General features: G+C 41.4%; 79 protein-coding genes and 2 tRNA genes (2 of these 81 cut by a window edge). 61 read left to right on the top strand and 20 right to left on the bottom strand.

The window, feature by feature from the left end; all coding sequences use genetic code 11:
• On the bottom strand, positions 1–62 hold the 5' portion of the coding sequence (gene aroB, locus LPB86_RS14670; RefSeq protein ID WP_230645233.1) for a 3-dehydroquinate synthase. Its footprint begins 1006 nt before the window's first position; only the first 62 of its 1068 coding nucleotides appear in the window; the start codon lies at positions 60–62; its stop codon lies beyond the left edge, outside the window.
• The gene (locus tag LPB86_RS14675; protein WP_230645235.1) at positions 59–268 is read right to left on the bottom strand and encodes an RNA-binding S4 domain-containing protein; all 210 of its coding nucleotides are present in this window, start codon (positions 266–268) and stop codon (positions 59–61) included. The genes aroB and LPB86_RS14675 overlap by 4 nt, the downstream gene beginning before the upstream one ends.
• Before the next feature lie 93 nt (positions 269–361).
• Between LPB86_RS14675 and LPB86_RS14680 the strand changes: the two genes are divergently transcribed.
• Positions 362–1546, top strand: a complete 1185-nt coding sequence (locus LPB86_RS14680; protein WP_230645237.1) for a proline dehydrogenase family protein — start codon at positions 362–364, stop codon at positions 1544–1546.
• A gap of 33 nt (positions 1547–1579) precedes the next feature.
• Here LPB86_RS14680 and LPB86_RS14685 read toward each other — a convergent pair whose 3' ends face one another.
• From LPB86_RS14685 to LPB86_RS14695, 3 genes are all read right to left on the bottom strand, one after another.
• Complete coding sequence (locus LPB86_RS14685) at positions 1580–3082, bottom strand: catalase (RefSeq protein ID WP_230645239.1); 1503 nt, start codon at positions 3080–3082, stop codon at positions 1580–1582.
• 111 nt (positions 3083–3193) lie between these two features.
• Positions 3194–3514, bottom strand: coding sequence for a DUF962 domain-containing protein (locus tag LPB86_RS14690; RefSeq protein WP_230645241.1), 321 nt, complete (start codon positions 3512–3514; stop codon positions 3194–3196).
• Positions 3515–4153, bottom strand: a complete 639-nt coding sequence (locus LPB86_RS14695; protein ID WP_230645243.1) for an HAD family phosphatase — start codon at positions 4151–4153, stop codon at positions 3515–3517.
• A 65-nt stretch (positions 4154–4218) separates the two neighbouring features.
• Between LPB86_RS14695 and LPB86_RS14700 the strand changes: the two genes are divergently transcribed.
• Positions 4219–4292 (top strand) — tRNA-Ile (locus tag LPB86_RS14700).
• A 90-nt stretch (positions 4293–4382) separates the two neighbouring features.
• Here LPB86_RS14700 and LPB86_RS14705 read toward each other — a convergent pair.
• On the bottom strand, positions 4383–5126 hold the full coding sequence (locus tag LPB86_RS14705) for an SDR family oxidoreductase (protein ID WP_230645245.1): 744 nt from the start codon (positions 5124–5126) through the stop codon (positions 4383–4385).
• A 104-nt stretch (positions 5127–5230) separates the two neighbouring features.
• Between LPB86_RS14705 and LPB86_RS14710 the strand changes: the two genes are divergently transcribed.
• Positions 5231–5581, top strand: coding sequence for a helix-turn-helix domain-containing protein (locus LPB86_RS14710; protein WP_230645247.1), 351 nt, complete (start codon positions 5231–5233; stop codon positions 5579–5581).
• Positions 5582–5649: 68 nt separating this feature from the next.
• Here the strand turns inward: LPB86_RS14710 and LPB86_RS14715 are convergent, their stop codons facing one another.
• From LPB86_RS14715 to LPB86_RS14745, 7 genes are all read right to left on the bottom strand, one after another.
• Positions 5650–6573, bottom strand: a complete 924-nt coding sequence (locus tag LPB86_RS14715) for a GyrI-like domain-containing protein (protein ID WP_230645249.1) — start codon at positions 6571–6573, stop codon at positions 5650–5652.
• A gap of 234 nt (positions 6574–6807) precedes the next feature.
• The gene (locus tag LPB86_RS14720; RefSeq protein WP_255695554.1) at positions 6808–7116 is read right to left on the bottom strand and encodes a Txe/YoeB family addiction module toxin; all 309 of its coding nucleotides are present in this window, start codon (positions 7114–7116) and stop codon (positions 6808–6810) included.
• Positions 7088–7414 carry a type II toxin-antitoxin system Phd/YefM family antitoxin gene (locus LPB86_RS14725; protein WP_370632830.1) on the bottom strand — a complete coding sequence of 109 codons (327 nt, stop codon included), beginning with the start codon at positions 7412–7414 and terminating at the stop codon, positions 7088–7090. Before LPB86_RS14725 ends, LPB86_RS14720 begins: the two co-directional genes overlap by 29 nt.
• A gap of 94 nt (positions 7415–7508) precedes the next feature.
• Positions 7509–8399, bottom strand: coding sequence for a PorP/SprF family type IX secretion system membrane protein (locus LPB86_RS14730; protein WP_230645253.1), 891 nt, complete (start codon positions 8397–8399; stop codon positions 7509–7511).
• A 17-nt stretch (positions 8400–8416) separates the two neighbouring features.
• Entirely contained in the window at positions 8417–15664 is a 7248-nt protein-coding gene (locus tag LPB86_RS14735; RefSeq protein ID WP_230645255.1) for a YDG domain-containing protein, read from the bottom strand.
• A 114-nt stretch (positions 15665–15778) separates the two neighbouring features.
• Positions 15779–17548, bottom strand: coding sequence for a 7TM diverse intracellular signaling domain-containing protein (locus LPB86_RS14740; RefSeq protein ID WP_230645257.1), 1770 nt, complete (start codon positions 17546–17548; stop codon positions 15779–15781).
• 343 nt (positions 17549–17891) lie between these two features.
• The gene (locus tag LPB86_RS14745; protein ID WP_230645259.1) at positions 17892–18680 is read right to left on the bottom strand and encodes a hypothetical protein; all 789 of its coding nucleotides are present in this window, start codon (positions 18678–18680) and stop codon (positions 17892–17894) included.
• A gap of 293 nt (positions 18681–18973) precedes the next feature.
• Here LPB86_RS14745 and LPB86_RS14750 point away from each other — a divergent pair, with 293 nt between their 5' ends.
• From LPB86_RS14750 to LPB86_RS14880, 27 genes are all read left to right on the top strand, one after another.
• The gene (locus tag LPB86_RS14750; RefSeq protein ID WP_230645261.1) at positions 18974–20293 is read left to right on the top strand and encodes a peptide MFS transporter; all 1320 of its coding nucleotides are present in this window, start codon (positions 18974–18976) and stop codon (positions 20291–20293) included.
• 113 nt (positions 20294–20406) lie between these two features.
• The gene (locus tag LPB86_RS14755; RefSeq protein ID WP_230645263.1) at positions 20407–21405 is read left to right on the top strand and encodes a glycoside hydrolase family 43 protein; all 999 of its coding nucleotides are present in this window, start codon (positions 20407–20409) and stop codon (positions 21403–21405) included.
• A gap of 1 nt (position 21406) precedes the next feature.
• Positions 21407–24547: a glycoside hydrolase family 2 TIM barrel-domain containing protein gene (locus LPB86_RS14760; protein ID WP_230645265.1), complete on the top strand. Its 3141-nt coding sequence runs from the start codon at positions 21407–21409 to the stop codon at positions 24545–24547.
• Between the two features lie 2 nt (positions 24548–24549).
• Positions 24550–26133 (top strand): glycoside hydrolase, encoded by a 1584-nt coding sequence (locus LPB86_RS14765; RefSeq protein ID WP_230645267.1) that lies wholly within the window; start codon positions 24550–24552, stop codon positions 26131–26133.
• Positions 26134–26138: 5 nt separating this feature from the next.
• Entirely contained in the window at positions 26139–28685 is a 2547-nt protein-coding gene (locus LPB86_RS14770; protein ID WP_230645270.1) for a hypothetical protein, read from the top strand.
• A 233-nt stretch (positions 28686–28918) separates the two neighbouring features.
• Positions 28919–29998: an RICIN domain-containing protein gene (locus LPB86_RS14775; protein ID WP_230645272.1), complete on the top strand. Its 1080-nt coding sequence runs from the start codon at positions 28919–28921 to the stop codon at positions 29996–29998.
• 114 nt (positions 29999–30112) lie between these two features.
• Positions 30113–32578, top strand: a complete 2466-nt coding sequence (galB, locus tag LPB86_RS14780; RefSeq protein ID WP_230645274.1) for a beta-galactosidase GalB — start codon at positions 30113–30115, stop codon at positions 32576–32578.
• Positions 32579–32673: 95 nt separating this feature from the next.
• Positions 32674–34653, top strand: a complete 1980-nt coding sequence (locus LPB86_RS14785; protein WP_230645276.1) for an alpha-L-arabinofuranosidase C-terminal domain-containing protein — start codon at positions 32674–32676, stop codon at positions 34651–34653.
• A 20-nt stretch (positions 34654–34673) separates the two neighbouring features.
• Complete coding sequence (locus tag LPB86_RS14790; RefSeq protein ID WP_230645278.1) at positions 34674–36596, top strand: family 43 glycosylhydrolase; 1923 nt, start codon at positions 34674–34676, stop codon at positions 36594–36596.
• Positions 36596–37717 (top strand): glycoside hydrolase family 88 protein, encoded by a 1122-nt coding sequence (locus LPB86_RS14795; protein WP_230645280.1) that lies wholly within the window; start codon positions 36596–36598, stop codon positions 37715–37717. The genes LPB86_RS14790 and LPB86_RS14795 overlap by 1 nt, the downstream gene beginning before the upstream one ends.
• Entirely contained in the window at positions 37714–38964 is a 1251-nt protein-coding gene (locus tag LPB86_RS14800) for a DUF2264 domain-containing protein (RefSeq protein ID WP_230645282.1), read from the top strand. The genes LPB86_RS14795 and LPB86_RS14800 overlap by 4 nt, the downstream gene beginning before the upstream one ends.
• Positions 38965–38966: 2 nt before the next feature.
• A complete protein-coding gene (locus tag LPB86_RS14805; protein WP_230645284.1) occupies positions 38967–40640 on the top strand; it encodes a M1 family metallopeptidase in 1674 nt (557 codons plus the stop codon).
• 3 nt (positions 40641–40643) lie between these two features.
• Entirely contained in the window at positions 40644–42944 is a 2301-nt protein-coding gene (locus LPB86_RS14810; RefSeq protein WP_230645286.1) for a S9 family peptidase, read from the top strand.
• A gap of 667 nt (positions 42945–43611) precedes the next feature.
• Positions 43612–44928: an IPT/TIG domain-containing protein gene (locus tag LPB86_RS14815; protein ID WP_230645287.1), complete on the top strand. Its 1317-nt coding sequence runs from the start codon at positions 43612–43614 to the stop codon at positions 44926–44928.
• Positions 44929–45064: 136 nt separating this feature from the next.
• Complete coding sequence (locus LPB86_RS14820; RefSeq protein WP_230645289.1) at positions 45065–48172, top strand: TonB-dependent receptor; 3108 nt, start codon at positions 45065–45067, stop codon at positions 48170–48172.
• Positions 48173–48183: 11 nt separating this feature from the next.
• Positions 48184–50169, top strand: coding sequence for a RagB/SusD family nutrient uptake outer membrane protein (locus LPB86_RS14825; protein ID WP_230645290.1), 1986 nt, complete (start codon positions 48184–48186; stop codon positions 50167–50169).
• A 44-nt stretch (positions 50170–50213) separates the two neighbouring features.
• Positions 50214–51128, top strand: coding sequence for a BT_3044 domain-containing protein (locus LPB86_RS14830; protein ID WP_230645292.1), 915 nt, complete (start codon positions 50214–50216; stop codon positions 51126–51128).
• 72 nt (positions 51129–51200) lie between these two features.
• Positions 51201–52433: a hypothetical protein gene (locus tag LPB86_RS14835; RefSeq protein WP_230645294.1), complete on the top strand. Its 1233-nt coding sequence runs from the start codon at positions 51201–51203 to the stop codon at positions 52431–52433.
• Between the two features lie 44 nt (positions 52434–52477).
• Positions 52478–55603 (top strand): glycoside hydrolase family 2 TIM barrel-domain containing protein, encoded by a 3126-nt coding sequence (locus tag LPB86_RS14840; RefSeq protein WP_230645296.1) that lies wholly within the window; start codon positions 52478–52480, stop codon positions 55601–55603.
• Between the two features lie 22 nt (positions 55604–55625).
• Positions 55626–56501 (top strand): family 16 glycosylhydrolase, encoded by an 876-nt coding sequence (locus LPB86_RS14845; RefSeq protein ID WP_230645298.1) that lies wholly within the window; start codon positions 55626–55628, stop codon positions 56499–56501.
• A gap of 1 nt (position 56502) precedes the next feature.
• Positions 56503–58443, top strand: a complete 1941-nt coding sequence (locus LPB86_RS14850; protein ID WP_230645301.1) for a glycoside hydrolase family 97 protein — start codon at positions 56503–56505, stop codon at positions 58441–58443.
• A 17-nt stretch (positions 58444–58460) separates the two neighbouring features.
• A complete protein-coding gene (locus LPB86_RS14855) occupies positions 58461–60341 on the top strand; it encodes a rhamnogalacturonan lyase (protein ID WP_230645303.1) in 1881 nt (626 codons plus the stop codon).
• Positions 60338–61108 (top strand): rhamnogalacturonan acetylesterase, encoded by a 771-nt coding sequence (locus tag LPB86_RS14860; protein WP_230645305.1) that lies wholly within the window; start codon positions 60338–60340, stop codon positions 61106–61108. Before LPB86_RS14855 ends, LPB86_RS14860 begins: the two co-directional genes overlap by 4 nt.
• Positions 61109–61147: 39 nt before the next feature.
• Positions 61148–62539 carry an aminopeptidase P family protein gene (locus LPB86_RS14865; RefSeq protein ID WP_230645307.1) on the top strand — a complete coding sequence of 464 codons (1392 nt, stop codon included), beginning with the start codon at positions 61148–61150 and terminating at the stop codon, positions 62537–62539.
• Positions 62540–62554: 15 nt separating this feature from the next.
• On the top strand, positions 62555–63865 hold the full coding sequence (locus LPB86_RS14870; RefSeq protein ID WP_230645309.1) for a BNR repeat-containing protein: 1311 nt from the start codon (positions 62555–62557) through the stop codon (positions 63863–63865).
• Between the two features lie 137 nt (positions 63866–64002).
• On the top strand, positions 64003–64800 hold the full coding sequence (locus LPB86_RS14875) for a toxin-antitoxin system YwqK family antitoxin (protein ID WP_230645311.1): 798 nt from the start codon (positions 64003–64005) through the stop codon (positions 64798–64800).
• Between the two features lie 76 nt (positions 64801–64876).
• Complete coding sequence (locus tag LPB86_RS14880) at positions 64877–65215, top strand: hypothetical protein (RefSeq protein ID WP_230645313.1); 339 nt, start codon at positions 64877–64879, stop codon at positions 65213–65215.
• Between the two features lie 218 nt (positions 65216–65433).
• On the opposite strand, the gene LPB86_RS14885 is transcribed toward LPB86_RS14880, so the two are convergent.
• Entirely contained in the window at positions 65434–68394 is a 2961-nt protein-coding gene (locus LPB86_RS14885) for a sugar-binding domain-containing protein (protein WP_230645315.1), read from the bottom strand.
• Between the two features lie 438 nt (positions 68395–68832).
• Between LPB86_RS14885 and LPB86_RS14890 the strand changes: the two genes are divergently transcribed.
• The gene (locus tag LPB86_RS14890) at positions 68833–71898 is read left to right on the top strand and encodes a beta-L-arabinofuranosidase domain-containing protein (protein ID WP_230645317.1); all 3066 of its coding nucleotides are present in this window, start codon (positions 68833–68835) and stop codon (positions 71896–71898) included.
• A gap of 23 nt (positions 71899–71921) precedes the next feature.
• Here LPB86_RS14890 and LPB86_RS14895 read toward each other — a convergent pair whose 3' ends face one another.
• On the bottom strand, positions 71922–74324 hold the full coding sequence (locus LPB86_RS14895) for a glycoside hydrolase family 127 protein (protein WP_230645319.1): 2403 nt from the start codon (positions 74322–74324) through the stop codon (positions 71922–71924).
• A gap of 174 nt (positions 74325–74498) precedes the next feature.
• Here LPB86_RS14895 and LPB86_RS14900 point away from each other — a divergent pair, with 174 nt between their 5' ends.
• The 7 genes from LPB86_RS14900 to LPB86_RS14930 all read left to right on the top strand — a co-directional run bounded on the left by LPB86_RS14900 (position 74499) and on the right by LPB86_RS14930 (position 82745).
• Positions 74499–75923 carry an APC family permease gene (locus LPB86_RS14900; protein ID WP_230645321.1) on the top strand — a complete coding sequence of 475 codons (1425 nt, stop codon included), beginning with the start codon at positions 74499–74501 and terminating at the stop codon, positions 75921–75923.
• Positions 75924–76116: 193 nt separating this feature from the next.
• Entirely contained in the window at positions 76117–77052 is a 936-nt protein-coding gene (locus LPB86_RS14905; RefSeq protein WP_230645323.1) for a dihydrodipicolinate synthase family protein, read from the top strand.
• Positions 77049–78629 (top strand): aldehyde dehydrogenase (NADP(+)), encoded by a 1581-nt coding sequence (locus LPB86_RS14910; protein ID WP_230645325.1) that lies wholly within the window; start codon positions 77049–77051, stop codon positions 78627–78629. Before LPB86_RS14905 ends, LPB86_RS14910 begins: the two co-directional genes overlap by 4 nt.
• A 2-nt stretch (positions 78630–78631) precedes the next feature.
• A complete protein-coding gene (locus LPB86_RS14915) occupies positions 78632–79633 on the top strand; it encodes a 4-hydroxyproline epimerase (RefSeq protein ID WP_230645327.1) in 1002 nt (333 codons plus the stop codon).
• Positions 79634–79645: 12 nt separating this feature from the next.
• On the top strand, positions 79646–80890 hold the full coding sequence (locus LPB86_RS14920; RefSeq protein ID WP_230645328.1) for an FAD-binding oxidoreductase: 1245 nt from the start codon (positions 79646–79648) through the stop codon (positions 80888–80890).
• A 101-nt stretch (positions 80891–80991) separates the two neighbouring features.
• Entirely contained in the window at positions 80992–81891 is a 900-nt protein-coding gene (locus LPB86_RS14925; protein ID WP_230645331.1) for an AraC family transcriptional regulator, read from the top strand.
• Between the two features lie 101 nt (positions 81892–81992).
• The gene (locus LPB86_RS14930; protein WP_230645333.1) at positions 81993–82745 is read left to right on the top strand and encodes a trypsin-like serine protease; all 753 of its coding nucleotides are present in this window, start codon (positions 81993–81995) and stop codon (positions 82743–82745) included.
• On the opposite strand, the gene LPB86_RS14935 is transcribed toward LPB86_RS14930, so the two are convergent.
• Positions 82740–84989 carry a response regulator gene (locus LPB86_RS14935; protein WP_230645336.1) on the bottom strand — a complete coding sequence of 750 codons (2250 nt, stop codon included), beginning with the start codon at positions 84987–84989 and terminating at the stop codon, positions 82740–82742. The two genes, LPB86_RS14930 and LPB86_RS14935, sit on opposite strands and share 6 nt — an antisense overlap.
• Complete coding sequence (locus LPB86_RS14940) at positions 84989–85585, bottom strand: thioredoxin fold domain-containing protein (protein WP_230645338.1); 597 nt, start codon at positions 85583–85585, stop codon at positions 84989–84991. The genes LPB86_RS14935 and LPB86_RS14940 overlap by 1 nt, the downstream gene beginning before the upstream one ends.
• A 238-nt stretch (positions 85586–85823) precedes the next feature.
• On the opposite strand from LPB86_RS14940, the gene LPB86_RS14945 reads away from it, so the two are divergent.
• The 9 genes from LPB86_RS14945 (at position 85824) to LPB86_RS14985 (ending at position 94599) form a co-directional block, all read left to right on the top strand.
• The gene (locus tag LPB86_RS14945; protein ID WP_230645341.1) at positions 85824–87314 is read left to right on the top strand and encodes a PhoX family protein; all 1491 of its coding nucleotides are present in this window, start codon (positions 85824–85826) and stop codon (positions 87312–87314) included.
• Positions 87315–87389: 75 nt separating this feature from the next.
• A complete protein-coding gene (locus tag LPB86_RS14950) occupies positions 87390–89165 on the top strand; it encodes a cytochrome-c peroxidase (protein ID WP_230645343.1) in 1776 nt (591 codons plus the stop codon).
• Between the two features lie 71 nt (positions 89166–89236).
• The gene (locus LPB86_RS14955) at positions 89237–89743 is read left to right on the top strand and encodes a GbsR/MarR family transcriptional regulator (RefSeq protein ID WP_230645345.1); all 507 of its coding nucleotides are present in this window, start codon (positions 89237–89239) and stop codon (positions 89741–89743) included.
• Positions 89744–89798: 55 nt separating this feature from the next.
• Positions 89799–90617: a DUF393 domain-containing protein gene (locus LPB86_RS14960; protein WP_230645347.1), complete on the top strand. Its 819-nt coding sequence runs from the start codon at positions 89799–89801 to the stop codon at positions 90615–90617.
• Between the two features lies 1 nt (position 90618).
• Positions 90619–91545: a TIGR01777 family oxidoreductase gene (locus LPB86_RS14965; RefSeq protein WP_230645349.1), complete on the top strand. Its 927-nt coding sequence runs from the start codon at positions 90619–90621 to the stop codon at positions 91543–91545.
• Positions 91546–91554: 9 nt separating this feature from the next.
• Positions 91555–92466 carry an SRPBCC family protein gene (locus LPB86_RS14970; RefSeq protein WP_230645351.1) on the top strand — a complete coding sequence of 304 codons (912 nt, stop codon included), beginning with the start codon at positions 91555–91557 and terminating at the stop codon, positions 92464–92466.
• Between the two features lie 73 nt (positions 92467–92539).
• Positions 92540–92920, top strand: coding sequence for a luciferase family protein (locus tag LPB86_RS14975; RefSeq protein ID WP_230645352.1), 381 nt, complete (start codon positions 92540–92542; stop codon positions 92918–92920).
• A gap of 396 nt (positions 92921–93316) precedes the next feature.
• Entirely contained in the window at positions 93317–93955 is a 639-nt protein-coding gene (locus tag LPB86_RS14980; protein ID WP_230645354.1) for a DUF6266 family protein, read from the top strand.
• An 11-nt stretch (positions 93956–93966) separates the two neighbouring features.
• Positions 93967–94599 (top strand): DUF6266 family protein, encoded by a 633-nt coding sequence (locus LPB86_RS14985; protein WP_230645357.1) that lies wholly within the window; start codon positions 93967–93969, stop codon positions 94597–94599.
• Here the strand turns inward: LPB86_RS14985 and LPB86_RS14990 are convergent.
• The gene (locus tag LPB86_RS14990) at positions 94596–95858 is read right to left on the bottom strand and encodes a glycosyltransferase family 4 protein (RefSeq protein ID WP_230645359.1); all 1263 of its coding nucleotides are present in this window, start codon (positions 95856–95858) and stop codon (positions 94596–94598) included. The two genes, LPB86_RS14985 and LPB86_RS14990, sit on opposite strands and share 4 nt — an antisense overlap.
• A 57-nt stretch (positions 95859–95915) precedes the next feature.
• On the opposite strand from LPB86_RS14990, the gene LPB86_RS14995 reads away from it, so the two are divergent.
• From LPB86_RS14995 to LPB86_RS15035, 10 genes are all read left to right on the top strand, one after another.
• Entirely contained in the window at positions 95916–96497 is a 582-nt protein-coding gene (locus tag LPB86_RS14995) for a tRNA-(ms[2]io[6]A)-hydroxylase (protein ID WP_230645361.1), read from the top strand.
• 12 nt (positions 96498–96509) lie between these two features.
• On the top strand, positions 96510–97844 hold the full coding sequence (locus tag LPB86_RS15000; RefSeq protein ID WP_230645363.1) for a sigma-54 dependent transcriptional regulator: 1335 nt from the start codon (positions 96510–96512) through the stop codon (positions 97842–97844).
• A gap of 265 nt (positions 97845–98109) precedes the next feature.
• Complete coding sequence (locus tag LPB86_RS20970) at positions 98110–98187, top strand: potassium-transporting ATPase subunit F (protein WP_370632835.1); 78 nt, start codon at positions 98110–98112, stop codon at positions 98185–98187.
• Between the two features lie 9 nt (positions 98188–98196).
• Entirely contained in the window at positions 98197–99915 is a 1719-nt protein-coding gene (gene kdpA / locus LPB86_RS15005) for a potassium-transporting ATPase subunit KdpA (RefSeq protein WP_230645364.1), read from the top strand.
• A 60-nt stretch (positions 99916–99975) separates the two neighbouring features.
• Positions 99976–102006: a potassium-transporting ATPase subunit KdpB gene (kdpB, locus tag LPB86_RS15010; RefSeq protein ID WP_230645367.1), complete on the top strand. Its 2031-nt coding sequence runs from the start codon at positions 99976–99978 to the stop codon at positions 102004–102006.
• A gap of 17 nt (positions 102007–102023) precedes the next feature.
• On the top strand, positions 102024–102587 hold the full coding sequence (locus LPB86_RS15015) for a K(+)-transporting ATPase subunit C (protein WP_230645369.1): 564 nt from the start codon (positions 102024–102026) through the stop codon (positions 102585–102587).
• A gap of 95 nt (positions 102588–102682) precedes the next feature.
• Positions 102683–103753 carry a porin gene (locus tag LPB86_RS15020; RefSeq protein WP_230645371.1) on the top strand — a complete coding sequence of 357 codons (1071 nt, stop codon included), beginning with the start codon at positions 102683–102685 and terminating at the stop codon, positions 103751–103753.
• 9 nt (positions 103754–103762) lie between these two features.
• Complete coding sequence (locus tag LPB86_RS15025) at positions 103763–104893, top strand: sensor protein KdpD (RefSeq protein ID WP_230645374.1); 1131 nt, start codon at positions 103763–103765, stop codon at positions 104891–104893.
• Between the two features lie 5 nt (positions 104894–104898).
• The gene (locus tag LPB86_RS15030; RefSeq protein ID WP_230645376.1) at positions 104899–106650 is read left to right on the top strand and encodes an ATP-binding protein; all 1752 of its coding nucleotides are present in this window, start codon (positions 104899–104901) and stop codon (positions 106648–106650) included.
• Positions 106651–106702: 52 nt separating this feature from the next.
• Positions 106703–106776 (top strand) — tRNA-Ile (locus LPB86_RS15035).
• 131 nt (positions 106777–106907) lie between these two features.
• Here LPB86_RS15035 and LPB86_RS15040 read toward each other — a convergent pair.
• Together LPB86_RS15040 and LPB86_RS15045 are read right to left on the bottom strand one after the other, a co-directional pair.
• Positions 106908–107390 (bottom strand): hypothetical protein, encoded by a 483-nt coding sequence (locus LPB86_RS15040; protein WP_230645378.1) that lies wholly within the window; start codon positions 107388–107390, stop codon positions 106908–106910.
• Positions 107391–107678: 288 nt separating this feature from the next.
• Positions 107679–108728 (bottom strand): ATP-grasp domain-containing protein, encoded by a 1050-nt coding sequence (locus tag LPB86_RS15045; RefSeq protein ID WP_230645380.1) that lies wholly within the window; start codon positions 108726–108728, stop codon positions 107679–107681.
• A gap of 742 nt (positions 108729–109470) precedes the next feature.
• Between LPB86_RS15045 and LPB86_RS15050 the strand changes: the two genes are divergently transcribed.
• The 4 genes in view from LPB86_RS15050 to LPB86_RS15065 are tightly spaced (at most 14 nt apart) and all read left to right on the top strand, a layout consistent with a single transcriptional unit that may run on beyond the window.
• A complete protein-coding gene (locus LPB86_RS15050; protein ID WP_230645382.1) occupies positions 109471–111045 on the top strand; it encodes a DUF4832 domain-containing protein in 1575 nt (524 codons plus the stop codon).
• On the top strand, positions 110990–113119 hold the full coding sequence (locus LPB86_RS15055) for an alpha-galactosidase (protein ID WP_230645384.1): 2130 nt from the start codon (positions 110990–110992) through the stop codon (positions 113117–113119). The genes LPB86_RS15050 and LPB86_RS15055 overlap by 56 nt, the downstream gene beginning before the upstream one ends.
• An 11-nt stretch (positions 113120–113130) precedes the next feature.
• A complete protein-coding gene (locus tag LPB86_RS15060; protein ID WP_230645386.1) occupies positions 113131–115122 on the top strand; it encodes a glycoside hydrolase family 97 protein in 1992 nt (663 codons plus the stop codon).
• A gap of 14 nt (positions 115123–115136) precedes the next feature.
• Positions 115137–115343, top strand: partial view of a glycoside hydrolase family 2 protein gene (locus LPB86_RS15065; RefSeq protein ID WP_230645388.1) — the beginning only. Its footprint extends 1581 nt past the window's final position; the window shows 207 of its 1788 coding nt (coding positions 1–207); the start codon lies at positions 115137–115139; its stop codon lies off the right edge, out of view.

Raw genomic sequence — 115343 nt, forward strand, 5'->3', positions numbered from 1 at the left:
GCCAATGGTGATAGCTGCGTTTCAAAATAAATGTTGTGACCGGAACTGTTGATTGTTCTCATGAGGTTACCGTAATTTTTTTGCCCATAAAATCAATAACATCGCCACTGCGTACTTTTAATCTTTTGCGGTGATCTACTTTTCCATTGTATTTAACCAAACCGTCTTCTACAACTGTTTGGGCTTCACCACCACTTTGTACAAGACCAGTAGCTTTTAAAAGTGCTATAAGAGGAATAAACTCGCCTTCTAATTTAAATTCTATCATTGTAGGGCAAATTTACAATAATTACAAAGTATTACCTCCTATCGGGATGGAATTTATATTTTTGCAGCTAACTGAAAATTCATAACAAAGCAAATGGAGGCATCCGAAGGGAAAAAACTCAATTTCGATAATACGGAAATTGCGTTCCGTCATAAATCTAAATCAGAACTGAATAGTGCTTACTGGCTGTTTAAAATCATGGGAAGTAATTTTTTAACCCAGGTTGGCCCTCCGGTTACCAATTTATTTCTAAATATTGGACTGCCCATTCAGGGCTTGATCAAAGCCACCATCTTTAAGCAATTTTGTGGCGGAGAGACGATAGCAGAATGTGAACACACTATTGCACAGCTTGCGGTAAGTAAGGTTGGTACCATTCTGGATTATTCTGTAGAGGGTGAGGAAGAGGAAACAGTTTTTGACTTTACTTGTGATGAAATTATCCGTACTATTGATAGAGCGGCAGGAGATCCAAGAGTGCCCATAACTGTTTTTAAAGTGACAGGGATTGGGCGGTTCGGCTTGCTTGAAAAACTAGATGCTGGGCATGAACTATCCGCTGCAGAAATTGTGGAATATGAAAAAGTTAAATCACGTTGTGAGCGGATTTGCAGAACAGCTTTTGAAAAGAATGTTCCAGTAATGATTGATGCTGAAGAAACCTGGATTCAAAAAACGATTGATGACCTTGCCTTAGAAATGATGATGCTTTTTAACAAAGAGAAGCTGATTGTTTACAATACTTACCAAATGTACCGACACGATAAGCTGGCTCATATCAAAGCAGACCACCTCATCGCAAAAGAGAAAGCTTTTATCCTGGGGGCTAAGATTGTTCGTGGAGCTTATATGGAAAAGGAGCGGAGACGGGCCCTGCAAATGGGCTATCCATCACCTATCCAACCAGATAAAAAAAGTACAGATCAGGATTATAATGCCGCGCTGGTTTATAGCATAGAAAATATAATGGAAATGGGCATTGTTTGCGGTACGCACAATGAAGCAAGCTGTAAATTACTGGCAGACTTACTAAACGAACATCAAATTAGCCACAATCACCCACACGTTTATTTCTCACAATTGCTTGGAATGAGTGATAATTTGAGCTTCAACTTGTCAGATGGCGATTATAATGTGGCTAAGTATGTACCTTATGGGCCTGTTAAAGCTGTAATGCCTTATTTGTTTAGGCGGGCACAAGAGAATACCTCCATAGCCGGGCAAACCAGCAGAGAACTGGACCTTATTATTAGGGAAAAGAAACGAAGAAATGTATAAATAAACAAGGGCTGGTTACCAGCCCTTGTTTATTTAGTGTTTTTGCATCGCTTGCGCGGTATCTACGCCCAAGCCACTGGCAATAGCCATTCCCAATCCAATATCAGCCCTAAACCAATGGCAGAGCTGCAGGTTGATGATCTGCTCTCTTTTTGGTCCGCTGATACCACTCATGGCCCCAACAATGTTGTTTATTAAGTTTTTTCGGTCTGCATCCGACATTACTTTACGGTATAATTCGCCCGGTTGAGAATAATGGTCGTTATCGCCTTCTCCTTCATTTCTGTCATACCAATCGGCAATGCTCGAATCCAGTTCCTGGGCCGGCTCTTTATAGCTTTCATCTGGGACTACATTTCCAAAGCTATTAGGGAAATAATTAGGTTCATCGTTTCCGTTGTCGTCAAAACGCATTGCACCGTCACGGTGAAAGTTTTTGGTCATGTAAGGGCATGCATTCACGGCAAGCTGCTCGTAATTAACGCCAAGACGGTGTCTGGCAGCATCTGGATAAGATAAAATTCTACCCTGTAACATCCTGTCTGGCGAGAACCCTATACCATCCACCTGATTGGTGGGCGCAAATGCAGCCTGTTCAACATGGGCAAAGTAATTTCTTGGTATTTCGTTAAGTTCCAGCTCGCCTACTTCTATTAGCGGGAATTCAGCATGAGGCCAAACTTTAGACAAATCGAAAGGATTCCAGCGGAAAGACTTAGCTTGTTCCTCTGTCATGACTTGTATTTTAACCGCCCATTTAGGGAATTCACCTTTGTCAATAGCTTCTACAAGGTCACGCTGTGCATGATCCATATCTTCACTGCGCATGGCATCAGCCTCCGGCCCTGTAAAGTTTTTGATGCCCTGCTGTGTTTTGAAATGAAATTTTACCCAAACACGCTCATTGTTTCCGTTAATCATGGAGAATGTATGGCTGCCAAAACCATCCATGTGGCGATAGGAGTAAGGCGTTCCGCGGTCGCTCATTAAGATCATCACCTGGTGCAGGCTTTCCGGATTTAAGGACCAGAAATCCCACATCATTGTTGGGCTTTTAAGGTTTGTCCTTGGATCACGCTTTTGAGTATGGATAAAATCGCTGAATTTTTTTGGGTCTTTGATAAAGAAGACCGGTGTATTGTTGCCTACAATATCCCAGTTTCCATCCTCTGTATATAGCCTTAAGGCAAAGCCACGTGGATCTCTTTCAGAGTCGGCACTTCCTTTTTCTCCACCCACGGTAGAGAAACGCAGGAATACTTTACATTCTTTACCAATCTGGTTGAATATTTTGGCCTTCGTATATGCTGTGATATCATGCGTTACCGTAAATTTTCCATAAGCACCTGTTCCTTTAGCGTGTACCACACGTTCAGGAATCCGCTCCCTGTTAAAGTGAGCCATTTTCTCGTGCAAGATAAAATCCTGCAGCAGTAAAGGCCCTCTTTTACCAACTGATTGTGTATTCTCATGCTCAGCATAAGGTCTTCCAGAGGCCGTGGTTAATTTGTGGTTTAGTTTGTTATTGTCTTCCATAATCGTATGCTTTAACTCCGATAAAAGTAGCTAGATTTCAATAACAGTTCAAACACCTAATTTCTATACCACTATAGGTATTCTCTATTTACAGCATGGAAACCAGAACAATCAGCTATTTGTCTGGAACGATTGCCTGCCTGTCATCAAATCTCCGAACAATAAGAAGTCACTTGCCAGATTAAAGAATGGATGCTTACAGCTGTTGCTTCGGTTTTTTTCAAAAAAGAAATGACCAATCCATGCAAATCCGTAGGCAAATACAGGCAATGCCAAAAGGCAACTTAGGTTATGAAATAGTACAGCAGATATGAGGCATAAAATCGCCAGACCAGAACCTATAAAATGTAGAACCCGATTGGTTGTGTTTTGATGTTTTGTGAGGTAAAAGGGATAAAACTCTTTTAATGACTTGTATGTATGTTGCTGCATTTATAATAGAATTCCGTTCTTTTTTAAGAAGTCCCCCAGGTATTTGGGGTTTTCTGTCATTAATAAAGTATGGAGACCGGCTGCCTTTGCGCCCACTAAATGTTGAGGGCTATCGTCTATAAATAGGGTCTCTGCTGGGTTTAGGTTATTTTCTTTGATGACCTGTTCAAAGATCTCTACATGAGGCTTGCGCAAAAACATTAATTGTGAATAATATGCCTTTTCAAAAAGATGGTCGTTGTTTTCTACTTTGAATTCATCTTTAAGGTAATTCATGATGAAATCGTAATGTATTTGGTTGGTATTGCTTAGTAAAAACGTACGGTAATTCTTTTTTACTTTGAGCAAAACATCATGCACATTTTCGGGAACCCCAATCAACAAACTATTCCAGGCAGCATCAATTTCGCTATCGGTTAGTGCTGGATTTTGTGCAGCAAGCCTTATCCCATCTCTAAATTGCGCAGGGCTGATTGATCCGGTTTCAAGATCAGAAAACAACTGGTCGTGTCCTTTGTGTCCAAAAAAAGATTCTATATTGGGGATACCCAGTTGTTTAAATGCATTTTGCGCAATGAGAAAGTTGATTTCGAAGATTACGTTGCCATAATCGAATATGATATTTTTAATATTTTGCATTTAGAAGTTTTAAAATCCGATACAAATATGTAACATTGCGCTCGCAAAATCTAATAGATTTTTCAGGGCCATTAGCTCAGTTGGTTAGAGTAGAAGACTCATAATCTTTTGGTCGATGGTTCGAGCCCATCATGGCCCACAACTGTAAAAGCCGTTTTTCTTATTGAAAAACGGCTTTTTTGTAATGAAATCGCCAGTAATATTACTTTTTAGATTCTTGTACTGTAGATTACTTTAATGCGTAATTAAGGTAGCCACCATCCACAACAATCTCTGTTCCAGTAATAAAACTTGCGGCATCAGAAGCAAGAAACAATACAGTTTTTGCTACTTCATCTGGATCACCAATTCGCTGTAAGGCTGTGGCACCAGCCAAAAAATCTTTTGCTTCTGCGGGTACTGCGTTTTCTAAACCAGGTGTTAGAATAGGTCCTGGGCTAACAATGTTTACACGAATTTTTCTTTCTGCCAGTTCATTCGCGGCAATTTGCGCAATTTTATTTAATGCGCCTTTAGTTGCAGAATATACGCTGGCTCCTGAATTTGCGGCTGTGGCAACCGTTGAGGAAGTAAATACCACTGACGCCCCATCTTTAAGGTGTGGAAGTAATTTTTGCAGGGTGAAGAAATGGCCCTTGACATTGGTGTTAAATTGTGCATCAAAATTCGCTTCAGTTACGTTTGCTATAGGTTCAAATGTGGCGATTCCCGAATTCAAAAAAAGGACATCCAGGGTATTCCCACTTTCTGCAACTGCTTTTTCGAGTATAGAAATATCTTCTATTTTTGAACCGTCAGATACTACAGTAAACAATTTTGAGCTGTTTATCTCTGAAGTTGCTTTTTGTAAATTGCTGGCATTTCTGCCTGTAATCCATACGTTCGCGCCTGCATTAATAAATGCTTTAGCTGTAGCCAGACCTATTCCGGTAGTTCCACCAGTAATTACAACGTTTTTATTTTTAAAATCCATGATTATTTTTGTTAATGTTTACGTTGCAAAGGTAGAAGAGGTAAATTTATTTTGGTTACTTTGTAACGAAAAGTAACAGTAACTTTTGGGTAACAAAGTAACTTATGACAGAAAATGAATGCCAATTGGGGCACAAAAAGGAGATTATGGCCGTCCACGATGCGATGGACGTATTGAATGGGAAGTGGAAAGTCTCTATTATCTCTTCCATCTGCTATTATAACAAAAGAAGGTTTTCTGATATTTTGAATGATGTGCCAGGAATATCAAACAAAATGTTGAGCAAAGAGCTGAAAGAGTTAGAAGCCAATAAACTGTTAAGACGAACTGTGTTGGATACTCAGCCAATCTCTGTTCAATATCAATTAACAGACTACGGCATGTCCTTAAAAACCATTATCAACAACCTGGCAGAATGGGGGATAGCGCATCGTAAGGTAATTATTGGTAAATAGAGTGGTCAATTATTTTCTTATCCATTGCTGCACAACAATGGATAAGACGAATTATTAAGTCAAGGAGGTTATAAAATTGGTATAAAATAATCAACAAAACATTTTTTATCGGGGTGCGTTCTGTAGTCGTTATGATAGATTTCAAAAGGTTCTCTATCCGCTTTTTTATATCCGTGTTCTGCCATCCAGACAAAAAGGCTATTCCAGGATTTTTCAAATTCAATAAGCCCGATTACAAAACTTCCAACAATAAATTTACCTTTTTCAATGGATGTTCTTCCAATATTTCCTGACACCTTGAGGGGTTCTGTTAGCGTGATACAAGCACTTATTCTAACTTTTTCTGGATTTGTGGTTTTAAAACTGTCATGATAAATCGTGACCATTTTTGTCTCCGGATTTTGCAATAATCCTTGCGGGGTTGCCCATTTAACTAAGGTGTCATAAGCCGCAGTAATTCCCTGTGCGCCAATACTTTTTACGTAAGCTAATTCTAACTTAGTTATTTCCTTGATTTCAATTTTTGCATTCATTTCTATCCAGTTTTTAAGATTATCCATGCTGCAAATGTATTCCTCAAAAACTACATGCCCTTGTCCATTCTTGCTTTCAATTTTACTTATCTTGCTAAATCTGCTGTTCTTTTGCTTACGGAATTCAGACGGGCTTGAACTGTAATATTTTTTAAAAGCTCTTGTGAGAGAGGAATTACTGGTAAAACCAAATAAAAGTGAAAGCTCAGTAATGCTTACTTCCGGCTTCCTGATTAAAATGGAAGCGACTTTTTCAGTTCTTTTTCTATTGATATAAGAATTTAACGTCTCATTTGTAATAGCCTTAAATATTCTATGAAAATGATAAGGCGAAAAACAAGCAACTTTTGCAATCGTTTCCAACGACAAGTTTGTGTCAAGATTTCCATCTATAAACTTTAGCGCCTTATTAACGCTGCTGATGTAGCTTATCTGCACTTCTTTATCAACATTTGCCATTATAAAAGAAAATAATAATATTCAAATTTACATTACTTCTTGTGTCAACATGATCTGGTAATATTATCTTTTTTTAAATAAATCTGTGATTAAACGCAAATCAGACAGGAAATGGTTATACCGCATGGGCTTGAAGCTGTTTGGGATACAAGTACCTTGAAAGGCAATATTATATCTCAATATATTGGCTGGGTAATAGACGCAACTAGGCGAAAAAATCCTGGAGATGAAATCTTATTTAGGATCGTAATGGAATCTACATTGAAGAATAGCACATTTTTGATCTTTTCCTTTTGTTCCTGAAATCTCGTAAACCAGTCTATGTTCTCCAGTAATCCTTCTTGACCAAAAGCCTTTCAAATTGTGTTTTAAAGGTTCGGGTTTACCAATTCCTTGAAATGGGGTAGCTTTAACTGACTTCAAAAGGGCTCGAATTTTATCCGCTGTTTCTGCATCATTTTCCAGCCAATATTCAAAATCTTCCCAGCCGTTTGGTGTGAAACTTAAATCCATATTATCCAGTAGCCATTTCTCTTTCGTCAAAATTGTAAGGAATAGATTTACCTCTTTTCAATTGCTCGATTGATTCTTCTAGTCTATTACGATTTGCATTTGTAGATAATAAATGACCAGTTTCGTTCAATGAATTGTATTCTTTGATTGAAATGATCACAACAGCATCATCCTCATTGTTATTACGAGGTACAACAATGATGTCTTGATCAGAACTTACAGCATCAAAATATGCTTTCATCTTGTTGCGAAGGCTAGATATGGTTATTGCTTTCATCTTGATATTATTGCGTACAATCAAATGTACGTTGTTTTGTACATAAAACATAACAAATATCTATGGGGCCTCCAATAGCCCATGTATTTTACTTTATCATGATGGTCAAATATGGATAAAACAGCAGTTTTTCTCAGCTTAAGGCTTAGAATTTTCCTCCTATACTCAATTCAAAAGTTCCGTTAGTATAGCCGCTGAGGGCCGAAGTTTGGGTGGTGTACATGCCGCTGATGAGGTATTTTTTGCGGAAGTCCATTCCTAGTCCAAAGGTGGCGCTTTGACTGCTGTGGTAAATTCCGGTAAGCAGAATCTGCCTGTCGGCTAAAGTCAGCTGTGTTCCTGCGTCCCAGATGTTATCATAACCTTTTACACCCCTGAAGGCTACTTTAGGTTCCAGGTCAACACCATCGGTTCCCTTACTGAAACTGATCCGGTAACTCATGGCACTGTAAAAGGTGGCCACATCGGCCTGTTTAATCTCATCCTTTTTAAAGAAACTTTTCAGGTTGGGGATGGTTGCCTGGAGGTTGAAATGTCCGCTGGTGTATGCGGTTCCGAAATCCCCGTCCAGGTAAGTTTTGCGTCCGTTGTAATTGGCCACCATTACATCGTTGGGGTTACCGTAAATATCACTATTTTCCAGCCGCTGGCTTAAAACGCCGGCCGAGATGCCGAAATGCAGCTGCTGCCCTTCAGCACCCAAGGGGATATGGTAGGCGTAACTTGCCATCACACGGGTCTGCCTTTGCAGACCCGCACTTTGATTGTTGATGTTTATACCCAGTCCTACCCTGTTGTTAAAGCCATAATCAGCGGTGATGTTCTGGGTGAGAGGGGAGCCCTGTATGTTGCTCCAGAGTTTTCGGTAAACGGCATTGAGCTTTAAGCTTTCCCCCGCAGCCCCCGCCATGGCGGGATTTGCCAGGTATTGGTTACTGTAATACTGCGCTGCCAGTGGGTCTAGCTGTGCCTTTGTTGTTTTTGTCGCCGATGCAAAAGCCAGCAGCGTTAATGCTATTTTATATATTGATTTCATTTTATATTTCAAGTGTGTTAATTGTCCCTGATAACGGTGATGTATCCAGTTTTTACCAGTCTGTCTTTACCAAAATCGATGATGTAATAATAGGTGCCTTCTGCCAGTACCACTCCACCTACGGTTGCTTCCCAGCTGTTGTCATAGCCTTTTTTGGAGAACAATACCCTGCCGCCCTGGTCAAAGACTTTCACCTGGTTGTTGGGATACATGTCAATATTGTCGACGATCCATTTATCATTCACGCCGTCGCCGTTAGGGGTCATGATGTTGGTTGCTTTTAGCGTGAGGTAATCCTCTTTCACAATGATGGTAATGTCTTTTTGCTCTGTACATCCGCTGGCGTTGGTTACGTTTACGGTATAGGTTGTTGTCTCCCGTGGCCTGACGGTTAGAATAGGGGTTTGCTGCCCTGAAATAAGTCCTGTTGCCATCGTCCAGTTGTAGCCTATGCCGCCCGTTGCGGTCAATAGCACGGTTTCTCCTTTGGAAATCACCAGGCCCTTATCGCTGCTGATGTTAATCAGTGGCAGAGGGTTAACGATAATGGTAAAGGTTCTGGTGTAGGTATCGATACCGCCCTGAGCGGTTCCTCCGTTGTCTTTCAGAGTAACAGTTACGGTTGCCGTACCGTCTGCAGCGACGTTTGGCCTGTAGGATAGGGTTGCTTCATGACTACCATTTTTTTCAACCGTTAACCTGCTGAACAAAGAGGGGTTACTGCTGATTACAGAGATCGATGTTGTTTGCGTGGTTTCCGGTCCGGGGCTGATTCCGGTGAGGCTTACCGACTGGAGGCTGGTTGTGAAACAAATGGTCTGGTTGGCGATGGCATCCATAACCGGGATTTCGTTCACATCAGCTAAGGAGATACTGAGCTCTTTCTCCAGGCTCAAACCGTACTGTGTTGTGCTTTTCACACGGATTTTATAGGCTGACTTGTTTTCAAAGTTTAAGCCTGCCGTGGTGTTTACAGAAGTACCGGACAGAGCAAACAGTGCGTTATCGGTATCCCCTGTTCCTGAAACCATTGAATAGGTAAAAGTAGCAGAAGGGTCATCCGATGTGGAGCTTAAAGTTCCGGCACTGGTGCCTGCGGGCCTGTTCTCGTATAAAGTTACCGCGTTAAGTGTGATGGTGGTTGGCGCGCCGGGTTTAACGGTAAGCACACCGGGCTGATAGTTAAAACTGTAGTTGGCCGAAACAGCTCCTGAGATCCCGATTGGATAAGTTTGGATAGCTGTGGTGTTTTCGGGAATGGTAAAGATCGGCGGGGTGGTGATTACCGCGGCTGTTTCACCGTTCACAAATCCGGTGTAAGTAACTGTGAAAACAGGGTTGGGGGTCCCGGCAAATTTCTCCTTGTCATCAGCGGTTGCGGTCAAAAGGGCGGGGGTGATGTTTGCGGTTGTTTCTGCGGCATTTTTAAAAGTATAATTCGCTGCATCTGTACCTGAAATGGTAATGCCGATTACACTTATTGGTTTGTTATTTCCTGTATTCTTATCGCTAAATGCGGCTGCGCTATTATTCGTGGTCACATCATCTCCCGGTAATTTATCATTGCTCAAAGTAATAGTAGCAACGGCATTTCCATCATAAACCTTATTGATACCTGCTGCTAAAACAGTTAAGGGCTTGGCGGTTATTACACCACTTTTATTGTCCAGATAACTCACCGTATAGTTGTTGCCATTATTACCGTCATTGATAATTAATCCTGAAGCAGTTAATGTTTTTCCGGTTCCTGCGTTTTTGCTGTCAAATGCCTGTATTGGCTTTGTGGTTATATCATCATCCGAGAAAAGTGCCTCTACTTCCGGTAATAAAGCTGAAGATTCTTTGCCATCGTAAGTTTTATGATCTGCTTTTGCTTTTACAGTCAGGGAATAGGGGGTGATATTTGCTGTGGTTTCCACAGGCACGTCAATGCCGTAATTGCCCGCGTCTTTTCCGGTAAGTGTAATTCCAATGACCTTTAAAGTTTTAGCTGTGCCCACGTTTTTATCTAGAAAAGACACCGATTGAAATTCAGCAGTTAGTTCATCTCCGCTTAAATGATCGTCGGTTAAAGTTACTTCAGCTTTTGTGGTGCCATCATAAATTTTGTTGCTGCCTGCTGCGATAACAGTTAAGGGCTTGGCGGTGATTACACCACTTTTATTGTCCAGATAACTCACCGTATAGTTGTTGCCGTTATTACCGTCATTGATAATTAATCCTGAAGCGGTTAATGTTTTGCCGGTCCCTGCATTTTTGCTGTCAAATGCCTGTATTGGCATTGTGGTTATATCATCCTCTGAGAAAAGTGCCTCTATTACAGGAACTCCTGATGAAGTAGCAGTTCCATCATAAACCCGGCTGATAGCAATTGCAGAAACCGTTAAAGGCCTTGCAGTAATACTAAAATTTGAAGGAATAAAAGTCAGCACATAATTTGGGCCCAAGCTCAAGCTTCCCTGATTGATTGTATAAGCTGTTCCAACATTCTTGCCGACCGTCCTATCAAGCGTACCCGTAAAAAAATCTCCGTTCATCAGTGCACCTTTGGTGATGCTATAACTATACACCGGGTTTGCTTCACCGTACACTTTATTCTGACTTTCGTCGGCAGTTACGGTAACTTCTTTTGCTGCCACCAGAATCGCACCTTTAGCATACGTAATGTTATAGTTTGCTAAATTGAATGTGCCTCCTATTGCCTGAAAAGGTATAACCTGAGCCGGATAAGTGCCTACATCGGTGACCGCAGCTGCTCCGGTTCCATATTCTATATTTACCTGGCCTATTGTTTCATTATTAACCAAACCATTTGCTGTAAAAGATTGTGAAACAGATTCGTTAACCAGTACGTCACCATATATTTTATTCTTATTACTAGCGGTAATCGTCATTACCTTTTGCTGAATTGTTAATTGTTGTGTTACATCAGGAGCACTGTGGCTTGCATCAGCTGCTTGCGATGCCGTGATATTTGCTGTGCCCGCTGCCTTAATATGTACTTGATTATTTACAATGGTAGCTACATCCGTATTGTCCGATGTATAGTTTATTGCTATACCATTATTACTACTGGTTGCAGCAGGTTCGTAATCGGCATCGCCATACGTTTTGGCAGCGGTGGCTGCAAAAGTGATCACCTGTGCAGTTTTAACAATAAACGTACCCGACGCTGACGATGCCGGGGCTAAATTGCCGACCTGGTCTGTTGCTGTGCCGGCTACTATGCTGATGCCTAAGGTACCTGCCCCCGTAATGCCCGATAGGGTAACGGTGCGTGTGGCGCCGGTACCGCTAACGTTAATAGTACCCGCATTGGCTGTACCTGTTTTATTTAGGGTAATATCCGAAGTGTTTAGCATTATGCTGCCGGCATCGGTATAGGTTACTGTATAGGTAACCGGGCCGGTATTGGTAGCCGTAACCGCTGGCGTGGCGATGCCGATAGCCGGTGGTGTTTTATCAAAGGCTACGGCATAATTGGCATCAGTGGTTAAAACAACGGTAGTACCGGTATTTCCGGCCAGGTCTTTAAAGTCGATTACCAATGCTATCGGGCCTTCGGTATCGGCAGCAACCATGGTATAAACTGCGGTATATGGCCCGGCGCCACTGCCTACAAGCGTGGTTGGCGCATGGCCTGAAATAGTTACGGTTGGTGTGCTGATGGCTTCACTTGCTGTAAATACTATACCTACCTGATCGCCGGGTTTGGCCAGGTGCGATGCGGGCGATACCGCTTTGGCTATTAATGTTGGTTTTACACCATCCACATTTATGCCTGATGTATTTACCGTTGCTAAAGCAGGGTCGGTATTGGTCAATGTTCCGCCATTTAAGTTAATAGTCGAAGCCAGCGCTATGCCGTCTGCATCCAAATCGCCGGCTTGCACGGTGTAGGTAAACGTAAGGGCCGATGTGCCCGAACCGCCCGTATAAGCGGCCTGCACATTGCCTGTGCCAATAATCAGCGGTAAATAAGGTATGCCATCCGTAGTATTTACCGTAACCGGGGCTGATGTATTTACGGTAAAGGTTAACACATCATCGGTTTTATAAACTGCGTTTGCGGGTAAACTTATGCTGCTTACCGCTATTACAGTGGTAACGTTAGCCGGGTTAGCCGTACCTACTGTATTTAAATAGGCTACATTGCTGCCAGTACCATTATAGTCTACCGCCATTATGCGGTAGGTAGTACCTGCTGTAAGGCCGGTGATGTTTACGGTTGAGCCTGTACCGTTGTAGATACAATACCAGCCGGTAGTGCCTATTTGTGCACCCGATAACAATGCCGGGTTAGCGGTATATACTGTACCATCAACAGCTATTGAACTGCCTGTTGTAGCAGCAGCTATAAATACCGCCCGGCTGGCGCCGTTGCCATTTGTCCAGCTGGCGGTGGTTGTGGTGGTTGTGGTGTTGGTAAAGGTTATATTAGTAGTCTGGGTAGTAGGCGGTGCTACTACCGTTAAATTAAAAGTAGCCGTGCTGCTGCCCCCTGCGTTATAGCCGGTTACCGTGTAAGCGGTACTTGCCGAAGCTGCAGTTGGCGTACCGCTGATAGTACCGGTAGTTACATCAAAGCTAAGCCCTGCCGGTAAGGCGGGGCTAATGCTGTAACCCGTAGCTACGATCTTACGGACCAGGTTATTGCCGTAATCCGCCACATAAACGTTGCCCGCTGCATCCGTTGCTACCCCTATAGGATAAGTAAAACTTGCCGCAGTGCCCGTGCCGTTAGCCGAGCCCTGTGAACTGCTGCCCGCCAGCGTGCTTACCACGCCCGTAGGGCTGATCTTACGGATCAGGTTATTGTATGTATCCGCCACATAAACGTTGCCCGCTGCATCCGTTGCTACCCCGTAAGGATAATAAAATCTTGCCGCAGTGCCCGGGCCGTTAGCCCTGCCGATTGAACCGCTGCCCGCCAGGGTGCTCACCACGCCGGCAGGGCTGATCTTACGGATCAGGTTATTGACTTGATCCGCCACATACACGTTGCCCGATGCATCCGTTGCTACCCCTTTAGGATAATAAAAACTTGTCGCTGTGCCCGTGCCGTTAGCCGAGCCATATGAGCCGCTGCCCGCCAGCGTGCTTACCACCCCCGCAGGGCTGATCTTACGGACCAGGTTATTGGCGTAATCCCCCACATAAACGTTTCCCGCTGCATCCGTTGCTACCCCGAAAGGATAATTAAAACTTGCCGCAGTGCCCGTGCCGTTAGCCGAGCCGAGTGAGTTGCCCGCCAGCCTGCTTACCACGCCGGCAGGGCTGATCTTACGGATCAGGTTATTGTTTTGATCCGCCACATAAACGTTGCCCGATGCATCCGTTGCTACCCCGGAAGGATAATTAAAACTTGCCGCAGTGCCCGTGCCGTCAGCCGAGCCCCCAGACACGTTGCCCGCCAGTGTGCTTACCACGCCCGCAGGGCTGATCTTACGGATCAGGTGATTGTATGTATCCGCCACATAAACGTTGCCCGACGCGTCTGTTGCTACCCCAAAAGGATAATAAAAACTTGCAGCTGTCGCGGTTCCGTTAGCCGAGCCCTGTGAGCCGCTGCCCGTCAAGGTACTTACCTGCCCGTAAACGGTTGCAGGTACCGCCCCGCCGCTGTTGGCCGGCGCAAACGCTGTAATAGCGCTGCCTGTATTAAACGTTTGGCTGCTGCTGGTAAAACTGATATTAGGTGCAACTAAAAACGCAAAACCGGCTTGGGTGCCGGTACCATTAGGTGTGGTAATGCTCACGCTGCCCGATGTGCCTGCGCCTGCCACCGCGGTGATCTGCGTATCCGAAACTACGGTGAACGAGGTTGCCGCCGTGCCGCCAAAACTTACCGCTGTAGCGCCGGTTAACCCGGTGCCGTTAATGGTAACTGTTGTACCTGCTATAACAGCTGCCGGGGAAAATGAGGCAATAGTTGGTACCGGTATCTCTACCGTTAAATTAAAAGTAGCCGTGCTGCTGCCTGCCAGGTTATAAGCCGTTACCGTATAAGTGGAATTGGCCGATGTTGCCGTTGGCGTACCGCTGATGGTACCCGTGGTGGCATCAAAGCTTAAGCCTGCCGGTAAGGCCGGGCTGATGGTGTATCCGCAAACCGTGATCTTCCGGATCAGGTTATTGCCTAAATCCGCCACATAAACATTGCCCAAGGCATCAGTAGCTACACCATAAGGATAATAAAAACTTGCAGCCGTGCCTGTGCCGTTGGCTGAACCCTGCGACCGGCTGCCAGCCAGCGTGCTCACCACGCCCACGGGGCTGATCTTCCGGATTAGGTGATTTCTAGCATCCGCCACATAAACGTTGCCAGGGGCATCAGTAGCTACTCCTAAAGGATAGCTAAAACTTGCTGCCGTGCCCGTGCCGTTAGCTGAACCTGCCGACCGGCTGCCGGCCAGCGTGCTCACCACGCCCCCGGGGCTGATCTTCCGGATCATGTAATTCTCAGTATCTCCCACATAAACATTGCCCGAGGCATCAGTGGCTACTCCTTCGGGATAGTTAAAACTTGCAGCCGTGCCTATGCCGTTGGCTGAACCTGCCGACTCACCGCCGGCCATCGTGCTCACTACGCCTGCAGGGCTGATCTTCCGGATCTGGTGATTGCTATAATCCGCCACATAAACGTTGCCTGTGGCATCTGTGGCTACCCCGAAAGGACGGTAAAACCTTGCAGCCGTGCCGGTGTCGTTAGCTGAACCTGACGCTGTGCTGCCGGCTAGCGTGCTCACCACGCCCCCGGGGCTGATCTTCCGGATCATGTTATTGCCGTAGTCCGCCACATAAACGTTGCCCGGGGCATCTGTGGCTACTCCGAAAGGAGAACTAAAACTTGCAGCCGTGCCTGTGCCGTTGGCTGAACCTGGCGCCCCACTGCCGGCCAGCGTGCTCACCACGCCTGCATGGCTAATCTTCCGGATCAGGTGTTGATCCGCCACATAAACGTTGCCCGAGGCATCCGTGGCTACTCCTGAAGGATAGCTAAAACTTGCCGCAGTGCCAGTGCCGTTGGCTGAACCCGACGCGCCGCCGGCCAGCGTGCTTACCTGCCCGTATACCATTGCAGGTACCCCACCACCGCTATTATTAGGCGATAAGGCTGTGATGGGGCGGTTAACCGAATAGGTTAGGTTCGCCGGGTAACTTATCGCAGGAGCCTGCGCCAGGCAATTGTCAATCAACAACAGGCTCAAAGCACAAAGAAAAAACAGGATTTTGTTAATGGCTTGGGTAAATATTCTGATCATATTAACGGGTTATAAAAACTTAGCATCATCATCTGATGGTTGCTGCTAAGTACCGTATTAATATTCGTAGAAGCCGAATTTAAGAGGTATACAAATGGTATACATGTGGTGTTTTTAGCTCATTTTAGCCTTTAAACGGGCTTTTGCCTGTTTAACGCTGCTGGGCTGGATGTTAAGCAGCGTAGCAATTTCTTTGGTGGAAAGGTTCATGTGAAAATAAGCGCTTAACCTAAGTTCATTTTTCGTTAATCCGGGATGTGCAATCAGCAGGTTTTTAAAAAATTCAGGATGTACCTGCTCAAAATGAAGCTTAAACTTATCCCATTCTGTGTCCAGGTACTGACTATCTTTTATGTTTTCCTGGATGTTTTTTAATGCGCTATGTTTTACATGAGGGTACAAAACATCCATTTCCCCAATCTGTATTTCTACATCATAAAGCAGTTTATTTTTCTGATGAATATGTAAATTGCTGCTCACCAGTTCACGCTGGTTGATTTCCAGCTTCTGTTTAAGAAGGTCGTTTTTGTCTTTCTCATCCTTTATCGCGAGCATGATGTATTTGTTTTCCTGCTCAATCAGCAATCGCTTGTATTCTGTAATTTCAATACTGGCAACCAGCTGGATAGCCTCTATCTCCTTTGTGCGCAACTCTTCATCAATGATTTTTAAGCGGGCAATCAGGGCGACACCAAAAGTCAGCATTTGCGAAAGAATCGCCATTTCGGGCAATAGTCCACTGCTTGAATGATTTAAAATTACATACACAGCTGCGCTGGTGGATAACCCCATGGGAAGTATATTGGCGATAAGAAAGTATTTCGCCGCGCGAACTTTCTTTACATAAGCCGTGATCACCGTGATGATGGTTGTGAGTATAATCAGCAGTATGAAAAAGTTATCAGCCACTATGGTATAGTAATCAAGATAAAATAGACCCGAGATTGTAACTATACTCGGAACGGCTTCAAATAAAATGTATCCATATAGAAGCGCCTTAAGCAGCCTGTCAAATGAGGGGAGGAACTCCTTTGTGCGCAGATAATTCCTGGTGATTTGGATCAACCCGGAGAAAATAAGCAGCACACCAACGTGCTGAAAGAACTTGTTTAAGTCGTAAGTGTATACAACATTACTAGTGTTTAATCGAATATTGTACAGTCTGAAGGGTAGGAGCAGGTTAAAATAACATCTTACAGAAAGTAAGAAAATGATTGCGCCAACCTGTATCAAGACGAAGTAGAAGTAGGTATAATCTTTTAAAAGAAGATAAATATACAGGTTGTAGCCCGCGAAACTAACCAGTGCAATGCAACAAAACAGGGTGATGTATATTATTATTTTTTCCCGGTTTTCAAATGAAGCCGCCTTTTCAAGTGTGATCTCTGGCTTAACCGCATGCTTGTAAGTTTTCACATCCAAGAGATTGACTTTTAGATATAAAGTACTCAGACTCTGCTTTGGTAAGGTAATCGCAATGACACCTGCCTCCCGGTGACGCTGGTCGGTAAAGGCCAATCCGGCACTTGTGCTCACCCAGGCATGTTTTGAAGGATGAAAATAGTATAAGGTATAATTTAATAACGGATTAATGGAAATAAGGTAGTGTTCATTATCGGGATAAGGATTTGATATATTTAGTTTAATCCAATAATGATCACTTTTTAATGGTCGTAATGAATCAGTTACGTAAACAAGATTTTTATTTTTTAAAACCTGACTGAAGTTGTAATTTGCATCTGGCAGTACCTTATAAGTTTTGATCTTTAAGGTTGGATTGTTTGTGATAAGCAGTTTAGGGTGGGCAGTTAATTTCCCTGCATTGAAAAATAATATGTATAAAAATAAGCTACAGGTGTAAAAGTTTTTAATATTAAGGCTCATTTTTAGATAAATTCACACCGTATAAGAACAAAGAGACCATGCTCAATGCATCCATTTCAGTGCAAAGTTAAACAAAAATTAAAAACTTCTTAATTTTGTTGAGCCAAGAAAAAGGCAATAAAAAAAAGGCTTTTAATAGCCTAAATATTTGGACTAAGGTATGAAATTTTCCCACTTTAGCTTTGTTTAGATATTTTTCAATATCGACTTTAAGTTATTCACTTCGTACTCTTGATCGGTTAGTTTTCAGCCATATATGAGGATCCTACCTCATTTTACCTGCCTACTCAATAAAGGTATTACGCATAACAGGCAGGTATGTGGATTATAGTGAGTAGGCGATTTAAAACCCCACATTCATATTTCGCCATTTGTTGTCCGGACCTGGACGTAGGTCTACGCTGAAAACACCGGGATTATACAATGCACCGCAAATGCCCGCCGGATTAAATGTTTTGGAATTAAAAATGGTTTTAATATTGTCTTTCAGGTCAAAATAGTCGAGGCCGATGGCAACAACAGCCAGGCATCCTTCTGGAACTTCGAAAGTCCATTCCTGCGCAGGAAAAATTCCCTGGGACTGCTCAATGTCGATAAATTGTGCGGTATGTTTGAGTTCTTTTTGTGCATGAAGCGCATGCAAAGTAACCGTACAGCTGAGCCTGCAGGTATTTGCAGCAGCCGGAAATTTCAGCTGCTCATTCACTAACAATTCGGGCAAATTAAGGGTTAAGGTATTTGCTTGGAGGCTAACTGATGGTTGTACCCAAAGGCTATCAATCAATGGCGATTTTAGGTTAAATTCAAATCCGGCCAGCCGTGTAAAACTGTCTGCTTCAAATGAGAAGAGACTTGTTTTCGGATTGAAACAATGTCTTACGATTGCCGCGGTTTGTGTGGTAAGGCGATTGATCATTGCGCCATCATATTTTGCAAAAAATAGATCCTCCAGATTAGACCTCATGTGACGCGCTAAAGTACTGGCCTTACCAAAAACGCCCGCACTTTTTTTCGTGGCCGCAGATTGATTCATACTTGTAGCTCTCATTTGAACAATTTGTTTCCCGCGCCATTTTTTGTGAACGAGGTTTCCGATTCGTCCATGAAGATACTTTCCGTCATTAAATGCCATATTATTAAATTTAGAATGTTAGGTAAGTGTTCGCTGATCCCGGCTTAAATCTATAACAAATTTTTATTAAAAGCGTAATTAGTCCATATTTTTAACTAAAAACATGGACTAAACGTGGACTTAATATGCAGTTGATGTAGAGGTGGTTTAGAAACAGGCTTGGTTTATAAACTTTAGTGCTAACACGACAATTATTGACTTAAGCTCACCATATTCTAACCAAAAGATGGTTTTAAAGCGATTGTTGGGGAAATACCTCTATTTTTAAAGCTGTTCTTATCGCTATAATAAATATGACGCAAAAAAAGCAAATCCTAGGTCACCCGGTGGGCTTATATGTTCTTTTCTTTACCGAAATGTGGGAAAGATTTAGTTTTTACGGCATGAGAGGTATTTTAATCCTGTTTCTTGTCGCTTCAACCAAAGGAACTAACCCAGGATATGGGTGGCTAGAGAAAGATGCACTCCAATTATATGGTATTTATACTTTTTTAGTCTATCTATCCTCTGTGCCAGGAGGCATTATCGCTGACAAATGGCTGGGGCAGAAAAAAGCAGTACTTATTGGTGGCGCACTGTTGGTCATTGGCCATAGCATCCTGGCCACTCAGTTGTTATGGGCGTTTTATACTGGTCTTGCTTTTATCGTCGCAGGTGTCGGAATGCTAAAATCTAATATTTCAACCATGGTGGGTGGACTATACGCAGTCGGTGATGACCGCAGAGACCAGGGATTTTCTATATTTTATATAGGGATAAATATTGGTGCCTTTGCGGCGGCTATTGTTGTTGGATACGTAGGAGAGGTATACAGCTGGCATTACGGTTTTGGTTTAGCCGGAATTGGCATGGCTATAGGGTTGTTAATATTCATTGTTGGACAAAAACATCTTCAGGGAACAGGAGATTCGCATAAGAAACATACTGCAATACAAAGTGCTGCGCAGTCCATGTCCCTAACTAAAATAGACAAAGACCGCATTGTGGTGATGTTGATTTCATTTCTACTGGTAATTGCATTTTGGGCTGCATATGAGCAAGCAGGCGGATTGATGAACCTATATGCAGATCAGAAAACCGATCGGACAATAGCGCTGTTTAAGGCAACCATACCAGCGTCCTGGTTTCAATCTGTCACAGCATTTTTTATTGTAACACTAGGCGCGCCCGTTGCAGCATTTTGGTATAGGTGGAAAAAGAACGGAAAAGAATCTTCCTCTATCTTTAAAATGGCTATCGGCATGATCATCATGGGCTGGGGCTTTTTGTTTATGGTCGCAGCCTCTTTTCAATTTCAAAGTGATGGCGCTTCTTCCATGTACTGGTTAATCCTGGCTTACCTCTTTCATACCATAGGAGAACTCTGTGCCTCACCCGTTGCATTGTCTTACATCACCAAGCTTGCCCCCTTAAAGTATGCCTCAAGTATGATGGGTTTATATTTTGCAGCAACTGGTCTGGGAAATTATGTCGCTTCATGGGTAGGGATTTGGTCGCAAAGTGCGGGCGAACTTCAAATATTTTTAGGCATCGCAATCTTCTCCACATTATTGGGATTGTTGATTATTGCCATCTTAAAACCGCTAAAACGTTTAGCGCATGCTGCGGAATAACAGTTAAAATGCAGTTAGATCCTGTTAAATAACACAAACCGAATACTATTAAAATAAGCTTACTTTACCATAACACAAATAACCACTTTACGTATCTTTCTAAATCCAGATCTGTGAGAAAAAAACAACTCTTTTACCTGCTTTTTTTAGCGTATACAATGAGCAGCTACATGGCTAATGCCCAAACAAAACAAAAGCTTGAATCTTTTTTACCCGGCGCATTATGGTATGATACGGACGGTCAGCTGATCAACGCCCATGCAGGCGGGATAATCTTAGTCGATAAAGTCTATTATTGGTTTGGTGAAAAAAGAGGTACGCACCGTTCAGAAGGGGTAAATGTTTATTCTTCCAAAGATTTATACAACTGGAAGTCAGAAGGCCTGGCATTCTCTCCTTCAGATGATCCTGCCGGTGACATTACACATGGCTGCCTGATGGAGCGGCCAAAGGTTATTTACAATAAGAAAACTAAAAAATATGTAATGTGGTTTCACCTGGAATTGAATGGTAAAGGTTATGCTGCTGCAAGAGCAGCCGTTGCCATTAGCGATAAGGTCACCGGTCCTTATCAATTTGTAAATAGTTTCAGGCCAAATGGAAACATGTCAAGAGATATGAATTTATTTGTAGATGACGATGGATCGGCTTACCATATTTATTCTTCTGATGAAAATATGGATTTGAGGATTGTAAAGCTTTCTGACGATTACCTGACCGCAACAAAACAAGATTCTTTTTTATTCAGAAGACAGCGTGAGGCTCCTGCACTCTTTAAAAATAATGGCAAATATTACCTCATCACCAGCGGATGCACTGGTTGGGCACCAAATAAAGCAAGTTTGCATGTGGCCTATGCTGTTCAGGGACCGTATGTGCAGGTCGGAGATCCAATGATGGGTAAAAATGCCGAAAAAACCTTTGGAGGCCAGTCTACCTTTGTATTGCCGGTAGCCGGAAAGAAAAATGCATTCATTTTTATAGCCGATCAATGGAATCCTAAAGATTTAAAAGACAGTCGCTATGTTTTCTTACCCATAAGTATCAAAAATGATGAACCCGGTATAGGATGGCTGGATGAATGGAAGCTGGATTGGTTTAATAAAAAATAGTATGATCTCTTTTATAAATAAACGCCTGATCTGTAAAGGTTTATGCATCCTCTCCATTTTCGCTGGTAATGTAACATTGAAGGCACAAAAGCCTTACTGGCTTGATGAGACTGTGAACGAAGTAAATAGAATGCCCATGCACGCCTCTTATTTTGTTTTCGGAAATGAAAAGGAAGCAAACCGAAATGACTGGACTTCCTCCGCAAATTATCAAACTTTAAACGGCGACTGGAAGTTTAAATGGGCAGAAAAGCCTGCCGATCTTCCATCAGGATTTGAGACTGTTGCATTTGATGACAGCCAATGGAATACCTTTAAAGTACCTGGAAATTGGGAAATGAACGGATTTGGCTTCCCTTTGTACAATACCGGTGGATTTGAATTTGCCTATTTGATGGGGAATACAGTTAATCCACCTTTGGTGCCGCTGACTTTTGATCCAACGGCAATTTATCGTCGTGAGGTTATTTTACCTTCCAGCTGGAAAGAAAAGCAGGTAGTTTTACACATTGGTGCCGCGAAATCTAATTTATCAGTATGGGTTAATGGCAAATTTGTGGGTTATGGGGAGGATAGTAAATTGCCATCTGACTTTGATATCAGTCCTTATTTGAGTCCTGGTAAAAACCTGATTGTACTCAAAGTTATGCGCTGGGGTGATGGAAATTATCTCGAAGACCAGGACATGTGGCGGCTAAGTGGCATTACCAGGGATTGTTACCTTTTGGCCCGTAATCCTGTTCATATTTATGACATTGATGCCGCCCCTGATCTGGATTCACTTTATAAAAATGGCTGGCTAAACCTCAGTTTAAAATTAAATAAGCCAGCTGCAGGTGTTACTGCCGATGTAATGCTTAAAGAGGGTAATACAATGATTAGCCAAAAAAAGCTAAGTTTTGATGGAACAGTGGATGCCTTCTTTAAAATGGAAGTGCAGCGGCCACGTTTATGGACTGCCGAAACGCCCAACCTGTACGAACTGCTGATAACCTTAAAAGATGGTAAAGGTCAGGTACTGGAAGTAATTCCCCAGCGGGTTGGCTTTAGGAAAATAGAAATTAAGAAAGGGCTGTTTTTGGTGAACGGTAAACCTGTTTTGATCAAGGGTGTGAACCGGCACGAAACAGATCCCATCACAGGTCAAACGATCTCCAAAGAGGCTATGCTGCGGGACATTAAACTGATGAAACTGTTCAATATTAATGCCGTGCGTACCAGTCATTATCCCAATACAGAATATTGGCTTGACCTCTGTGATCAATATGGCATTTATGTGGTAGGGGAAGCAAATATAGAATCTCATGGTATGGGTTATGATATTACTAAAACCATGGCCAATCGCCCTACCTGGGTATCAGCGCACCTGATGCGTGTACAGCGGATGATAGAGCGGGACAAGAACCATGCGTCCATCATCACCTGGAGCATGGGTAATGAAGCGGGTAATGGGTATAATTTTTACTCCTGTTATTTATGGATGAAAGCAAGGGATAAAAGCAGACCCCTGCAGTATGAGCGTGCTGTGGCAGATTATAAAACCTTTACTTATGAATGGAATTCTGATGTGATCTGTCCGATGTATCCTACGCCCGATGGGATGATCGCTTATGCCAAAGCAAATCCAGCTCCAACCCGACCTTTTATCATGTGTGAATATGCACATGCTATGGGTAACTCACTCGGCAATTTTACAGATTACTGGGACATTATAAGAACAAATAAACATGCTTTTCAAGGCGGTTTTATCTGGGATTTTGTTGATCAGTGTTTTCAGCGTGTAAATGCAAAAGGTGATACGGTTTATACCTATGGAGGAGACTATGAACCTAAGGAGGCCATTACGGATTGGAACTATGCAGCAAAAGGGATATTTTATGCCAATAGAACGCCCTATCCTCATGCATGGGAAATGAAAAAGGTGTATCAGGATATTCACACGGTACTGAAAGATAAAAATAACATAGAAGTTTACAATGAAAAATTCTTTACAGATCTTGGCAATATAACGTTAGATTGGGAGGTATTGGTAAATGGCAAGCAAGTGCAGAATGGGAATTTACAAGCTGTAAATGTTGGCCCTCAGCAAAAAGGGAATTTCAATATTCCCTTTAAAACCGTTAAAACTGGTGAAGCCTATTTAAATTTAACTTACCGGTTAAAATCAGCAGAACCATTAAAGCCTTCCGGTCATATCGTAGCTGTAGAACAATTGAAATTAGGAGGAACTTACCAAAATAGTTTAGCATTGGAAGCTGCAGGGGCCATTTTGAAAACGGAGACAGGTAATGAAATCACGTTTAGTACTGCTGAAAATAGGATTGTCTTTAATAAACTAAAGGGTGTGATGACCAATTACCGTATTAAAGGAAGGGAAATGTTAGACAGTCAATATGGCTTAAAGCCTAATTTTTGGCGTGCACCGAATGACAATGATTTTGGCGCTACTTTGCAACTCAAATTGAAAAAATGGAAGACTGCCTTTGAAAATGCAAAACTCATGGTGTTCGATACAGAACTGAAGGATAAAAAAGCATTTATTACCACAACATTTGATCTCCCGGATGTAGCAGCAAAACTTACTATTGCTTATACCATCAATGGCAAAGGAGAACTTTTGGTTAATGAGCAACTGAAAGCAGATACCACAAAAAAGACGGTTATGTTGCCTCGTTTTGGGATGCAGTGGATTATGCCTGCGGGTTTTGAGCAAATTGAATATTATGGAAGGGGCCCACAGGAAAATTACCAGGACAGGTTCTTTAGTGCGCATGTTGGTTTATACAAACAAACGGTGAAGTCGCAGTATTTTCATTATGTAACGCCACAGGAAACCGGGAATAAAACCGATGTAAGGTGGTTTAACATAAGGGATAAGGCAGGTAAGGGCTTAAATGTCACTGCTAGCGTACCACTCAGCATGAGTGCGCTTCACTATTTTGATGTGGATTTAGATGATGGTGACAAACACCACCAACGACATGCTACAGACATCAGTGAAAGAGCGCAGACACAATTAAATATCGACTTTAAGCAAATGGGTGTTGGTGGGATAGATAGCTGGAGGTCTATACCAATGACCAAATACCAAATGCCTTTTGGAGATTATTCATTCAGTTTTATGATTAAGCCAATTCAATAATTATGATTTTAAAGTGTTTCAGGGCATTTAGTTTGCTGGTTTTTCTAAGTTTAGGTGGTATCACCTTGAATGCTAAAGAATATGGTGATAGTGTGATTAAGGTTAAGATAGACCTGGCACAAAAGAAGCAGACCATTGAAAATATAGGCTCTTCAGGCTGCTGGTTCTCTGAAGGTATTGGAAAAGATTGGCCGAAGGAGAAGAAAGAAAGAATAGCTCAATTGCTTTTTAGCCGTCAGTTTGATAAAAATGGCAAGGCGGAGGGGATAGGTCTGTCGGCTTGGCGATTTAATATTGGTGCGGGCACCACAGAACAGGGAGATAGCAGCGGTATCAAAGACTTTAGAAAAAGATCGGAATCCTTTTTAAAGAAAGATGGTACCTATGACTGGACGAAACAAGCTGGTTACCAGTTTTTTCTTCAAAAGGCGCATGACTATGGCGTAGAAACATTAATTGCTTTTTCCAATTCACCACCTGTCCAGTTTACCAAAAACGGTCTGGGTTATAAAACGGAGAAAAATTATGAATCCAATCTACGTGAAGATGCTTTTGAGGCCTATGCTACATTTTTATCAACCGTGGTTAAACATTTTGATCAGCAGGGATTGCATTTTGAGTATGTGAGTCCAGTCAATGAACCGCAGTGGGATTGGTCACATAAGTATAAGGAAGCAGATCAGGAAGGTTCTCCCTGGTCAAATTATGAAATTTATAAGGTTACTAAGGCTTTAAATACTGCATTAGTGAAGGACAAATTATCCAGTAAAATCCTGCTTACAGAGGCAGGAATGCTCAATTATTTATGTGGAGGATCGGGTAAGGCAGGACGACAAATTCAAACGTTCTTTAACCGGAATAACCCCTTATATGTAGCTGATTTACCACTGGTCCCTAAAATAATTGCCGGCCACAGTTATTTTACCGAATCTAACAATGAGGTATTGGCTTCTACCCGCAAGCAACTTGCAGATACTGTGAAAGCATACGGGCTTAATTATTGGCAATCAGAATATTCTATGCTTGCTGACGGATTTAAAGAGGGTACTAAGGGGGATCGAAGTGCTATGGATTGCGCCTTGTTTTTATCTAAAGTTATTCATAGTGATTTAACAGTAGGTAACGCCACGGCATGGCAATTTTGGAATGCTTACGAGCCGGGGAGTGCAGCCAGGAATACCCGATATTATCTGATTGCGCTACAGCCGAATGAGGATTACAAGGATGGAGAATTTACGGTGACTAAAAATTTATGGGCGTTGGGCCATTACAGCAGGTTTGTAAGGCCAGGAATGACGAGGCTATCAACGGAGATGCTTACTGGAAGCAAAAAAGAACATAAAGATATCATGATTTCTGCCTTTACAAATCAATCAGGGAAGATGATTGTGGTATGCACTAATTATGGAAGCAAGAAAGCACAATTAGAATTGGATATTAAAAATGTGATAAAAAAGTATGGTATAATGTCCAGTTATCTAACCACTGAAGAGCAAGGTATCGATTTAAAAAAACAGCCAGTTCAAGACCCTTCGGAAGCCATTACGCTACCGGCAAGGTCAATAACAACAATAGTTTTAGACTAAAGGAGATGAAGAACATAGCCTGTGCACTATTGATTTTTATGCTGGTGCATGGGGCAGTTTATGCGCAAGAGTCTGCTTTAAAACAAAACCTCAGGCAAGTTATTGCCACAATAAATAACCGTAATGACAGTTCGGCAATTGAGAAATTGTATTTGCAAACGGATAAACCTTCTTATTTATTAGGGGATACGTTATGGTTTAAGGCTTATTTATTTGATGCTACCACCTTAAATTACGCTGCTAAAAGTGGTATGATGTATGTCGAAATTGCCAATGACAGCAACGTACTAATTAAACGAATCATGATGCCTGTATATAGTGGCTTGATGTTCGGAAACATCGCCATCGATCAAGATCTGCCCCAGGGAGATTATGTGTTAAGGGCTTATACCAGCTGGATGCTGAATTTCGGGCTGCAGACCATATTTACCAGGCGCATTTATATTGGTAGTATCGCAGATCAGGGCGAACCTAAATTAAAGATCCCTTTGATATCGAACCGTCCTGAGCAGATAGATCTGCAATTTATGGCAGAAGGAGGGAGTTTTATTGTGGCAATTGAATCTCACATGGCTTTTAAGGCGCTAAATGAGGATGGAAAGGCTGCACAGGTTAGTGGTAGAATATTCGATAGTAAAGGCAGGGAGGTCACAAGGTTTCATTCCAATTCTTTAGGTATTGGAGCAGTTAACTTTCGTCCGGAAGGCAACGAGTTCTATTCGGCAAGGATGGATCTACCTGATGGTTCTTTTAAAACTTACCCACTACCCTTAGTTAAAACTTCAGGAATGACCCTTCAGGTAAATAATCCTTTCGAAAGTGACTCTTGTGAGGTGGTAATTAGTGGTACGCCGGATTATATATTGGGTCGTTCGTATTATTTAATCGGACTTTGCCGGGGGAGGGCATATTATAGCGCTTCTTTTGGCCTCAAAGGCGGTAGTATAAAACGAAAGATTGACAAAAAATTATTTCCATCTGGAATAGCGCATTTCGTTTTGATGACTTCGGATAAAAAGGTGCTTAATGAAAGGATCATTTATGTTGATCACAATGATCATTTAAGTATTCGACTGACCGCAAATAAGCTGTTTTATGGACAAAGAGACAGCGTTTTAATAGATCTAATGGTGGCAGACAAAGAAGGGAAACCCCTGCAAGGTAACTTTTCTCTGGCCGTTACGGATGACGGACAGGTGAAAACAGACAGTCTTAAAGGTAGTACAATCGGTATTGAAGTTTTGCTAACATCTAATCTAAAAGGAGAGGTAGAATCTCCTGGTTATTATGTTGGCGCCTCTAAAAATGTAGAGAAATGGAAAAATCTGGATTTATTACTTTTAAGCCAGGGATGGATTAGTTACGGCTATGAAGAGGCCTTTAAGCCTGCTAAAGTATTAAAATACAGTGCAGAACCTGAATTTGTTGTTAAAGGGAGGATCCTTAATCTTTTTAATAAACCTGTTGCAAATTTAGGCGTATCCTTGTTTTCAAAAAAGCCCATGTTAATACTAGACACGGTTACCAACGCTGCTGGTGTCTTTAATTTTAAAGGGATTTTTCCAGTAGACACCGCCCGGTTTTTCGTTCAGGCCAGAAATAAGAAAGGCAAAAATAATGTTAATGTAGCTATTGAAATGGATGAGTTTAAACCTCCCGTTTTTACAGCTATGATGTCGCCGTCTACACGGTGGCACCTAAACATAGATACAGCCAGTTTAATGCTTGCCCGCCATCGGATAAGTCTGCAAAAGGAATATGATCGTGTCACAGGCAAAACAAACATGCTTAATGAGGTGGTAATTAGTCAGAAAAAAATTGTCAAAGGTTCCGAAAACCTGAACGGAGCAGGTAATGCAGATCAAGTTATTAATCAACTGGAATTAGACAAAGCAGGTAAAATGAACCTGGAGGAATTGATGACCAAATATATCAAAGGCTTTATGAAGAGGCCGGACATGGTAAAGCGGGCAGATAAAAGTGGGACAGATCATGCGGTAGGTGCTTTAAACTATTTTGTGAATGAGAAGCAGGTTGCACTGGTTGTAGATGGTATGGATATAGAATTCTGGCGGCCAGAAGGCGTTACTCCAGGCGATAATATTAAAAATTATTTACAATACTTTGATGCAGAAGACATAATAGGGATAGAGGTGATGACCACTGGGAAATACCAGGTGAGCTACAGTTTTAGATTTAATGGGGGGAGTGTTACACCATGGAATTATGCATTTATTGAAGTCACCACACGTACAGGTAAAGGACCACTAATAAAGAAAAAAATGGGTACCTATTTGTATAAACCAATGCCTTTTTCTCTGCCTAAATTGTTTTATGCACCTAAATATCATTCAGCCAGTAAGGCCGATGGTTCGGATATCCGCTCTACTATATTTTGGGAACCAAACATTGTTACAGATAAAGATGGAAAAGCACAGTTGAGTTTCTATACTGCCGATAATCCTGGGGCTTATACACTTATAATTGAAGGTGCAGATATGCAGGGCAGGCTTGGCAGCCAGCAAGGAAAACTGATGGTTAAAAAACAGTAGAAATGGAGTAGTCTAATTTATTGTATTTGTAAGTAGACCGCTGTCAGCAAGGTTAATTATAGTGATATTGATAGAATTGGTTGGTTGTCAGCATATTAACTGGTTAATATGTAGTTCGTTTTAGTTAATTTTCGGTCTGTTAGATGATGGTAATATTCTAAATTTGATTTGTGTTAGCTAACCAAATAAGCTTATTAAAGCTGTATGTATCCATAACTTAATTAACCAATCTTATGAAAAAAAAATCAACAATCTCAAACTTCTTAAGTTTGATGCTCCTTGTCGTCCTGGGATTAACAAGTTGCAAAAAGCAATCAAACGATGTCAATGAAGAAATTCCAGCGGCGCCCTTGAAAAATCCACTTAAGGTAGCAAGTATTCCAGCTACAGAAACCTTGCAAACAGTAGGTAATGGCACTTTCCTGATTGTAAACCGAAAGAGCGGGATGCCATTGAATGTGGCATCGGCCTCAACAGCGAATGGTGCGAATGTTGTTCAATATGGCGCCGGAGGAGGCACCAATGAAAGATGGACATTAACCCAGCTTTCAGGTGGGTATTATTCTATCGTTGGCGTACCAAGTGGACTTTCGCTTGCCGTTGCAGGTGCCAGTACCGCCAACAATGCAGACATTAACATTTACACTTCCTCAACCGGTAATGAACAGCAGTGGCAATTCACGAGCATTGGAAACGGCTACTATAGGATCATAAACCGAAACAGCGGTAAAGATATAGATGTAGTTGGGCAATCGGTAGAGCCGGGGGCTGCGATCAACCAGTACGATTATTGGGGTGGGGAAAACCAACAATGGGGCTTGTTGCCTGTTAGCTATAGTGGCCAGTTAACCTGGACACTTACCAGTACCGGAGTTCCCGCAGATGTACTTACCAGAATTACCAATGCAATGAACGACGCCTGTGCACGCTACAATGCGGGAGCGAACTGGCCGGCCCGTACACTCACCGTTCAGTACAACACTGGCGTTGCAACAGCAGATGGAAGCACCAATGGAAACATTCGTTTCGGACCTACGGCAAGTTATCAGGGTGTACGTACGGCTATGCATGAGATAGCGCATACCTATGGCGTTGGCCTGTCAGCAGGTTTTACAGCAAATCTCTCCTCATCAGACTTTGTAGGGGCCAACGCTGTAAACATGGTGAAGAGTTTTGACGGGGCAGCCGGAGCAATTCACACAGGCGGCGGTCATATTTGGCCCTATGGTTTAAATTATGATAATGAATGGTCCTCAACCAATGCTTACAGGCATGTTAAAATTATCTGGGCCATGCGCGCTGACGGTATGTAAATGAATCTTAAAATCCGCGTATAAGCGGATAATATTTGGGCAATATCTGTTTGAGGACTGCTTATATTTACATGCTAAACATAAACAAACTACTCAAGCTTATATTGCTCATTTATGATAAAGAAGAACTGCTTACTCATTTCCTTTTCCATCCTCATTCTTTTCATTCTCCCTTCACCAATATCCTTTGCGCAAACGCGTACTGAATACTTACTTAGTAAAAACTGGAAATTTAGTAAAGGTGATTTTAAAAATGCCCCTGAACCCACATTTCCTGATCAGCAATGGGAAACCGTAAGTATTCCCCATGACTGGGCTATAAAAGGCCCATTTAACGGGCAGAATGATTTGCAAAAAGTTCAGATTGTACAAAATGGTGAAAAAGAAGCCAGTGTAAAATCTGGCCGTACAGGCGGCTTGCCTTTTGTAGGCATAGGCTGGTACCGCAATAAATTTACCGCTCCTGCTTTTGGAAAAAATAAAAGGGCTGTATTGCTTTTTGACGGTGCCATGAGTAATCCTTATGTGTACGTAAATGGTAAGGAGGCTGGACATTGGGCTTACGGCTACAATTCATTTTCTATTGATATTACCAATTATCTTATTGAAGGAAAGGAAAATACATTGGCGGTGCGCCTGGAAAATAAAGCGCAATCTTCCAGGTGGTATACTGGCGCAGGATTATACAGAAATGTACATTTAATCATTACAGAAGATGTCAACGTTCCGGTTTGGGGCACTTACCTTACCACTCCAGAAGTGAATGCAGACTTTGCTAAAGTGAAAATTAAAACCAAGGTAGAGAGCCTAAGGACTAACACTAGCGGACTGCGCTTACAGACCACCATTGTAGATGCAAAAGGACAGCTGATTGCTGAAAGTTCTTCTGATCTTTTGGCTACAGACCATATGGAATTTGAACAAAATCTTGTAGTTAAAAACCCGGTACTATGGTCGCCGGAAAGCCCTGTACTGTACAAAGCCATTTCAAAAGTGTACCATCAGGGCAAGTTGAAAGATGAATATTCTACCAGTTTTGGAATCCGCAGCATAAAATTTGAAGCTGGTAAAGGCTTTTCTTTAAATGGGGTTTACAGAAAATTTAAAGGGGTTTGTAACCATCATGATCTTGGACCGCTTGGTGCTGCAATTAACGTATCTGCTTTACGCAGACAGTTAACATTGCTTAAAGATATGGGTTGCGATGCCATACGGACCTCTCATAATATGCCTGCGCCAGAACTTGTCAAACTTTGTGATGAAATGGGTTTTATGATGATGGTAGAGTCATTTGACGAATGGAAAGCCAGAAAAGTAGCGAATGGCTACAGCCATTTGTTTGACGAATGGGCAGAAAAAGATTTGGTGAATATGATTCACCGTGACAGGAATAATCCTTCAGTAGTGATGTGGAGCATAGGAAACGAGGTTCCCGACCAAAGCACTAAAAACGGAAATAAGATCGCTAAATTTTTGCAGGACATCTGCCATCGGGAAGATCCTACCAGACCTGTTACGGCAGGGATGGATCGAATTAATGATGCAATAAACAATAACTTCGCCTCCATTCTTGATGTTCCCGGCTTTAATTATAAGCCCATGCTGTACGACAATGCCAATAGTAAATTGCCACAAGGATTTATTTTGGGTACGGAAACGGCCTCAACGGTAAGTTCCAGAGGGGTATATAAGTTTCCAGTGGCTTTTGCTAAAATGAAAATGTACGATGACAATCAAAGTTCTTCCTATGATGTAGAATTTTGTAACTGGTCTCAAATCCCGGATGATGAATTTGTTAAACAGGATGACCTTGGTTTTGTGATTGGCGAATTTGTTTGGACTGGCTTTGATTACCTCGGCGAACCTACGCCATATGATGCTAAATGGCCATCGCATAGCTCGTACTTTGGTATTATTGACCTTGCCGGCATCCCGAAAGATCGGTTTTACCTTTATCGCAGCAATTGGAACAAGGAAAAACCTACACTACATGTGCTGCCACATTGGACTTTCCCCGGCAGGGAAGGTCAGGTTACCCCAGTGTTTTGTTATACCAGTTACCCTTCTGCAGAATTGTTTGTAAATGGAAAAAGCATGGGGAGACAGGTAAAGAACAACAGTGCCAATATGAACAGGTACCGCCTGATGTGGAATGATGTGGTTTATCAGCCTGGGCTTATTAAAGTTGTGGCTTACGATGAAAATGGCAAAGCAGTAGCAGAGGAAACTGTGAAAACTGCCGGCAAGCCACATCACCTTGTGTTAAGGTCTGATCGTAATTCACTTTCTGCCGATGGCAATGATCTTGCCTATGTGACGGTTAAAATTGTAGATGCAGAAGGGAACCTTTGTCCCGATGCCGACAATATATTGAATTTTTCAGTGAGCGGTGAGGGTTCTTACAAGGTAGTCGCAAACGGAGATGCAACCAGCCTTGAACTTTTTCACCTGCCATACATGAAAGCCTTTAAAGGGATGTTGGTTACTACTTTGCAGTCTTCAGAAAAAGCCGGGACAATTACCTTAAAAGTATCTGGAAAAGGATTAAAAACTGCTGTCTTTAGCCTCAAATCAGAATAAACATGCAGGTATTTGGGTAAAATGTTGCCTGTTTTAGGTAGAATTACGTTTTGTATACTCTCATTTTCTTGTTAAAATTGGTTTCAAAGATGAACATGAATTATAAGATAAACTTTGCTATACTCATCTCCACCTTATGCGGTATAACAGCTTCTGCACAAATAAAGGATGCCATCATGGTGGATGTTGCCAGGTCTGAAAGTAAAGTCTCGCCTACCATGTGGGGCATTTTCTTTGAAGATATCAATATGGGTGCTGACGGGGGCTTATATGCCGAGATGGTAAAAAACCGTTCTTTTGAGTTTTTAAAGCCTTTAATGGGGTGGAATATAAAGGGTAAGAAGGTTAAAGAAGGAGATGTATTGGTGCTCAACAGGCAGGAAGCCAATGTAGCCAATCCAAGGTACCTGAGGGTAAATGTTAAAGCTGCGTTGAAAGGAGATGTTGGCCTTAGTAATGCCGGCTTTAAAGGAGGAATGGGCGTAAAGAAAGGCTTGAGATATGATTTTTCTGTACGCTGCCGTCAGCAGGGGGCAAATGTTACCTTACACATTGAATTGCTGGATGAAAAAGACCAGTTGCTTGGTGGCGGAATACTAAAACCTTCCGGCACTTCAGGACAATGGGGAAAGCAGGAGATTAGTTTTACTGCAAATGAAGGCTCTGGTAATGCTAAATTGAACATTTGGATGGAAGGTACCGGCGTGCTTGACCTGGATATGATCTCTCTTTTTCCTGGTGATACCTGGAAAGGGCGAAAGGCAGGTATGCGTGCAGATATGGTTCAGCTATTGGCGGATATGAAGCCTGGTTTTATACGCTTTCCCGGTGGTTGTATCGTAGAGGGCATTGATTTGGCCAATCGCTACCAGTGGAAAAAAACGGTGGGACCTATCGAAGAGCGTCAGCTGATCATGAACCGCTGGAACACAGAGTTTGCACACCGCCCTGCACCAGATTATTTTCAAACTTTCGGACTTGGTTTTTTTGAATATTTTCAGCTGGCAGAGGACATTGGTGCTGAGCCCTTGCCCATTCTAAACTGTGGTATGGCCTGCCAGTTTAATACCGCTGAAGTTGTCCCTTTAGATCAGCTTGATCCTTATGTGGAAGATGCGCTGGATCTTATTGAATTTGCAAATGGAGACATCAGCTCCAAATGGGGAAAGTTAAGGACAGAAATGGGGCATCCAGCACCTTTCAATTTAAAATATTTAGGGGTAGGTAATGAAAACTGGGGACCTCAATATGTAGAACGGGCAAAGGTTTTTCAGGCGGCCATCAAGGCTAAGTATCCTAATATCAACCTGATTTTTAGCTCCGGCACAGATCCCGATTCTGAACGTTTTAGGTATTTGGATGCCTCACTGCGTGAAATGAAAGCTGATGTGATTGACGAACATTATTACCGCGCTCCTGAATGGTTCCTTAAAAATGCAGAACGGTATGATCAATACGACAGAAATGGCCCTAAAGTTTTTGCCGGAGAATACGCGGCACATGTTGATGGAAAAATTATCGGGAGTAACCGTAACATCTGGGAGGCGGCAATTGCCGAAGCCGCATTTATGACTGGCTTGGAGCGAAATGCTGCCGTGGTTAATATGGCCTCTTATGCCCCTTTATTTGCAAATACAGAAGGTTGGCAATGGGCACCTGATTTAATTTGGATGGATAACCTGAAGATCTATGGCACACCAAATTACCTGGTACAGAAATTATTTTCTACAAACAAAGGGACACATACAGTTTCTGCATTAATCAATAACAAGGTGATTTCTGGTGCAGATCATTTATATGTGTCTTCAGTAATTGACCGTGTAAAAAAAGAACTTATTGTTAAGATGGTAAATACAGATGGATCCGTTAAAACCAAAGAGATCGCTTTTGAAGGGGTAAAGCTGGCGGGCTCGGGTAGTTTAACGGTAATTAAGGGCGAATTGTCTGATAGGAATACTATAGACAAGCCCTTTTTTATTCTTCCTAAAGAAGAAAAGCTGAAAATAAAAGGCAAGGGCACCACCATCCTGTTACCCGCCAACTCAGTTGTGATGCTTAAAATTGCTTACCATTAATTATAAAGGTGAAATCACTTATGAATATAAAACTAACTAAACACATTATTATTAAGGCCTTTCATCTATGTGCCGGAGCATTTGTACTCCTGCTTTCCGGGAATGGCGCAATGGCGCAAAAGATTAAACCAACGGCCTATCTTTTCACCTATTTTACGGGTAATACGGGTACAGAAGAATCTATACGTTTTGCGATAAGTAAGGATGGATATACCTATAAGGCTTTAAATCACAATCAGCCGGTTATCAGTTCTGCCGCCATCAGTTCAACCGGTGGAGTACGTGACCCAAATATTTTGCGTGGGGCAGACGGCAAGACATTTTATATGGTAGTTACAGATATGGTAGCGGCAAAAGGTTGGAGTTCTAACAGGGCAATGGTCCTTTTGAAATCCAAGGATTTAATAAACTGGACCTCCAGTATTGTCAACATCCAAAAGCGTTTTCCTGGAAATGAAAATCTGCTTCGGGTATGGGCACCACAGACCATTTATGATCAAAGTGTAGGGAAGTATATGATTTACTGGTCCATGAAACACGGAGACGATCCGGATAAAATCTATTATGCCTACGCAAATAAAGATTTTACAGATTTGGAGAACGCTCCTAAACAATTGTTTTTTAGTCCTACCAATGGTGCATGTATTGATGGTGATATCATACTGGATAAAGGTAAATATCACTTGTTTTTTAAAACCGAAGGGGCAGGGGCAGGGATTAAAGTAGCGATCTCCGATCAATTGACAGAAGGTTATGTGCTGCGGGATGGTTATGTTCAGCAAACTAAAGATCCTGTAGAAGGCGCTGGTGTATTTAAACTGAACAATGGAGAAGGTTACGTTTTAATGTACGATGTGTATACTAAGGGCCGTTACCAGTTTACCAAAACCAAAGATTTAAAGCAGTTTACTGTAATAGATCATGAGGTAAAGATGGATTTTCATCCGAGACATGGTACGGTACTGCCCATTACTGCTAAAGAAACCAGGGCGCTGCTTGGTAAATGGAATACTGATCCGGATGCGAACCCGGTTTTGGATGGTTATTATGCAGATCCGGAAATCTTGTATTCGCATAAGACCGGAAAATATTACCTGTACCCAACCAGCGATGGTTTTACGGGTTGGAGCGGTACTTATTTTAAAGCTTTTTCTTCAAATGACCTGACAAACTGGAAAGATGAAGGCGTAATCCTCGACTTACCAAAAGATGTAAGTTGGGCAAAGAAAAATGCCTGGGCACCTACAGCAATAGAGAAAAAGATCAATGGTGCATATCAGTACTTTTACTATTTTACTGCCGCACAAAAAATTGGCGTTGCCGTTGCTGACCACCCTGCCGGACCATTTACGGACATCGGTAAACCGCTGATTGCCGGAAGACCGAAAGGAATTAAGGGCGGTGGACAAGAAATAGATCCAGATGTATTTACTGATCCAAAAACCGGTAAAAGTTATTTGTACTGGGGAAATGGCTATATGGCTGCTGCGGCCTTAAATGCGGATATGGTTTCTATTGATACCACGTCTATTGTAAATATTAAACCTGATGGTACTTTTAGAGAGGGCACGGAAGTCTTTTTTAGAAACGGTAAATATTACTTTCTATGGTCAGAAAATGACACCAGGGACGAAAATTACAGGGTAAGGTATGGAACAGCTGACTCTCCTCTGGGTAAAATCAAGGTCCCTGAAGACAATATTATTCTTGCAAAAGATCCCGCTAAAGGCATTTATGCTACCGGGCATAATTCAGTGATCCAGGTTCCGGGAAAAGACGAATGGTATATTGTTTACCATCGTTTTACACGACCAGCGGGCATAACCATGGGAAATGCTGCCGGCTACTACAGGGAAGTGTGTATAGATAAACTGGAGTTCAATATTGACGGAAGTATAAAAAAGGTAGTACCCACACTTAAAGGTGTAAAAATCGTAAAATAATGGCTGGAAAAATATGGGTTTCGCTTTTATTATGGCTCGGTTTGGGTGCCTCGGCGCAAAGTATTCCGGATAAAGCCTTTGTATGGTCGGCAATCAATAAGGCGAATGCTTATTGGCAATTGAACAATAAACCTGAATTGTGGGCTTTCTGGGACGTTGCGGCATATCATACTGGTAATATGGAGGCTTTTGCTGTTACCGGAGATCAAAGTTACCTCGCATATTCAGAGCAATGGGCCAGTTACAATAAATGGATGGGTGCCAGATCTAAAAATAAGCAGGAATGGAAATATAAGTATGGAGAGAAACAGGATTATGTGTTGTTTGGCGATTGGCAGATCTGTTTTCAGACTTACATTGATCTTTACAATATAAAGCCCGAAGCCTATAAAATTGAAAGGGCAAAAGAGGTAATGGAATATCAAATGAGTACGCCTGGAAGCGACTACTGGTGGTGGGCGGACGGACTTTATATGGTGATGCCGGTAATGACTAAAATGTATAAGCTTACCGGAAATAAACTATACCTGGACAAACTTCATGAGTACTTTAGCTATGCAAATAGCATCATGTACGATCAGAAGACGGGTTTATATTATCGGGACGCAAAATATGTATATCCTAAGCATAAAAGTATCAATGGGAAGAAAGATTTTTGGGCCAGGGGTGATGGCTGGGTATTTGCCGGTCTGGCAAAAGTATTGATGGATTTACCTGCCGATGATCCTCATCGTGACGTGTATTTGTCTAAATTTAAAGGACTGGCAAAGTCTATTGTGAAAAGTCAGCAGTCTGAAGGCTATTGGACACGCAGCATGCTGGATAAAGATCATGCGCCTGGACCGGAAACCAGCGGCACCGCATTTTTTACCTATGGTTTATTTTGGGGTATTAACAATGGGATCTTAAAAGAAAAAGACTATTTGCCTGCGGCATTAAAAGGCTGGAAATACTTATCTGAAGTAGCGCTTCAAAGCGATGGCCGTATAGGGTATGTGCAACCAATAGGAGAGAAAGCCATTCCAGGACAGGTGGTGGATGAAAAATCTACCGCAGGTTTTGGTGTAGGTGCATTTTTACTTGCTGCTTGTGAACTTTACAGATTTCTAAATTATAAATGATGAACGTAAATAGAATTATAGTTGTACTATCCTTATTGCTCCTGTTAGGGGAAACCTCATCTGCGCAAAAAAAGGGTACGGGAAGAAAAGAAAAATCGCTAACAGACAGGGTATTCTGGTTGCGTCAAATGGATAAAATGGTGAAGCCGGTGCTTTACAATCTGGCTAAAGATAGCCTGCGCATTGTGATGCCTAAAGTAACCTCCATCCATATAGATAACAAAGAGCATCGAATTAAAGTGCAGTATGTGGAGGTATTGGGCAGGGTACTTAGTGGTGTGGCACCCTGGCTTCAGCTGGAAGGCGGAGCTGCAGAAGAAGTAGCGCTGCGGAACCAATACCGTAAATGGGCAATTGAAGGTTTAAAAAATGCACTGGATTCCAATGCTAAAGACTTTATGAACTTTGATATTGGCGGGCAACAGTTGGTAGATGCTTCATATGTGGCGCTTGCATTTATACGTGCGCCCTGGCTGTGGGAACATTTGGGTAAAAGAAACCAGGAGCTTTTAGTGAAGTCCATTATCACTACCAGAAGATTTAAACCTGTCTTTTCCAATTGGCTCTTGTTTTCTGCTGTGAATGAAGCTTTCTTAGCCAAATTCGGTAAGGATTGGGATCCTATGCGTGTAGATTATGCTTTGCAGCAAATGGAACAATGGTACGTTGGAGATGGCATGTATAATGATGGAAATTCCTTTGCTTACGACTATTACAATAGTTATGTCATACATCCCTATCTGGCCACACTAGCAGATATCATTGGCAAAAGCACAACTGCTTACAATGCCATGTTTAAGAAAATAAAAAGTAGAAATGAGCGATATGCCGTTATCCAGGAAAGGCTAATCAATACAGATGGCACTTATCCTGCTACCGGCCGCTCCATAGTTTATCGCGGAGCCGCGTTTCATCACCTGGCAGATATGGCATGGAGAAAAGCCTTGCCTAAACAATTGAGTCCGGAGCAGGTGAGGTGTGCGTTGACGGCTGTGATTAAAAAAACACTGGAAAGTCCAACAACCTATAAAAACGGCTGGCTGACTATCGGTTTATATGGCGATCAACCCACGCTCGGTGATTTTTACAACAATCAGGGGAGCCCTTACATCTGTACCAATATCTTCTTGCCTTTAGGATTGCCTGAGACTGATCCCTTTTGGGCCAATGCTGCCGTTAAATGGTCTGCGCAAAAAATATGGACTGGTGAAGATTTTCAAAACGACCATAGTGAGGCTTTAAAATAAAAATGAAACAGCTATTTATAACCTCGCTGGTCATCATGGCCATTTATTTTAATACTGAAACCACAGGTTTTGCGCAAGGTCCGGTTAAGCACTATACATTAGCAGATACATTGAGGGGTAGCATCACGCTTGAACGCAGCTGGTGGGATGTACAGCGGTATGAATTGACCTTGAAGCCTGATTTTAACGGAAAGCAGATTTCTGGTTCCAATAAAATTATTTATAAAGTTACGAAGCCAAATGACGGGCAGCTGAAGATGCAAATTGACATGGCAGATCCTCTGATTATTGACAGCGTGGTCTATAATGACTCGAAAAAACTGGATTTTGAGCATCAGGCTTCTGTGTGGTATATAAAGGTCCCTAAACAAGGTAAAAAAGAAGAAAACAATGTTCACATTTTTTATCATGGTAAGGTTCATCAGGCAATTCGAGCACCCTGGGATGGTGGGTTTATTTTTGGACTCGACTCTTTAAAACGGCCCTGGATGACCGTAGCCTGCCAGGGATTGGGTGCTTCAATATGGTATCCAAATAAAGACCACCAGGGCGATGAGCCTGATAGAGGTGCTTCGCTAACCATGACCGTGCCTGATACACTGGTTGCAGTAGGTAACGGCCGTTTGGTCTTTAAAAAGAACAATGCAGATGGTACCATTACTGTAAAATACAATGTTGTCAATCCAATCAGCAATTATTGTATCATCCCTTACATCGGCAAGTATGTGAATTTTAAAGAACAATATGCGGGAGAGAAAGGAAAGCTTGATGTTAATTATTGGGTACTGGATTATAATTATGAAAAGGCAAAGCAATATATGCCAGATCAGGTACACAAGATGTTTAAAAGCATGGAGCATTGGTTTGGGCCGTATCCTTTTTATGAAGATGGTTACCAACTGATTGATGCATCACACACAGGAATGGAACACCAGTCGGCAGTTTCTTATGGAAACAGGTATAAATTCGGATACATGGGCAGAGACGGTTCGGGTACAGGATGGGGCTTTAAATGGGATTTTATCATTATCCATGAAAGTGGACATGAATGGTTTGGGAATAACATCACCACGAATGACCTGGCAGATATGTGGGTGCATGAAGGCTTTACCAATTACAGTGAAACTTTATTTGTAGATTATACTTTTGGTGAACAAGCGGGGAATGAATACAATTACGGCATTAGAACCGGAATCAAGAACGATAAGTTGATCATTCCCGCTTATAACGTAAATGCGCAGGGCAGTGGTGACATGTACCCCAAAGGAGGCAATCTTTTACACAGCATTCGCCATAGCATGAACAATGATGAACTTTTCAGGTCCATCCTCCGGGGACTTAATCAGGAGTTTTACCATCAAACGGTAACATCGGCACAGGTTGAGGCTTATATCTCAAAAGTTGCAAAATATGATTATTCAAAAGTATTTGACCAGTACTTACGTACCCTGCAAATACCAGAACTGGAATTTTATATGGCTAATGGAAAGGTGTTTTATCGCTGGAAAAACTGCGTTGCCGGCTTTAACCTTCCTTTGGTTCTTGGCGGCAAAAGTCAAATGCCGCTGAGGATTGTACCCTCTGAAAAATGGCAAAACCTGACTTTAAAAGCTGGCCAGGAAGACTTGCTTTCTGCAAAAGAAATAGAAAAAATGTATTATATAAAGGTTTTGTAAGCAATGAACTCACGCTATTACATCATAAAATGCTGCCTCTGTTTTATTTTAGAAATTGCGGCCTTTTCGGCTGCTGCACAGCAAAAAAGTCTTGTTCCCTATCGTCCCACAGCCGGGGAGATGGAAAATATTTATCAGGAAGCAGACAAACTGGATGCTAACGTGAGAAAGATTGCCGCAAATGGAGACATCGTGCCCAATTGGAATCCAGATGGATTTTCTTTCTCATACCGTAAAAACCTCGATGCCAGTCACTGGGAATTTATTTATGTTGATACGCGTTTAGGAGTTCGTAAACAGGCATTTGATCATCAAAAGCTTGCTGATGCAATCGGTAAAGCAACAGGCAATGCGCTGGATGCTACTCAGCTTAAATTTACTACCCTTTTTTTTACCCGCTCCGGAAAAGCTATGGTGGTTAAGCAAGATCAAAAATGGCTGGAAGTGGATCTTGGAAACTATGCTGTTAAGCCAGCAACAGATACTACAGCTTTGAAATATGATCCAAAAGCGCCTTTGCAGCGGAGAAACTCTAAATGGCAAGGCAACCGGATGGTGATGCAGTCTCCAGACGGCAAAAAAAGACTCAATGTGAAAGGTGGTAATGTTTTTATCACAGATTTGCAAAGTAAAAAAGAGGACCAACTTACTTTTGATGGTAGCATAACGCATTATTATGATGAGTTGAGTTGGTCTCCAGATAGCAAAAACGTAATCGCTTATTTGGTCAAGCCAGAAAAAACTGCACAAGTGCACTACGTGTTAAGTTCTGTTCCTGGTACAACGCGGGGACAATTAAAGTCAAGGGAATATGCGCAGCCTGGTGATGCTTTTACCAGCTACGAGCCTTTCATCATTAATGTGTCAAGCGGAAAGAAGATTAAAGTGGAGTCAGAAAAGATTGACTTTTTTCGTCCGCAGCGATTACATTGGCGGAAAAATGACAGCAGATATTATACTTATGAAAAGGCCGACCGCGGGCATCAGCGTTTTAGGGTGATAGAGGTAGATGTGCTTACTGGTAAAACAAGAAACATCATTGAGGAAAAGACAAATACCTTCATTTATGAAAGCAGGACCTATACTTATTACTTGCCTAAATCTGATGAAATGTTGTGGACAACTGAGCAAAGCGGTTACCGTCATGTTTACCTGGTGAATACCATAACGGGTAAGCAACAGCAAATTACAAAAGGCAACTGGGTGCTTAGAGATATTGACAGCGTAGATTATACCAAACGGGAGATCTGGTTTAGCGCCAGTGGGATGAATGTAGCCGAAGACCCTTATTTCGTACACTATTATAGAATTGGTTTTGATGGAAAACACCTGATATCTTTAAGTCCGGAGGCTGGAAACCATAAGGTTACTTTCTCACCAGATCGGCTGTGTTATCTGGATACCTATGCACAACCCAATGTTGCACCAGTCACCGTTGTTAAAAAAACCAGAGATGGAAAAATCATTTCGGAACTGGAAAAAAGTACGACCGATGCTTTTACGGCAACAGGCGTTCAATTGCCTGAGGTCTTTGTCGCAAAAGCCAGGGATGGTAAAACGGATATATGGGGCTTGATCTGGCGACCATCTAAAATGGATATGCAAAAGAGCTATCCTGTTATCGAGTACATCTATGCTGGCCCTCAGGACAGTTTTGTACCCAAGAATTTTACGCCTTATTGCGAAATGCAAAGCCTTGCAGAATTAGGTTTCATTGTGGTGCAAATGGATGGGATGGGAACAGCTAACCGATCTAAAGCATTTCATGATGTTTGCTGGAAAAACCTTGCGGACGCAGGTTTCCCTGACCGGATTTTGTGGATTAAAGCAATGGCGGCTAAATATCCAAATGCAGATATCAGCAGGGTAGGGATCTACGGTACCTCTGCCGGCGGACAAAATTCTACTGGTGCTTTATTGTTCCATCCAGAATTTTATAAGGCTGCAGTTTCTTCTTGCGGATGTCATGACAACAGAATTGACAAACAATGGTGGAATGAGCAGTGGATGGGATACCCAGTCGGGCCGCATTATGACGCACAATCTAATATTACCAATGCTTCAAAGCTCCAGGGAAATTTATTGCTGATCGTTGGAGAAGCAGATGAAAACGTACCACCAGAATCAACCTTCCGTTTAGCGGATGCATTGATCAAAGCCAATAAAGACTTCGATTTTTTATGTGTGCCGAACATGGGGCATAGTGATGGAGGAACTTATGGACGACGCAGAAGGAGAGACTTTTTTGTGAAGCACCTATTGCAGGTAGAACCACCTAACCGAAATTCAGGTTTAGCAAAGTAAAAATTGGGCTTAACCAATAATTGGTCGATAAACAGTGCTTTTATGAAATATACGGTTAATATCCTGCTATAATTCATTAAAATAAGATTAGATGCTTCGGATGAAACTAGCTACTTTTAATAAGTGTCATATAGACAATTATTGAGGTGTTTATTTAGGTATAAATGCCCGGTAACTAACCAAATATTAAAACTTATAAAGCAATGGAACAAAATTCTAATTTTAGTTCAGGTTGATGATTTATTTTAACGATTAATTTGCTAGAATTGGTTTGTCATAAATTTTTATTAAAGATTACAATTGATTCGTTTTGGTGTAGATAAGACTTAAAAATTATGAAGTACAAATTGAAGATAATAAGCAGTTATAAGTGGTTAAAATACGATGATTTGCTTGTTTTCTTTTCACTAATTTTATATCTGTGCACCTGACCTCAGCAATTGGCCATAATAATGAGGTTCAGATCCATAGAATACATCAAAATAAATAGAATATCAACCAAACCAATTTAAATGAAGAAATTTTACAACCAAAATCAAATTCAAAGAGAAATATTAAATATTTCCAGGGTCGACGAGCGATGTACTGTCGGTCATCTAAAAATGAATTAAAAATAGTTGACAAAAGGGAGTGTTTTCTCCACTTAAATTCAAAACCAAACAAATTTATGAATACTTATTTACTAACTAGTTCCCGAAAAAAAGGCCTGAGGCAGCTACTGCTGCTGGCGGTGGTGATCGTCTCCATTTTTTCGTGTAAAAACGATGAAGCAACCGTTGAACCGACTACTTTCGATCCAAATTTACCTGTACAGGTCACAACGTTTCTGCCCGATTCTGGCGGGATCCGAACAAAATTTATCATTAAGGGTTCGAACTTTGGAACGGACAAATCGAAAGTAAAGGTTTTCTTTACAGATGCTGAAAAAGACAGACCGGCGACTATAATAAGTTTAAACAATGAAACTATTTATTGTCTGGTACCTAAAGAACTTGGAGGCTACAATTCGGTAAAGGTAACTGTGGAAACAAAAAACGGAAGCATCTCTAAAAAATTCTTATACATCGTTGCGCAGAGTGTATCCAATGTAGTGGGCTTGAGTGGCGCAGATGCCTATGTAAACGGGTCCTTATCCGATGCCAGAATGCAAAGGACATTTGGTCTGGCGGCATTGGGTAACGACGAGTTGATCTCTTTTGAATCCCTGTCTAGTGTAGTGCGGTATATTTCCGTAAACGACAACAAGGTTTCTACACTACAAACCAGCTTTGATGGAACCCATCCGGCCATAAATGCGGCAAGGACGAGAATTTATTCTATTGGAAAAAACGTTCCTCATAAGGTCTATTTTTACGATAAAAGCAGCCTTTGGCAGCCTCAAATTCTTGCTGCTCAGATTCCAGGCTCAACCAATTTTATCTGGGCTGCTGCGCTTGACGAAACCGAAGAGTGGTTATACTTTAGGGATAAGGATGGTAAATTTGGTCGTTTACAAATTGCCAATCCAACCAATGTTCAGATTTTAAACCCTACTTGCGGTCCTGTTGGGAATACAGATTATACCTATATGATTTACAGTAAAATAGATCAATGTTTTTTCATTAGTGTGCAAGGAGTCAACGGAATTTACAAAGTGAGCAAAGATGGGCTAACGGTAACGGAATATGCCGGTTTTAACGGATTGGCTACAATTGATGGATCAAGGCGTACACAAGCAGCGTTTAGGGGCCCTGCAGGAATGTGCCTGGATGCTGAAGGGAACATCTATGTTGCGGAAGCAAATGCTTATGTCATCCGGAAAATTAACCGTAACACTGAATATGTCTCTACGATAGCCGGAATGGTTTTGGCTGAAGGCGGACTTAACGGAGCACCACTCGCTTCTAAATTTAGCTATCCTTACTGTCTGGCTTCAGATCCAAATGACGTTATATTTATTGGAGAGAGCTGGGGACGTACCATTCGAAAGTTGGCTATTGAGTAATGTGTTATTGGGTACTTTATTGAGGTTTTTAAAAAGTTAAGCATACTAGAATTTATGAAACCATCATGATTTTTTGAACCCGCAGTGGGAATAAATCTGATAGCTTCATCACTGATAAAAAACAAATTATAAGCAGATGAAAAAAATATTATATCTGGTTCTGATGTATTTCTTTACCATGGCCAATGCTACGCTCTATGCGCAGGATGCCGGTAAATTGACTATTGCAGGACAATTAATGGATGAACAAGGTAAGGAGTTGATTGGGGTATCAATTTTTGTAAAAGGGAATACGAAGATCGGAACTTCCTCGGATTCGGATGGAAGGTTTCGTTTGGCGAATATCCCTAAGGGAAGCACGCTTATTTTTAGCTTTATCGGATTTGAAAGCTTTGAGTTGATTGTAAATGAATCCAAGGAAAAAGTAAAAGTGGTTTTAAAAGATAAGGTGGGTGATTTTGAAGAAGTTCAGGTGGTGGGTTTGGGAACCCAACGTAAAGTAACCACTACAGGTGCCATTAGCACCATCAATGTAAAGGATTTGCAGGTTCCGGCAACTTCCTTAAGTAATATGCTTGGCGGAAGGGTGCCCGGGATCATAGCGGTGCAACGGAGTGGTGAGCCAGGAAGTAACTTTTCTGAATTTTGGGTTCGTGGGATCAGTACCTTCGGGGCAAGTTCATCTGCACTGATTTTGATTGATGGGGTAGAAGGTAACCTGAACAACATTGATCCATCAGATATCGAAAGTTTCTCTGTGTTAAAAGATGCTTCTGCTACGGCCGTATATGGTTTGCGTGGCGCAAATGGTGTAGTCGTGGTGACCACAAAAAGAGGTAAGGCAGGTGATATCAAGGTAAATTTTAAAGCTAACTCAACCTACACTAAATCGGCCCGTATGCCAGAATATGTAGAGGCTTATGATTATGCTACACTTGCCAATGAAGCGAGGGTTGGGAGGGGGCAAGTTCCTTTATACAGTCCTGTAGAAATGGAAATATTTAAAAACAACCTGGACCCAGACCTGTATCCCAACACCAACTGGAGAGACGTCATTTTAAAAGACCATACGCAGTACACGCAATACAATTTAAATATTTCGGGTGGGGGCACCAATGCTCGTTATTTTATGAGTCTCGGATATTTGAACCAAGGTGGGATTTTTAAACAGGATAAAAGCGTAGATGCATACGATGTAAATACCAATTACAAGAAATACAACTTTAGGGCAAACGTTGATGTAGATTTGACAAAAACTACTAAATTGGCTTTAAATATGGACGACGCCATTGGTCTTCAGAATTCTCCTGCCTATGGTACCGACAATCTTTTTTTATGGACCTCTCAAGCTAACATTACACCAGTTAGTATTCCTGTAAAATACTCCAATGGGCAGATTGCTGGTTTTGGTATTGGCGGGACATCACTTTCTCCTTATTACTTGTTAAATTATACTGGTTTTAGAAAAAGCAACACCAATACGGTAAATGCCAAATTGAGCCTGGAGCAGGATTTAAATGCGGTAACCAAAGGTTTAACAGCCAGAGGTTTGTTTTCCTGGACTTATACTGGAAATAATGGCTCAGCCCGTCCTAAATTGGGTGCAGAAGTTTTTCAAGCTCCAGTAGTAAACCCGAGAGCAAATGACGGAAAATTGATTACAGTACGTACGGTGTCAGAGATTGCTCCCACTTATTCGAATACGGCATTAATTACACGCCAGATGTATATGGAAGCTCAGGTAAATTACAACCGTTCTTTTAATGCAATTCACAACGTTACAGGACTTATTCATGCCTATCGTCAGGAAGATGTTACCTCTGATATTAATGCATACGAGAGCCTTTACATGAGTATTATCCCGCTTAGAACTCAGGCCTTCTCTGCAAGGGGTACCTATTCCCTTAAAGATACCTATTTGTTTGAGGCAAACGTTGGCTATTCAGGTTCAGAGAATTTTAAACCGGGCGAGCAATATGGTATTTTTCCCGCCTTATCTGCTGGTTGGATTCCAACACAATACGAATGGTTAAAAGAGCACCTTAAATTTGTAGATTACCTTAAAATCCGTGGTTCATGGGGTAAAGTGGGGAATGCAAAAGTGGTGAACGGAGCCGGTAAATTGGTGCGCTTTCCTTATCAAACCATCTTTGCGCTAGGTAGTAACGATTGGGGAGGAACACTCATTGAAAGTAAGGTAGGAACAAACGGGTTAAAATGGCAAACCTCAACCAAATACGATTTAGGGGTGGATGTAAAATTATTCAAAAGTAAAATTGATATGACTGTTGATGGTTTCTTAACAGATGCGAAAGACATTTATCAGCAAAGGGTAACTATTCCGGATGAAGTAGGGGCTGCTCAGGCACCCTGGCTTAACGTTGGTTCCATGAGGAGCTGGGGGATGGATGGTAACGTAACCTATTTTGAAAACCTGACTCAGGATTTGTCTTTAACCCTAAAAGCGAACTTCACATTTTCTAGAAATAAAGTTACCCATTGGGAACAAAGTGGTGTGAATTACCCATATCAATCTTTTACAGACGTACCTTATGGTGTGCAACGAGGCCTAATTGCTTTGGGTTTGTTTAAAGATAAGGCCGATATTGCCAACAGTCCTACACAGACTTTTATGGCCAATTATTTACCAGGTGATATCAAATACAAGGATGTAAACGGTGATGGTGTAGTCAATGCAGATGATGCCGTTCCGCTAAATCTCTCTAACGTGCCACGGGTGATATATGGTTTTGCTACGGTAGTAAACTGGAAAAAATGGACATTTAATATGTTCTTTACCGGACAAGATCAGGTTTCTTACTTTCTCGGAGGTTCGGGCTATTATCCCTTTGCAGGAGAATCGACAGGGAATTTGTTGAGTATTGTTGCCAATCCAAACAACCGTTGGATTCCAGCTACGGTTTCGGGAACTACTGCTACCGAAAATCCAGACGCACGTTTTCCAAGATTGACCTATGGGGCCAACAACAACAACAACCAGGCCTCTACATTCTGGATGGCAGATGCCTCCTTTCTGCGCTTAAAAAATGTGGAAGTCGCCTATAAACTGGAAAATAACTTTTTGAAACGTTATGGAATCTCGTCAGCAACATTTAGCCTTGTTGGAGATAACCTGAAAGTTTGGGATAAGGTTAAACTTTGGGATCCGGAGCAGGCCTCAAACAACGGGGCAGTATATCCGCTTCAAAGAATGTACACCTTACAAATGTTTGTTTCCTTTTAAAAAACTTAATCATGAATAAAAGACTTAAAATAGCATTCGCAGTTCTTATTTCTGGTGCAATTTGTACAGGGTTAAGTTCCTGCAAAAAAGATTACCTGAACGTGGATGAATATCTATACGATATGACGCAAGTGGATAGTGTGTTTTCTAACCAAGATAAATTACGGACCTATATCAATGGAATTGCTTCTTATCTTCCGGATGAGGAAAAGTTGTGGAGCAATTCATGGTCACCCTATCAACAGGCAACCGATGAAAATTTTACCTCATGGAACGATGGAAGTCATGCAGGTATAAAATTGATGTTGAACGAGATTACACCATTCGCCGCCAATACCTATTTCAACAATTATGCAAACTGGTATAAGGGCATTCGTAAAGCGAATACCGTCATTGCCAGGATTGAGGAGGCAAAGGGTTTATCCGTTACCACTAAACGACAGTACCTTGGCGAGATGTATTATTTAAAAGGGTATTTTTTGTATCTGCTGGTTCAGCAATACGGCCCGGCCGTAATCCCTTCGGACGACGTGTTGGATTTGAATGATGATGGAGAAACATTGTCCCAGGAACGCAGCAGTTATGACGATTGCGTAGCTTATATCGCTAAAAACATGGAGTTGGCTGTGGGCTACTTACAGCCCAATCAAGAAGCCTTAAACGACATTTATCGCCCAACCTCAGGTGCTGCTATGGCAGTAATGTCTAGGGTTTTACTTGTGGCTGCAAGTCCGCAATTCAACGGAAATCCATCTTATGCAAACTGGACACGAAAAGATGGTTCGCTTTTTATCTCCAACGTGTATGACAATACCAAATGGGGTAAAGCTGCTGCTGCCGCTAAGCGGGTGATGGAAACCGGCTTGTACGAATTGTTTACCTATCCAAAAGGTGCAGATATGGATCCTTTGGCACCCAATGTGCCAACAGAAAACTACCCGAATGGCGCAGGGGGCATTGATCCTTACCGGAGTTATAAGTATAGTTTTATTGGAGAGGTTCCGGCGAACAGCAATCGCGAAGTGATCTGGTGTACCAATGTAAATCCCACTGGAAGTGGTTCTTCGCTAAACCTATCTACGATGTCTTTTCTAGGTGGCTGGAATGGATTGAACCTGACACAGGACCTGGTAGATTCTTACAGAATGAAAGACGGAAACAGTATTACAAATTCGAGTACAACCTATCCCTATCCCAGTACTGCTGAATCCTCGCTTTCTATTCCTGCGGCGAAAACAGTTTCAGATGTACAATTAACGGCAAATACGTCAAGAATGTACAACAATAGGGAGGCGCGTTTTTATGCGACCATAGGCTTTAACCATTCGTATTGGAAGGGCACTTCGTATACCGGATCAGGAGCTTATACGAATCTTGAAGTTACCTATTATTCAAACGGAAATGCAGTGCCTAATGTGAACCAGGTAAATGATTATAACCATACGGGATACACCTGTATCAAGTACAATCACCATACGGATAATATGCAAGCAGCGGGGGCAATCAGGGCTAAAACTTTTCCCATCTTCAGGTATGCGGAGATTCTTTTGAATTATGCAGAAGCCCTGAATGAAATGACCGGAAGTTATACTGATCCAACGACAGGAATTACCGTAAGCAGAAATTTAACGGAAATTCAAAGTGCCTTTAACCGGGTGCGTTTCCGGGCCGGTTTACCGGGACTTTCTGCTGCAGAGCTGGCAAGTCCGGCAACGATAAGGGAGGCGATCAAATTGGAACGTAAAATTGAATTTGCCTGTGAAGGCCGCCGTTACCACGATTTAAGAAGATGGATGGATGCACCGGATGCCATGACCAAACCAGTGGTGGGAATGAACATCAAGGCTTCCAGTGGACAGAAAGATTTGTTTTACACAAGGACCATTTTGGTGGAGGAGTTGACAAAGAGGAATTGGAGCTTTAAAATGTATTTCTGGCCTATACCGCAGGTTTCTATGAATAAAAACTCCAAACTGGTACAAAATCCAAGCTGGTAGTTTCGAATAAAGAGTTTATTTAATTGAATAAAATATTGATACTAATGAAAAAATTAAATTTTATACTATGCTCGTTTACATCCATTGTTGTGCTTTTAGGTGGCTGTAAAAAAAAGGATGAGCCATTGGATCGGGAGCAGTACATTAAACAGGTATACCTTGTTGGCGCCAACCGGACGAATAATGAAGGTAGGGCTATTGTTAAACTGAATTATGCAAATGGGGCGGACGCAGAATCTTCCTTCAATTTATCGGTCGCTGTTGGTGGAAGCTTAAATGTAGACAGGGACGTTACCGCTACGGTAGCTGATGCTGGTATTGCGCAAATTACCAATTACAACAACTTGTATTTGTTTAAACCTACTGATATTAAATATCAGCAATTGAGTGATGTTTTATACAGAATCCCGAATAAAGATGTGATAATAAAGGCAAACGAGGTTTACGGAACAACGCCTGTATACATTAAAACAGCTAATTTAAATCCCGATTTATTGTATGCTTTTACGGTCAAAATAGCCAAAGTATCAGAGCCGGATTATGTAACAATCCGAAAAACTGACTCGGTACTGATGGTCTCTTTAACCCTGATTAATGCCTATTCGGATTATAGCTACAGCATTGTTGGACAGTATTATAACCTGAATACCCCGGCAGTTACTACGTCTTTATCTCTTCCAGTGAGACAATTAAAGGCTACCAGTTATAATACGGTACGCTTTTTTCATTTGAGTAATTCGGAAGATAATGCCAGCATAGTCCCTTACGGTGTAAAAATTCAGGTTGCGGCAGACAATACTTTAACCATTTCCTCAGCGGGTACCTTGGTGATTTCTGGAGGTGGAGGGACCTACAATCCAACGGCCAAAAAATTTGACATCTGGTACAATTATGTAGTTGCTGGTGTTACCTATCAATTTAAGGGAACCTTAACTGCAAATCTACCTCTTGCAACGTAATCTATAGTGATAAAAAGATGGTGCCAGATTAGATCTGGCACCTTTTTAAGGTATAATAGAAGCCTCCTAATCATGAAAAAACTATTTATCTTTTTACTGGTACCTGCTTTGTTTTTATGGAGCTGCTCGAAATCTGAAGCTATAAAAGCGGATACTACAAAAACAGACCCAACGTTACCTGAAGCTCTGCCAACCGTTTCTACGTCAGCGGTCAGTTTAATTACAGCCAGTTCTGGTAAATCTGGTGGGGCCGTCTCTAACGATGGTGGAACAACCGTTACCTCAAGGGGAATCTGTTATAGCCTTAAACCCAGTCCCACAAAAGCTGACCTCATTGCCATAACCAGCAATGTGACTACTTCGGGCAGTTTTACAAGTCAGTTATCTTCCTTAACGCCATCAACAAAATACTATTTAAGGGCTTATGCCACCAACAAAGTTGGTACCGCTTATGGAGAAGAAGTGCAGTTTACAACGAATGAGGTTTTGAGTGCAACGTTTAGCATTATGCCCATGTTCATTATAGGATCTACTGCGGTAGCGGCAGATATAGCGGTACTTACTGATGGAGGAGATGCCATAACTGAAAAAGGAGTTTGCTGGGGTACTTCAGTTAATCCAACCGTAAGCGACAGTAAACTAAAGCAAGCCGGTAATGGAACAGGCAAATTCAGAACCATGATTACGGGTTTAACGGAGAGAACAAACTACCACCTGCGGGCTTATACCATCAATAGATTTGGCATAAGTTACAGTGAAAATATTTCATTTAGAACCATTGCCAAGGGCAGGATTACCTATACATTCAATAAAGCGGCAGCTCCAACAGCAGTGCAGTTGGAAGCCTATGGTCGTTTACAGATAGCGATAGACAGTGCCGTATGGTATTTAACGAATTTTACCTCCGCTACTAAGCACGTATACCTCAATTACGATCCCGGTGTTCTTACCGCAGATGCCAATAATGAAGGCTGGATGCGTTTCGGACCAAGCACAGGCGTACAAAATATCAGAACAATGCTGCATGAAATGAACCATACTTTAGGTACAGGTACATCGTCCTGGTGGTCAGGTAAGTTGTCGGCCGGGAAATATCAGGGTGCTAACGCAAATGCGATGTTAAAGAAAATTGACAACAGCGCTGTAGATGTGCAATTGAGTGGAGATTCGCAACATTGGTGGCCTTACGGACTGAATCAAAATGCTGAAGTTACTTCCAGTTGGGACTACGTTTATAATTGCCTCATTATTGAAGCAATGAGGAAGGATGGATTGACCCAATACAGTGGCGGGTATACGCCTTAATTTGAAATTTTTAAATGCTTCAGTTTTTAAATCTATAACACACAATGAACCTTAAACAACTCTTGTTTACCACCACTTTCGCGCTTACTACGTTTGCAACGGTAAAAGCACAAAATAACGATTGGGAAAATCCCCAGCTCCTGGATCAGGGTAAGGAAAAGCCGCACGTTACTTTTATGCTTTTTAACCAGCAAAAAGACGCTATTGCAGACGATTATTCTAAATCTACAAACTTTAAGTCGCTGAATGGTACCTGGAAATTTAGCTATGTAGACCAGTATAAAGACAGGCGGACTGACTTTTATAAAACGAGTCTTGATGATTCAGGATGGGCTAACCTCAATGTGCCCTCCAACTGGGAGCTCAATGGTTTTGGTGTGCCCATCTATACCAATATCACCTATCCGCACCCTAAAAATCCACCCTTTACTGGTGCCAATAATCCAGTAGGTACCTATCGCAAAACTTTTACGGTACCAGAAGGATGGGATGATAAAGAAGTGTTAATTCATTTTGGTTCTATTTCTGGATGTGCCTTTATTTATGTCAACGGAAATAAGGTGGGGATGACAAAGGCCTCAAAAACACCAGCAGAGTTTAACATCACAAAACACCTTAAAAAAGGTACTAATTTATTAGCCCTCGAAGTATTTCGCTGGCACGACGGCAGTTACCTGGAAGACCAGGATTTTTGGCGTTTAAGTGGTATTGAACGTGATGTTTATTTATCTGCCATGCCGAAAATGGCAATCTGGGATTTCTTTTTAAAAGCGGATTTGGACGACAAATATACCGACGGACTTTTTAGTGCAGATGTAGATCTCCGCAAGTTTAAAGGAAACAACCTTAAAAGCGGAAGCTTAACCCTAAGTCTGTTGGACAAAGCAGGCAAAAGTATTTACAGCAAACAGGAAAACTTTAATGTAACAGCAGACACCTTGCAGACAGTGAGTTTTAAAACAACCCTAAAAAACCCACTGAAATGGAATGGTGAGCATCCGAACCTTTACGATTGTACCATTACGCTTAAAGACGATAAAGGAAACGTGGCTGGGGTTGTAGCATCAAAGGTAGGGTTTAGGAAAGTTGAAATTAAAAATGCAAGATTGCTGGTCAATGGTGTAGCTATTTCTGTTCATGGTGTAAACAGACACGAACATGATGACGTAACTGGTCATACTACCACTAAAGAACTGATGTTAAAAGACATCAAACTGATGAGGGAATTAAACATCAATGCGGTAAGGCTTTCACACTATCCAAACGATCCGCTCTGGTACAAATTATGTGACCAGTACGGACTGTACCTGGTTGATGAAGCAAATATTGAAACGCATGGAATTGGGGCTGAATTTCAGGCTTGGTTTGATAAGAGCAAACATCCCGCATATATGCCGGAATGGGCAGCTGCACATGTAGACCGTACGGTTAGGATGGTGGAACGTGATAAAAATCATGCTTCGATCATCATCTGGTCTTTAGGTAATGAATGTGGAAATGGACCTGTGTTCCATGACAATTACAAATGGATTAAAAAGCGTGATGCTTCCAGACCAGTGCAGTTTGAACAGGCTGGAGAAGACTGGAATACGGATATCGTGTGTCCGATGTACCCAAGTATTGGGAATATGCGGAGGTATGGTGCGGATACCAGTAAAAAAAGACCTTATATCATGTGCGAATACGCGCATGCCATGGGAAACAGTAATGGTAATTTCCAGGAATACTTTGACATGATCCGCAAGAGTAAAAATATGCAAGGTGGTTTTATCTGGGACTGGGTAGACCAGGGGATTAAAACTAAAGATGATAATGGTAAAGCATTTTGGGCATATGGTGGAGATCTCGGGGCCTTTTATTGGCAAAATGATGAGAATGGTGTAGCGGATGGGATCATCAGTTCAGACCGTACACCTGATCCTGGTGCTTATGAAGTGAAAAAGATTTATCAGAATGTAATTTTTACGGCAAAGGACCTGGATAAAGGCCTAATCAATTTGGAGAACATTTTTGATTTTACCAATTTGAACCAATATAACTTTAAATGGGAATTACTGAAAAATGGTGAGAAGGTAAGTGAAGGGAAATTTGAAGTTCAGCTGGCTCCTCATCAATCCAGGGAGGTTAAGCTTAACCTGCCAAAATACAAATCTGCAGCAGGTACAGAATATTTCCTGAATGTGTATGCCTATAGTAAGACAGGTAACGAAATGTTACCTGCAGGAACTGAGGTTGCCCGTGAGCAGTTTAAATATGCCGGTGATTATTTTGCTAAAAAAGCAAGTTCGGAAACTAAACTTGTAGTAACGAAAGATGATAAAAAGCTGAGTTTTACTGCAGGGGATGTGAAAGGAGAATTCGATTTGAAATCTGGTCGCATAAGCCGGTACAATAAAGGAAACAGTTGGTTCAATAATTTCCCTGAGCCTTATTTCTGGCGTGCACCAACCGACAATGATTTTGGAAATGATATGCCTTCAAGATTGGGTGTATGGCGTGGCGCGCACCAGCAGAAAAAACTGAAAAGTGTAACCGTTGGCGAACAAAATGCAGATGGTTTAAGCATCAATGTAAACTGGCAATTAACCAGTGTAGACCTGCCTTATCAAATTACCTACTTCATTCAAAATGATGGTGCCATAAAGGTAACTGCAAGCATGGACATGACAGGAAAAGACCTTCCGGAACTTCCTCGTTTTGGCATGCGGACTACCTTATCTGGTGCTTTAAGTAATTTGAGTTATTACGGCAGAGGGCCATATGAGAATTATACAGATCGTTACCTGGGATCATTTGTTGGCTTGTATACAGATAAAGTAGAAAATCAATATTATAAAGGTTATATCCGTCCGCAGGAAAGTGGAAATAAAACAGATGTGCGCTGGCTTACTTTGGCAGATAGCAAAGGAAATGGAATTAAAGTAGAAGGTGTACAACCCATTGCTTTTACGGCTATAAACCATAGCACCGAAGATTTAGATCCGGGATTTACCAAAAAACAACAACACCCAACTGATCTGCCTCCAAGAAATCAGGTTTTCCTGAGTATTGATTTAAAACAGCGTGGTGTGGGTGGCGACGATAGCTGGGGTGCTTATCCGCATACTAAATATCTGTTGCTGGATAAAAAATATACCTATAGCTATACCATAAGTCTGCTGGGTAAATAGTTCATTAAGCCATTTAAATACTATGACTAAGTTACGATTTGCTATACTTTTATTTAGCTCATTAATGGCTCCCGGCATGCCGGGAGCCATTGCTCAATCTTCTGATCAAAGTGCCCAGGAGGCTACTGCTTTTTTAAAGGAAGGCTATAAATTGGTTTGGGCAGATGAATTTAACGGAACCGGGAAGCCTGATCCTGCCTCCTGGAAACATGAAACAGGCTTCGTCCGTAATGAAGAATACCAATGGTACCAAGAAGATAATGCCTGGTGCGAAAATGGGGTACTTGTAATCGAAGGCAGAAAAGAGGATAAGCCAAATCCGCTGTATAAAAAAGACAGCAAGCAATGGCGTAACAGTCGTGAAAAAATTGAATATTCTTCTTCCAGCATCAATACTTCAGGATTGCACAGCTGGCAGTACGGCCGTTTTGTAATGAGGGGCAAAATTGATGTGAGTGCGGGGCTATGGCCTGCATGGTGGACCTTAGGTGTAAAAGGCGAATGGCCTTCAAATGGCGAGATTGACATGATGGAGTTTTATAAGGGAAAAATCCTGGCGAACATTGCTGTAGGAACTACAAGACGTTATAACGCAGAATGGCATGGTAAAACTAAAGCAGTTACCGAATTGGGTGGAAAAGAATGGGCGGCTAAATTTCATGTTTGGCGGATGGACTGGACAGAAAAAGACATTTCGTTGTTTGTGGATGACGAGCTCATGATTACGGTGCCTATGGATAAACTGTATAATAAAGATGGCAGTGGCACACATCCATTTAAGCAACCGCATTACATGTTACTTGACCTGGCCATGGGTGGATTGAATGGAGGCGAACTTGAAGATACCAAATTCCCTAACCGTTTTGAAGTTGACTACGTACGTGTTTATCAAAAATAATATGAGTAGAGGTTATATTATACTAGTTCTTTTTTTAATGTCCTTCGGACCGGCCTTTTCGCAAAAGAAGGCTTTGTCCGTATCAAGTCCAGATGAAAGTCTTCAGGTATCTGTGTTTACAGATGAAAAGGGGCAGCCACAGTATCAAATTAGCAGACAAGGTACATCGGTTATCAATGCTTCGCCCCTGGGATTGATCCTGAATGATGTAAACTTCAGCCAGAAGCTCAATTTTGTAGCTGCATCAGAAATCCGTAAAATAAAGGATGACTACCAGATGGTCTATGCAAAGCGCAGGAAGATGAGCTACCAGGCCAATCAAAAAATATTTCGTTACACTTCAGCTGATGGAGAATTGATCAGTATCGTTTTTCAGGTTTCTAATGATGCGGTTGCTTTCAACTATCAGTTTACAGGTAAATCAACTGCCCTCAGGCAAGTGCTGAGCGAACAGACTGCATTTAATTTTCCGGCCGGGACTAAGACCTGGCTGCAGCCCATGCAGGTTTCCAAATCTGGTTGGGAATCCAGTAACCCTGCTTATGAAGAGCATTACAATCCCGACATCCCCATAGAAGATATTGCCGAAAATAAAACAGGTTGGGTATATCCCGCATTGTTTAAAAGTAACAATGTCTGGGTATTGATTACAGAAGCAGGTTTAGACAGCAATTATTGCGCTACGCGTTTGTTGTCTACCAGTAAGAAAGGCAATTTTACCATCGGCTTCCCCGACCCGCGTGAAGTGATTACGGGTAAAAGTCTGTTACCACAATCTAAACTTCCATTTTCCAGTCCCTGGCGTGTAATAGCTATAGGCAGCCTGCAAACCGTTGTGAATTCTACGGCAGGCACTGATCTGGCTAAGCCATCACAAATTAAGGATGCTTCCTTTATAAAACCAGGGAAATCTTCCTGGAGCTGGATCAACTCTAAAGACGATTTCATTACCTATAATGAACAGCTCAGGTATATTGATCTTGCGGCTGATATGAGATGGCAGTACTGCCTGATTGATGCCGACTGGGACAGGAAAATCGGATACGATAAAATTCAGCAGCTTTCTGATTATGCTAAGCAAAAAAATGTGAGTTTGCTGTTGTGGTACAATTCTGCCGGAGATTGGAATACCGTAAAATATACCCCTAAAAATAAACTGTTAAACCACGAAGACCGGATTAAGGAATTTGGCCGTTTAAAGGCCATGGGCATCAAGGGTGTGAAAATAGATTTTTTTGCCGGCGACGGACAGTCGGTAATTAAATATTATATTGACATTTTAAATGATGCTGCGGCTTTTGGGCTGGTAGTTAACTTTCATGGTGCAACTTTGCCAAGGGGCTGGGCACGTACCTATCCTCATTTGCTAACCACAGAGGCGGTAAGAGGTTTTGAGAATGTAACTTTCAGTCAGAAGGAAGCCGATAGGGAAGCGGAAATCTGTACCATGCTGCCTTTTACCAGAAATGTTTTTGATCCGATGGATTACACGCCAATGAATTTGTACAAGTTATCCGGTAACATTAAGCGAAAAACCAGTAACGCTTTTGAACTGGCCCTATCGGTACTTTTTCTTTCAGGGATCCAACATTATGCAGAATCTCCAGAGGGCATGTCGCATGTAGCAGAACCTGTGAAAAATATCCTTCGGGACTTGCCTTCCAGCTGGGACGAGCAGAAATTTCTGGATGGTTATCCCGGCAAGTATGTGGTCATTGCCAGAAGATCAGGCAAAAAATGGTACATAGCAGGGATCAATTCGCAATCTTCTGCGCAAAAAATCACGCTTAACCTCACCGCTTTAGGTCAAAACAAAGCAAAATTGATTCGGGAAGGAAAAGATGCATTTTCTTTTGACGATACAGATCTTGACATTAAGCAGGCAGGGCAGAAGGATCTGGAAATAAAGCCTTCCGGAGGCTTTTTAATGGTACTGGAATAATTAATTAAGAAACGCTCATGAAGACCTTCAAAAAAATAATATTAGCGCTATGTTGTTGTTCTGCTTCGGTGGCTATGGCACAGCGACAAATGGAATACCTGGACCGCGGATTAATTGCCATTAATAACGGCAAAGGCGCCATTGCTGTAAGCTGGCGCTTATTGGTTACTGATGCGAAAGAAGTGTCATTTAATCTCTATAGAATTAATTCAGGGAAAGTAACAAAGCTGAATAGCTTGCCTTTAACAATGGCTACTTTTTTTACCGATAGCCTGGCAAACCTGGGAACAGACAATAGCTATTATGTAAAAGCCATAATAGGAGGAAAGGAGCAGGCAAAAAGTAACACATTTAACATTAAGGCGAATGCGCCGTCTTATCTGTCTATCCCATTACAAACACCAGCAGGTTATGCACCTAATGATGCATCTGTAGCAGATCTGGATGGTGATGGCAATTATGAACTTATCCTTCATCAGGCTGGCGTTGCACACGATAACAGTCATGCAGGTAAAACCGATCCGCCTATTTTTCAGGCCTATAAAATGGATGGTACACTTTTATGGACCATTAATCTTGGTATAAACATACGGGAGGGTGCGCATTATACGCAGTTTATAGCCTACGATCTGGATGGGGACGGAAAGGCAGAACTGGCCATGAAAACGGCGGATGGTACCAAAGATGCCAAAGGAAAGGTTATTGGTGACCCTGAAAAAGACTGGCGTAATGAGGCAGGATATATTTTAGCCGGTCCTGAGTACCTGACTGTTTTTGACGGTCTCAGCGGAGCAGCGCTTTCTACGGTTAAGTATATTCCACCAAGACATCCTGATACCGAAACACCAAGTTCGCAACAACTCAAAAGCTTATGGGGAGATGGTTACGGCAACCGGATGGATCGTTTTTTGGCCGGTGTAGCTTATCTTGACGGTCAGCATCCAAGTCTCATCATGGCCAGGGGGTATTATACCAGAACTGTATTGGCAGCATGGGATTTTAAAGCTAAGAAATTGCAATCCAGATGGGTGTTTGATAGTGAAGACGGAAGGCCCGGAAACAAAGCATACAGTGGACAAGGAAACCATAATTTGAGCATCTCAGATGTAGACCATGATGGGAAGGATGAAATTGTATATGGGGCCATGGTTATTGATGACAATGGTAAAGGGCTTTACAGTACGGGCCTGGGACATGGAGATGCCTTACATGTATCTGATTTAGACCCTACCAGGCCAGGACTTGAAATTTTTGATATTCAGGAAAGATTTGATGATGCAGGGGCGCATTTCCGAGATGCGCAGACAGGAGAAATCCTTTGGAAAAAACCTTCGCTCAAATCAGGTGAAGATGGCGAAGGTCCAGGGCGTGGTTTGGCCTTGAATGTAGATCCGCGTTACCCGGGTTCAGAATGCTGGGTTGCGGGAGCAGGTATCATGGGCATGTTTGACAGCAAAGGGAATAAAATAGCGGATGAAACGCCTCCTTGTAATTTTGGCATCTATTGGGATGGTGATTTGCTGAGCGAGCTGTTAAATGGAACCAACATTTACAAATGGGATTACCTGAATCAAAAAACAGAACCTTTACTCCAGGCTGCTGACTACAACTGCGCCTCCAACAATGGAACTAAATCTGTTCCAGTGCTGTCGGCCGATTTATTTGGTGATTGGCGGGAGGAGGTCATCTTCAGGAGCAAAGACAATCAGGAACTGCGGATTTTTTCGACCAGCATCCCCACTAAACACAGGTTATATACCTTTATGCAAAATCCCCAATACCGGCTAAGCATCGCCTGGCAAAATGTTGGTTATAACCAGCCCCCGCATGTGGATTATTATATTGACGAAAAGATGGATACGCCGAAGCTGCCGAACCTTAAAATAATTAGAAAATGAACTTTTTAAAGATTACGTTGACCGCTGCATGTGTCATCTTCTACGCAGCACAAAAACCTAAACCTGTATTATATATTATTGGTGATTCTACCGTTAAAAATGGTACCGGAAATGACCTGAAAAGCTTATGGGGCTGGGGTAGTTTGTTGAGTATTCACTTTGATACCACTAAAATCACACTAGAAAATCATGCCATTGGCGGCAGGAGCAGCAGAACCTTTATCAATGAGGGAAGATGGGATAAAATTGTAGCGAAGTTGAAAGCAGGGGATTATGTGATCCTTCAATTTGGGCATAACGATTCCGGACCCTTAGCCGATTCTGCACGTGCCCGGGGATCTTTAAAAGGCATAGGCCTGGAAAGTTCCGTGGTTTATAATCCCAAGCTAAAAATGCAGGAAGAGGTATTTACCTACGGTGGATACCTTCGCAGGTATGTAAAGGAAGCAAAGGAAAAAGGGGCGATCCCGATCATTTGCTCTCCTGTACCACGCAATGTATGGAAAAACGGAGTTGTTGGCAGTACTGACTACCAGATTTGGGCCAAGCAAATTGCAACTGAAACCAATAGTATCTACCTTCCATTGAACGAAATAATCAGCGCGGTTTACCAAAAGCAGGGTGAAGAAAAAACCAGGTTGTATTTTCCCGTAGATCATACGCATACCAATAAGGAGGGTGCTGCTTTTAATGCGGAAATGGTGGCAAGCGGTATAAAAAATATCAGCTCAGCTAAACTTAGGGACTATCTTGTAAAGGGTTTATAAATTACAACACCTATTTTAGCCTAAATTAATCCATTAAATATGTTCCAGCAAATCGAATACATCAACAGGCGTGCAGCAATTTCCAGGCAAATTAATTCGGGGATTTTACTCTTTATAGGTAATGCAGAAAGTCCGATGAATTTTTTGCACAATACCTATCATTTTAGACAGGACAGTACTTTTCTATATTACTTCGGGATCCAGGAGCCTGACCTTGCCGCAGTAATTGATGCGGAGACTGGGCAGGTGATTGTTTTTGGAGACGAAATGAGTATTGATGACATTGTATGGATGGGCAGGCAAACTACCCTGGCTGAAAAAGCCGCTACTTCTGGCGTTACAGAAGTACTGCCTAAGTCGGCACTTAAACAGTATCTTGAAAAGGCGCAAAATCAGAGCAGGGATATTCATTTTCTACCTCCCTACCGTGGCGAAAATGTGATTAGGCTAGCTGATGTTCTGGAAATACCTGTAACACAAGTTAAAGAAAATAGCTCTGTTTCTTTTATAAAAGCAGTAGTTGCCCAACGCGCTGTGAAGTCAGACTTAGAACTTGTAGAAATTAACAAAGCAGCCTCTATTTCTGCAGACATGCATTTAATGGCCATTCAAATGGCAAGGCCCGGTATGAAGGAAAGTGAAATTGCAGCGGCTATTCATCACATGGCACTTCATCATGGAGGTAATTTGGCCTATCCTGTAATTTTGACCGTAAACGGGCAAATTCTCCATAACCATTACCATGGAAATACACTTAAAGAGGGAGATCTCGTGCTGAATGATTCTGGTGCGGAGACTGCCATGGGCTATGCAGGTGACCTTACCCGTACATTTCCCGCAGGGAGAACATTTAATGCAGCACAAAAAGAAATGTACAACATTGTGCTGAATGCCTATCATAAAGCTGTTGAAGCGCTGCATCCCGGAACCCGATATCTTGATGTACACTTTGCTGCCTGTCTGGAACTTGCAGAGGGACTGAAGGATCGTGGACTCATGAAAGGAGATATGAAGGCTGCGGTTGAAAAAGGTGCGCATGCATTGTTCTTTCAATGTGGTACCGGCCATATGATGGGTTTAGATGTTCATGATATGGAAGACCTTGGTGAGCAATACGTAGGTTATACGGATACTTTATTAAAGAATACTACCCAATTTGGACTTAAATCTCTCCGTTTAGGCAAAGAACTAGAGCCTGGTTATGTACTTACGGTTGAACCGGGCATTTATTTTATTCCTGAACTTATAGACAGATGGCAGGCAGAAAAGCAGTTTTCTGAATACATCAACTATGATAAGGTAAATGAGTACCGCGCTTTCGGCGGAATAAGGGTGGAAGATAATTTTGTCATTACGGATGAGGGATCAGATTTGCTGGGTAAAAAGCTAGCCTTGTCAATTGATGAAATTGAGGCACTGAGAAATTATTAAAATTAGTATCGATTTATGCTAAGGCACATCACTGTATTTTTTCTTCTAGTTGTAGCATTTATTGATTTAAATGCTCAACACAAAGTGAGCATGACTACCATTGCTACCAACGGATGGGCAAATAATTCCGTTAACACGGTAATTTTTCGAAAAAATTCTTTGACTACTCATGGCGATGTTCAGTATGCTGCTTATTATGATGAAGATCAATTTCTGGTGTTGGCTAAACGTAAATTAGGTGCAAAAAAATGGACTGTAGTACGTACTGATTATAAAGGAGATGCTACGGATGCCCATAAATCAATTAGTATAATTGCAGACGGCGATGGGTACCTGCATGTAGCATGGGGGCAGCATAACAATGCTCTAAATTATGCAGTAGCAATTAGTCCCGGTTCTTTGACACTAAGTAAAAAATCGGCTATGCTTTCTATAAAGGAGGATAAAGTGAGTTACCCGGAGTTTTACAACCTTAACAATGGAGATGTTTTGTTCCTGTATCGGGATGGGGGCTCAGGCAATGGTAATCTGATGCTAAACAGGTACGATGTGCGAAATAAAACCTGGGTACGTGTGCAGGACAATATGATTGATGGGCAGGGTAAGCGTAATGCTTATTGGCAAATGGCATTAGATCAAAAGGGAACTATTCATTTGTCTTGGGTATGGAGAGAAAGTCCAGATGTCGCTAGCAATCATGACATGTGTTATGCAAAATCTGCTGACGGCGGTAAGACCTGGCAAAATTCTTCGGGTACAAATTATACCTTGCCCATCACAGCATTAAATGCTGAGTATGCTTGTAAGATCCCTCAAAAAAGCGAATTGATTAACCAAACTTCTATGTTTGCTGATGATAAGGGACAGGTTTTTATTGCTTCTTATTGGCGTAATGAAGCTGAGGCCGTTCCTCAGTACCACATTATATTTAAGGATAAAGCTGGTTGGAAGGTGAAGGATCTTGGCTTTCGCAGTACTTCATTTAGTTTAAGTGGGGGAGGTACTAAACGCATTCCCATTTCCCGTCCGCAGATTATAGCCTGGACTAAAGGAAAGGATCAAGCCGTAGGGCTTATCTTTCGTGATTCGGAAAGGGGCAACAAAGTTTCACTGGCATTGAATGAAAATATTAAAGGCAATAACTGGAAGGTATCCGATCTTACAGTTACTGAAGTGGATGATTGGGAACCCAGTTATGACACTGAACTTTGGAAAAAGAAATCGATCTTGAATTTATTCATCCAAAAGGTAAGCCAGGTAGACGGAGAAGGAAAAGCCAGTGTAGCGGCAAGTGCAGTACAAGTGTTGGAGTGGAAGCCTGAATGATTGATATACGGGAAATTCTCATTACGCTACTCTTAATATTGGAGATAGTATGTACTGTACGTAATCAAGTATTTGCTAGGTCGTATATATGGGATTATAGGTATATTGATAAGCATGCTTAGAACAAAATAAAACCAATGAGAAAGAATAAATTTTTGACTTTTGCTGTTTTATTTGCCCTATTAGTTACAGTTTTTTTCTGCGTAAACGAAGAGTTTTATTATAAAATTTTGAATAGGAGCGGAGAAAGCTACCGGCTAAATTCCAAAGGTAATTTTGAGGGGCGGAGCCGTGTTTACAGAAAGGGTATCAAGATATTTGATGGATATTTCAAAGATGGTAAATTGGAGGGATGGTCTTTCGAGTACTATGATAATGGTGAACTAAAGTTGAAGTCATTTTATAAAAATGACTTTATCCATGGTTATGAGTATGAGTATTATTCTGATGGGAAATTAAAATCTAAAAAATATATGATCAAGGGGAAATGGTATGCAGACCAACTATACTATTCAGAGAAAGGCGAACTAACAGTTTACTCGGTGAGCGACTACAGGAATATGCCAAATGACTTTTTTTATATCATCTATAGTAGTTCAGGGAGTATAAAGCAGGTGCTGGGTACTCTACTCAGTGAAAATATTGCGATATGCAGAAACAATAGCTTCAAAATACTTGAACAAGGAAATAGCTACAAAAATATTGATGATCTTTATATAACGGTAGCTAATCCGCCAAAACTTAAATCAACCTTCAAAATATTAGTGAATAAAAAAGAATATAGTTTTACTGATATTAAAACCAATACGCTAAAGCTTAAGGGAGCGTTTAAAAAAGTTGGAAAATATACAGTAATAGGAATGGGTACATTGAAAGATAATGATAAATTGATTAAAAGGGATACCATTTCTGTAACCTTTATTAAAGGCACTTAAGGCAGGTAATATCACTACAGATATAGGTTGAGATACGGAGCAGATTTCATTTTTTTCGGTTATTAAATATTAGGACATGGAAAAATTAAAGTTATCATTGACGTTCGTAACAATTATAGGGATAATTGCATTTGGATTTTATTGGATATCCAAGGATGCGGAAAGGAGTGAGTCTGGTAGAATTACTGCTATGAGCCATGGTTATAAGTATTCGAAAGGAATTATTACGGACATACATTCATATAAAGGAAAAACAGTAGAGGTGAAATATCAAATCGGCAGTGTCTACTATTATTGCAAAAGAAATTGGGATAATAACCCCAGGAATCTTGATGTTGGAGACTCTATTGTGGTTAAATATGCTACAAAGAATCCTGAGTTTATTGTTACTGAGTTAGAAGACGTCTATTATTAGAGTTCCCGCCATATCCTCTAGCACGTTTAATCATCGAATCATCCATTTCTTTATACTCAGGTAAGTATAATAAGCAGATATATGAAGACATCCTAAAAGTATATGGACGAATGGCAATTACGCCATTGTGCAGTTTAAGGGCTTACTGATTTAAAATAGCTTACACTAACTAATACCCGAACCTCCATGTTAAGGTCAACAATTTGATTGAAGGAGCCTTAAGGTTTCTCGAAGATATCGGCCTCAATGATGCTAAATGAGCCTTTTGCATCAGACCCAAGCGTATCGATACCGTCGTCTAGTTTTTTTCCATTCATTTCCACGCCTGGATTTTTATCGCTTTTATTGGTAACTGCATTTTTTAGCTGAATGGTTACCGTTTTACCAGCCATTGGCTTGCAAACGGCAGAAAAATATCCTAAGCCAGGCTTGGTATTTCCGTTAAATACTTCTTTGTTGTCCACCAGAATTCGGATGGGGTAGATTTTGCTCCTGAAGCCGTTTAGTTTTAAGTCTACACTCGTAACCGTACTTTCTTTATCAAAAGTATACTTAATCCATGCGGTTGACATTTTGCCATCGTTAATCCATGCGGTTAGCTCGTTGTCGTCATGGCTTAATATCGCTTTTGCTGTATTCGCACCAGCTTCGGCTGCCGTAATTTTAATCGCTTTACGGGTTATGATATAGGATTGGCCAATAGGGGTGGCGCCCCTTTCTAAATTCGATTTTAACCCGTCTGAAGGCAGGATCGTTGCAAGCCCGTCCTGTACCTTAAACGGTAAAGACTGGAAAGATATAGATGCGGGTTTCAACCCATCAGCCATTGCTATAAGGTCGATTTTTCCAGCTGTAGTCGTGGAGCGGATAATCACCCTGTTGACACCACATTCCAGGGGTAAATCTTTAGCCAGAATATAATTGTCCGGACCTTGTGCAATTCCACCACGCCATTCTGCCGGACCAGATAATTTAAAATTTACCATGTTCAGCGCAGTCGGACAACGGTTACCATCTTTATCTACCACTTCAATCTCTACCAATACTACATCTGCTCCATCTGCCTTAAATCCTGTTGGATTTTTAAGCGCTGTTAAACGAAGTGCTATGGGGTCGCCGATAGTTTTTACTTCCGTTTCCCCCAATTTTTTCCCGTCCCTGGCATAAGAAATTGCTTTTAAAACACCGGGTTTCCAACTGACGTTTTTAAAAGTGAATACGAAACCATCGCTTAATTCTCCAAATCCAAGGGATTTGTTATTTAATATAAGTTCAACTTTGTCCGCTGTAGAAATGACAAATACATCTTTTTTAATGCCTGATTTATAGTTCCAATGTCCCAGAACGTGAATACCTGTTCTCTTTGGCTCCACCCATCCGTCCCAGATGACTTTATGTGCATAAAAGCCATCTTTAGGGATACGCATCGCATCTACTTCTCCGCTACTGCGATAGTTTTCCTCGCCACGGTGGTGGGTATTAGAATCCGAGAAAATGATATTCACCCCACCAGAACTCACCCTCGTTCCCGTTCCAGGACGTTCCAGGTAATAGTCGTTCCACCTTGCTACGCTTTCTATTGCATGAGAATCCTGGTTACGGTTGTAATCGCTTGCGTCCGCACCTTTGTATAATGGTCCATCACCATTTTTATGAAATGGAGGCGTGTATTCATCCCAGTATTTCCTTAAGCCTTCATCACGCGAGTATTCCATAGACCAAAGTGGCTTAGTTGCACTTTTGTTGACGTAAAGCATTTCACCGCCATATTCTGCTTGGTCGATGTCCAACATTTCTCGTGATCCGATAGCCCGCATGCCGTTAGGATCATATTGATTACGGATGTCTTTCATTTCCTGCATGTGCACTGGACTGATGGATTCATTTCCGCATTCGTAAAAGAGGATACTTGGGTTGTTTCTGTTGTAGATGATGGCATCCTGCATCACCGATTTTCGCTGCTCCCACCTCGTACCTGTTACGTCTTTTTCTGAATCTCCGGCAGGCATGGCCTGAATTAGCCCAACACGATCACAAGACTCAATATCCTGTTTCCATGGGGTGATATGCATCCATCGCACCAGGTTGGCATTGCTTTCCACCATTAACTTATTGCTGTAATCACTCATCCATGCGGGTACGGAGAGTCCAATGGCCGGCCATTCGTTACTGGTGCGTTGGGCATAGCCCTTCATCATCAACACACGGTCATTCAGGTAGACCATACCATTTTTAAATTCTGCTTTTCTAAAACCTGTTTTGGTTGTTACTTCATCAATCACGTTATTTCCAGCTTTCAGGCGGGTAACCACTGAATATAGGTAACCATATCCCCAACTCCAGAAATTCAGGTTGTTTACCAATGCTTGTGCCATAAGTATTTTGGTTTCGCCAGGTTTTACGGTTTCCGGATTTCCGCTGAAAGTTTTGACCAGCTTATTGTCGGCATCCCGAATTTCCACTTCGTACAATACATTTTGCGGTGTTGTTGTCTCATTTTTTATTTCAGATTCGGTAACAATGGTTGCTGATTTACCCCGGATGTTAAAGTCCTTCGCATAAATGTAATTTCCTGTCGTCTTTAGTGTCGTAAATAGGGGCAGTGTCTGGTACAATTTGCCAGTAACATGAAGGCGTACATTTTTAGAAATCCCCCCATAATTGGCATTAAAATTTTTATCGTTCCACTGGTACCCGGATTTGGTCGCCTTTTCTTTATAATTCCAGGCATTATCAACACGTACGGCCAATACATTTTCCTCAGCCTGTGGGTTTAGCAGATCAGTGATGTCAAAACCAAATGATGTAACCCCGTTCTCGTGCGAACCGATATATTTTCCGTTTAAGTAAAATTCACCAGCCTGACGGACACCTTCAAATTCCAGAAAAACTTTCTTGCCTGCATCCGTAGCTGAGATTTTAAAATGCTTACGGTACCAAGCAATGCCGGTAGGTAGGTCTTCAATAGATTTTTTAAAAGCTTCGTCCTCATTCCATGCATAAGGAAGTGTAATGTTTTTCCAATTTTTATCGTTGAGCTTCGGGGAGGCCGCAACGGTGTCATCGCCAATATAGACTTTCCAACCTGGATTAAAATTATAGGTCACACGAGTAGGGTGCACCGTTTGGGAAAAGGCAGTGGAACTGATGAAAAAAACTAAGATTAGCGCAAGCTTCATGTTGAATTTATATTATTGTTAGATACTTAACAAGGAACTTGAATGACCTCTTCCCAAGCAGAATATGATTATTGGCTTCTTATTGTCAAAGTAGATGAAAAACTAAAGATTATATATGGATTAAGGTATAAAGTTAATGATACTTTTAGTTTGATTGTCAGCTCAAATTGACCAATGTATTCAGGATTTTAACCAGTGAAGAAATCTTGTATTAGACTTTTAAGGTGCTACGCTAATTCTTTAACTAAGTAATCGGGTATTTACTGATAAATGTCTGACTATCAGTGTAGTGTTTTTTTAGTTAACCTGATGAGTGTTAGAGGTTCTCTTATGAGACGATTATTAACCCAACTTACCCGCATTCTAACCAAAAGTAAGTTCTGCACATGATTATCGAAGAAATACTTTTATTTTAGGTATGTTCAAACATAGATCGTTATGAAAATGTATAGAGTGTTCTCGCGTGCTGTCCTAATTTTTGCGCTTTTGGTTGAAGGTTGTGGCACCGTACAGGCACAAAATGGTGACCAAATATTGGATGGCATTGGTGAAACGGGTATGATTGCGCGCTATGTGTTTGCCGCAGATGCCAAAGACTGGTCGCGAAATAACCTTCATGCTAAATTTCAATCCGCTGAAATCAATTTTGTTGATGACAATCGGTTTGGAAAGGTCTTGTCGCTCTCTGGAGATAAAAATGCTTTTCTTAGCCTTCCCGGACAAGCTTTAACAGATCTGGAATCTTTGAGTATCTCCGGCTGGATCTATTTACGTTCCAATCAACCCGGCCAGCGTTTTTTTGATTTCGGAAAGGATGCCAATAAGCATTTTTTTGCAGCGCCAACCGGGACAAAACTACAAAAGGGCTACCAGGCGCTTATAACGGCTAAAGGAAATAATGAAAAAGGAGCAGTTGCGCCCACTATAGAAATAAATAAATGGGTTCATCTTGCCATAGTGATTGACATAACTTCTAAAGCTATGATCACGTATGTTGATGGTAAAACAGTGGGCGAAACTAAAAACATACCCTCAGAATTGTCAGAAGTATTCGGTCAGCAATCATTAGATAAAAACCTGCTTTATATTGGGAAATCACTACTGCCTGGAGATCCTAATCTGAATGCCTTGATCCATGATTTTCGCATTTATCGTGTTCCGCTAAATAGAAATCAGGTGGCCACAATTTATAAAAATTCATTAAATAGCGGTCAGGAAAGTACTGCGAATGTAGGTAAACCTGAGGACGACCTGCCACGTTTTCCTGCTCATCAGCCACAGCTTTATAATAATTATTTAGTTCAGGTAGCTGATGTAGAAGTAGAAACAGAGTTAGGGAATTTACCGCGACTACCAAGTTATGTGCAGGGCACTTACCAAAATCATGTTAAAGGTCCTGAGGTGCGTGTGCTCTGGCCATCCGACATCAGCAATACTGCTGTGCTCAAGCCGGGCGCTTATACAATTACAGGACGTGTTCCGGGAACAGCTTTTCAACCTAAAGCACTGGTAACGATAAAGGAATCCGGTAAATCAGTTGCACCACTTTCAAGGCTGACTTCCTTTGAGCTGAACCAGGTAACGCTGGAAGCTGATGATCATGGCCATAAAACCAAGTTCATCGAAAACAGGGATAAGTTTGTCAGCACCTTAGCTAACACAGAGCCTAATTCTTTTCTCTATATGTTTCGTCAGGCATTTGGCCAGAAACAACCCGAGGGAGCGAAGCCATTGGGTGTATGGGACACTGAGGATACCAAACTAAGAGGCCATGCCACAGGTCACTACCTCTCGGCCATAGCCCAGGCTTATGCGGGTACAGGATATGACAAAGCACTTCAGGCCAACTTTGCCAAGAAAATGGAATACATGGTAAATACGCTGTATACCTTATCTAAATTATCTGGAACACCAAAGGAAGCAGGGGCCGCATTTGTGGCTGACCCTAAAGCTGTCCCTTTTGGTCCGGGACGTTCGGCTTTCGATTCTGAGCTCAGCGAAGCGGGTATCCGTAACGATTACTGGAACTGGGGAAAAGGATTTATCAGCGCTTACCCTCCAGATCAGTTCATCATGTTAGAACAGGGAGCCAAATACGGAGGGCAAAAGAACCAGGTATGGGCGCCTTATTATACTTTACATAAAATCTTAGCCGGCCTAATAGAGGTATATGAAGTGAGTGGCAATAAAAAAGCGCTGGAAATAGCGACGAATATGGGGGATTGGGTATACGCGCGACTTAACCAATTGCCACAGGAGACACTGATAAAGATGTGGAATACGTATATCGCTGGCGAGTTTGGAGGAATGAACGAGTCTATGGCCCATCTGTACAAGATTACCGGCGATCAGAAGTACCTGAAAACTGCTCAATTATTTGATAACATCAAAGTTTTCTTCGGTGATACGGCACACTCGCATGGACTGGCCAAAAACGTGGATGTTTTTCGTGGGCTGCATGCCAACCAGCATATCCCTCAAATTGTAGGTAGTATTGAAATGTATAAGGTTTCGAATAAAACGGAGTATTATAAAGTGGCCGATAATTTCTGGCATAAAATGGTAGATGACTATATGTACAGTATTGGCGGAGTTGCAGGTGCACGTAATCCTGCCAATGCGGAATGTTTCGTTAGCCAACCTGCCACCTTGTATGAGAACGGATTATCTGAAGGGGGGCAAAACGAAACTTGCGCCACATATAACTTATTAAAGTTAACTGCCGACCTATTTCTGTTTGAACAGCGTGCAGAGCTAATGGATTATTATGAACGTGCTTTATACAACCATATTCTTGCTTCTGTAGCGGAGAACAGTCCTGCCAATACTTATCACGTGCCACTAAGACCTGGCGCTATCAAACAATTTAGTAACCCGGATATGACTGGTTTTACCTGTTGCAACGGCACAGCAATAGAAAGCAGTACAAAACTGCAGAATTCAATTTATTTTAAAAGTAAAGACAACCAGTCGCTTTATGTGAACTTGTATATCCCTTCTAAACTCGATTGGACAGCACGTAAAATCAAGGTTGAGCAGACAACAGATTTCCCGAAAGAAGATCATACCAAACTAACCATAAAGGGTAGTGGAAAATTTGATCTGCATGTACGTGTGCCGGGTTGGGCTACTAAAGGATTTTTTGTAACCATTAACGGCAGCCCGCAAAACCTGGAAGCTACACCGGGCAGTTACCTGAAAATAACCCGTAAATGGAAAGATGGTGATGTGGTTGAATTAAAAATGCCTTTCCAATTTCACCTGAATCCGCTGATGGACCAGCAGAATGTAGCCAGTTTGTTTTATGGACCGATACTGCTGGCCGCTCAGGAAGCGGAAGTAAGGAAAGATTGGCGTAAAGTAACTTTATACGCTGAAGATATAGAGAAGTCAATTAAGGGTGATCCTCAGCAATTACAATTTACCATTGATGAAGTAGTGTTTAAACCATTTTATAATACTTATGGGCGTCATTCTGTTTACCTGGATGTTACGTTAAAATAGGTATACATATAAGTTGAAAAGCACTATTTCACAGCCCATTCGTGAACCCCTGACGAATTATCTGCAGGTAATTGGATTTCCATCCGTAACGCGGTTGTTGTAACAGGCTCAAAGCTTAGGGTGTTAAATTTGTCCTTGCCGATGTGATAAGGAATGGTGTTTTTAACCGGAAGCCATTGATCGCCTTTTTTGTAAAGCAATTTATACGATACAGGGATACGACAGCCGCCCCATGGCCCATCATCATACCAGTAAACTTTTGATTCACTCACCGTTTGAGCGGAATTGAAATCATATTGAATATATTCGCTGGAGTTTTTTGCCGGCCACCAATGCAGATATGGATAATTTTTGTCTTTGGAGTCCGCAGGTTCATACTGGTCTTTAATCGCCGAAAACATTCTTTTATTTTTAACTGAAGAGGAAACCTTACTGGTACTTGCGATTGTAGCTGCAGGTTTTGGTCTGGCTGCGGATGCTTCGTAGGGAATCCAGACAGTCATTTCGCTCGGGCCTCTGTTTGCCCATGCATAATACGGAATTGCTTTTACCGCTTGATCGGTAATCAACAGGCTGTCACTATTCAATTGACGTTTTGCACTTTGACCTGGAATGCTGATGACGTCAACACCATTTAATAGGTTTGTTTGGTATTGCGCAGTTCCAATGGCATTTTTATCAATCATGATGTTTTGAACAAGGCTATCCTTATTGTCCGGTCCTTCCAAACAATAAACAATGGGCCCACGTTCCAATACAAAGCGCCCGACATCATCACGCACATTCTGATTTGAAACTATTTTGTCGGTCTCCATAGGAAGGTTCAGGGATACAACATCTCCCTTTTTCCAGGTACGTTTTATCACGGCGTAACCTTTTTCTGAGACAAAAGAACTTGGTTTACCGTTAATGGAAAGGCTTACCGGCGCAGATTTTTTTTCCAGATAGCGATAAAGGTCACCAGGCACAGGCTCCTGGTTGGCCCAACCGGGGATCCGGATTCTTAGCGTAAATTGAGCAGTTTTTTGTGGATCAATGTTAAGGTCAACTTTTCCCTTCCATGGATAGTCTGTTGTTTGTGTAATGTTTACAGTTGTGGCGCTAAGCGCAATTTTACTGGTGTTGCCCATGAAAAGATTAACATATAAATCATTTTTGTCCTGTGCATACACGTATCCTGGCAGGGAAGGTAAAAACCTTGTCATGTTGCTAATACAGCAAGCACAGCTGATCCAGGCACTACGCTGGTGCTGAAACATGGAAGCTAAAGGGTTAGGGTAAAAGAACCGGTCACCGCTTAACGAAACACCGGATAGTAAGCCATTATATAGAGTTCGTTCCAGTACATCAATATATTTTGAATCTCCATGTAAAAGAAACATCCGCTCGTTCCAGTATACATTCCCAATGGCTGCGCAGGTTTCTGCGTAAGCAGACATATTTGGCAATTGATAAGCTTCTCCGAAAGCTTCCCCATTTCCTGTAGCGCCGATCCCTCCGGTGATGTATAACTTTTTTTGAACCACATCGCTCCAGATGTCATCAATGGCGGCCAGGTATTTAGTATCGCCGGTAAGCGCGGCTATGTCTGCCATTCCGGTGTACATATACGCTGCCCGCACGGCATGGCCTACGGCTTCATGCTGATCAACAACCTTTTTATGGGCTTGGTTATAGGCATCTCCTTTGGGGCCTCTAACATCCAAAAAGAACTTGGCCAGCTCAAGGTATTTTTTATTCAAGGTTACCCGGTACATTTTTGAAAGGCCGATCTCCACAATCTGGTGACCTGGGTATTCCTCTATTTTTCCCGGCCCGAAGGTTGTCACCAGGAGGTCCGCATTTTTGATGGCGATATCTAATAAAGTTTTTTTACCCGTTGCCTGGTAATGTGCTACCGCTGCTTCATATAGATGTCCTGCGTTATAGAGCTCATGGCTCAGGATTTCTTCTTTTTCCCATCTTTTAGATCCGATCCATTCATGTGGTTTTTTTGCATTAACAGTCCTGAAAGTAAAGAGGTAGCCATCCGGTTCCTGTGCGGCGCCGATGATGCTGATTAACGTATCAATGTAGGCTTCCAGTTTGGGATTTTTTTTGTTCTGAATGGAGTAGGAGGCACCTTCAATGGCTTTATAAACGTCGGTGTCGTCAAAGGGAAACTCACTTAATTTATCCCCGCTTAGTTTTTTGCCAGCTCTAAGAAAATTATCCATACGTCCGTTTGCTTTACACTGAGCAATTACATACGGAATGGTTACGTTGGCATTGACTTCCATCTTGGGTTGCCAAAAATGATCATGTACATGCACTTTAGTAAAGGCTACCGGCTGAATTGGATAATCATTCTGTTGTGCTGATACACCTGTTGTACAGGCCAGCAAGATAGCCGAAGTCAGGGCCCAATTCTTTGTGTTTTTTGTCATATCACCTGGTTTTTATTTGCGATACTAAATTAGTACCCATTGATGTTTGTTTATTTATCATACTTCGCAATTGGTAGCAGGATTTTAACTACAATTTAGCAACTTATGCTCTGATTTTATCCTTCTTGGTTACATTTTCTTCAGTGTCAACCTAAGTTCTGTACATTCAACAAAATGAACCAACCAAATCCCTCTTTTAAATCTTCTCTTGGTCTAATGGATGCCACGATGCTCGTGGCAGGCAGCATGATCGGATCGGGTATTTTTATTGTCAGCGCAGATATTGTTAGAAATGTAGGCAGTTCGGGCTGGCTTATTTTCGTTTGGCTGATTACAGGTTTTATGACGCTTGCCGCCGCATTGAGTTATGGAGAATTGAGTTCGATGTTTCCTAAGGCAGGCGGACAATACATCTATCTTAAGGAAGCTTACAACCCATTGATGGGTTTTCTTTATGGCTGGAGCTTTTTTGCTGTTATCCAAACCGCAACAATTGCTGCTGTAGGGGTTGCTTTTGCAAAATTTACGGCCTATATCTTTCCGATGTTTAGTGAGGACCTCGTTGTTGCCGATCTTGGTTTCATTAAGATTTCCCCGGCACAGCTCTTGTCAATTTGTGTCATCATTTTGCTTACCTATATGAATACCAGGGGCGTGAAAAGTGGAAAGGTCATTCAAACTTTGTTTACAGTGGTTAAGCTATTGAGTTTAGGAGGACTGATTATTTTTGGCTTCTGGGCAATTGATCAACAAATATGGAAAGCCAACTGGACGAATATATGGGATTTGCATAAGTTAGTACCCTCCGGGGAAAGCGGATCTTATGCATTTGTTCCGGCATTAGGTGCTATAGCGGCAGCCATGGTGGGGTCAATATTTAGCAGCGATTCCTGGCATAACGTTACTTTTATTGCTGGCGAGGTTAAAAACCCGAGGCGCAACATCGGCTTGAGTTTGTTTTTAGGAACATTTATAGTGACCATTATCTACGTGGCGGCAAATATAATGTATACCGGCGTGCTGACTCTGCCAGAAATCGCGGCTGCGGAAAAAGACCGGGTAGCGGTTACTGCAGCTCAGGTTATCTTTGGTACTTCAGGAACGCTAATCATTGCCATAATGATTATGATCTCTACATTTGGATGTAACAACGGTTTAATTATGGCCGGTGCGCGTGTATATTATTCCATGGCTAAAGATGGCATGTTCTTTAAAAGAGCCGGCGAATTAAATGCCAATGCAGTACCTGGGTATGCACTTTGGGTGCAATGTATTTTTGCTGGTTTGTGGTGCCTGACGGGGAAATATGGTGATTTACTGGACATGATTTCTTTTGTGGTGGTGGTATTTTATATGCTTACCATTACCGGAATTTTTATTTTGAGAAAAAACAGGCCAGATGCAGAGCGCCCTTATAAAGCGATTGGTTATCCCGTGTTGCCAATTTTGTATATTCTGATGGGATTGGCATTTTGTATCTTGCTAATTATGTTTAAACCAAAGTTTACCTGGCCAGGCTTAATCATTACGCTCATCGGTATCCCGATCTATTACTGGATCCTTTCAAATAGTAAGCGCAGGGATGCCGCAGGTATTTAGTGTTATCCATTACATGATGAGGTCTGAGATTTACGGTTGAATTTGCCAGCTCCTCTTTGCAATTTAACCCTGTTTACATTGGTTTATTTATGGTTTGAATGGGTTAATATCAGGGTATTCATTGCGTGTGCTAACCTATATTTTTGTATCGTTTTAAGCTGTCAACAAGAAAATTAACAATAAACAAAGAATTATGGGTATCAAATGGGCGGGTGTATTTCCTGCAATTACAACTAAATTTACATCAGAAGAAGAACTTGATCTTGATGCCTGTAACAAAGGGCTCGAAGCACAGCTTGAAGCGGGAGTAGATGGTATTGTTATTGGCGGTTCACTAGGCGAAGCCAGTACATTATCTGAAGAGGAAAAATTCATTTTATTAAAAGAAACTGTTAAAACTGTAGCTGGCAGGGTTCCTGTTGTTTTCAGTATCGCAGAACAGGCTACCAGGGTGGCTGTTGCCCAGGCTATAAAGGCGGAGGAATTGGGGGCATCAGGAATTATGTTGCTTCCTCCTTTACGTTACTATGCATCGGCTGATGAGACCATAGCCTATTTTGCCGCAGTTGCGGAAAGTACTTCATTGGATATGATGATCTATAACAACCCGGTAGATTATAAAATCCATGTTACGCTGGATATGTTTGCAGAGTTGGAGCAGTATTCCAATATAACCGCAGTAAAGGAATCTACACGCGACATCAGCAACATCACCAGGATGATTAACCGCTTTGGTGAGCGTTATAAGTTGTTTACCGGTGTTGATCCATTGGCACTTGAAAGTATTGTTGCCGGCGCACAGGGTTGGGTAGCGGGTTTGGTAGATGCCTTTCCTAAAGAGACGGTGGCGATATTCCGTTTGGTAAAAGCGGGTAGAATTGAGGAGGCAGTAGCGATCAACCGTTGGTTTATGCCTTTACTGGATTTAGACATTCATCCTAAACTGGTACAGTATATAAAACTTGCTGAAGTGGCAACAGGAACGGGTACCGAAAATGTACGTGCACCACGCCTTAAGCTGGTTGGAAAAGAGCGGGAGCAGATTCTTAAGGTGATCAACGATGCATTAGCTGTAAGGCCGACTTTACCGGAAGGTAGCTGGGGAATTTTGGAAGCTCAGGCAGTATGATCGGAAAAAATATTGTTGCCTCAGCTTATGTTGAAAACGTAGAGGAAAGCTTTGTCGCTTTTGCGGTGGCCACGGGAGAAGCGCTGGAGTATAAATTTTTTAATGCTTCGGCAAAGAATATAGATGAGGCTGTAAATGCGGCAAAAGCTGCACACCAGGTTTATAAAAAGATCAATAAACATCTTAAAGCTTCCTTTTTAAGAACAATAGCAGAAGAGATTGAAGCTATTGGAGAGGTACTCATTAATCGTGCATCGGCAGAAAGTGGTCTGCCGCTTGCCCGTTTAACCGGCGAGTTGGGACGTACAACCGGACAGCTTAGGCTTTTTGCCAATCTGGTTGAAGAAGGATCCTGGGTAAATGCCATCATTGATGAGGCACAGCCAGAACGCAAGCCTTTGCCAAAACCAGACATCCGCAGGATGATGGTACCGCTTGGTCCGGTAGTAGTTTTTGGTGCCAGTAATTTTCCTTTGGCGTTTTCTGTTGCTGGTGGCGATACTGCATCCGCATTGGCGGCAGGTTGCCCGGTTATTGTAAAAGCACATCCGGCACATCCGGGTACAAGTGCCCTTGTGGGGGGGGCTATTGTACGTGCGGTAGAAAAAATGGGATTACCTAAAGGGGTATTTTCCTTGCTTTTTGATAGTGGTTATACTGTTGGCGCAGCATTAGTGGCGCATCCTGAAGTAAAAGCTGTAACCTTTACTGGTTCGTATAAAGGAGGGATGGCCCTGGTTAAGCTTGCACAAGAAAGGCAGCAGCCGATCCCTGTTTTTGCCGAGATGGGCAGTATTAATCCGGTAATTTTGCTGCCAGAGGCATTAGATGAGCGGGCGGAAGAAATTGCATCCACCTATGCAGGGTCAATAACCCTTGGTGCGGGGCAATTTTGTACCAATCCGGGATTGTTACTCGCTATTCAATCTCCCGCATTACAGCTGTTTATTAACAAATTGGTAGATTTAATAAAGGTGGTTCCATCTGCAACGATGCTAACACCGGGCATTTGCGAGAATTATCAAAAACTTTCACAGCAAATCTTAGAAGAGCAAGGCGTTGAATTGCTCAGTGTGTCGGATGCCTTGAATGATGCAGCTAAAAACCAGGCCTTGGCTAGTGTAGCAAAGGTAACTGCTACTGCTTTTTTAGCCAATCCAAAGTTGCAGGAAGAGATTTTTGGGCCTTATTCGTTGTTGGTTGTTGCGGAAGATCTGATACAGTTACTGCAGGTGGTAAATGTATTGGAAGGGCAGCTTACCACAACGATAATGTCCGCAAAAAACGAGCTTTCAAAATATACAGATTTGCTGAACAGGCTTACAGATGTTACGGGACGTTTGATCTTAAATGGTGTACCTACAGGGGTTGAAGTTTGTGCCGCTATGCAGCATGGAGGGCCATTTCCGGCTACCAATGACAGCCGTTTTACTTCGGTGGGTTCAACAGCTGTATACCGTTTTGTAAGACCGCTGGCTTGGCAGGATTGGGAAGATGAACTCTTGCCAGACGAACTTAAAAAAAGTAATCCTTTAAATATTTTCAGGTTAACTGATCAAAATTGGAGTAAAGCGTAATTATGGGGAATAAAACTTTTTTTTGTGTAGATGCACACACTTGCGGTAATCCCGTAAGGTTGGTTGCTGGTGGTGGTCCCGTATTAAAAGGGGCAAATATGAGCGAAAAGCGTCAGCATTTTCTAAAAGAGTACGATTGGATCCGTACCGCATTAATGTTTGAGCCAAGGGGCCACGACATGATGTCGGGTAGTATCCTTTATCCGCCTCATGATCCGGAGAATGATGTAGCTGTTTTATTTATAGAAACAAGTGGTTGCCTGCCTATGTGCGGACATGGCACTATTGGTACCATAACCATTGCCATAGAAGAGGGTTTAATCCAACCTAAAATCCCGGGGCGCCTTCGTATGGAAGCGCCAGCAGGGCTGGTACATATTGAGTATGTACAATCGGGGAATAAAGTTGATTCAGTAAAATTAACCAATGTAGCCTCTTACCTGGCTGCGCAGGACTTAACTGTTGAATGCCCTGATCTTGGTATGATCACTTTTGATGTGGCCTATGGGGGTAATTTTTATGCCATTGTTGATCCGCAGGAGCATTTTAGTGGCATTCAGGACTATACTGCTGGTCAATTGATTGCCTGGAGTCAGGTCATTAGAAAGCGAATTAACGAACAGTACACCTTTGTACATCCATTAGATGCCACCATCAATGGCTGTAGTCATATTTTGTGGGCTGGAGATACGCTGGATGCGGGATCAACTGCCAGAAATGCTGTGTTTTATGGCGATAAAGCGATTGACCGTTCGCCATGTGGTACAGGCACCTCGGCACGTATGGCCCAATGGCATGCTAAAGGTAAACTTAACAAGGGCGATCTCTTCATTCATGAGAGTTTTATAGGAAGTAAATTTACCGGAAAGGTTGAGGATGTGGTTAAAATGGATAAGTACGAGGCCATCATACCGAGTATTGAGGGCTGGGCCAAGGTTTACGGTTACAACACAATTAAGATAGATAATGATGACCCATACGCACATGGTTTTCAGGTCATCTAAATAATTAGCACAATGGCAGATATAATTATAATTGGAGGAGGGATAGTGGGGTTGAGTTCTGCCTATTACCTCAGTAAGCAAGGACATAAAATTACGGTGATAGACAAGGGTGATATCATTGATAATTGTTCTTTTGGAAACGCGGGCATGATTGTGCCAAGCCATTTTGTGCCTTTAGCTGCGCCAGGGATGATACAACAGGGCATCCGCTGGATGTTTGACAGTAAAAGTCCCTTTTATGTGAAGCCATCTTTGGGAGGAGGGCTTCCTTCCTGGGGACTTAAGTTTCTTAGGAACTCCACCAAAAAACATGTTGCGGAATCGGCTGTACCCTTAAGAGACCTTTCTTTACTCAGTAAAAAATTATTTGAAGACCTTTCCAAAGAGCCTGGCTTTGATTTTGAACTTACAGAAAATGGAATTCTTGCCTTTTATAAAACAGAAAAGGCGGCAGAGGAAGAAGCGCATCTGGCAAAAAGGGCTGTTGAACTCGGTTTGGATATGGCCGTTTTGAGTGCTGATGAATGCAAGGCTTTGCAGCCTAAGCTCAACCTAAGTGTATTGGGCGCTGTACATTACCGATGTGACGCGCATGTATATCCTGTAAAATTAATGCAGGCCCTGCTCAATTACCTGGAAAAAAATAATGTAGTTATTGCTCGCAACCATGAAGTAACCCGGATTGAAACCAGATCTAACAAAATTACTACTTTGTTTACAGGTGATGTGGAATGGAAAGCTGATGAATATATCCTTGCTGCTGGCTCATGGTCACCCGCAGTAGCCAAAATGCTCAATTTAAACTTATCTATTATGCCCGGAAAAGGCTATTCCTTCATGGAAGATGAGCCTGAGCAGCGCATGACTATTCCTGGTTTATTGTGCGAGGCAAGGGTTGCCATTACACCTATGAATGGCCAGATCCGCTACGGAGGAACGATGGAAATTGCGAAGATCAATAGTCAGGTAAATATGAACCGGGTTAAGGGTATTGTAGAGTCTGTACCCAACTATTTTCCGGACCTGAAACCAGCATTGCCAGAATTAAAAGATATCTGGTACGGATTCAGGCCCTCATCGCCAGATGGATTGCCCTATATAGGCAGGGACCATAAATTAACCAATTTTACTGTAGCTACGGGGCATGGGATGATGGGCTTGAGCTTAGGCCCTGCAACCGGACTTTTGGTGAGCCAGATACTAAATGGACAACAAACAGAGGTTGATATGCAGGCCTTTAGTCCTAACAGATCTTAAATTTGCAAATTGTAGCCATATTTTAACTTGTCTGTTGATTTTTCTTTGAATTTCTGTTAATATCCGTATATTCAAAATGTCAAACCAAACAAACTTAAATTATGAAAGTATTACCATTTACGCTGTTAGTGCCTGATGATAAAAGTGTCATATCCGAACAAGTAGAACTTCCTCATTTTTACCCTTATCTACACCGCCACGATGAATTTCAGATTACCTGGATACAGAAGGGAGAAGGGACATTAGTTGCCGGGAATAATATGCATTCCTTTCAATCTGGAGATATTTTTATGATTGGCGCCAACCTACCTCATTTATTTAAAAGTAACCCGGAATATTTTGAGGTTGATAGTGGTAAACAGATTAGTGCATGCTCTTTATATTTTAATCCGCTTGGAAAAATGGAGTCACTTTTTAATCTGCCTGAAACAAGAAACTACAAAACGTTCTTGCAGAACAATAAGCATGGCTTTAAAATACCTGCAGCGCATACGGCGCAAATTGCCGCAAAATTGCAGATGGTGCATCAATCTTCAGGTGCAGGTTTGTTGTTTAATTTTCTGGATTTGTTTGACAACTTTATAGCCATTGGAGATGCTGAGCCACTTTGCCCAGCTGTCTACTCTTCTGATATTTCGGAAAACGAAGGGATCAGGCTAAGCAATATTCTAAACTATATTATGCAGAATTACCATACGCCGATTACGTTGGAACACGTATCTGATGTTGCGTATATGACACCGCCAGCATTTTGCCGTTACTTTAAAAAACATACAGGACGTAAATTTATTTCTTTTCTAAACGAGGTTAGGATTAACGAAGCTTGTAAAAACCTAATTTCGGGTAGGAAAGCGGATTGTATTTCCGGAGTAGCTTATAATGCCGGTTTTAATAGTATCACCAATTTTAACAGGGTATTTAAGAGTGTTACCGGCATTTCGCCTAAAGATTACATCTTCAACTATAAAAAGGTAAATAATACCTATAATTTAAGTGCTTAGCCTGGATTTGACCAGTTCTTAAATGCTGAAAAAATATTTCACTAAATAGGCCAATCATTCTTGAATGGCCTATTTAATTTATCTAACCAAAATATAATCGTATGAACATTCAGTTTACAAAGGTCAATTTGATCCGTTTATGCCTGCTGTTGTCAATTTCAAGTTCAGCATGCAGCCAGGAGAAAGTATCAACCCAAACATTTCCCGCTATTGCACTCAGCAATAAAATTGATTTTGTTGACCCGAAATTTGATCAGCCAAGGTTTAGCTGTGGCTTTTTGCTGAAATACAAAGCAGATACTTTTGCCGTAACCGCTAAGCATCTGCTAAAACATGTTAAAAATGAGGAAATGAAAACACTCACATTTGCAAACAACATCAAAAACTGGAGTTTATTTCCTTTAGATCAAAAACAGGAGCTAGTAGTTACCGATAAATTGCTCAATGAAAATAAAGCCGCATTACTTGAAGATGCCTCAGTATACGACGAGGACTGGTTGCTGTTTTCTATAAAATCCAACAGCACACATGTTAAACCGCTATCAGCACGTACCACGCCGTTAATCCCTGGTGAAAAACTATTTGTACTGGGCTGGACCCGGAAAATGGAAACCGGAAGCCAACGTGTATATGAATTTGAATACTATAAAACGATAGGCAACCGGATTTTATTGAAGGATGTTGTAGTACCCGAAAAATTCGGCGGATTAAGCGGTGGGCCGGTAATAGATCAACAAGGATTGGTAGTAGGTTTGGTATCCGGAGCTACTACAGATCCAGATACCGATAAAAAATATTTTTCTCCCTGTTCGCTGGAGGGCTTAATAAAATTTATAGACGGAAATAGGTTATAGTGTTGGACTGCTTTGCGTTTTTTCGTTAAAGGTTTTAGAAAGCTGTTCAAGCAGTGAAGCAATATTTATCGGTTTAGATAAGTAATCGTCCATCCCTGCACTAAAACAGGCATTCTTATCTTCAGACATTACATTTGCCGTCATGGCCACAATTTTAGGCTGATGCCCTGCGAGTTTTCTAATGATCTGCGTGGCTTCCAATCCATCCATTTCTGGCATCAATACATCCATTAAGATCAAATCGTAGGTTTTTTGATCAAACTTTTCAACTGCTTCTAAACCATTGCCAGCTAAGTCTGGCTCATACCCTAATTTATTCAGGATCCTTGTCGCCAGCTTGATATTTACCGGATGATCCTCTACCAGCAGGATTTGCAATGGGTATTTAATTGCAAATTCTACATTAAGTATATTGGTGTTTCCCCCTTTGTCCTGGACATTCAGCATTTGCTGATGTAAGGTCTGATTAACGATTTTTCTAAGTTGCTTCGCCTTTGCAGGTTTATTGATTACGGCTGCAAAAAGATCAGTATTTCTATGTTTGCCCTCATCTCCAACAGAACTTAACAAGATAATAGGGACATCGGTGTTTTTTGCTCTAATGGCCCTTGCCAGTTCTATGCCATCCATTTCGGGCATTTGCATATCGGTAATGATCATATCTGGTTTTTCAGCATCAGCAAGTAGATTAAGTGCTTCTTTTGGATCACTGCAAACAATAGGATGGAGGCTCCACTGTTCCAGCTGCCCTTTAAGTATCCTTAAATTGGTATGGTTATCGTCTATGATCAGCACTTTTTTACCCGCATTTTGAACCGGATCAACTGTAAGATATTGTTCAGTATCCGATAAGCCAGCTACAGATCTGATGTTAAAAGCAAATACGGTTCCCTGGTTAACCTTGCTGTTTACTTTTATGGTGCCATCCATTAGCTTTACTAATTTCTCACTAATCACCAGGCCAAGCCCTGTTCCTCCATACTTGCGTGTGTTTGAAGAGTCAACCTGAGAAAATGGCTTAAATAGCTTATTCAGTTTTTCTTCTGGAATCCCGATCCCTGTATCACGGATTTCAAAAAGGATGTCTACCACGTCATCATAAGTGCCTAGATGTTTAACAGACAAATGTACCTCACCCTGGTTGGTAAATTTCATGGCGTTGCTAACCAGGTTGATCAAAATTTGACGTAAGCGAAAAGCATCTCCCACAAGTACTTCAGGCAAACGATGGTCAATTTCACATAGAAGATCTATGTTCTGAACAGTTGCACGCTTAGCAAAGAGATCAATTACATCTTCTACACATTTATGAAGATCAAAACTGGTTTCTTCCAGATCCAGGTTGCCCGATTCAATTTTAGAATAGTCAAGGATATCGTTGATAACGTTTAATAAAGCCTCGCCGCTGGTATTGATCACATTTACATAGTCTTTTTGTTCCTCGTCGAGACTGGTTTCCGTTAAAAGAGAGGTCATACCCAGTACACCGTTCATAGGCGTACGGATCTCATGACTCATAGTGGCCAGGAATACACTTTTGGCCTGTGCAGCTTTCTCAGCATCCAGACGTGCATTAACCGCTTCCTGATTAGATATTTTAAGCTCGTGGTTTAACTTTTCCAACAACTCCTGGTGTTCCTTTTTTTCCTGGATATAAGCCATCATAGAAAGTTGGGTACCATTGTATTTGTGAAAGTGGTGCCCCCATAAACCAGCGATAAAAAAAATAACCCCGGTTAATAGTATGTGGAAAACGATAGTCCTGGTTTCCAGGTAATCAAATGTGGTAAAATATACTTCACCATAACCAAGGCTCTGAAGGTAATTGAGCGACATGTGATGGACAATCACAAAAACCAGCATTGGAATTTGAAGCTTCCAGTTCTGGTAGGTAATCAGGATGGCACTACCAATATAAGCAAAGAAGTGCATTTCAAACATGCCATGCATCTGGTAAATAAACTGGGCCATAAAAATGCCCAGGCAAACACTCAGCACATATTGGTAAAGATTTGACTCTGGAAGTGCCCATTTAACAGAATAATAAGCAAGTAAGTTAAGTCCACCTACGCCTAAAGCAATTGTCCAGGTATCATAAAAACCTGCCAGCACAAGTCCTGTTATAAAGAAAGCGATAAGAAAATAGTTGATCAGCCGGTCTGAGCGTTCTTTTACATTTAAATGGTAGGCTTCAAGTGTTTCCGTGATGTGCGCTAGCGGAGCATCAGATGTATGTATTGACATTATTTTTCACAATTTGGTAATGTGCAACCATAAGCCTTAAGGGCATACTTGTCAAGGCCATCTAATTTTGTATGTTTCACAATCCCTTCAATAGCCATTTTTGCGTAATTGGTCTTCATATCTGTACAATAACGGCTTTTATTATAGTTTCCGCGGTAATAAAGTGTTTGGTCTTCTTTAATAAGTACAGCTTGCGGCGTAGAATACACACCACAGGTTGAAGCAAGCGTGCTGTCTGTGTAAACAGGTACTGTAATTCCAAATCGGCTTTGAATTTCAGCTTCTTTATAGCGCTTAGCAGACATCAATATTACCGCAAAATTCAACTGATCCTGATAGGTTTTTACTAAAGCTTTAAACTGATCGATATTAAAGCGGGAACAAGGACAATCAGGATTAAAAAAATGAAGGAATACTGGCTTATTGTTGTTTGGGCGAATCTGATCACTCAATGGTATTTTCTCTCCGGGATTAACAGTACGATAATTGGAAGGCACTGGGGTTGGTAGGCTGTATACAAATTGATTGTACCAAAAAAATGCACCGATAGCCACCATGAGGGTAGTAAGCCATGCTATAGTAAGCCATTTTTTCATTTATTTGGTAGGTTTGGTTGGTAATTTTTATAATCTGTTCATATACGTTTTTAATCATGTTTTAGATTTTAGCTGGACAAATTTTATAGGCAGTTCTTTTTTGCACTGGCTCGAACAGGTGACTATCTGATGTTTATTTGAGAATTATTCTAAATAATCTCTCTGTAGTTAACTTAACATTCCGTTAAATTTCCCGCAACCTGCCGTCACTAAGTTTGCATTATATATAAATCAAACTATGTCAAAAAAACTATTTAAAGCAAGAACGCTCACATTTGCTGTCGCTGCATTCGTTGCTTCAGCTATTGCCATCACCGCCTGTAAAAAGGACAGCAAGGATGAAGAAACAGAAACAGAGACTGCCATTGAACTCAAAGACTACTCTGTAAATCCTTCTCTGGTAAAGGCAATGACCGGTTTTGAAGGTCTGAAGATTACTACCCTGATCAGTAGTGATGATGTACTTCCTGAATCGCCAAACTTCGTTTTTGGTGCTCAGCCAGATGGTGCGGGAATCATCAAAAATCCGGCAGGCGAGGGTTTTATTATGATCAATAACCATGAAATTCTGCAATCTGTTTCCAGGGTGTATCTGGATAAAAACTTTAAGCCAGTAAAAGGTGAGTACATTGTAGACTCAGATGGAGGGATGACCCGTTTGTGCTCGGCAACCCTGGCTACTCCGGAAGAGCATGGCTTTGCAAAAGCAACCTTCCTTACAGCTGGAGAAAGTGGTGCGGAATCTATGATCCACTCCATTGACCCATTTGCTGCGGCAGACAAGAAAAATAATCAACGCACTTTATCTGCCTTAGGAAGATGGAGTGCAGAGAATGCAGTACCATTGCCAAAAGGTTCTTATCCAGGTAAAACTGTCATTTTAATTGGTGAGGATGAAACAGACGGTCAGCTTGCCATGTATGTTTCTAATGCACAGGGCGACTTGATAGGTGGCAAATTATATGCGATGAAACGTACCAACAATGACCCTGTAGAAACCAATATGAGCAAAGGCACATCTTACGATGTAGAATTTGTGGAGCTTACTGATCCTAAAACTTCTACAGGTGCGCAGTTACAACAGCAAACCATAGATAAAAAAGCATTGATGCTGGCACGTGTTGAAGATATCGATTACAGAAAAGGCAGCGCAGCCAATGGTCGTGAGGTTTATTTTACTGCAACTGGTGTAAGTCAGGCTGATAAAGTAACCCCGGTAAGCGGAAAAACGATGTGGGGAAGGGTTTATAAGCTGGTATTGGACGCAAATAATCCGCTGATAGGTAAATTGGAAGTGGCGGTAGACGGTCATGATAACCCAGGTAAAAGCATTGTAAATCCTGATAACCTATGCGTGACAGAAAACTATGTATATATCCAGGAAGACGGAGATTCATTTTATAGAGATAACGATCACGATGGTACCATCTGGCAGTTTGCTATGGCTGCAAAAACGTTAAAACCTATGTTGCAAATGAACCACCGCAGAAGCGATGCTACTTTCAATTCTAAATACAATTCTGTAAATAGTCAGCTTACCAGTAGCTGGGAGTACGGTGCGATGTACGACATTTCTTCAATGACGGGTATTCCGGATAGCTTTATAGTTAATTTGCATCCACATACCTGGCAGGATGCCAAATACAGAAATGCCGATGGTGGAACCACTCGCCTAACAAACAACAGCGAAGGCGGGCAAGTTGTAATTGTTCGCGGTATAGCAAGATAATAACCTTTTCTTTTAAAATTATCCCTCCAGATGCAGGTTATGCACTGGGGGGATTTTTCGTTAACACAGCCGAACATGATCAGAATTAAAAAACTTGCTATTTTTTCTACACTTATTGCACTCGTAACATTACCTTCTATTTTTTGCGTGCATAAAGAAGAAGTGCCTGTATTGCAGGTTAAGGGTGTTTTTGAATCAGAATTAACCATTCTTCAAAATATAGTAGATCAGGAGCTTTTTCCTGCCGTTAAAAAAAGTGACGAAATTAACATCAAAAAAAGTTTTCTTAAAGCAAGGAACCAGTACAAAAGGATTGAATATTACTTTGAATATTTCTTCCCTACAACAGCTGTTCTGGTAAATGGCGCAGCCATTGATGAAATAGAACTTGGAGAAAATTTGATTAAGCAACCTTCCGGGTTTCAGGTAATGGAAGAACTTGTGTACGATACACCCGATAAAGAAAATAGGGAAAACTTATTAAATGAAGTGCAGAAGATGCAATTGAACCTCAAACGTACAGCCCGGTACAATGCGCAGTATCAGCTTACAGATGCGCAGTTGTTTGATGCCGTACGACTGGAAATATTTCGCATCACGAGCCTGGGGATTACCGGATTTGACACACCTGCATCATTGCAGGGCTTGCCAGAAACTATTTCTGCTCTGGAAGGTATTAAAAGTGTGTTGTTGAATTATAAAGGACATGAACAGGCAGATCAAATATTGGAGGCCGCCCTTAGCTATATCAAAAATAATCCTGATTTTAACACTTTTAACAGGTTAGACTTTACAACCAAATACCTGCAACCAATTAATCAAAACATAGCCCAGCTGCGTAAAATAAACCATATTGAAGCAGTTGCAGGCGGTTCTGCCATGTCAGATACTGCGACAACACTATTTGAAAAAAATGCGTTAAACATCAACAAGTTTGTAGGCAATTACACGGAGTACTTAAACAATGAAAAAGCTGCATTAGGTAAATTGCTTTTCAATAGTACCATTTTATCAAATGGAGGAAACAAAAGCTGTGCAAGCTGCCACCATGAAAGTGCTGCGTTTACGGATGGATTGGCAATTGCCAAGGGGGCAAGTAGAAACACACCAACTTTAATTTATGCCGGTTATCAGCGGGCATTCTTTTATGACCTTAAAGCAGGCACACTTGAAGATCAGGCATTAGATGTTGTGCACAATAAACAAGAAATGGATGGCTCTCTAAAAGAGGCATCTGTTAGGATAAATAAAAACAAAGCGCTAAGGGCAGAATTTGCTAAGGTATTTGGCGATAAAAATACCTCGGCAAACCCATGGAATATACAACATGTGTTGGCAAGCTATATCCGATCATTAGCACCATTTTCTTCGAGGTTAGACAAATATATGCAGGGAGATGAACGGCAGCTCAACGCAGAAGAAAAAGCCGGTTATAACTTATTTATGGGAAAGGCAAAATGTGGCAGCTGTCATTTTGCACCGCTTTTTAATGGAACACCATCACCTTTATTTAACAAAAGCGAAGCCGAGGTATTGGGCTTACCAGCTAAAGCCGATACAGCAAAGGCCAAATTAGATGAAGATCCCGGCCGGTTCACTTTAAACCCTTACCCTCAATATCAACATGCATTTAAGACTACAACATTACGCAATGTTTCAAGGACTGCTCCATATATGCACAATGGCGCTTACCAAACATTAGAACAGGTTTTGGATTTTTACAATAGAGGTGGGGGAGCCGGAATTGGCATCAATTTGGAAAACCAGACGCTAGCCCCTGAGCCACTGAATTTGGATAAAAAAGAAATTAAATCCATTGTTGCTTTTTTAAAGACATTGGACGACCAGTAAACTCATTAGATATATAACTTATTAAACTTTCAGTTATTTTTGAAAGTTTAATAAGTTTAGTATATTTGTGCATGGAATTAGCAGAAGGAAAACAGAAATTCATAGAGGCCTGGGGTAAACTAGGCTCTGAATGGGGAATTAACCGCACCATGGCACAAGTTCATGCTTTGCTGCTGATTTCGCCTGAAGCACTGACTACAGAAGAGATCATGGAAACGCTTAATATTTCAAGAGGCAACGCCAACATGACTTTAAGAGATTTGATTGGTTGGGGTTTAATTGAAAAACAGCACAAAGCAGGGGAGCGCAAGGAATATTTTTTTGCAGATAAAGATACCTGGAACATTGCAAGGCAAGTGGCTAAAGAACGCAGAAAACGTGAGCTTGATCCGGTATTGAAAATTTTAGCAGAGCTGAGTCAGTTGGAAGGTGATAAAAAAGATCCGCAGTTTGCGACATTCAATAAATCTATCAATGATATTAATAAGTTAGCGAAAAATGTAGACAAGACTTTAGATACCATGCTTAAAGCTGAAGAAAGCTGGTTTTGGAGTTCAATTTTTAAAATCTTCAAGTAAGATTTTTTTTATCAGTGTAAGTTTCAAAAATTACTGAAAGTTTAATATTTAATGTATGAAAACGCTAAAGAACCACCTGATCCTTTTCGATGCAGAATGTCCGATGTGTAAAATGTATACCCAAAGTTTTGTGAGTTTGGGGATTTTAGAGAAAAACGGTAGGACTGCTTACCAGGAACTTCCACAAGAGGCTTGTCCGATGTTAGACAGGCAACGTGCTGTCAACGAAATTGCAATCGTAAACCAGGAAACAGGAGAAGTAACCTTCGGAATTGAGAGTCTGTTTAAAATTTTCTCTGTCGCTATTCCCCTTCTAAAACCACTTTTTAATTTTAGTCCTTTCGTTTGGCTCATGAGCAAAGTTTACGCTTTTGTTTCCTACAACAGAAGGGTAATAGTACCACCAAGTGCAGAAGAAGGCGGGCTGCAGCCAACCTTTCGTTTAAGGTACCGCATTGCCTATTTGATCTTTACCTGGGGCATTACTGCTTATATACTATCTGCATATGCTAATACCATGAACGGTCTTCTTCCGGAAGCTCCGTTTTATCGGGAATATTTAATCTGTGGTGGCCAAATTTTGTTCCAGGGAATGGTTGTCAGTTTTGTAAGTCGGCAGAAGCGCTGGGAGTATCTAGGCAACATGATGACCATATCTTTTGCTGGGGCATTATTGCTTTTACCCGGGCTTTTGCTTTCTAAATTATTTGATATGAATGCAATATGTTACGCAGCTTGGTTTATGTTTGTTGCCGGGCTGATGTTTCTGGAACATATTCGCAGAACTAGGCTGCTTAGTTTAGGCTGGACGCTAACCATCAGTTGGTTTACGTACCGTTTACTCGTTTTATCATTTATCCTTTTAAACCAATAACATGAAACACCGTAAAATTGTACTCGCCGGAGGTAACGGATACCTTGGTGGAGTTTTGGCAGAATATTACAGGCCTTTAGCAGAGGAGGTTGTTATTTTAAGCCGAAAACCAGCGCCACAAACAGGAAACATTAAAACAGTAGTTTGGGATGCACTTCATGAAGGTGAATGGGTTGACAGCTTGACTGGTGCAGATTTGCTCATCAATTTATGTGGCAAAAATGTTAATTGCCGATACACCGAAAAAAACAGAGCAGAAATTATCAGATCCAGAGTGCTGCCTACAGAATTACTAGGTAAGGCAATCGAGAAAATGTCGCAACCTCCGGCACTCTGGATCAATATTACCTCTGCAACAGTTTATCGCCATGCTGAAGACCATCCTCAGGATGAAGAAACTGGAGAAATAGGACATGGTTTTTCTATTGAAGTGTGCCGAAGATGGGAGGAATCTTTTTTTAATACGAATACCCCACTAACCAGAAAGGTAGCACTAAGGATGGGCATTGTATTGGGGAGGGCTGATGGTGCTTTTCCACGCTTGTTTAATTTGGTTAAATGTGGTTTAGGTGGAAAACAGGGTGATGGGCAGCAATATATGTCATGGATCCATGAACAGGATGCAGCAAAATGTACAGATTGGGTTTTGCAAAACAAAGCGCTGGATGGAGTCATCAATTGCACAGCACCAGCGCCACTAAAGAATGTAGATTTCATGGCTCAAATTAGGAAAGCCTGGGGGGTGCCTTTTGGCTTGCCTGCCCCAACCTGGTTGCTAAGCATCGGCGTGCTACTCATCGGTACAGAGTTGGAACTTATTCTAAAAAGTCGCTGGGTTTTACCAAAACGACTGCTAGACAGCGGCTATGTCTTCGTTTTTCCGAAAGCTGAGCATGCCATTAAGGACATTATTAGCATAAGAATTTAATAAAGTAATATGAAAAAAATTTTTAATTCTCGTTTGTTGCAGGGCTTTACTGCCGCCAATTTATTAGCCTTAGCTATAATTGGCCTTAGCAAATATTATATTGTAGAAGGCGACGGCACGCTTGTATTTTCAGAATTTGTTATTCTTCCTATGATCATGGGAATGATCTCCGCCTGGTTTTGGAGAGATCTTGGACTAAGTACAAAATCTATTGTAGGAAATTCAGTAGTGAACGGGCTCATTGCAATTCTGCTTAGTTTCATTTTTTTAAAAGAAGGTGTAATTTGCCTGATTATCGTCTCACCACTTATTTTTGCCTTTGTAGTTACCGGTGCTTTTATAGGACGAAAGCTATTCATGAGGAATAACCAGACCTTAAATGTCAGTATTTTTGCTGTGTTACTAGTTGTATTTGTGGTAGATTCCAGGTCTGAGCACTACTACCAGAACCTTGTGGCGGATGAAATCATTATCAATGCTTCTCCATCTGAAGTTTGGAACCATGTAGTGGCTTTTGAGAAAATTAAGCAAGAAAACAAATACTGGCTATTTCAAATCGGAATGCCAAGCCCTATGCAGACCACCGTGGAGGGAAATTATAAAGGAGCGGGACGTAAATGCATTTTTAATAATGGGTATGTGTTCGATGAAAAAATTGTAACATATGAACCAGCTAAAGACCTTACTTTTGATATAGTAGGACAACCACGTGACCCAGAAATTATGGGACACATTGATATTCTTAGAGGGCAATTTTTACTGAAAGATAATGGAAATGGAACTACCACTTTGACTGGCAATAGTTGGTATAGGCTGTATGTATTCCCTACATGGTATTACGATATATGGGCTAAAAGTATTACACGGAATGTACATTTGAGGGTAATGGACCACATCAAAGAATTGAGTGAAAAAAACTAGTTTATTTTCATTTATAGTAAAGTACTTTGGTTGTTTAAAGGAGATACCTTTACTTCCTCACATATTTGAAAGCATGTTGATCTTATGGTCTTTTATTGCTAAGCCCCAATTGCTGGATTGGCTGGATGAGCTGGAAACTGAAGTGCTTTCATGGCAAGATACCAGCCTTGAGAGACATAAATATGGCGGTTTGCAGTTTAACTGTGGACAGCAAGAACTTGGGCATATTCACGGTAATGGCTTATTGGATATTTTATTTAGTCTCAAGATCAAACAGCTCCTGATGAAGGAAGGAAAAATAGAAGACCATCATAGATTTTCGTCTTCCGGCTGGATCAGCTTTCATCTTCGAAATTATGAGGACGCAGTTTATGCAAAAGAACTCATGGCCCTGGCCTATAGGAAATGTAAGGAAATTAGGCAGCATGATGATGGAAACAGGAAGTTAAGTTGAAGCAAACTTGAAGGAAACTTGAAGGTAGGGTCGAAGTTAGGGCGTGTTTTTGCCGCTTTTCTGTCGGTGTTTGTTCGATTATAAGCGAAGCAACTCCGCTGAGACTTCGAGCAGAGAACGCTGCAGCCTTCCGATTTCCTTTGACTTTCCTTTGCGTTTTCTTTGGCTTATTATCATGAGGATATGCTCAGCATAAGTTTATTGGGTGTTGTTTTATGCTGTTTTGCTAAATTTTTTCAGGTTTTTTTTAAGTTTTTTATATATTCTTGCACCTTTTAGGGTATTCTTGCGCCGTAAGACGCTGCTGTTTAGTTTTTTTGTTTTTTAATTGATTATTTTCGTTTCAGGTTCTATTGCATGGTGCATGTGGGAGGAAAAAACTTAAAAACAATAAATATGGCAATTTTAGAAAACGGAATTCTTGGAAATTACAAAGGGAAGCTTGGTAGTACAGTAGGCAGAGTTGTAAATGGACGCAACGTGTTAACTGGTCTTCATGACGCATCCATTAAACCCTTAACTATCGAACAACTGGGCCAGCAGTGTAAAATGGGCCTGGTCAGTTCTTTTTTGAACCAGGGTAGTAACCTGATTAAGCGGGGTTTTAAACCTAAAAAGAAGATACACACGCCTATGAACATGGCGGTACAGTATAATCTTAAACATGCAATTACTGGTAATGCACCGGATTTAGGACTTGTATATCCTAATATCGTGTGGAGCATCGGGGATTTGAAAAATCCATTTCAGTTTAATGTTATAGCATTGCCAGAGGGAGTCTTGAAATTTAGCTGGACACATAGTCAACCCATTTCTGAGTATGCCCAGGCTAGCGATCAATTGATGGTGTTTGTATACAATGCCACAAAAGAACGCTTTACCATTGTTGAAAATGCTACTGAACGTGCAAGTATGGAGTTTGTATTGACTTTACCAGCAGATCTTGCAGGAAATGAATTACATGTTTATAGCTTTTTTACTGGTTATAAAGGCAGGAGCAGCAATAGTATCTATTCACAAATTAAATTATATTAAAAAATACAATTATGGCACGTTTAAAAAATGGAATTTTAGGACATATTACTGGTAGAGTTGGAGACATGATTTACTACATACTAAATGGAAAACTGGTTGCACGTGGGGTCTCAAAAACATCTACTGTACCACCGTCAGAACTACAACTCGCATCGAGAGCTAGATTTGCAATTGCAAACAGCTTTACTAAATCTGTTAAGGATTTTGTAAAAGTCAGCTTTGGAGAAGCTAAAGGGCCTGGACAAAACGCTTATAGTAAGGCTATATCCACCGTGTTATTGAATGCACTAAGTGGAGCGTATCCAGAGTACACTCTTGATTACTCAAAAGTCATCTTAAGCCTTGGTAGTTTGCAGCCGGCCCGGGAGCCATCAGCTGAACTGCAAAATGGAGAAGTTGTATTTACCTGGTTAAGTAATAACAAATGGCCAGTTGCAGCAGACCGGGTAATGATGATAGCCTACTGCGAAGAATTGGAGGAAATAGCTTATAGTGTAGGAGGACAAAAACGAATTGTTGGACGCGACGTGCTTAATATTCCGCAGGAATGGAGCGGTCAAAGGGTTCATCTTTACATTTCTTTTTGTTCAGAAGATCAGAAAAAAATGGCTAACAGTGAATATCTTGGGAACTTAATAATTTAATGAATTCCTGACTTACTTTTTTCCTCAATCCACAGGGACATATATTTATTACTATTTGCAGTATGGTGCTGCAAAACCTGGCCAATAAAATTATGTTGCCTGTGGGTTTTGATATTTGCGGCTAAAGATTCGGTTTTTTCTATAAAGTCAGCTACAAATAAGGCCTTATGGTAACGCTGGTTGATGATCTGAACGCCATTTTGTTGTGCTAGGCTCCACATTTGCTCATCTTCATAAAGCAGTGCTGCCTTGTTCACAAAGAGGTCTGGATCGTCAATGATGGCACCATTCCAGTCTAATTCCCCTTGCATTGCTTCGGCACCAAGAGCGGTCGTTACCGAGGGTGTACCAACTTGCATGGCATCAATAAGTTTACCCTTAAGCCCGGCCCCAAATTGGATTGGAGCCAGTAAAACACGATGAGATGAAATAGCTTCCCTGGCGTTTGCCGCCCGGCCATGGACAATAAAACGCTCATTTACATTGTGCATTTGCATCACCTTTTGAGGGGCATAGGCACCATAAATATGCAAATTTACTTTAGGCAGGAATTTTCTTAATAGCGGCCAGATCTTTGTCTTTAGCACCTGTAAGGTATGCCAGTTGGGTTCGTGTAGGTAGTTGCCGATAAAAACAAAACCTTCCCGTTCTTCAAAGCTTTTCCAGTTTTCTGTTTCCTCAATGCTCAGCGCCTCTTCTAAAAAAGGGAGGTAATAAAGTAAAGATGGATCTATGCGGAATTGTTGTTGCAAGATGTCCATTTCAGACTGGGAAATGATGAGCGATAAATCACAGCGTAATATGGAAGCAATTTCACGCTTGGCCATGTCTGTAAATAAATTCAGTTCAGGCTGCGTAGCTTCTGAAGATGGGTTTTGTATTTTGACGGCTTGTTGTCTGGCATTGCGCAGACAATGCAAATCTTCAGTATCCAAAATTGTGCAGGCGTCAGGACATTCCTGGCGTAGCCGCCATCCAAATTGCTCTTCCATTACAAAACGGTCAAACAGCACCAAAGCCGGGTTTATTTCTTTTGCAAAAACATTGAAACTCCCGTCATTTAGCAGGATGTCACGTTCTGTTACTCCAAGAGTTGTTAGGGGATAACTAAATTCGCTTTTCGAAGCCGCAGAAGCAAAAGTAACCTCATAACCTGCGGATAGAAATACCTCAATCAATTGAACTATCCTGCTACCCGCTGCGGAAGAACTTGGCTCTGGCCAAACCAGCCCAATAACCAGTAAACGCTTGTTGTCCATCTCTGCTTAAATTTAGGCAAAATTAGCTATTTTTGCGGGTAAGAATAGAATTACCTCATGCTTGGATTAAAACTGTTAACGGACCCGCGCTGGGCAAATATTGCGGAATCAAATTTAGAAGAGATTTTAACCGATCATGCCTGGTGTGAGCAGAAAGCGGCAACAAATGCCATAACGCTGATTACCAATAATTCTGAGCATATGGATTTGGTTGAAGAACTAACCGCCATTGCAATAGAGGAAATGCAGCACTTTCAAATGGTGGTGGATATTATTAAACAGCGTGGTTATACTTTGGGCCGCGAGCGGAAGGATGATTATGTAGGCCGTTTGGTAAAATTTAACCGTAAGGATGGCAGTAGAAATTCTGCTTTTATTGACCGCTTGTTGTTTGCCGCTATGATTGAAGCACGGAGCTGCGAGCGATTTAGGGTACTCTCTCAGAACATCAAGGATCCTGAACTGGCAAAATTCTACCATGACCTGATGGTTTCCGAAGCAGGTCATTATACCACTTTTCTAAATTTTGCCCGTAAGTATACCATAGATATTGATGTGGATAAGCGCTGGAAGGAATGGCTGGATTTTGAAGGCGAATTGATTCAAAGCTTTGGTACCAGGGAAGCCATTCACGGATAATTTATAAAACCGATGAAACAAACAGCAGTTCTGATTATAGACGATGAAAAAAAGATTGGTAGTCTCCTGGCAAGGATCATAGAACTGGAAGGATTTAAGGTTTTTCTGGCGGTTACAGGTAAAGAAGGCTTAAAGGTTCTGGCTAACCAGGAAATTGGCGTTGTAATTAGTGATGTAAAGCTTCCCGATTTTAATGGCGTAGAGCTGGTTAAAGAAATAAAGAACATAAAATCTTACGTTGAAGTTATCAATTTAACCGCATTTGGTACCATAGCCGATGGCGTAATGGCCATGAAAAACGGTGCTTTTGATTACATTACCAAAGGTGATGACAATGATAAGATTATACCGCTGTTGTACAAGGCAATGGATAAAGCCATGCTTCAGCTAAAAGTATATGAACTGGAAAGTAAGATTCAGCGTCAATATAATTTTGATTCTATACTCGGACATTCCAGATCTATTAAAGAGGCAGTATCATTGGCTCAGAAAGTTGCATCTTCTGATACTACAGTATTGATTCTGGGCGAAACCGGTACGGGAAAAGAGGTGTTTGCCCAGGCTATCCATTTTGAAAGCCCCAGGAAGTTAAAGCCCTTTGTGGCGCTTAATTGTAGTGGATTTAGTCCTGAACTGCTGGAATCTGAACTTTTTGGCTATAAAGCAGGTGCCTTTACAGGTGCTGTGAAAGATAAAAAGGGTTTGTTGGAAGAGGCAAATTCTGGTACGCTGTTTCTGGACGAAATAGGAGAGATGAACTTAGACCTGCAGGCAAAATTGCTGAGGGTATTGGAAAACCAGTCTTTTATCAAGGTAGGTGATACCCTGACCAGTAAAGTGAATGTGAGGATTATAGCTGCCACTAACAGGAACCTGAAGGAGGAAGCCGATACGGGTAAATTTCGCCTTGATCTATATTACCGCTTATCGGTATTTACCATTCCTCTTCCTGCTTTGCGGGAACGTAAGAGTGACATTGAGTTGTTGGCAAAGCATTATCTGAAACTTTTTGCTAAAAAAGTAAACAAGCCGGAGCTGAAGCTCACGGATAAACTGCTGGAGGTGCTAACTTCCTATAGTTGGAAGGGGAACATCAGGGAATTGAAGAATGTCATTGAGCGGTTAGTGATTCTTGCTGATGGAGAAGTGTTGGATGATGCTTACTTACCTGCTGAATTTTACACATCTGGTACAGAAATAAGTTCACTGGATATGGCTGATGTAGAAAAAAAGCACATTCAAAAAGTGCTTGTTCATGCCCGGGGCAATAAAACGGAAACAGCAAGACTTTTAGGCATAGGCCTGACCACTTTATATAGAAAGATGGAAGAATATAAAATCGGTTAGATGAAGACTGCTCTTCCATTATGATAAAAACCCTTCCAAAATGGAAGGGTTTTTTTATGCCTGTTATTTTATAAAACGAGTAGTTTGTTTGCATGTGTTTGTTTATTAAGGTGTTGTGTGTTTTTTCTTTTTAATGGTATAGGTATTGGCATAAGGGGAGAAAACAAATCCAATTATGATGATACTCATTTTATTTTTCGCCCTGCTGATCCTCTGCAGGGTAGTTTACAAATCCATCGACTGGTTCGAAAAAATCTAACACATTATGATCGCATTATTCTTAATCGCAATCGCCGTTTTCATCTATATGACCTACGTGCTGATTAAACCTGAAAAATTTTAATTAAACACCATGAACACTGAATTATTTGGAATTATAGCCACCTACTTGCTCACCTTGGTGATCGCTATTCCACTGGGTAAATACCTGGCTAAGGTATTTGCTGGAGAAAAGGTCTGGACTGACTTTTTAAAACCTTTAGAAAGGGGAATTTATAAGCTTTCCGGAATCAATCCGAAAGAAGAAATGAACTGGAAGCAACACATGAAAGCCTTATTAACCATCAACCTGGTTTGGTTAGTTTATGGCTTCTTTATGCTCATGTATCAGGACAAATTGCCTTTAAACCCGGATGGAAATCCGGGAATGAGCCCGGATCTTTCTTTTAACACCATCATTAGTTTTGTGGTAAACTGTGATTTACAGCATTACTCTGGAGAAAGTGGGGTAACCTACCTTACCCAGCATCTGGTGATGATGTTCCTGATGTTTGTCAGTTGCGCAACAGGTATTGCATCTGCTGTTGTGTTTTTTAAAGCATTCAGGGACAAAACAACCGAAAAATTAGGCAACTTCTGGGACTTTTTTGTAAAATCGATTACCAGATTGCTCTTGCCTTTATCTTTCATAGTGGCGATCATTCTTGCCTTTAATGGAACACCGACTAGTTATGATGCCAAGGATCAATTTATATCTCTTCAAGGCGATACGGTAAATGTTTCGAGAGGGCCTGCGGCTGGTATGATTGCCATTAAACATTTGGGAACCAATGGTGGCGGCTGGTTTGGTGCGAACTCAGCGCATCCATTGGAAAACCCGAATTATATCACCAATACAGTTGAGCTTGTTGCTCAGGTCATCATCCCGATTGCCATGGTAATTGCATTTGGAATATTTATCAGAAGAAGGAAACTAGCCTGGATAATTTTTGGGGTAATGACCATAGGAATGTTCTTGTTGCTCATTCCAACGGTAAGCTCGGAACTGGGGGGAAATCCTGCACTGGCTAAAATGGGAATATCACAAGCTACAGGTGCTATGGAAGGTAAAGAGGTTCGTTTTGGCCCAGCTATATCCGGTTATTGGAGTACGGTAACTACAATTATATCTACAGGATCTGTAAACAGTATGCACGATTCTACCATGCCATTGACTGGCGCCTGGCAATTGCTCGGTATGATGGTCAATTCCTTTTATGGTGGCTGCGGTGTAGGTTTGCTGAACTACTTTATCTATTTGATTATTGCCGTATTTATCTCAGGATTGATGGTGGGAAGAACACCGGAGTTTCTTGGCCATAAGGTAGAAGCCAGGGAAGTTAAAATTGCCGCTTTGATTACGCTGCTTAGTCCTTTTTTGATCCTGGCAGGAACAGCCATTGCGAGTTATATTTTTAATACACACGGAGAAGCCGACTGGGCAGTACAACCAAAAAATTGGCTCAATAATCCTGGCTTCCACGGCTTTTCAGAAATGCTGTATGAGGTGACTTCATCAAACGCAAATAATGGCTCTGGCTTTGAAGGCCTGGGTGACAATAACATCCTTTGGAATGTGCTTACGGGTTTTGTATTGTTACTGGGACGTTTTCTTCCAATTATTGGCCCGGTAGCCATTGCTGGTTTGCTTGGTGCTAAAAAATATATTCCTGAATCTGCAGGTACACTGAAAACAGATACGCTGACTTTCGGTCTGATGACCTTTGCTGTCATCATCGTACTAAATGCACTTTCTTATTTCCCTGCTTTGGCTTTAGGTCCATTGGCAGAATACTTTACGATGCTAAAATAGATTACAGAATGAAACCTGCGATAGCAAGCTTCATCATCATTAAATTAAAATATAAAAGAGATGAAAACCTCGTCAAATAAATTATTTGAACCTGCGTTGGTGCAAACTGCACTGAAACAGTCCTTCATTAAACTTGATCCCCGGGTAATGATTAAAAACCCGGTCATGTTTACCGTAGAGATCGGAACCGTGATTATGGCGTATGTTACAATATACTCCATGAGCAATAGCGGACAAGGTGCCCCTGCATATAACTTCATTATTTTTCTCATCCTGTTGCTGACCGTATTGTTTGCTAATTTTGCCGAGGCCATTGCCGAAGCAAGGGGTAAGGCACAGGCAGACTCATTGAGAAAAACAAGGGAGGAAACACCTGCCAAAGTTCTCCTTGCCGATGGTAAAACCGAAATACGCTCCTCTTCTTTACTTAAAAAAGGTGATGTATTTATCTGTGAGGCAGGTGATACGATTCCGACAGATGGTGAGATCATAGAGGGTATTGCTACAATCGATGAGTCTGCAATTACAGGGGAATCTGCACCGGTGATCCGGGAATCTGGTGGTGACAAGTCATCCGTAACTGGAGGTACCAAGGTATTGTCAGACCAAATTAAAGTGCAGGTAAATACACAGCCGGGCGAAAGCTTCCTGGATAAAATGATTGCACTTGTTGAGGGTGCTTCAAGGCAAAAAACGCCTAACGAGATTGCATTGACCATATTGCTGGCAAGTTTCACACTCGTGTTTATCATTGTATGTGTGACTTTAAAACCTTTTGCAGATTATGCGAATACTCCAATTACCATTGCTGCGCTAATTTCGTTATTTGTCTGCCTCATCCCCACAACAATTGGGGGACTTTTATCTGCTATTGGTATTGCGGGCATGGATAGGGCACTTAGGGCAAACGTGATTACCAAATCTGGTAAAGCTGTAGAAACCGCCGGTGACATTGACGTATTGTTATTGGATAAAACAGGGACAATTACAATTGGTAATCGTAAGGCCACTAGTTTTTATCCGGCGCCGGGAGTTGATATGAACCACTTTATTGAAGCTTGTATCATGAGCTCACTGGCAGATGAAACGCCAGAAGGTAAGTCTATTCTTGAGCTGGCCGCTGTACAAGGACACAGCATACAAGCAGCTCCGGAGGGTTCCAACTTCATTAAATTTACCGCAGAGACACGATCAAGCGGATTGGATACTGCCGATGGTAAGAGAACCCGTAAAGGCGCTTTTGATTCCATCCGAAATATGGTTTTGAAAGCTGGAAATCCCTTTCCGGTGGAGACAGAAGATCAGGTTAAGGCCATATCAAATAATGGAGGTACGCCCTTGGTGGTTGCACTCAACGAGAAAACTATGGGTGTAATAGAGCTGCAGGATATCATTAAACCGGGCATTAGCGAGCGTTTTGAGCGCTTACGTAAAATGGGTGTAAAAACGGTAATGGTTACTGGTGATAACCCATTGACCGCCAAATTTATTGCAGAGAAAGCAGGTGTAGATGATTTTATCGCTGAAGCAAAACCTGAGGATAAAATGAATTACATTAAGGAAGAACAGGCTTTAGGTAAGTTGGTTGCGATGATGGGTGATGGAACAAATGATGCGCCTGCGCTTGCACAAGCAGATGTTGGCGTGGCCATGAACAGTGGTACCCAGGCAGCTAAAGAGGCTGGTAACATGGTGGATTTGGATAATGACCCCACAAAGCTGATTGAGATAGTTGAAATCGGTAAGCAATTACTGATCACTCGTGGAACACTGACTACGTTTTCTATTGCAAATGATGTGGCAAAATACTTTGCTATTGTTCCGGCTTTGTTCATTGCTTCAATACCCGCTTTACAAAGCTTAAACATCATGGGCCTACATTCTCCGGAAAGTGCAATCCTCTCTGCGGTCATCTTCAATGCCATCATTATTCCTATTCTAATTCCATTGGCGCTTAAAGGGGTGGAATATAAAGCCATTGGCGCTAGTGCATTATTGCGCAGGAATCTACTGATTTACGGCCTTGGAGGTGTAATTGCACCGTTTATTGGAATTAAAATAATCGATTTACTAGTTGGCTTATTCGTTTAAACTTTAAAATTAAAATCATGAAACCATTCATATTACAATCCTTACGCTTAACTGCAGTTTTAATGGTACTGCTCTGCGTTGTTTATCCCTTAATTGTAGCATTTGCCGGAAGTTTTTCTGAAGGAAAAGGGGGAGGCGAAAAAATCAAGAAAAGCGGTAAAGTGGTAGGCTATGCTTTGCTTGGCCAGTCTTTTACAAAACCAGAATATTTTTGGGGCAGGCCTTCGGCAGTTGGGTATAATGCGGCTGGCTCTGCTGGTTCAAACAAGGGACCTTCAAATCCGGATTACCTGCAACAGGTATCTGACAGGATTGACACGCTGCTGAAATACAACCCAACAATTGATAAAACAGATATACCGGCAGATATGATTACCGCTTCAGGAAGTGGTTTAGACCCTAATATTTCTGAACAGGGCGCAAAGATCCAGGTTAAAAGGATTGCTGCTTACCGTAAACTGGACGAAAGAAAAGTAGCTGAATTGGTGGCTAAAAACACTCAAGGACCTCTATTTGGGTTGTTTGGCCCGTCATCGATAAACGTATTAAAATTAAATATCGCACTCGACGAATTAAAATAATTTATATAACAATGAAACCATCATGATTTTTCTAACCGCACAGTGGGATGAATAAATCTGATAGCTTCATCACAATTAAAAACAAATTTATACAGATGAAAAAACTCTTAATATTAGCCGCTGCATTACTTACAAGTTCAATTACTTTTGGACAGGAAGAACCAAAAATTAAAGTAACAGGATACCTGGAAACTTATTTTGGATATGATTTTAACAAACCGTCAGACAACAATAGACCTGGGTTTATATACTCCCATAACCGGCATAATGAGGTCAACTTAAATCTTGGTTTTATTAAAGGTAGCTATGAAAATGGAATGGTTCGTGCAAACCTTGCTGTAATGGCCGGAACTTATGCAAATGCCAATCTTGCTGCGGAACCTGGTGTGTTGAAGAATATCTTTGAAGCCAATGCGGGACTAAAGCTTTCCAAATCTGCAAACCTTTGGCTGGATGCTGGTGTTTTTTCTTCTCATATTGGTTTTGAAAGTGCCATCTCCAAAGATTGCTGGGTGCTTACAAGGAACATTTCTTCAGAAAACACGCCTTATTATGAATCGGGTGCAAAAATGACCTACATTACCAATGATGGAAAATTGACTGCTACGGCACTTTATTTGAATGGATGGCAAAGAATGACCCGCCAGACCGGAAATAGTCAGCCGGCAGGAGGAGTACAGCTTAGCTGGAAACCAACTGGTAAAATCACGGTGAATTATAGCAATTACCTGGGTACTGAAGGTGCTGATTCTGTACGTGTGAGACGTTTTTACCACAATGTGTACGGAATATTTCAATTAAGCGACCAGTTTGGTGTTACGCTTGGATTTGATTATGGAACACAGCAAAAAGTAAAGGGAAGTAGTGATAAAAATGAAGTGTTATCTCCTGTGGCTATTGCGCAATATAAAATTAACAGTAAATGGGCAATGGCGGGTAGAGTGGAGTATTACGAAGATAAAAATGGCGTCTTTATTGCAACAGGTACAGCTAATGGCTTTAAAACAACTGGATATTCTTTAAATATTGATTATGCACCAATAAGCAATGCAGTGGTGAGGCTGGAAGGCAAATTGTATAACAGTAAAGATGCTGTGTTTGGACGAGAAGATCAATTTGTTAAGCACAATGCTTTGCTAACAGCTAGTTTTGCTGTCTCATTTTAGTTTAATGTTATGGAAGTAGATGGTAAAGCTGATTCTGTAAAGAAGTTTCTTGACTTGGTGAAAAAATCAAGAAGGGGTAAGTTTAAGGTGTACATTGGTATGAGTGCTGGCGTAGGAAAAACGTACCGCATGCTGCAGGAAGCTCATGCACTTTTAAAAAATGGTATCGACATTCAGATTGGCTACATTGAAACCCATAACCGTGAGGAGACCCATGCACTTTTACATGGTATTCCGGTGATTAAAAGAAGAAAAATCTTTTATAAGGGTAAGGAACTGGAAGAAATGGATGTGCAAGGAATTATCAATCTGCATCCTGAGGTCGTAATTGTTGATGAACTGGCCCATACTAATGTAGAAGGGAGTAAGAATGGCAAGAGATGGCAGGATGTAGCTGATATTCTGGATGCTGGAATTAGTGTGATCTCCGCGGTAAACATCCAGCACCTGGAAAGTATGAATGAGGAGATTGAAACCATTACAGGTATTCCAATTACTGAGCGGATTCCGGACAAAATCCTTGAGTCCGCTGATGAGATTGTCAACATAGATTTAACTGCTGATGAACTGATTGATCGGCTTAAGGCGGGGAAGATCTATGACCGTAGTAAAATTGAGCTGGCACTTCATAACTTTTTTCAGCCTGAAAGAATTCTGCAACTTCGTGAACTGGCGCTAAAAGAGGTAGCACATCACCTGGAGCGGAAAATCAATATTGAAGTGCCTAAGCAAATTAAGTTGAGACCAGAACGTTTTTTGGCTTGTATTTCCTCTAACGCTGAAGTAGCAAAAGTAGTGATCCGCAAAACTGCCCGATTGGCTTCTTACTATCGCTCCCCATGGGTGGTATTGTATGTGCAAAGCGCCAGGGAAAGTGGAGATAAGATTAAGCTGGATAAACAGCGGCATTTGATTAATAATTTTAAACTGGCTACAGAACTTGGGGCAGAGGTATTGAAGGTGAAAAGCGATGAGATTACACAAACCATTATCCGCGTTGCAGAAGAAAAGGAAATTACAACAATATGCATTGGCAAGCCGCATTTAAATTTGTTACAGGTCATCCTGCGAACTGCTATATTTAACCAATTATTACGAAGCATTGCCGCCAGGGACACTGATCTGGTTATTTTAAGCTAAATAAAATGAAAATAAAAACAAAACTTCGCCTTGGATTTGGATTCCTTTTTGCCGTGGTACTGTTTTTTGGTGCCATCTCTCTATTTTATCTGAACGAAATTTCGGGTAGTGCCAGGGTGATTTTAAAAGACAATTATAAATCTTTAAAATATACTGCCGAAATGCGGACACTGCTGGATCAAAATGATCTTCCGCTAGCAGACACTGTGAAAAGCGCATTTGAAAAACAGATGAGGCTGGAAGCCTTAAATGTGACAGAAGATGGTGAACAGGCTAGTGTAACGAGACTGAAAAATGCCTATCAGGTTGTAGTTTCAAAGCCTGCCAGCCAAATCATTGAGCAAAATGCCGTACGTGAAATTAGATCTGTTTTAAGCAACATTGAACAGATTAACCTGAATGCAATTGCAAGAAAGAATGCAAAAGCACAAGCAGCTGTGGAGAAGGCGACATTGTACCTTATTTTTGCAGCCTCTATTAGTTTCCTTATCTTATTTAGCTTTATTGTTAATTTTCCTGGTTTTGTAGCCAATCCGCTCCATGAGTTTATAATGGCCATAAAAGAGGTGAGCCGTAAGAATTATAAGCAAAGGCTCGAATTTCATAACAATGATGAATTTTCTGAATTGGCTGAAGCATTCAATGCGATGACAGCATTGCTTGCTGAATGGGAGAATAGCAATTTGGCAGAGCTTAAGTCAGAAAAACTTAGAATTGAAGCCATCATTGAGCAGATGGATGATGCCATTATTGGAATTAACCATAAGCAGGAAGTGTTGTTTTTAAATAAAGTTGCGGCGGGATTGCTTAATTTGAACAAAAATGATGTACTTGGAAAAAATTCTAAAGAATTGGGCCTTAAGAATGACCTGCTGAAAAGGATTTTGGAAACTACTGACCACAGCAATCCCCTAAAAATTTACGCAGATCACAAGGATTCTTATTTTCAGCTGGACAGCAAGGAAATTGTGATCCCTAATTTTGACCGTCAGGAACAAAGTGTATTGATTGCAGCAACAAAGTCGGCAGGAACAGTATATGTGCTTAAAAACATTACTGAATTTAAAGAGTTGGATGAAGCCAAGACTAATTTTATAGCTACAGTATCACATGAATTAAAAACACCATTGGCATCCATCAAGATGAGCCTCAAACTTTTAAGTGACAATAGGGTAGGTGAGGTAAATCAGGAACAGCGGCAATTGCTGGAGCATATAAAGGAAGATAGTGACCGGCTGTTGGGTATTACCGGTGAATTGTTAAACCTGGCGCAAGTAGAGACAGGTAATTTACAGCTCAATTTTGTAAGGACCAATCCGTTGAAGATAGCGGTTTATGCTATGGATGCGGTTAGGTTTCAGGCAGAACAGAAATCTATCCTATTGGAACTGATTTGCCGTAATGATTTACCCGATGTAAACGCAGACATTGAAAAAACCGCTTGGGTGATGATTAACTTTCTGTCTAATGCATTGCGTTATAGCCCTGCTAAATCAAAAGTGATTGTTCAGATTGTGGAACTGGATGGAAACATTGAGTTTTCTGTCAGGGATTTTGGCAAGGGAATAGATGAACAGTATCGTGAACGCTTGTTTGACAGGTATTTTCAGGTGCCAACAGATGGGTATAACAAATCTGGATCGGGACTGGGATTAGCGATTTCTAAAGACTTTATTACGGCAGAAAATGGAAAAATATGGGTTGAAAGTGAAATTGGTGTGGGTAGCAGGTTTTGCTTTTTACTTCCTGCATTTTGAAATCTGCATAAAAAAGCCTAGGTTTGCAACCTGCAAATGAAAAAATGCATCGGGGCCATTAGCTCAGTTGGTTAGAGTAGAAGACTCATAATCTTTTGGTCGATGGTTCGAGCCCATCATGGCCCACAACCCCTCCTTACAGTCCGTAAAGAGGGGTTTTTTCTTTCCAAATATTTATAAGCCTTTATCTCGTAGCTTAAAGTATGTTTTGATTCGAGCCCAATAGGGGGGCATGTTTGTTGGGAATAATGTAAAGCCTATTTCGGTCTAGAAAAAGAAAAATTATAAGTTAGTCGAAGCCCTAGAACAGTTGTGTTTTCGTAAGGGTCTACTTTAATTATTTCTCCATGAAGGTCTATGTCTATAAAATTCCGTCTGGAACCTACCAGTTGATATCCTATAGCTACAGAAGGTCCAACTCCGGCATAAACATCACCTCCAATATAGGCTATCCCACCGAAAAGCAGGTGAAATCTAGGTATTGGATAATACTTTCCTGAAATACCTAAATATCCATTATAAGGCGTTTCTAGGCCAATCGATGGTACTAAAGAAATTCTGTTTGCAAGTTTTATTTCGCCTTGCAATCTAGCACCAATTCCACTTTCGCGATTGTATGAGCCCGTTTTCGAAACATTTATTGCTGGACCGAGGCCTAAAGCATTTTTAGCCTGCCCGTAGGCAGTATTTATGGAAAAATGAATATAACAAATGAAAAATGGAACGAGTAGTTTATACATTGATTAATTATTAGTTTTTATGCCTTAACAATATCATTTAGCATGTGATAAAGGCAGCAATGACCGGCTATTTAAAAATGTTTGGCAAATGTAGTCACACCTGTTCAAATGCTAGGTAGTTCTATCAAATTAAAGTACCAACGCTATAATCCAGAGTAACCGGTAAATTAAAAAATAGCTTATCGCAATTGATGCTATGATAGCAATGAACTTTAAGGGTTTTTCGCCTCATTAGTGACTTTTATTGTAGGTTGCGCTTATTTTTTAAAGATATCTTTGCTTTCAATTTTATGACCATTTCTGCGCCAGCATATTGGTTAATAGTGAGCCAAAGTCCCATCCTATTGCTCTTGCTGCTAATGCAGTTAAACTATCTTGATCCATTCTATGGGGGCGACTGGCGCCAGTCATGTTAGGTTTCATATTCAGGTCAAATAAAAAGTATTTGCCCTGATCATCGGCTCTGCAGTCGATCCTGATCGGCGCTTTGCCGTCTATAATTGAACCCGCTTGTGCACATTCATCACTGACTAATAGAATCGCTACTGAATTTTCCTCGCATTCCTCCAAAACTGCACTGTTGTTGACGATAGCGACTACTCCATTATAAGGCGCAATGCCATTTTCATGATTAAACCGTTTTACGGTAGGAAGGCTCCAGTGCTTGTCTTTGATTACCATCCGTTCATCAATGAGGTATGATCCTGGAGGCATAACAGTTAAAGTTACTTCCTGACCTTTTAGGTATGGCTCAATGTATACCGCAGTTCCATAAAGATCTGCATCAAACATTTCCTGTAAAATTTTATCCAAAGCCGGCTGATTATTGGCCATTGATACGCCCTGACTTCCACGACCCCTGATTGGTTTGACTACTACCGGAAATGAAAATTCCAATCTGTAGTTGTATTTATTATCAGCATCGACCATTAAGGAATCCGGCACGGGCAGATTGTTTTTTCTAAGCAGGTTATTAGCAAATAGCTTATCGTCATATTTATCTGTGTCACCTGGCCGCTGTCCTACTATTTCCACCTTTCCGATGTAACTCTGGATAGGATGCCCTTCATAAAGTACGGTGTTCAGCCAGAATGTGTTCGCCCCTTTTGCCATAGCGGATTCAATTCCTTCAACATCGTCAGGGAACACCCAGTCGTAATCATTATTAACTAAGGGATGTTCTACTGGTGTAATTATGCAGATATTTTTGCTTTTCAAAGAAAATGCAATATCTGCACCGCTATCAGAATACCCTCCCGGTTTCATAGGTTTCAAGATTCCATACTTGACAGGGGGCGGACTTTTTTGATATAATACTGCAACCTTCGATTCACTCATTTTGTCTTGTATTTATTGCTGCCTTAAATGTAGGATAACCTCAAGATAATTGATCAGTTCTACGTTCAGATTCTATACAAATAGAATAAATTAGAAATTAACAAAGTAGTTTTAATCGAATTTTAATTCAATGTTGACATAAGCTTTACCTGAGAAAAACGGGAGTTGTCGAATAGTAGGAATAATATGAAAGATAAAATGTCATTGGTAATGGGGTAATTGCTAAGGGAGTGTCGATCAGCAGCCTGGCTCTATTGAAAATATTCGGATGGAAACTGATAATGGTACAGTAGAGGCAGAATTTTTCGGAGTTGATTAAGACAAACCAGCAAGATTCCATCTATTAAAAAGTTATAGCAACAAACGACATCAGATTCAACGCCTATTCTTGGCCGTATCAAAAGCAGAATGAAGGCAAAGAAAAGGCATAGAACATCCACAGAAAGCGCATACGTTGTGTGGATTTTCTGTGCGTTTGCTGTGGGATTGCTCTGGGTTTTCTGTACGATTGCCTGGGTCCTCATATATACGTTACTACTATGAATCCACCAGAAGTCCATCAGGAGGTTTGTATTTAACTTAAAAGAAATATATTTGTGGCAGGTCATTGTTGGGCCTTGGTAAGGTTTGCTTTTGGCGCTTTCTGTACAAAAACAAACCATTTCTGAACAAATCCATACCATGGTTAAAGTGGTGTTTGGCTACTTTTGTGCCATAAGTCGTTAACTAACCAAATGAACGTATGAAGAGAACTCACCACAGATTTGTAGTCAAAACTGTCTTGGTTGTATCGCTTTGCTGCCCAATATTTATAAGTGCTTCAAAATATAATGTTGTCCATAATAAAGGAAATGATCAGGTAAATTACACCTCCTTAAAACCAAAATACAACAGCAAAACCGTACTGCGTAATCCTTTAAATGGTTGGGTGATGTATGCTTCACGTAGCGCTGATGAATCTTATTGGGATACGGAGTATTTTGTACCACAATTAAACAAGAAAGTAAAGGCCCTGGATTATGCTTCTGCATGTTATATCCGTACGAGTTGGTCTTCATTGAATCCCAAAGATGGTATGTATGCATGGAATGATCCAGGTTCCCGGATTGCAAAGCTAATTAAGGGAGCGGAGAAGAGGGGATTACCCATAGCTTTCCGTATTGTGGTAGATGGACGGGACCAGGGTCAGAATACACCACAGTTTGTTTTTAAAGCTGGTGCTAAATATTATTTGGAAAATACGGAACATCCGGATAGGCAGACACCTTACCCTCAGGATCTGGTATTTAAAAAGTATTACACAAAATTTATAGAGGCGCTGGCTAAAGAATTTAATGATCCAGTACGTACCGCTTTTATTGATGCCTATGGTTTAGGTAAATGGGGCGAAGCACACCATGTGGTTTACCAGGATCCGAAAATTGCCACTTCTGAAGATACAGAAAAACTAAAAGAAGAAGTATTTGATTGGGTAACGGATTTATATTCACGAACCTTTACTAAGGTGCCTTTAGTGATTAATTATCACCGTTTGGTAGGCCATTCTGAAAGTTGGGCTGCAGCTAATCCAAATAGCGATAGGCTCTTGGTTAAAGCAATTGAAAAAGGCTATAGCCTTAGACATGATGCTTTCGGGATGACAGGTTACTATCAGGGTTGGGAAAAAGACTTCGCCAGGAAATGGAACTTTAAGCGCCCCATAATTATGGAAGGGGGCTGGATTACATCCCGTACACATCGGTATTGGACAGACCCAAGTGGTAAGTACAAGGAGGGGCATGCCGAAGACGTCCGACAGGGAGAGTATGAGGCTTCAGCAGAGGCTCATGTAAATATGATGGATTTTCGTTCTGGAGATACTGATTCCTGGTTTGAAAAGGCTTTTTCATTGGTGCAGGGCTTTGTTTCTGAAGGTGGTTATCGTTTATATCCTGATCAAATTAACCTTCCCGACCATATCAAATCCAATGCCTCAGCAAAGATTACACATCGCTGGAAAAATATGGGTTGGGGATATTTTCCCAACAACATTCCGCAATGGAACTATAAATATAAAGTGGCTTTTGCATTACTGGATGCAGAAAATAAGGTTAAAAGAATTTTTGTAGATAAGGAAAGTGAGCCATCAAATTGGCTGAAAGATAAACCCTTGACTTATGATTTGAAAACTACTGTTGATTTACCCGTAGGTAAATATTCCTGGGCAGTAGCCATTGTTGACACCACAAAAGAAAACCGGCCAGCTATTAAATTAGCCCTTGATGCTGAAGTTACGGCGGGTGGATGGAATAGGCTTAATGACCTGCAGGTTCAATAGAAATTTTTTGCAAAGGGAGATGAAAAGGATATTTTTAATGCTGTTTGTTTTAAGTGTTTTTTGCTCAGCTTATGGGCAAGGCCGCTATTACAGTCGTTTGGAAAAAGACACTTTGGTTATAGGGAACAAATGGATAGAGCGAAAATTTTACTGGAATAATGGGAATGTAATAACTTACAGCCTAACGGATAAAAATGCCAAACAACAATGGTTTAATAGATCCAAAAATCCAGATTTTCAGTTCACAAAAGACACTGCCACATCAAAAGGATCATATGCTGTAAAAGAAATCAAAGGAACATCTATTCAGCCGGAATACCTGGCTATAGAGGTGATTTCAATGTGCGGCACCTTAGCAATTAAAAAAGTATATCGGATTTATGAAGACAGTCCGGTGATAGCCTGTGACATTTACTTAAAAGGAAGTACAAATCTACCGGTAGTTGCTAAACAGGCCAATGCGGCCGACAGAAAAAATATTGAGTTTGCGGAAGATATGAAGTCGCAGCAGATGACGGCAATATTAGATCAGATCAAATTAGATGGTTTTCATTGGCAAACCAAAATTGTTGAGTTTTTTGATGTAACGGATTGGAACAATAACCTGTTACAGGAAAGAAATATTATTCCATACCGCAAAACCTCTTACAGAGGGAATTTACTGGTGGCTCATAATAGCGAAATTAATAGAGGTTTTTTCTTTTTGAAGGAAGCGCCAACATCTAGTGTACAGTTGGCTTATCAGGGTGATGATTTTACAACCGATTTTAGCCATTTTGCGGTTACCGGATTGGGCTTAACTGCAAAGGACATCAAAACAGACGTCTGGGCCAAAGCTTACAGCAGCGTAATTGGTGTATATAGTGGTACTGAACTTCAGCAATTAATGGCGTTGCGTAGCTATCAGAAGAATATCAGGAAGTTGTTGCCAGAACGTGATGAAATGGTAATGATGAATACCTGGGGGGATCGAAGTCAGGATGCGAAGGTAAATGAGAAATTTACTTTGTTGGAAGTAGAAAAGGCTGCTCAACTAGGACTGTCACATTTTCAAATAGATGACGGTTGGCAAATAGGTAAAAGTCCGAATTCTGCTGTGGCAAAAGGTTCTTTCAAAAATATCTGGGATAATCCATCATACTGGAAACCAGATCCGGCTAAATATCCTAGGGGTTTGCATCCGGTAGTAAAAAGGGCCAAAGAACTGGGAATAGAAATCTGCCTTTGGTTTAATCCAAGCGTACAGAACGATTATGCGGATTGGGAAAAAGATGTACAAGCATTGGTGGATCTGCACAAAGCGTACGGTATCCGAACTTATAAGATTGATGGTTTGGCTATTCCAACCAAACAATCAGAAATTAATCTCCGCAGGTTGTTTGATGGCGTGTTGCTAAAGACCAATAATAAGGTGGTGTTTAACCTGGACGCAACCGCTGGCAGAAGAGCAGGATATTATACTTTTAACGAGTATGGGAATATTTTTCTAGAGAATCGTTATACGGACTGGCAGAATTATTATCCGTATTGGACTTTGCGAAATTTATGGCAGTTGTCCAGGTATGTTCCTGCGGAGAAGTTGCAGATCGAGTTTCTAAATAAATGGCGAAACACAGATAAATATGGCAGTGACTTATTTGCGCCAAACAACTACTCTTTTGACTATCTTTTTGCGACTACTATGGCCGGGCAGCCGCTGGCATGGATGGAAGGTACAGGATTGCCCATTGAAGCATTTAAAATTAAGGATTTGATTGAAGCTTATCGGAAGATTCAGCACGATTTCCATCTGGGAACAATTTTGCCTATTGGAGATGAGCCTTCTGGTAGATCCTGGACGGGTTTTCAATCTTTAAAGGATAACAAAGGTTACTTCATTTTTTACAGAGAGCATACAGCGGAATCTGTTGGATCAATAAAAACATGGTTGCCTGCGGGAACTAAACTGATATGTACGCCAGTATTAGGAAACGGAAAATTAATGAATACCGAAGTAAGTAGAGCAGGTACGATACAAGTAACACTACCACGCATCAATGACTTTGTAATGTACCGTTACGAAATCATGAAATGAGAAAAACAAGCATGAAATATATCTTTAGTACATTTTTAATCTTTACCCTTACCATCAATGCGTTGGGGCAAAAAAAGTATGAGTTAAAGTCTCCTGATGGAAAGTTGATTGTAACTATTTCTTTGAATGACAAAATTAGCTACTCGCTCATACATCATGGAGATACCATATTGAAACCCTCATCGCTTGCGATGGTAATAGATGATGGAATAACCTGGGGCAAAGGCTCTAAACTTAACAGTACAAAAGCTACCAATTTCCATCAAAAAATTAACGCGCATTTTTATAAAAGAAATGAAATTGATGACCATTATAATGAGCTTGTATTTAGCTTCCAGGAGAATTTTAACTTGATTTTCAGATCTTATAATGAAGGGATTGCTTATCGCTTTGTATCCACTGGAAATAAGCCGATTGTGGTAAAAAATGAAGAAGCTGTATTCAGTTTTCCAAAGGATTTTAATGCTTATGTTCCATACGTAAAAGGAAAATTTAAAGATATTGAAAGCCAGTATTTCAACTCTTTTGAAAATGAATACACGTATACCTCCCTTAGTAAAATTAGTGCCGATAAGCTTGCTTTCTCGCCGTTGGTAGTGAGTGTAGACAATGGAAAAAAAGTTTGTTTAGCGGAGGCCGATCTGGAGGGGTATCCTGGCATGTATTTAAGAAATAGCAATGGCTCTACTTCGCTTCAATCTAATTTTGCAGCTTATCCTATGGCTACTCAGCAAGGTGGACACAATGAATTGCAACAATTGGTATCTTCACGTCAGCCTTATCTGGCTAAAAGCAAAGCCGGAGCGAAATTTCCCTGGCGAATTGTGATTGTCTCTACAGAAGACAAGCAATTGGCCGATAATGATATGGTTTATAAACTGGCCGCTCCTTCAAGATTAAAGGATATTTCCTGGATTAAACCTGGAAAAGTGGCTTGGGAATGGTGGAACCATTGGGGAATTTCGAATGTTGATTTTGAGGCAGGTGTAAATACAGCGACTTATCAGGCTTATATTGATTTTGCATCGAAAAATGGGATTGAGTATGTAATTCTGGATGAGGGCTGGGCTGTAAATAAAAAAGCCAACTTGTTCCAGGTAGTGCCTGAAATAGATTTGAAGAAGCTGATTGATTATGCGAAAGCAAAAAGTGTAGGCATTATTTTATGGGCAGGCTATTATGCTTTTGAACGGGACCTGGAAAAGGTGTGCAAGCACTACTCGGAAATGGGGGTGAAGGGTTTTAAGATTGATTTCATGGATCGGGACGATCAACAAATGGTAGATTTCCATTACCGGGCGGCCCAGATAGCAGCAAAGTACAGGCTCATGCTTGACTTTCATGGAACCTATAAACCAACAGGTATTAACCGGACGTACCCAAATGTGATCAATTTTGAGGCTGTTCATGGATTGGAACAGATGAAATGGACCGGTCCGGAGCTGGATCAGGTTACGTATGACGTAACCATGCCTTTTATCCGTATGGTAGCTGGCCCAATCGATTATACGCAAGGAGCGATGCGCAATGCCACTAAAAGAGCCCATCGCGGCATCAATGATCAGCCAATGAGCCAGGGAACACGCTGTCGCCAATTGGCCCAATATGTAATTTTTGAATCGCCATTAAATATGATGTGTGATAGTCCTACCAATTACGAGAAGGAGCAGGAGTGTACCGATTTTATTAGTGCTATTCCGACGGTATGGGACCAAACAGTTGCTTTAGATGGCGAAATAGGAAAATATGTAGCCATTGCCCGGAGAAAAGCAGAGGTGTGGTATGTAGGCGCCACAACGGATTGGGATGCCCGCAAATTAGAATTCGACTTTTCTTTTCTTGGCGAAGGAAATTATGTAGCCGAATTGTACAAAGATGGCGTAAATGCGAACCGCATAGCCACAGATTATAAAAAAGAAACGGTTGCCATTCCTGCCAATCGTAAAATGAGTCTTATGATGGCTCAAGGGGGTGGATTAGCAATGAAAATTTACAAGAAATAATATATACATTTAATATGAAGCTGAAAACATTTTGTTTGGTATTGTCCCTTTCTTTTAGCCTGATCTTTGCTGATGCCAATGCACAGCATACAATGACGAATGTATACGGGCGAAATGTGCAATCGCTTAATGGAAAATGGGATGCGATCATCGATTTATACGATCAGGGCAGGAAAAATAAAATCTTCCTGAATAAAAAGCCGGAAGGTAAAACCGATTTT

The sequence above is a fragment of the Pedobacter sp. MC2016-14 genome, assembly GCF_020991475.1.
Classification (GTDB): Bacteria; Bacteroidota; Bacteroidia; order Sphingobacteriales; family Sphingobacteriaceae; genus Pedobacter.

Excerpts from the sequence above, each read along its gene's own strand:
- LPB86_RS14675 (WP_230645235.1), bottom strand. The coding sequence starts at position 268 with ATGATAGAATTTAAATTAGAAGGCGAGTTTATTCCTCTTATAGCACTT.
- LPB86_RS14680 (WP_230645237.1), top strand. The coding sequence starts at position 362 with ATGGAGGCATCCGAAGGGAAAAAACTCAATTTCGATAATACGGAAATT.
- LPB86_RS14685 (WP_230645239.1), bottom strand. The coding sequence starts at position 3,082 with ATGGAAGACAATAACAAACTAAACCACAAATTAACCACGGCCTCTGGA.
- LPB86_RS14690 (WP_230645241.1), bottom strand. The coding sequence starts at position 3,514 with ATGCAGCAACATACATACAAGTCATTAAAAGAGTTTTATCCCTTTTAC.
- LPB86_RS14695 (WP_230645243.1), bottom strand. The coding sequence starts at position 4,153 with ATGCAAAATATTAAAAATATCATATTCGATTATGGCAACGTAATCTTC.
- LPB86_RS14705 (WP_230645245.1), bottom strand. The coding sequence starts at position 5,126 with ATGGATTTTAAAAATAAAAACGTTGTAATTACTGGTGGAACTACCGGA.
- LPB86_RS14710 (WP_230645247.1), top strand. The coding sequence starts at position 5,231 with ATGACAGAAAATGAATGCCAATTGGGGCACAAAAAGGAGATTATGGCC.
- LPB86_RS14715 (WP_230645249.1), bottom strand. The coding sequence starts at position 6,573 with ATGGCAAATGTTGATAAAGAAGTGCAGATAAGCTACATCAGCAGCGTT.
- LPB86_RS14725 (WP_370632830.1), bottom strand. The coding sequence starts at position 7,414 with ATGTTTTATGTACAAAACAACGTACATTTGATTGTACGCAATAATATC.
- LPB86_RS14730 (WP_230645253.1), bottom strand. The coding sequence starts at position 8,399 with ATGAAATCAATATATAAAATAGCATTAACGCTGCTGGCTTTTGCATCG.
- LPB86_RS14735 (WP_230645255.1), bottom strand. The coding sequence starts at position 15,664 with ATGATCAGAATATTTACCCAAGCCATTAACAAAATCCTGTTTTTTCTT.
- LPB86_RS14740 (WP_230645257.1), bottom strand. The coding sequence starts at position 17,548 with ATGAGCCTTAATATTAAAAACTTTTACACCTGTAGCTTATTTTTATAC.
- LPB86_RS14745 (WP_230645259.1), bottom strand. The coding sequence starts at position 18,680 with ATGGCATTTAATGACGGAAAGTATCTTCATGGACGAATCGGAAACCTC.
- LPB86_RS14750 (WP_230645261.1), top strand. The coding sequence starts at position 18,974 with ATGACGCAAAAAAAGCAAATCCTAGGTCACCCGGTGGGCTTATATGTT.
- LPB86_RS14760 (WP_230645265.1), top strand. The coding sequence starts at position 21,407 with ATGATCTCTTTTATAAATAAACGCCTGATCTGTAAAGGTTTATGCATC.
- LPB86_RS14765 (WP_230645267.1), top strand. The coding sequence starts at position 24,550 with ATGATTTTAAAGTGTTTCAGGGCATTTAGTTTGCTGGTTTTTCTAAGT.
- LPB86_RS14770 (WP_230645270.1), top strand. The coding sequence starts at position 26,139 with ATGAAGAACATAGCCTGTGCACTATTGATTTTTATGCTGGTGCATGGG.
- LPB86_RS14775 (WP_230645272.1), top strand. The coding sequence starts at position 28,919 with ATGAAAAAAAAATCAACAATCTCAAACTTCTTAAGTTTGATGCTCCTT.
- galB (WP_230645274.1), top strand. The coding sequence starts at position 30,113 with ATGATAAAGAAGAACTGCTTACTCATTTCCTTTTCCATCCTCATTCTT.
- LPB86_RS14785 (WP_230645276.1), top strand. The coding sequence starts at position 32,674 with ATGAATTATAAGATAAACTTTGCTATACTCATCTCCACCTTATGCGGT.
- LPB86_RS14790 (WP_230645278.1), top strand. The coding sequence starts at position 34,674 with ATGAATATAAAACTAACTAAACACATTATTATTAAGGCCTTTCATCTA.
- LPB86_RS14795 (WP_230645280.1), top strand. The coding sequence starts at position 36,596 with ATGGCTGGAAAAATATGGGTTTCGCTTTTATTATGGCTCGGTTTGGGT.
- LPB86_RS14800 (WP_230645282.1), top strand. The coding sequence starts at position 37,714 with ATGATGAACGTAAATAGAATTATAGTTGTACTATCCTTATTGCTCCTG.
- LPB86_RS14805 (WP_230645284.1), top strand. The coding sequence starts at position 38,967 with ATGAAACAGCTATTTATAACCTCGCTGGTCATCATGGCCATTTATTTT.
- LPB86_RS14810 (WP_230645286.1), top strand. The coding sequence starts at position 40,644 with ATGAACTCACGCTATTACATCATAAAATGCTGCCTCTGTTTTATTTTA.
- LPB86_RS14815 (WP_230645287.1), top strand. The coding sequence starts at position 43,612 with ATGAATACTTATTTACTAACTAGTTCCCGAAAAAAAGGCCTGAGGCAG.
- LPB86_RS14820 (WP_230645289.1), top strand. The coding sequence starts at position 45,065 with ATGAAAAAAATATTATATCTGGTTCTGATGTATTTCTTTACCATGGCC.
- LPB86_RS14825 (WP_230645290.1), top strand. The coding sequence starts at position 48,184 with ATGAATAAAAGACTTAAAATAGCATTCGCAGTTCTTATTTCTGGTGCA.
- LPB86_RS14830 (WP_230645292.1), top strand. The coding sequence starts at position 50,214 with ATGAAAAAATTAAATTTTATACTATGCTCGTTTACATCCATTGTTGTG.
- LPB86_RS14835 (WP_230645294.1), top strand. The coding sequence starts at position 51,201 with ATGAAAAAACTATTTATCTTTTTACTGGTACCTGCTTTGTTTTTATGG.
- LPB86_RS14840 (WP_230645296.1), top strand. The coding sequence starts at position 52,478 with ATGAACCTTAAACAACTCTTGTTTACCACCACTTTCGCGCTTACTACG.
- LPB86_RS14845 (WP_230645298.1), top strand. The coding sequence starts at position 55,626 with ATGACTAAGTTACGATTTGCTATACTTTTATTTAGCTCATTAATGGCT.
- LPB86_RS14850 (WP_230645301.1), top strand. The coding sequence starts at position 56,503 with ATGAGTAGAGGTTATATTATACTAGTTCTTTTTTTAATGTCCTTCGGA.
- LPB86_RS14855 (WP_230645303.1), top strand. The coding sequence starts at position 58,461 with ATGAAGACCTTCAAAAAAATAATATTAGCGCTATGTTGTTGTTCTGCT.
- LPB86_RS14860 (WP_230645305.1), top strand. The coding sequence starts at position 60,338 with ATGAACTTTTTAAAGATTACGTTGACCGCTGCATGTGTCATCTTCTAC.
- LPB86_RS14865 (WP_230645307.1), top strand. The coding sequence starts at position 61,148 with ATGTTCCAGCAAATCGAATACATCAACAGGCGTGCAGCAATTTCCAGG.
- LPB86_RS14870 (WP_230645309.1), top strand. The coding sequence starts at position 62,555 with ATGCTAAGGCACATCACTGTATTTTTTCTTCTAGTTGTAGCATTTATT.
- LPB86_RS14875 (WP_230645311.1), top strand. The coding sequence starts at position 64,003 with ATGAGAAAGAATAAATTTTTGACTTTTGCTGTTTTATTTGCCCTATTA.
- LPB86_RS14880 (WP_230645313.1), top strand. The coding sequence starts at position 64,877 with ATGGAAAAATTAAAGTTATCATTGACGTTCGTAACAATTATAGGGATA.
- LPB86_RS14885 (WP_230645315.1), bottom strand. The coding sequence starts at position 68,394 with ATGAAGCTTGCGCTAATCTTAGTTTTTTTCATCAGTTCCACTGCCTTT.
- LPB86_RS14890 (WP_230645317.1), top strand. The coding sequence starts at position 68,833 with ATGAAAATGTATAGAGTGTTCTCGCGTGCTGTCCTAATTTTTGCGCTT.
- LPB86_RS14895 (WP_230645319.1), bottom strand. The coding sequence starts at position 74,324 with ATGACAAAAAACACAAAGAATTGGGCCCTGACTTCGGCTATCTTGCTG.
- LPB86_RS14900 (WP_230645321.1), top strand. The coding sequence starts at position 74,499 with ATGAACCAACCAAATCCCTCTTTTAAATCTTCTCTTGGTCTAATGGAT.
- LPB86_RS14905 (WP_230645323.1), top strand. The coding sequence starts at position 76,117 with ATGGGTATCAAATGGGCGGGTGTATTTCCTGCAATTACAACTAAATTT.
- LPB86_RS14910 (WP_230645325.1), top strand. The coding sequence starts at position 77,049 with ATGATCGGAAAAAATATTGTTGCCTCAGCTTATGTTGAAAACGTAGAG.
- LPB86_RS14915 (WP_230645327.1), top strand. The coding sequence starts at position 78,632 with ATGGGGAATAAAACTTTTTTTTGTGTAGATGCACACACTTGCGGTAAT.
- LPB86_RS14920 (WP_230645328.1), top strand. The coding sequence starts at position 79,646 with ATGGCAGATATAATTATAATTGGAGGAGGGATAGTGGGGTTGAGTTCT.
- LPB86_RS14925 (WP_230645331.1), top strand. The coding sequence starts at position 80,992 with ATGAAAGTATTACCATTTACGCTGTTAGTGCCTGATGATAAAAGTGTC.
- LPB86_RS14930 (WP_230645333.1), top strand. The coding sequence starts at position 81,993 with ATGAACATTCAGTTTACAAAGGTCAATTTGATCCGTTTATGCCTGCTG.
- LPB86_RS14935 (WP_230645336.1), bottom strand. The coding sequence starts at position 84,989 with ATGTCAATACATACATCTGATGCTCCGCTAGCGCACATCACGGAAACA.
- LPB86_RS14940 (WP_230645338.1), bottom strand. The coding sequence starts at position 85,585 with ATGAAAAAATGGCTTACTATAGCATGGCTTACTACCCTCATGGTGGCT.
- LPB86_RS14945 (WP_230645341.1), top strand. The coding sequence starts at position 85,824 with ATGTCAAAAAAACTATTTAAAGCAAGAACGCTCACATTTGCTGTCGCT.
- LPB86_RS14950 (WP_230645343.1), top strand. The coding sequence starts at position 87,390 with ATGATCAGAATTAAAAAACTTGCTATTTTTTCTACACTTATTGCACTC.
- LPB86_RS14955 (WP_230645345.1), top strand. The coding sequence starts at position 89,237 with ATGGAATTAGCAGAAGGAAAACAGAAATTCATAGAGGCCTGGGGTAAA.
- LPB86_RS14960 (WP_230645347.1), top strand. The coding sequence starts at position 89,799 with ATGAAAACGCTAAAGAACCACCTGATCCTTTTCGATGCAGAATGTCCG.
- LPB86_RS14965 (WP_230645349.1), top strand. The coding sequence starts at position 90,619 with ATGAAACACCGTAAAATTGTACTCGCCGGAGGTAACGGATACCTTGGT.
- LPB86_RS14970 (WP_230645351.1), top strand. The coding sequence starts at position 91,555 with ATGAAAAAAATTTTTAATTCTCGTTTGTTGCAGGGCTTTACTGCCGCC.
- LPB86_RS14975 (WP_230645352.1), top strand. The coding sequence starts at position 92,540 with ATGTTGATCTTATGGTCTTTTATTGCTAAGCCCCAATTGCTGGATTGG.
- LPB86_RS14980 (WP_230645354.1), top strand. The coding sequence starts at position 93,317 with ATGGCAATTTTAGAAAACGGAATTCTTGGAAATTACAAAGGGAAGCTT.
- LPB86_RS14985 (WP_230645357.1), top strand. The coding sequence starts at position 93,967 with ATGGCACGTTTAAAAAATGGAATTTTAGGACATATTACTGGTAGAGTT.
- LPB86_RS14990 (WP_230645359.1), bottom strand. The coding sequence starts at position 95,858 with ATGGACAACAAGCGTTTACTGGTTATTGGGCTGGTTTGGCCAGAGCCA.
- LPB86_RS14995 (WP_230645361.1), top strand. The coding sequence starts at position 95,916 with ATGCTTGGATTAAAACTGTTAACGGACCCGCGCTGGGCAAATATTGCG.
- LPB86_RS15000 (WP_230645363.1), top strand. The coding sequence starts at position 96,510 with ATGAAACAAACAGCAGTTCTGATTATAGACGATGAAAAAAAGATTGGT.
- LPB86_RS20970 (WP_370632835.1), top strand. The coding sequence starts at position 98,110 with ATGATCGCATTATTCTTAATCGCAATCGCCGTTTTCATCTATATGACC.
- kdpA (WP_230645364.1), top strand. The coding sequence starts at position 98,197 with ATGAACACTGAATTATTTGGAATTATAGCCACCTACTTGCTCACCTTG.
- kdpB (WP_230645367.1), top strand. The coding sequence starts at position 99,976 with ATGAAAACCTCGTCAAATAAATTATTTGAACCTGCGTTGGTGCAAACT.
- LPB86_RS15015 (WP_230645369.1), top strand. The coding sequence starts at position 102,024 with ATGAAACCATTCATATTACAATCCTTACGCTTAACTGCAGTTTTAATG.
- LPB86_RS15020 (WP_230645371.1), top strand. The coding sequence starts at position 102,683 with ATGAAAAAACTCTTAATATTAGCCGCTGCATTACTTACAAGTTCAATT.
- LPB86_RS15025 (WP_230645374.1), top strand. The coding sequence starts at position 103,763 with ATGGAAGTAGATGGTAAAGCTGATTCTGTAAAGAAGTTTCTTGACTTG.
- LPB86_RS15030 (WP_230645376.1), top strand. The coding sequence starts at position 104,899 with ATGAAAATAAAAACAAAACTTCGCCTTGGATTTGGATTCCTTTTTGCC.
- LPB86_RS15040 (WP_230645378.1), bottom strand. The coding sequence starts at position 107,390 with ATGTATAAACTACTCGTTCCATTTTTCATTTGTTATATTCATTTTTCC.
- LPB86_RS15045 (WP_230645380.1), bottom strand. The coding sequence starts at position 108,728 with ATGAGTGAATCGAAGGTTGCAGTATTATATCAAAAAAGTCCGCCCCCT.
- LPB86_RS15050 (WP_230645382.1), top strand. The coding sequence starts at position 109,471 with ATGAAGAGAACTCACCACAGATTTGTAGTCAAAACTGTCTTGGTTGTA.
- LPB86_RS15055 (WP_230645384.1), top strand. The coding sequence starts at position 110,990 with ATGCTGAAGTTACGGCGGGTGGATGGAATAGGCTTAATGACCTGCAGG.
- LPB86_RS15060 (WP_230645386.1), top strand. The coding sequence starts at position 113,131 with ATGAAATATATCTTTAGTACATTTTTAATCTTTACCCTTACCATCAAT.